At 43.4% G+C, this 115343-nt stretch carries 107 protein-coding genes, 2 tRNA genes and 8 pseudogenes (2 of these 117 only partly in view); 44 read left to right on the forward strand and 73 right to left on the reverse strand.

Features of this window, described 5'->3' with window-relative positions; translation table 11 throughout:
• The 7 genes from LRS05_RS15025 to LRS05_RS15055 all read left to right on the forward strand — a co-directional run.
• On the forward strand, positions 1 to 31 hold the 3' portion of the coding sequence (locus LRS05_RS15025; RefSeq protein WP_257869061.1) for a hypothetical protein. The gene continues 491 nt to the left of window position 1, outside the view; 31 of the gene's 522 nt are visible here — the last part of the coding sequence; its start codon lies off the left edge, out of view; it ends in the stop codon at positions 29 to 31.
• Between the two features lie 87 nt (positions 32 to 118).
• The gene (locus tag LRS05_RS15030) at positions 119 to 628 is read left to right on the forward strand and encodes a DUF5004 domain-containing protein (protein WP_257869062.1); all 510 of its coding nucleotides are present in this window, start codon (positions 119 to 121) and stop codon (positions 626 to 628) included.
• 54 nt (positions 629 to 682) lie between these two features.
• On the forward strand, positions 683 to 1210 hold the full coding sequence (locus tag LRS05_RS15035; protein WP_257869063.1) for a lipocalin family protein: 528 nt from the start codon (positions 683 to 685) through the stop codon (positions 1208 to 1210).
• 97 nt (positions 1211 to 1307) lie between these two features.
• A complete protein-coding gene (gene lpxB / locus LRS05_RS15040) occupies positions 1308 to 2420 on the forward strand; it encodes a lipid-A-disaccharide synthase (RefSeq protein ID WP_257869064.1) in 1113 nt (370 codons plus the stop codon).
• Between the two features lie 75 nt (positions 2421 to 2495).
• Positions 2496 to 2633, forward strand: a complete 138-nt coding sequence (locus LRS05_RS15045) for a hypothetical protein (protein WP_257869065.1) — start codon at positions 2496 to 2498, stop codon at positions 2631 to 2633.
• A 38-nt stretch (positions 2634 to 2671) separates the two neighbouring features.
• Positions 2672 to 3238: a C40 family peptidase gene (locus LRS05_RS15050; RefSeq protein WP_257869066.1), complete on the forward strand. Its 567-nt coding sequence runs from the start codon at positions 2672 to 2674 to the stop codon at positions 3236 to 3238.
• A gap of 107 nt (positions 3239 to 3345) precedes the next feature.
• Positions 3346 to 5295: a ComEC/Rec2 family competence protein gene (locus LRS05_RS15055; protein WP_257869067.1), complete on the forward strand. Its 1950-nt coding sequence runs from the start codon at positions 3346 to 3348 to the stop codon at positions 5293 to 5295.
• A gap of 3 nt (positions 5296 to 5298) precedes the next feature.
• On the opposite strand, the gene LRS05_RS15060 is transcribed toward LRS05_RS15055, so the two are convergent.
• From LRS05_RS15060 to LRS05_RS15075, 4 genes are read right to left on the reverse strand one after another with little or no spacing between them, the layout of a single operon-like run.
• A complete protein-coding gene (locus LRS05_RS15060) occupies positions 5299 to 5760 on the reverse strand; it encodes a thioredoxin fold domain-containing protein (RefSeq protein ID WP_257869068.1) in 462 nt (153 codons plus the stop codon).
• A gap of 47 nt (positions 5761 to 5807) precedes the next feature.
• Positions 5808 to 7508: a peptide MFS transporter gene (locus LRS05_RS15065; RefSeq protein ID WP_257869069.1), complete on the reverse strand. Its 1701-nt coding sequence runs from the start codon at positions 7506 to 7508 to the stop codon at positions 5808 to 5810.
• An 18-nt stretch (positions 7509 to 7526) separates the two neighbouring features.
• On the reverse strand, positions 7527 to 9245 hold the full coding sequence (locus LRS05_RS15070) for a peptide MFS transporter (RefSeq protein WP_257869070.1): 1719 nt from the start codon (positions 9243 to 9245) through the stop codon (positions 7527 to 7529).
• Between the two features lie 14 nt (positions 9246 to 9259).
• The gene (locus LRS05_RS15075) at positions 9260 to 11434 is read right to left on the reverse strand and encodes a S9 family peptidase (protein WP_257869071.1); all 2175 of its coding nucleotides are present in this window, start codon (positions 11432 to 11434) and stop codon (positions 9260 to 9262) included.
• Positions 11435 to 11594: 160 nt separating this feature from the next.
• Between LRS05_RS15075 and LRS05_RS15080 the strand changes: the two are divergent.
• Both LRS05_RS15080 and LRS05_RS15085 read left to right on the forward strand, forming a co-directional pair.
• Positions 11595 to 12909, forward strand: a pseudogene (locus LRS05_RS15080) (hydroxymethylglutaryl-CoA reductase, degradative).
• Position 12910: 1 nt separating this feature from the next.
• On the forward strand, positions 12911 to 13825 hold the full coding sequence (locus LRS05_RS15085; protein ID WP_257869072.1) for a GYDIA family GHMP kinase: 915 nt from the start codon (positions 12911 to 12913) through the stop codon (positions 13823 to 13825).
• A gap of 50 nt (positions 13826 to 13875) precedes the next feature.
• On the opposite strand, the gene LRS05_RS15090 is transcribed toward LRS05_RS15085, so the two are convergent.
• From LRS05_RS15090 to LRS05_RS15120, 7 genes are all read right to left on the reverse strand, one after another.
• Positions 13876 to 15975, reverse strand: coding sequence for a peptidylprolyl isomerase (locus LRS05_RS15090; RefSeq protein ID WP_257869073.1), 2100 nt, complete (start codon positions 15973 to 15975; stop codon positions 13876 to 13878).
• Between the two features lie 178 nt (positions 15976 to 16153).
• Complete coding sequence (locus tag LRS05_RS15095) at positions 16154 to 17413, reverse strand: hemolysin family protein (protein ID WP_257869074.1); 1260 nt, start codon at positions 17411 to 17413, stop codon at positions 16154 to 16156.
• 5 nt (positions 17414 to 17418) lie between these two features.
• Positions 17419 to 17610, reverse strand: a complete 192-nt coding sequence (locus tag LRS05_RS15100) for a hypothetical protein (RefSeq protein WP_257869075.1) — start codon at positions 17608 to 17610, stop codon at positions 17419 to 17421.
• 5 nt (positions 17611 to 17615) lie between these two features.
• Positions 17616 to 18170, reverse strand: coding sequence for an LPS export ABC transporter periplasmic protein LptC (gene lptC, locus LRS05_RS15105; protein WP_257869076.1), 555 nt, complete (start codon positions 18168 to 18170; stop codon positions 17616 to 17618).
• A gap of 1 nt (position 18171) precedes the next feature.
• On the reverse strand, positions 18172 to 19542 hold the full coding sequence (locus LRS05_RS15110) for a hypothetical protein (protein ID WP_257869077.1): 1371 nt from the start codon (positions 19540 to 19542) through the stop codon (positions 18172 to 18174).
• Between the two features lie 16 nt (positions 19543 to 19558).
• Complete coding sequence (locus LRS05_RS15115; RefSeq protein WP_257869078.1) at positions 19559 to 20818, reverse strand: hypothetical protein; 1260 nt, start codon at positions 20816 to 20818, stop codon at positions 19559 to 19561.
• Positions 20811 to 21542, reverse strand: coding sequence for a type III pantothenate kinase (locus LRS05_RS15120; RefSeq protein WP_257869079.1), 732 nt, complete (start codon positions 21540 to 21542; stop codon positions 20811 to 20813). Before LRS05_RS15120 ends, LRS05_RS15115 begins: the two co-directional genes overlap by 8 nt.
• Before the next feature lie 121 nt (positions 21543 to 21663).
• Between LRS05_RS15120 and LRS05_RS15125 the strand changes: the two genes are divergently transcribed.
• A tRNA-Phe gene (locus tag LRS05_RS15125) sits at positions 21664 to 21736 on the forward strand.
• Positions 21737 to 21845: 109 nt separating this feature from the next.
• Here LRS05_RS15125 and LRS05_RS15130 read toward each other — a convergent pair.
• Together LRS05_RS15130 and LRS05_RS15135 are read right to left on the reverse strand one after the other, a co-directional pair.
• Positions 21846 to 25067 carry a T9SS-dependent choice-of-anchor J family protein gene (locus LRS05_RS15130; RefSeq protein WP_257869080.1) on the reverse strand — a complete coding sequence of 1074 codons (3222 nt, stop codon included), beginning with the start codon at positions 25065 to 25067 and terminating at the stop codon, positions 21846 to 21848.
• A gap of 3 nt (positions 25068 to 25070) precedes the next feature.
• A complete protein-coding gene (locus LRS05_RS15135; protein ID WP_257869081.1) occupies positions 25071 to 25565 on the reverse strand; it encodes a hypothetical protein in 495 nt (164 codons plus the stop codon).
• A 351-nt stretch (positions 25566 to 25916) separates the two neighbouring features.
• Here LRS05_RS15135 and LRS05_RS15140 point away from each other — a divergent pair, with 351 nt between their 5' ends.
• Entirely contained in the window at positions 25917 to 27938 is a 2022-nt protein-coding gene (locus tag LRS05_RS15140; protein ID WP_257869082.1) for a thioredoxin domain-containing protein, read from the forward strand.
• 3 nt (positions 27939 to 27941) lie between these two features.
• The gene (locus tag LRS05_RS15145; RefSeq protein WP_257869083.1) at positions 27942 to 28775 is read left to right on the forward strand and encodes a mechanosensitive ion channel family protein; all 834 of its coding nucleotides are present in this window, start codon (positions 27942 to 27944) and stop codon (positions 28773 to 28775) included.
• 52 nt (positions 28776 to 28827) lie between these two features.
• Here LRS05_RS15145 and LRS05_RS15150 read toward each other — a convergent pair whose 3' ends face one another.
• The 4 genes from LRS05_RS15150 to LRS05_RS15165 form a co-directional block, all read right to left on the reverse strand.
• Positions 28828 to 29370: a hypothetical protein gene (locus tag LRS05_RS15150; RefSeq protein ID WP_257869084.1), complete on the reverse strand. Its 543-nt coding sequence runs from the start codon at positions 29368 to 29370 to the stop codon at positions 28828 to 28830.
• Positions 29371 to 29533: 163 nt separating this feature from the next.
• Entirely contained in the window at positions 29534 to 30193 is a 660-nt protein-coding gene (tsaB, locus tag LRS05_RS15155; RefSeq protein ID WP_257869085.1) for a tRNA (adenosine(37)-N6)-threonylcarbamoyltransferase complex dimerization subunit type 1 TsaB, read from the reverse strand.
• Positions 30193 to 31479 (reverse strand): efflux RND transporter periplasmic adaptor subunit, encoded by a 1287-nt coding sequence (locus tag LRS05_RS15160; protein WP_257869086.1) that lies wholly within the window; start codon positions 31477 to 31479, stop codon positions 30193 to 30195. The genes tsaB and LRS05_RS15160 overlap by 1 nt, the downstream gene beginning before the upstream one ends.
• A 2-nt stretch (positions 31480 to 31481) precedes the next feature.
• Entirely contained in the window at positions 31482 to 32921 is a 1440-nt protein-coding gene (locus LRS05_RS15165; protein ID WP_257869087.1) for a TolC family protein, read from the reverse strand.
• A 109-nt stretch (positions 32922 to 33030) separates the two neighbouring features.
• On the opposite strand from LRS05_RS15165, the gene LRS05_RS15170 reads away from it, so the two are divergent.
• Positions 33031 to 34422 carry a DUF4403 family protein gene (locus LRS05_RS15170; protein WP_257869088.1) on the forward strand — a complete coding sequence of 464 codons (1392 nt, stop codon included), beginning with the start codon at positions 33031 to 33033 and terminating at the stop codon, positions 34420 to 34422.
• Here the strand turns inward: LRS05_RS15170 and LRS05_RS15175 are convergent, their stop codons facing one another.
• From LRS05_RS15175 to LRS05_RS15255, 17 genes and pseudogenes are all read right to left on the reverse strand, one after another.
• On the reverse strand, positions 34423 to 34656 hold the full coding sequence (locus LRS05_RS15175) for a hypothetical protein (RefSeq protein ID WP_257869089.1): 234 nt from the start codon (positions 34654 to 34656) through the stop codon (positions 34423 to 34425).
• Positions 34656 to 35243: a DUF420 domain-containing protein gene (locus LRS05_RS15180; RefSeq protein WP_257869090.1), complete on the reverse strand. Its 588-nt coding sequence runs from the start codon at positions 35241 to 35243 to the stop codon at positions 34656 to 34658. Before LRS05_RS15180 ends, LRS05_RS15175 begins: the two co-directional genes overlap by 1 nt.
• Positions 35243 to 35959, reverse strand: a complete 717-nt coding sequence (locus LRS05_RS15185; protein WP_257869091.1) for an SCO family protein — start codon at positions 35957 to 35959, stop codon at positions 35243 to 35245. Before LRS05_RS15185 ends, LRS05_RS15180 begins: the two co-directional genes overlap by 1 nt.
• A complete protein-coding gene (locus LRS05_RS17375) occupies positions 35960 to 36331 on the reverse strand; it encodes a hypothetical protein (RefSeq protein WP_308224949.1) in 372 nt (123 codons plus the stop codon). It abuts the gene before it with no gap.
• 356 nt (positions 36332 to 36687) lie between these two features.
• Positions 36688 to 37038, reverse strand: coding sequence for a cytochrome C oxidase subunit IV family protein (locus tag LRS05_RS15195; RefSeq protein WP_257869092.1), 351 nt, complete (start codon positions 37036 to 37038; stop codon positions 36688 to 36690).
• Positions 37039 to 37060: 22 nt separating this feature from the next.
• Positions 37061 to 38042 (reverse strand): annotated as a pseudogene (locus LRS05_RS15200) (cytochrome c oxidase subunit 3).
• Between the two features lie 45 nt (positions 38043 to 38087).
• Entirely contained in the window at positions 38088 to 38666 is a 579-nt protein-coding gene (locus LRS05_RS15205) for a cytochrome c oxidase subunit 3 (protein WP_257869093.1), read from the reverse strand.
• A gap of 3 nt (positions 38667 to 38669) precedes the next feature.
• A complete protein-coding gene (gene cyoE / locus LRS05_RS15210) occupies positions 38670 to 39572 on the reverse strand; it encodes a heme o synthase (protein WP_257869285.1) in 903 nt (300 codons plus the stop codon).
• 242 nt (positions 39573 to 39814) lie between these two features.
• A complete protein-coding gene (gene deoC, locus LRS05_RS15215) occupies positions 39815 to 40558 on the reverse strand; it encodes a deoxyribose-phosphate aldolase (protein ID WP_257869094.1) in 744 nt (247 codons plus the stop codon).
• Positions 40559 to 40592: 34 nt separating this feature from the next.
• The gene (locus tag LRS05_RS15220; RefSeq protein ID WP_257869095.1) at positions 40593 to 40964 is read right to left on the reverse strand and encodes a VanZ family protein; all 372 of its coding nucleotides are present in this window, start codon (positions 40962 to 40964) and stop codon (positions 40593 to 40595) included.
• The gene (gene gcvH / locus LRS05_RS15225) at positions 40954 to 41334 is read right to left on the reverse strand and encodes a glycine cleavage system protein GcvH (protein WP_257869096.1); all 381 of its coding nucleotides are present in this window, start codon (positions 41332 to 41334) and stop codon (positions 40954 to 40956) included. The genes LRS05_RS15220 and gcvH overlap by 11 nt, the downstream gene beginning before the upstream one ends.
• A 60-nt stretch (positions 41335 to 41394) precedes the next feature.
• Positions 41395 to 48706, reverse strand: a pseudogene (gene sprA / locus LRS05_RS15230) (cell surface protein SprA).
• 72 nt (positions 48707 to 48778) lie between these two features.
• Positions 48779 to 49360: a Holliday junction branch migration protein RuvA gene (ruvA, locus tag LRS05_RS15235; RefSeq protein WP_257869097.1), complete on the reverse strand. Its 582-nt coding sequence runs from the start codon at positions 49358 to 49360 to the stop codon at positions 48779 to 48781.
• A 49-nt stretch (positions 49361 to 49409) separates the two neighbouring features.
• Positions 49410 to 51707, reverse strand: a complete 2298-nt coding sequence (locus LRS05_RS15240; RefSeq protein WP_257869098.1) for an NADP-dependent malic enzyme — start codon at positions 51705 to 51707, stop codon at positions 49410 to 49412.
• A 102-nt stretch (positions 51708 to 51809) separates the two neighbouring features.
• Positions 51810 to 52734: pseudogene (gene queG / locus LRS05_RS15245) on the reverse strand (tRNA epoxyqueuosine(34) reductase QueG).
• Positions 52731 to 53753: a Holliday junction branch migration DNA helicase RuvB gene (ruvB, locus tag LRS05_RS15250; protein WP_257869099.1), complete on the reverse strand. Its 1023-nt coding sequence runs from the start codon at positions 53751 to 53753 to the stop codon at positions 52731 to 52733. Before ruvB ends, queG begins: the two are co-directional and overlap by 4 nt.
• 29 nt (positions 53754 to 53782) lie before the next feature.
• Entirely contained in the window at positions 53783 to 54076 is a 294-nt protein-coding gene (locus LRS05_RS15255) for a GNAT family N-acetyltransferase (protein WP_257869100.1), read from the reverse strand.
• Positions 54077 to 54152: 76 nt separating this feature from the next.
• On the opposite strand from LRS05_RS15255, the gene LRS05_RS15260 reads away from it, so the two are divergent.
• Entirely contained in the window at positions 54153 to 55565 is a 1413-nt protein-coding gene (locus tag LRS05_RS15260; protein WP_257869101.1) for an APC family permease, read from the forward strand.
• Positions 55566 to 55674: 109 nt separating this feature from the next.
• Here the strand turns inward: LRS05_RS15260 and LRS05_RS15265 are convergent, their stop codons facing one another.
• Positions 55675 to 57474 carry a PAS domain S-box protein gene (locus LRS05_RS15265; RefSeq protein WP_308224982.1) on the reverse strand — a complete coding sequence of 600 codons (1800 nt, stop codon included), beginning with the start codon at positions 57472 to 57474 and terminating at the stop codon, positions 55675 to 55677.
• Between the two features lie 318 nt (positions 57475 to 57792).
• Between LRS05_RS15265 and LRS05_RS15270 the strand changes: the two genes are divergently transcribed.
• Positions 57793 to 58587 (forward strand): SDR family oxidoreductase, encoded by a 795-nt coding sequence (locus tag LRS05_RS15270; protein ID WP_257869102.1) that lies wholly within the window; start codon positions 57793 to 57795, stop codon positions 58585 to 58587.
• An 81-nt stretch (positions 58588 to 58668) separates the two neighbouring features.
• On the opposite strand, the gene LRS05_RS15275 is transcribed toward LRS05_RS15270, so the two are convergent.
• Positions 58669 to 61221: a T9SS type A sorting domain-containing protein gene (locus tag LRS05_RS15275; protein WP_257869103.1), complete on the reverse strand. Its 2553-nt coding sequence runs from the start codon at positions 61219 to 61221 to the stop codon at positions 58669 to 58671.
• A gap of 203 nt (positions 61222 to 61424) precedes the next feature.
• Positions 61425 to 63167 (reverse strand): helix-turn-helix domain-containing protein, encoded by a 1743-nt coding sequence (locus LRS05_RS15280; protein WP_257869104.1) that lies wholly within the window; start codon positions 63165 to 63167, stop codon positions 61425 to 61427.
• Positions 63168 to 63614: 447 nt separating this feature from the next.
• On the opposite strand from LRS05_RS15280, the gene LRS05_RS15285 reads away from it, so the two are divergent.
• From LRS05_RS15285 to LRS05_RS15320, 9 genes are all read left to right on the forward strand, one after another.
• Positions 63615 to 64964: a sigma-54 dependent transcriptional regulator gene (locus LRS05_RS15285; RefSeq protein ID WP_257869105.1), complete on the forward strand. Its 1350-nt coding sequence runs from the start codon at positions 63615 to 63617 to the stop codon at positions 64962 to 64964.
• Between the two features lie 166 nt (positions 64965 to 65130).
• The gene (locus LRS05_RS15290; protein WP_257869106.1) at positions 65131 to 65412 is read left to right on the forward strand and encodes a hypothetical protein; all 282 of its coding nucleotides are present in this window, start codon (positions 65131 to 65133) and stop codon (positions 65410 to 65412) included.
• Between the two features lie 103 nt (positions 65413 to 65515).
• Positions 65516 to 65593 carry a potassium-transporting ATPase subunit F gene (locus tag LRS05_RS17705; RefSeq protein WP_374707794.1) on the forward strand — a complete coding sequence of 26 codons (78 nt, stop codon included), beginning with the start codon at positions 65516 to 65518 and terminating at the stop codon, positions 65591 to 65593.
• A gap of 3 nt (positions 65594 to 65596) precedes the next feature.
• The gene (kdpA, locus tag LRS05_RS15295; protein ID WP_257869107.1) at positions 65597 to 67300 is read left to right on the forward strand and encodes a potassium-transporting ATPase subunit KdpA; all 1704 of its coding nucleotides are present in this window, start codon (positions 65597 to 65599) and stop codon (positions 67298 to 67300) included.
• 11 nt (positions 67301 to 67311) lie between these two features.
• Positions 67312 to 69351 (forward strand): potassium-transporting ATPase subunit KdpB, encoded by a 2040-nt coding sequence (gene kdpB / locus LRS05_RS15300; protein ID WP_257869108.1) that lies wholly within the window; start codon positions 67312 to 67314, stop codon positions 69349 to 69351.
• A 12-nt stretch (positions 69352 to 69363) separates the two neighbouring features.
• Positions 69364 to 69924 (forward strand): K(+)-transporting ATPase subunit C, encoded by a 561-nt coding sequence (locus LRS05_RS15305; protein WP_257869109.1) that lies wholly within the window; start codon positions 69364 to 69366, stop codon positions 69922 to 69924.
• Positions 69924 to 71030: a porin gene (locus tag LRS05_RS15310; RefSeq protein WP_257869110.1), complete on the forward strand. Its 1107-nt coding sequence runs from the start codon at positions 69924 to 69926 to the stop codon at positions 71028 to 71030. The genes LRS05_RS15305 and LRS05_RS15310 overlap by 1 nt, the downstream gene beginning before the upstream one ends.
• A complete protein-coding gene (locus tag LRS05_RS15315; RefSeq protein ID WP_257869111.1) occupies positions 71030 to 72157 on the forward strand; it encodes a sensor protein KdpD in 1128 nt (375 codons plus the stop codon). The genes LRS05_RS15310 and LRS05_RS15315 overlap by 1 nt, the downstream gene beginning before the upstream one ends.
• On the forward strand, positions 72157 to 73875 hold the full coding sequence (locus LRS05_RS15320) for an ATP-binding protein (protein ID WP_257869112.1): 1719 nt from the start codon (positions 72157 to 72159) through the stop codon (positions 73873 to 73875). Before LRS05_RS15315 ends, LRS05_RS15320 begins: the two co-directional genes overlap by 1 nt.
• Before the next feature lie 291 nt (positions 73876 to 74166).
• Here LRS05_RS15320 and LRS05_RS15325 read toward each other — a convergent pair whose 3' ends face one another.
• Genes LRS05_RS15325 through LRS05_RS15340 form a run of 4 tightly spaced genes read right to left on the reverse strand, consistent with a single transcriptional unit; the run spans position 74167 to position 79031 of the window.
• On the reverse strand, positions 74167 to 74529 hold the full coding sequence (locus LRS05_RS15325) for a heavy-metal-associated domain-containing protein (protein WP_257869113.1): 363 nt from the start codon (positions 74527 to 74529) through the stop codon (positions 74167 to 74169).
• 41 nt (positions 74530 to 74570) lie between these two features.
• Positions 74571 to 76484 (reverse strand): heavy metal translocating P-type ATPase, encoded by a 1914-nt coding sequence (locus LRS05_RS15330; protein WP_257869114.1) that lies wholly within the window; start codon positions 76482 to 76484, stop codon positions 74571 to 74573.
• A gap of 25 nt (positions 76485 to 76509) precedes the next feature.
• Complete coding sequence (locus LRS05_RS15335) at positions 76510 to 78678, reverse strand: TonB-dependent receptor (protein WP_257869115.1); 2169 nt, start codon at positions 78676 to 78678, stop codon at positions 76510 to 76512.
• A gap of 50 nt (positions 78679 to 78728) precedes the next feature.
• Positions 78729 to 79031: a hypothetical protein gene (locus tag LRS05_RS15340; RefSeq protein WP_257869116.1), complete on the reverse strand. Its 303-nt coding sequence runs from the start codon at positions 79029 to 79031 to the stop codon at positions 78729 to 78731.
• A gap of 142 nt (positions 79032 to 79173) precedes the next feature.
• Between LRS05_RS15340 and LRS05_RS15345 the strand changes: the two genes are divergently transcribed.
• The 4 genes from LRS05_RS15345 to arsB are packed head-to-tail and all read left to right on the forward strand — an operon-like array spanning position 79174 to position 81725.
• Positions 79174 to 79506, forward strand: a complete 333-nt coding sequence (locus LRS05_RS15345; RefSeq protein WP_257869117.1) for a helix-turn-helix transcriptional regulator — start codon at positions 79174 to 79176, stop codon at positions 79504 to 79506.
• Positions 79507 to 79521: 15 nt separating this feature from the next.
• Entirely contained in the window at positions 79522 to 79998 is a 477-nt protein-coding gene (locus LRS05_RS15350; protein WP_257869118.1) for a DUF6428 family protein, read from the forward strand.
• 27 nt (positions 79999 to 80025) lie between these two features.
• Entirely contained in the window at positions 80026 to 80640 is a 615-nt protein-coding gene (locus LRS05_RS15355; RefSeq protein WP_257869119.1) for a low molecular weight phosphatase family protein, read from the forward strand.
• A 2-nt stretch (positions 80641 to 80642) separates the two neighbouring features.
• Positions 80643 to 81725: an ACR3 family arsenite efflux transporter gene (arsB, locus tag LRS05_RS15360; RefSeq protein ID WP_257869120.1), complete on the forward strand. Its 1083-nt coding sequence runs from the start codon at positions 80643 to 80645 to the stop codon at positions 81723 to 81725.
• Between the two features lie 44 nt (positions 81726 to 81769).
• Here the strand turns inward: arsB and LRS05_RS15365 are convergent, their stop codons facing one another.
• A complete protein-coding gene (locus tag LRS05_RS15365) occupies positions 81770 to 81994 on the reverse strand; it encodes a GDCCVxC domain-containing (seleno)protein (protein ID WP_257869287.1) in 225 nt (74 codons plus the stop codon).
• A 24-nt stretch (positions 81995 to 82018) separates the two neighbouring features.
• A pseudogene (locus LRS05_RS15370) lies at positions 82019 to 82342 on the reverse strand (MerC domain-containing protein); the annotation flags it as partial.
• 212 nt (positions 82343 to 82554) lie between these two features.
• On the opposite strand from LRS05_RS15370, the gene LRS05_RS15375 reads away from it, so the two are divergent.
• Positions 82555 to 83235, forward strand: coding sequence for a DUF305 domain-containing protein (locus tag LRS05_RS15375; RefSeq protein ID WP_257869121.1), 681 nt, complete (start codon positions 82555 to 82557; stop codon positions 83233 to 83235).
• Between the two features lie 91 nt (positions 83236 to 83326).
• On the opposite strand, the gene LRS05_RS15380 is transcribed toward LRS05_RS15375, so the two are convergent.
• The 18 genes and pseudogenes from LRS05_RS15380 to LRS05_RS15455 all read right to left on the reverse strand — a co-directional run bounded on the left by LRS05_RS15380 (position 83327) and on the right by LRS05_RS15455 (position 95711).
• A complete protein-coding gene (locus LRS05_RS15380; protein ID WP_257869122.1) occupies positions 83327 to 83950 on the reverse strand; it encodes a DUF305 domain-containing protein in 624 nt (207 codons plus the stop codon).
• A gap of 10 nt (positions 83951 to 83960) precedes the next feature.
• Complete coding sequence (locus tag LRS05_RS15385) at positions 83961 to 84305, reverse strand: four-helix bundle copper-binding protein (protein ID WP_257869123.1); 345 nt, start codon at positions 84303 to 84305, stop codon at positions 83961 to 83963.
• A 28-nt stretch (positions 84306 to 84333) separates the two neighbouring features.
• Positions 84334 to 86073, reverse strand: coding sequence for a multicopper oxidase domain-containing protein (locus tag LRS05_RS15390; protein ID WP_308224984.1), 1740 nt, complete (start codon positions 86071 to 86073; stop codon positions 84334 to 84336).
• Entirely contained in the window at positions 86046 to 86468 is a 423-nt protein-coding gene (locus LRS05_RS17380; protein WP_308224951.1) for a multicopper oxidase domain-containing protein, read from the reverse strand. Before LRS05_RS17380 ends, LRS05_RS15390 begins: the two co-directional genes overlap by 28 nt.
• Positions 86469 to 86595: 127 nt before the next feature.
• Complete coding sequence (locus LRS05_RS17385; RefSeq protein WP_308224953.1) at positions 86596 to 86853, reverse strand: heavy metal-binding domain-containing protein; 258 nt, start codon at positions 86851 to 86853, stop codon at positions 86596 to 86598.
• A gap of 11 nt (positions 86854 to 86864) precedes the next feature.
• Positions 86865 to 89361: pseudogene (locus LRS05_RS15395) on the reverse strand (heavy metal translocating P-type ATPase).
• A gap of 23 nt (positions 89362 to 89384) precedes the next feature.
• A complete protein-coding gene (locus tag LRS05_RS15400) occupies positions 89385 to 89852 on the reverse strand; it encodes a heme-binding domain-containing protein (protein WP_257869124.1) in 468 nt (155 codons plus the stop codon).
• Position 89853: 1 nt separating this feature from the next.
• On the reverse strand, positions 89854 to 90024 hold the full coding sequence (locus tag LRS05_RS15405; RefSeq protein ID WP_257869125.1) for a hypothetical protein: 171 nt from the start codon (positions 90022 to 90024) through the stop codon (positions 89854 to 89856).
• Positions 90025 to 90051: 27 nt separating this feature from the next.
• Positions 90052 to 90267, reverse strand: a pseudogene (locus LRS05_RS15410) (DUF3347 domain-containing protein); the annotation flags it as partial.
• Entirely contained in the window at positions 90261 to 90476 is a 216-nt protein-coding gene (locus LRS05_RS15415) for a hypothetical protein (RefSeq protein ID WP_257869126.1), read from the reverse strand. The pseudogene LRS05_RS15410 and the gene LRS05_RS15415, both read right to left, overlap by 7 nt.
• Before the next feature lie 35 nt (positions 90477 to 90511).
• Positions 90512 to 91321, reverse strand: a complete 810-nt coding sequence (locus tag LRS05_RS15420) for a hypothetical protein (protein WP_099073340.1) — start codon at positions 91319 to 91321, stop codon at positions 90512 to 90514.
• Positions 91322 to 91323: 2 nt separating this feature from the next.
• On the reverse strand, positions 91324 to 91848 hold the full coding sequence (locus tag LRS05_RS15425; protein ID WP_257869127.1) for a heavy-metal-associated domain-containing protein: 525 nt from the start codon (positions 91846 to 91848) through the stop codon (positions 91324 to 91326).
• Between the two features lies 1 nt (position 91849).
• Positions 91850 to 92329 (reverse strand): TlpA disulfide reductase family protein, encoded by a 480-nt coding sequence (locus LRS05_RS15430; RefSeq protein ID WP_257869128.1) that lies wholly within the window; start codon positions 92327 to 92329, stop codon positions 91850 to 91852.
• A gap of 1 nt (position 92330) precedes the next feature.
• A complete protein-coding gene (locus tag LRS05_RS15435) occupies positions 92331 to 93203 on the reverse strand; it encodes a DUF3347 domain-containing protein (RefSeq protein WP_257869129.1) in 873 nt (290 codons plus the stop codon).
• 123 nt (positions 93204 to 93326) lie between these two features.
• The gene (locus tag LRS05_RS15440; RefSeq protein ID WP_257869130.1) at positions 93327 to 93698 is read right to left on the reverse strand and encodes a hypothetical protein; all 372 of its coding nucleotides are present in this window, start codon (positions 93696 to 93698) and stop codon (positions 93327 to 93329) included.
• A 181-nt stretch (positions 93699 to 93879) separates the two neighbouring features.
• On the reverse strand, positions 93880 to 94164 hold the full coding sequence (locus tag LRS05_RS15445) for a hypothetical protein (RefSeq protein WP_257869131.1): 285 nt from the start codon (positions 94162 to 94164) through the stop codon (positions 93880 to 93882).
• A 56-nt stretch (positions 94165 to 94220) separates the two neighbouring features.
• Positions 94221 to 95075, reverse strand: coding sequence for a nucleotidyl transferase AbiEii/AbiGii toxin family protein (locus tag LRS05_RS15450; RefSeq protein ID WP_257869132.1), 855 nt, complete (start codon positions 95073 to 95075; stop codon positions 94221 to 94223).
• Between the two features lie 291 nt (positions 95076 to 95366).
• Entirely contained in the window at positions 95367 to 95711 is a 345-nt protein-coding gene (locus LRS05_RS15455) for a hypothetical protein (RefSeq protein ID WP_257869133.1), read from the reverse strand.
• A gap of 411 nt (positions 95712 to 96122) precedes the next feature.
• Between LRS05_RS15455 and LRS05_RS15460 the strand changes: the two genes are divergently transcribed.
• Positions 96123 to 97049 carry a restriction endonuclease gene (locus LRS05_RS15460; RefSeq protein ID WP_257869134.1) on the forward strand — a complete coding sequence of 309 codons (927 nt, stop codon included), beginning with the start codon at positions 96123 to 96125 and terminating at the stop codon, positions 97047 to 97049.
• 20 nt (positions 97050 to 97069) lie between these two features.
• On the opposite strand, the gene LRS05_RS15465 is transcribed toward LRS05_RS15460, so the two are convergent.
• From LRS05_RS15465 to LRS05_RS15480, 4 genes are read right to left on the reverse strand one after another with little or no spacing between them, the layout of a single operon-like run.
• Positions 97070 to 97357 carry a hypothetical protein gene (locus LRS05_RS15465; protein WP_257869135.1) on the reverse strand — a complete coding sequence of 96 codons (288 nt, stop codon included), beginning with the start codon at positions 97355 to 97357 and terminating at the stop codon, positions 97070 to 97072.
• Positions 97335 to 97628 carry a helix-turn-helix domain-containing protein gene (locus LRS05_RS15470; protein WP_257869136.1) on the reverse strand — a complete coding sequence of 98 codons (294 nt, stop codon included), beginning with the start codon at positions 97626 to 97628 and terminating at the stop codon, positions 97335 to 97337. The genes LRS05_RS15465 and LRS05_RS15470 overlap by 23 nt, the downstream gene beginning before the upstream one ends.
• A 24-nt stretch (positions 97629 to 97652) precedes the next feature.
• Positions 97653 to 97937 carry a hypothetical protein gene (locus tag LRS05_RS15475; protein WP_257869137.1) on the reverse strand — a complete coding sequence of 95 codons (285 nt, stop codon included), beginning with the start codon at positions 97935 to 97937 and terminating at the stop codon, positions 97653 to 97655.
• A 2-nt stretch (positions 97938 to 97939) separates the two neighbouring features.
• Positions 97940 to 98320: a hypothetical protein gene (locus LRS05_RS15480; protein ID WP_257869138.1), complete on the reverse strand. Its 381-nt coding sequence runs from the start codon at positions 98318 to 98320 to the stop codon at positions 97940 to 97942.
• A gap of 49 nt (positions 98321 to 98369) precedes the next feature.
• Here LRS05_RS15480 and LRS05_RS15485 point away from each other — a divergent pair.
• The 4 genes and pseudogenes from LRS05_RS15485 to LRS05_RS15500 all read left to right on the forward strand — a co-directional run.
• Positions 98370 to 99736 (forward strand): annotated as a pseudogene (locus LRS05_RS15485) (DNA polymerase III subunit alpha); the annotation flags it as partial.
• A gap of 22 nt (positions 99737 to 99758) precedes the next feature.
• Positions 99759 to 100376: an alpha-ketoglutarate-dependent dioxygenase AlkB gene (locus tag LRS05_RS15490; RefSeq protein WP_257869139.1), complete on the forward strand. Its 618-nt coding sequence runs from the start codon at positions 99759 to 99761 to the stop codon at positions 100374 to 100376.
• Positions 100377 to 100435: 59 nt separating this feature from the next.
• Positions 100436 to 100612 carry a histone H1 gene (locus LRS05_RS15495; RefSeq protein WP_257869140.1) on the forward strand — a complete coding sequence of 59 codons (177 nt, stop codon included), beginning with the start codon at positions 100436 to 100438 and terminating at the stop codon, positions 100610 to 100612.
• Between the two features lie 45 nt (positions 100613 to 100657).
• Entirely contained in the window at positions 100658 to 100873 is a 216-nt protein-coding gene (locus tag LRS05_RS15500; RefSeq protein WP_257869141.1) for a hypothetical protein, read from the forward strand.
• A 241-nt stretch (positions 100874 to 101114) separates the two neighbouring features.
• Here LRS05_RS15500 and LRS05_RS15505 read toward each other — a convergent pair whose 3' ends face one another.
• Positions 101115 to 101744: a hypothetical protein gene (locus LRS05_RS15505; protein WP_257869142.1), complete on the reverse strand. Its 630-nt coding sequence runs from the start codon at positions 101742 to 101744 to the stop codon at positions 101115 to 101117.
• Positions 101745 to 102138: 394 nt separating this feature from the next.
• Between LRS05_RS15505 and LRS05_RS15510 the strand changes: the two genes are divergently transcribed.
• Genes LRS05_RS15510 through LRS05_RS15545 form a run of 8 tightly spaced genes read left to right on the forward strand, consistent with a single transcriptional unit; the run spans position 102139 to position 107524 of the window.
• On the forward strand, positions 102139 to 102558 hold the full coding sequence (locus LRS05_RS15510; RefSeq protein ID WP_257869143.1) for a single-stranded DNA-binding protein: 420 nt from the start codon (positions 102139 to 102141) through the stop codon (positions 102556 to 102558).
• Between the two features lie 28 nt (positions 102559 to 102586).
• Complete coding sequence (locus tag LRS05_RS15515) at positions 102587 to 103630, forward strand: DUF932 domain-containing protein (protein WP_257869144.1); 1044 nt, start codon at positions 102587 to 102589, stop codon at positions 103628 to 103630.
• 46 nt (positions 103631 to 103676) lie between these two features.
• The gene (locus tag LRS05_RS15520) at positions 103677 to 104045 is read left to right on the forward strand and encodes a hypothetical protein (RefSeq protein ID WP_257869145.1); all 369 of its coding nucleotides are present in this window, start codon (positions 103677 to 103679) and stop codon (positions 104043 to 104045) included.
• Positions 104046 to 104060: 15 nt separating this feature from the next.
• A complete protein-coding gene (locus LRS05_RS15525) occupies positions 104061 to 104702 on the forward strand; it encodes a PRTRC system protein E (RefSeq protein WP_257869146.1) in 642 nt (213 codons plus the stop codon).
• Positions 104647 to 104865: a PRTRC system protein C gene (locus LRS05_RS15530; RefSeq protein WP_257869147.1), complete on the forward strand. Its 219-nt coding sequence runs from the start codon at positions 104647 to 104649 to the stop codon at positions 104863 to 104865. The genes LRS05_RS15525 and LRS05_RS15530 overlap by 56 nt, the downstream gene beginning before the upstream one ends.
• Positions 104866 to 104881: 16 nt before the next feature.
• Positions 104882 to 106048: a hypothetical protein gene (locus LRS05_RS15535; RefSeq protein ID WP_257869148.1), complete on the forward strand. Its 1167-nt coding sequence runs from the start codon at positions 104882 to 104884 to the stop codon at positions 106046 to 106048.
• Positions 106035 to 106751, forward strand: coding sequence for a PRTRC system protein B (locus LRS05_RS15540; RefSeq protein WP_257869149.1), 717 nt, complete (start codon positions 106035 to 106037; stop codon positions 106749 to 106751). The genes LRS05_RS15535 and LRS05_RS15540 overlap by 14 nt, the downstream gene beginning before the upstream one ends.
• Positions 106748 to 107524, forward strand: coding sequence for a PRTRC system ThiF family protein (locus LRS05_RS15545; RefSeq protein ID WP_257869150.1), 777 nt, complete (start codon positions 106748 to 106750; stop codon positions 107522 to 107524). The genes LRS05_RS15540 and LRS05_RS15545 overlap by 4 nt, the downstream gene beginning before the upstream one ends.
• 179 nt (positions 107525 to 107703) lie before the next feature.
• Here the strand turns inward: LRS05_RS15545 and LRS05_RS15550 are convergent, their stop codons facing one another.
• The 5 genes from LRS05_RS15550 to LRS05_RS15570 form a co-directional block, all read right to left on the reverse strand.
• Positions 107704 to 108084, reverse strand: coding sequence for a hypothetical protein (locus LRS05_RS15550; RefSeq protein ID WP_257869151.1), 381 nt, complete (start codon positions 108082 to 108084; stop codon positions 107704 to 107706).
• A gap of 264 nt (positions 108085 to 108348) precedes the next feature.
• Positions 108349 to 108708, reverse strand: a complete 360-nt coding sequence (locus LRS05_RS15555) for a type II toxin-antitoxin system HigA family antitoxin (protein ID WP_257869152.1) — start codon at positions 108706 to 108708, stop codon at positions 108349 to 108351.
• Positions 108686 to 109003, reverse strand: a complete 318-nt coding sequence (locus LRS05_RS15560; RefSeq protein ID WP_257869153.1) for a type II toxin-antitoxin system HigB family toxin — start codon at positions 109001 to 109003, stop codon at positions 108686 to 108688. Before LRS05_RS15560 ends, LRS05_RS15555 begins: the two co-directional genes overlap by 23 nt.
• Before the next feature lie 150 nt (positions 109004 to 109153).
• Positions 109154 to 110503, reverse strand: coding sequence for a site-specific integrase (locus tag LRS05_RS15565; RefSeq protein ID WP_257869154.1), 1350 nt, complete (start codon positions 110501 to 110503; stop codon positions 109154 to 109156).
• Positions 110504 to 110785: 282 nt separating this feature from the next.
• Positions 110786 to 110859, reverse strand: a tRNA-Ala gene (locus tag LRS05_RS15570).
• 241 nt (positions 110860 to 111100) lie between these two features.
• Here LRS05_RS15570 and LRS05_RS15575 point away from each other — a divergent pair.
• Positions 111101 to 111868 (forward strand): enoyl-CoA hydratase/isomerase family protein, encoded by a 768-nt coding sequence (locus LRS05_RS15575; protein WP_257866475.1) that lies wholly within the window; start codon positions 111101 to 111103, stop codon positions 111866 to 111868.
• On the opposite strand, the gene LRS05_RS15580 is transcribed toward LRS05_RS15575, so the two are convergent.
• The gene (locus LRS05_RS15580) at positions 111869 to 112492 is read right to left on the reverse strand and encodes a 2OG-Fe(II) oxygenase (protein WP_257866476.1); all 624 of its coding nucleotides are present in this window, start codon (positions 112490 to 112492) and stop codon (positions 111869 to 111871) included.
• Between the two features lie 51 nt (positions 112493 to 112543).
• Between LRS05_RS15580 and LRS05_RS15585 the strand changes: the two genes are divergently transcribed.
• Entirely contained in the window at positions 112544 to 112996 is a 453-nt protein-coding gene (locus LRS05_RS15585; RefSeq protein ID WP_257866477.1) for a 6-carboxytetrahydropterin synthase, read from the forward strand.
• A gap of 691 nt (positions 112997 to 113687) precedes the next feature.
• Here the strand turns inward: LRS05_RS15585 and LRS05_RS15590 are convergent.
• On the reverse strand, positions 113688 to 115343 hold the 3' portion of the coding sequence (locus LRS05_RS15590) for an OmpA family protein (RefSeq protein ID WP_257866478.1). Its footprint extends 216 nt past the window's final position; the window shows 1656 of its 1872 coding nt (coding positions 217–1872); the start codon falls outside the window, past its right edge — the gene reads right to left on this strand; it ends in the stop codon at positions 113688 to 113690.

Genomic DNA, 115343 nt, shown 5'->3' on the forward strand with positions numbered 1-115343 from the left:
AGGCGGAACGCTTACATTTACAAAGCAATAAACTGGTTAAACATTATTAGATGCCCTGCTGTTGCGGGGCATCTTTTTTTAATTTTCACTACATTTACTAAAACTAAAAACTGCTATTATGAAGAAATTATTTTTTGCTGCCGCATTAATTGGGCTTACATTGATGTCTTGCGGCGATGATGACAGCAACCCGACAACTGTAAATGCCTCTATTGATGGCACATGGAAACTTACAGGCATAATACTTGATGACGCTTATGATTTTGATGGGGATGGCACGGCCAGCACAAATCTTGTTACAGAAACAAACTGTTTTAATAACTCTAAGTTGATTTTTGCAAACGGCCAAATCTTCATCACAGGCGAAGATGTATCAATTTCATCTGAAGGTACAGGCTCAAACGCCATATATTCCTTTGAATGTGATCCTGCAGATACTGCTGTAAGCACATATACTGTAACCGACAACCAGGTGATTGTAGGTACCGGAGAAGATGCGGCATTTTTAACACGCAATGGCAATACACTCACCATTTATGATGAAGCCGCAACTTATATTTCTATGATAAGTGCCGGCGGCACTTTCTATCTTGATATTCCCGGAACATATATTTTTACAAAACAGTGATATCTTAATATCAGTTCATTTGAAATTTCGATATAACATTTATTATCTGATTACATGAAGAAATTATTTTTTGCAGCTGCATTGATTGGGCTTACACTGATTTCCTGCGGCGATGATGACAGCAATCCGACAACGGTTAATGTCTCTATAGACGGTACATGGAATCTTACAGGCTTTACACTTGACAATGCTATTGACCTGAATGGTGACGGTGTAGCATCGACAGATATGGTAAACGAAACAGATTGTTACAGTAATTCTGAACTTGTTTTTACCAGTGCGACTGAGGTTTCATTAATGCTTGAAGGTTTAGATATTGAGGTGAGCGGTAATGGTAATGACATTACGCTGACTGTTGACTGCCTGGCTGCAGAAACACTTACCGGAACTTACACTGTAACAGAAAACACTGTGACGCTGAGCGGGGAGATTGGCAATCAGGGCGAAGATGTTGTTATGGTACGCAGCGGCAATACCTTATCGGTAGAATTTAATGAAATCCAGTCAATACCTATTGACGGGCCTAACGGAACTACATTTTTTGATGTAGTTGGCGGTACGGTTACCTTCACGAAACAATAATTTTTACAGCAAAATGAATATGCCCTGCTTAAGCGGGGCTTTTTTTTACAATATGATAAATTAAATTAATAGTATTTTTGACTCTCAAAATCATATAATGAAATACTACATCATTGCCGGTGAAGCATCAGGCGACCTGCACGGGGCCAACCTGATGAAAGAACTTTTTAAGCAAGACCCTGCTGCCGATATACGTTTTTGGGGCGGCGACCTTATGGCTGCCACCGGCGGAACACTGGTAAAACACTACCGCGACCTGGCTTTTATGGGTTTTGCCGAAGTGGTACAGAACCTGGGCACCATCCTCAGAAACATTAAATTTTGCAAGGCTGATATTACGGCCTTTAACCCTGATGTAATTATTTTTATTGACTATCCCGGCTTCAACATGCGCATTGCCAAATGGGCAAAACCGCTGGGTTACAAAACACACTATTACATTTCTCCTCAAATTTGGGCTTGGAAAGAAAACCGCATAAAAGCCATAAAACGCGATGTGGATAAAATGTACATAATCCTCCCTTTCGAAAAAGAATTCTACGAGAACAAACACGATTACAAAGTAGAATTTGTAGGCCACCCGCTTATAGATGCCATACATAACCGCCCTGCTACAGATGTTGAAGCTTTTAAAAAGGATAACCGGCTTGATGAAAGGCCTGTGATAGCACTGCTGCCGGGAAGCCGCAAGCAGGAAATATCAAAGATGCTTGGTATAATGCTATCGGTAGTTGACGATTTCCCTGACCACCAATTCGTAATAGCAGGCGCACCAAGCCAGGATTATGAATTTTACAGGCAGTTCATCACAAGCGAAAATGTGAAATTCATTTCCAACAAAACCTATGACCTGCTTTCGATAGCACATGCGGCGCTGGTAACGTCGGGCACCGCCACTTTAGAGACGGCGTTATTCAAGGTTCCTGAAGTGGTTTGCTACAAAGGCGGATGGATATCTTACCAGATTGCGAAACGTATTATCACGCTGAAATACATCTCTCTTGTAAACCTGATCATGGACAAAGAAGTGGTAAAAGAACTTATACAGGATGAATGCAATAAAAAAAATATCAGAATAGAACTCCAAAAGATTTTAACACCTGAAAACCGCCAAAACCTTCTGAAACAGTACGATTTACTGGAAAAAAAATTGGGTGGGCCGGGTGCCAGTTTGAAAACAGCGAGACTCATAATCAATAATTTAACATAGCATCATAAAATTTTATTAAAATCAATTCGTTATATTTGCCAATAAACCTTAGTTGAATTTGATAAAATAAAAGTTTTGAAAAACCTCCTGCAACTGTCCCTTTTGGCGATAGTGATGCTTTCAGGGAAAGCACACAGCCAGATAGTAACCTCTAAAAAAGAAGCTGAAAAAAAGGGATTTACTCTTATACTGAAAAAGCCGCTAAGCCGGTAATCGCAAAAAATGATAACCCGACCGTAAGTGACAGCGACATGGCATCATTGTTTGGCAATGCGCCTGTTGTAGCTTATGAACCGGCAAAACAAGTAACCCAGAAAGAGATAAGGAAGGGTGGCCCGAGCAAACTTGAAGCTCCTGCCAAAAAGAAAAACATTATCATTGAAACTGAAGCAGACGCTGATTTTACCCCATACTCAGATGATTACCTTGGCGAACAGCTGGCAAATAATGCCGTAGCTGAGTTTGAAGGTGTGCGCTACCGCGGTGGCGGCACCACCAAAGCAGGAATGGACTGTTCAGGTATGGTGTACGCCACTTTTAAGCTTTTTGATATAACATTGCCGCGCAGCTCGCATGCTATGGTTTCAGCTACAAATAAGGTTGATTTAAGCGAGGTGAAAAAGGGCGACCTTTTATTCTTCAAAAACAACCGCCGCAGGAACATCATCAATCATGTTGGGATTGTGACTGAAGTTACTGAAGAGGGCGAAGTGAAATTTCTTCACTCATCTACAAGCAGCGGTGTTATCGTATCTTCTATGAATGAGGCCTACCACAAAAACACTTTTGTTTCTGCTGGCCGATACAATGGTAACTAGGTTTTAAATCAACATTTTCAATATCTTCGCATCGCCATGCCGATATTGAGATACCCCATTGTTTCCCTTACGCTGTTTTTGCCGTTGGCATTTGCTTTGGCAGATATTTGCATCCGGATAATAATGTACTTTTCGCGGCAGTATCAGCAATTGTCTTAATCACTATACTGCTTTATTTTCTTTCAAAGAAAAATGCAGCAATCGCCAAATATTTTACGGTCAGCGCTTATTTGGCGCTGCTATTTTGTGGTGCAGCAGTATATCGGTTCCATTATGCCCCTTCCCACAAACTGCATTATAGTCATGCATTAGGCGAAAGCACTCCTGTAATTGAGGGATATGTATCAGAACGCCTTAAACCAAATGAGTTTGCCGAGAAGTATTATTTCGAGGTAAATGAAGTTGACGGAAAACGCGCGACAGGTAAAATCCTACTGACATTACCGAAAGACAGTACTCACACCATATTTCATGAAGGACAGCGCCTGCTGATTCATGCCGAACCTCAAGCTGTACCAAAAGCACTTAATCCTTACCAGTTTGATTACAGTGAATATTTGCGCAATCAAAATGTTTTTCACCGGATTACGCTGAAGAAGAATTTTGCAAAAATCGGTTTTGAGAAAAACGCAGATTTTTATCTCGGAAAAGTACGCGAAAATCTGAGCCGAAGTTTTGACATCCATGGTTACGATCCTACTGTTAAAAAACTGTTAAACGCTTTACTGTTGGGCCAACGGCAGGACATGGAAAAATCGATAACTGAAAACTATACTAACACCGGAGTTGTACACATTTTGGCAATATCAGGTTTGCATTTTGGGGTGCTGTATATAATCCTTGGATTTTTACTCGCTCCACTTAACCGTTTTGGCAGCAATGGCAGGCTTTTACGGCTCGTTTTAACCATAGGGGCGCTATGGCTATTTGCGTTTATTTCGGGTATGTCTGCCTCGGTTGTACGCAGTGTTGTCACTTTCACATTTATCGGGATTGGGCTTTACATCAATCGCAACAGCAACATATACAATTCGTTAGCGGCATCAATGTTTTTCATATTGCTATTCACACCAAATTTTTTGTTTGATGTTGGCTTTCAGTTAAGCTATGGGGCCGTAATTGCGATAGTTGCATTGCAGCCTGTTTATAAACGTTTCCCGAAGTCGAAATACAAGGTTATTAACAATGTCTCTGAAACCGTATGGCTTTCACTCGCAGCCCAGCTTGGCGTTCTGCCTCTTTGCCTGTATTATTTTAATCAATTCCCATTGCTGTTTTTAGTTGCAAATATCATAGTCGTACCGCTTTCCACATTGGTTTTGTTATTGGGATTGCTGGTACTGGCATTGAATTATATTTGGCAAGCGGCAGCAATTGCTATAGGTCACCTGCTCGAATTCCTTATTGAAATCATGAATGAATTCACAGCATGGATAGCATCGTTTAAAGATTTTATCTTACAGGATATCCCTTTTACATTATTGCTGGCGATAGTACTTTACGCTGTAGTTTTCGGATTGGGCAGATGGCTTTTAAGAATGGACTATCGCAGGACTATGGCGATGCTGATTGCAATCATTGCGCTTCAGTGCTTATACCTGTTTACAAAACTAAGGGCTGATGATCAAAACGAGATGGTTGTTTTCAATGACTGGAATAGCTCGCTCATTACTGAAAAACATGATAAGACAGTTATTGCTTTCAGCAATGATACTGCAATATTTACGAACAGAAACCTGAAAGCATATGCTCGTTGCTATTTCAGCGACAGCATTATTATAAAGCCTCTACAAAACGTTTACTGGCATGGAGGGCATAAAGTATTGCTAATCGACAGTACGGCCTCTTACAGACCTGATTTGAGACCTGATATACTTGTGCTTACACAGTCGCCAAAGATTAATCTTGAAAAAGTAATTTCAGAGTTAAAGCCGAAGAATATAGTTGCCGATGCAAGCAATTACAAATACATGGTAAACCGCTGGAAAGCAACCTGCCGTAAACAAAAAATCCCTTTTCATGCCACAGCCGAAAAGGGATTTTATAAAGTTGACTAACTATTATTTTTTCTTCAATATCGGCATTAGCAGGTCTGGCGTGTGGTAGCCTACAATACGCTCTTTTACCTCTCCCTTTGTATCAAATATCATCATAGACGGGTAAGCTTCAACTTTAAGCAGGTATGTAAACTCGTGCACTGCATTACGCCCAGTACGGCCCGCAACATACTGCGGATTGGTATACTTTTTACCTTTAAAATTCACTTCGCTGTTACCTTCGGCATTAAATTTTACCGCGTAGTAATTCGCGTTAACAAATTCTACAACTTCTTTGTCGTGGAAAGTATTTTTGTCAAGCATTTTGCATGGACCGCACCAGTCGGTGTATACGTCCATAAAAATAGGCTTAGCTTTTTTCTTCTGGGCTGCAAGGGCTTCATCCATTGTCATCCATTTTATTTCCTGAGCCTGCACTGCCATTGAGCCAAGTGCAATAAAAAGTGCTAAAAGTAATTTTTTCATTTTTTATAAAAGTTTAATAGTGGTTTTTCAAAAACAATGCCGAAAAATTATGCCGCTCCCTTCATCTGCTTCTTCAGGATTGGCGATAGCAGCAGCAAAACAATACCTGCGCCTATAGCAATATAAGCAATGCTTTGGTATCCGTTTGTATATTGGTTTAACTTGTCAACATTAGTAGGGTTAGCGATAGAAGTATCAACCTTTGCAAGCGCTGAACCTATGAGGCCTGCACCATATTGTCCGTATGCACTTGCCAGGAACCATGTACCCATCATCACACCGTGCAGTCTGTTTGGCGTAAGTTTAGTAACCATCGAAAGGCCAATCGGCGAAAGGCAAAGCTCACCAATAGTTATTACAAAGTAAGCAAAAAGGAATGACCACAGTGGTGTATAGCCTGAATCTGTTGCCATAAATTTACTTAAATAAAACACAAGGAAGCCTAACCCGAGAAACACAAAACCGAAACCAAATTTCACAACAGTATTAGGCTCAGCTCTCTTTCTGCTCAATGCAATCCAAAGCATGCCGATTATTGGCGCCATGATAACTACCCAAAGACCATTGATGGTATTGTTCACCTGGGTCATGTTCAGGCCATGACTTTCTACGTTTCCAATTGCAAAGAAGTTGAGCGAACCCCCTCCCTGCTCAAAAAATGACCAGAACAATACTGAAAATAATATCAGCACCACAGCAACAAACATTTTGCTTTTCTCTTCTTTAGCCACAGTTAAAAGAGTGTACACAAGGAATCCGAAGATAACAATGGCAATGGTTATCATGAACAGGTCGCTGAACTGCACCATGTAAGGCACTAAATTTCCTTCAGCATCTGTCTCCTGGCCTAATAAGAACGTAAGGTCTACTTCAAATGGGAAATACACCAGTACAAAGAAAAACGGCATGAATAGTATTGAAAGTATGTATACCCATGCATTTTTGTTTATCCCAAATTTCTTTTCTTTCAGTTTCTCAGGTGCCGGTGGCTGCCCAATTGGCCCTAGTGTCTTTTGTGTATACATAAAAAGACCTAAGCCAAAAAGCATGCACACACCTGCAAGAGCAAAACCTAATGACCAACTGATTGAGGTACCGATATAAGCAATAGTAAGGCCGCTTAGTACAGCACCAATATTTATACCTGAATAGAACAGTGAAAAACCAGCATCGCGCCTTGGGTCTCCGGGTTTGTATAGCGCACCAACCATTGTAGAGATGTTAGGCTTAAAGAAACCGTTACCCACAATGAGGATACTTATTCCCAAATAGAACGGGAAAGCCCCCGGCATGGCCATAGTAAAAGTGCCTATTGCCATAAGCAATCCGCCCCAGAACACTGACTTTCTGAAGCCAAAGATCTTATCGGCAAACATACCGCCAACAAATGCCATTGCATATATAAAGGCCTGTATCAGTCCATATTGCTTATTAGCAGTACTTTCAGCGGCATCACGGCTCTTTATTTCAGATGTTTCAATATAGTACCTGGGATGGTCTTCTGTCAGCGTTTCGTGAGTCTGCTTTTGAAACTCAACCTTTTTAGCATCAAGCTCTGCACCCTGCAGCGGTTTATAATCAGCCGTGAGGATAAGGTGTGAAATGTACAGCCCGAGTAGTGCGCGCATACCATAAAAGGTAAACCTCTCCCACATTTCCACAAGGAAAAGGTACCAAAGCTGCTTCGGGTATTTTCCGCTAAAATTCTGGATTTTATCCAGCTCAACGGTATGGTGGTCTATTTCCATTTAAACTAAAATCCTGAATTAATATACGTTATTTTCTTTCATTACCCTGTTCAGCCATTTTAGCATCAGGAATAAAAGCAGCGCCGCACCAAGTACAAGCCCGAAGTTCAGGAAGAAGAAGTTTTCCTTTTCTTCCATAGTCTCCCAAAGGCTTGAAAGCATGCCTGCAAGCTTATTACCTACAGAAATTGCAAGGAAAAATCCTCCCATCATAAGGGCGGTAATCCTTGGCGGGCTAAGTTTTGATACTAACGAAAGCCCCATTGGCGAAAGGCATAACTCTCCAAGTGTTATAACACCATAAGAAGCAATAAGCCACCAGCTACTGGCCTTCATTGTAAGGTCATTTGTAGCATATACAGCACCTACCATCACTAACGCAGAAAGCGCTGTGATTAAAAGTCCTAATGCAATCTTAGTAGGCGTGCTTGGCTCTTTGCCTCTTTTTCTCAGGAAGCCCCAAACACCTACCAATACCGGCGTAAGTAATATTACCCAGAATGGGTTTATAGACTGGTAAAGCTCTGTTGAATAAAGCTTAAGGTTTTGGCCTTTTGCCGGAATATTTTCCGGGGACTTGTTGCTGAAATATTTGCGTGAAGCTTCATATTGAGCAATCTGTCCGGCTGCTGCTTTTTTAGCGTTTATTTCTTCTTTAGTTGTTTCAGGCATTGCATTTGCCTGTGCCCTTAATTCTTCTATTTTACTAGTAAATGCGGCATCGTCAAGTGCAACAATGTCATTATTCTCTACCGTCTGGGCCATGTCTACTTTGCTTGCTACGCTCGCCACAGATTCAGGCATTTCCCTGTTAGTATAATCTTCAGCCCAAACAGTAAGCGCATCACCATTCTGGTGGAATATCGCGAAGAATAAAATTACGCATGAGAATACAGCAAGAAGTGCAGCTATTGAACGTTTCTCTAACCCGCTTGATTTAAACCACAGGTAAATGAAGAACGCGATTACAGGCACGCACCCAAATATAAATGCATCATTAGTATCTGTACCAAGTATATTGCCCGGAATCATGTATCCCAGAATACCGAAAATAAACATTGGCAATATCGTTGAGCCTAGTATTTTAGCTGTAGGCATATCACCTTGTTGCAAAGGCTTTATAATATCTACATGCTTAATATGCTTTGTTCCCATTAAAAAGATTACAACACCTATAAGCATACCTACACCGGCTGCGATAAAGGCATAACTCCAGCCGTAATTAATCCTCATATAGGCTGCAACAAAGTTGCAGATGAATGCGCCTATGTTAATACCCATGTAAAAGATATTATAGCCTGAATCTTTTTTATGTTTCATATCTTCACCGCTGTATAAGTTACCTACAAGCGTAGAGATATTCGGCTTAAAGAAACCATTACCAAGTATTATAAAGAAAAGCCCGATAAAGAAGCTGGTAATATCATGCACAGACAGCAGGAAATAGCCTGATGCCATCATAAGCCCACCAAGGATAATAGACCTGCGGTAACCCAGCACCCTGTCAGCCAAAAGACCACCAATAAAAGGGGTTAGGTAAACGAGCCCAAGGTACGTACCGTAAATGTCTGATTTTTTTGCCGCATCAAAACCCATACCGCCGTTATCCCAGCCGTCAAGCATATAAAGCGCAAAAATACCAAGCATCAAATAATACCCGAAACGTTCCCACATTTCAGTGCCGAATAAGTACCAAAGCCCTTTTGGGTGGCCCTTTTGTGTAGATGTATCTGTCATAAATCTGGTTTTAATTATAGTTTCTCTTTTATAAAGTTAGTCATTTTGGTATACAGCTGAAGCCTTGTCGGGCCTCCGTAAATGCCGTGGTTTTTATCAGGATAGATAGCCCAGTCAAACTGTTTGTTGGCTTTAACGAGCGCATCAATCATCAACATAGTGTTTTGTACGTGCACATTGTCATCAGCCGTACCATGCACCAGGAGGTAAGCGCCTTTAAGCTTAGACACATGGTTTATTGGTGAATTTTCATCATAGCCGGTCGGGTTTTCCTGTGGTGTCTGCATGAAACGTTCAGTGTAAATTGAATCATAGTAACGCCATGAGGTAACCGGCGCAACAGCAATAGCCATTTTAAACACATCGTTACCTTTCAGGATACAGTTACTCGACATGAATCCGCCATAGCTCCAGCCAAATATTCCGATGCGTGAAGGGTCAACATAGCTGTATTTACCTATAACTTTGGCAGCATCAATCTGGTCTTCTACTTCATATTTGCCTAATTCTTTGTAAGTCACTTTTTTGAAGGCAGCACCTTTAAAACCCGTACCGCGGCCATCAACGCAGGCCACGATGTAGCCATGTTGCGCAAGCATCATGAACCAGTAGTCGTCACTTCCGTTCCAGTCGTTGTTGACTTGCTGTGAGCCCGGCCCGCTGTACTGATACATAAATACAGGATACTTTTTGTTAGGGTCGAAATTCTTGGGCTTAATCATCCAGGCATTCAACTGGTGCCCTTTTTCTGTTGTAAGAACCATGAACTCCTTCTTTGGCAAGTCATATTTTTCAAGCTTTGCCTTTAACGCATTATTGTTCAATATTTCCTTTACAGGCTTTGCATCTTTTGAAGTATATAACGTAAAAGAATGTGGCTCTGAAGCGCTTGAATGATGATTAATGTAATATTCATAATTCGGGCTGAACTTCGCATCATTTGTGCCTTCTTTAGGGCTTAAGCGTGTTTTGCCTTTACCATTTAGGTTTATTTTATAAACGTCACGGTTGATTGAACCATTCTCGGTAGACTGGTAGAAAATATTGCCTGTCTTCGGGTCAAAACCATGGTATGAAGTTACCTCCCACGAACCTTTTGTTACCTGATTCAGCAGTTTACCTGTTTTGCTGTAATGGTAAATGTGGTTAAAACCGTCTTTTTCACTGGTCCAGATGAAACTATTATCGTTAAGGAAAGTAAGGTTATCTGTAATATCAATATAAGCTTTGTCTTTTTCATTCAGGACAACCTTCGGAGTTCCGCTAATTGCATCAACAAAAATAAGGTCCAGATTATTCTGGTGGCGGTTCATTACCTGCACACTCAGCACATTGGCCTCGTTAGTCCATTTTATTCGGGGAATATAAAAATCATTGTAATTGCCAAGTTTTATCTCGCGTGAAGTTTTCGCCTTCACATCATAAATATGAAGCGATACCTCCGCATTTTTCTCCCCTGCCTTTGGATATTTGAACACATATTGCGTTGGATATAGCCCGCCCGCATACATATCCATCGAAAATTCAGGCACCTGGCTTTCATCAAAACGTATGTAGGCTATTTTATCACCTGCGGCATTCCAGTCGTAAGCTTTTACAAACGCGAATTCTTCTTCATACACCCAATCTGTAATACCATTGATTACTGCATTTTTCTTACCATCAGTAGTAATCTGCACAGTTTGCTTTGAAGCTATATCATAAACGTATAAATTGTTTTGAAAAGCAAATGAAACCTTGTTTCCACCTGCCGAAAATGCGGGCTCCTGCACTTTATCTGCGGATAAACGTGTTAAGGTTTTAGCAGCAATATCATAAATAAAATACGTCGCCGTGAATGAATGCCTGAATATCTGCTCTGAGCCTGTTGCCACAAGCAATTTCTTTTCATCAGCACTGAAAATATAACTGTCTATTCCATCTGCCAATTCAGGAAATGACTTTGACTCCAGTATAGTTGAAACCTTGTTTAAGGTAGCGTAATCATAAAGATCTATCGAAGAAGCATTTGTAGCTCTATTGTAGTTTAAAACCGTATACTGGTTGGTGTTTTTCATTGACTGAAACTCGTCCATGCCCTGTGTACGGAAAGCGCCGCCCCATATTTCCTGAAGTGTTATTTGCTGTTGTGCAGAAGCAGTTAAAACCGTAAACAAAAACAGGAAAACCGCTGATTTGAAATATTTCATTTGCATAATGTAAAAAACTCCCAATTTTAATGAAAAATTCTGAAATAGCAGTGTGTTTCACTGTTAAATGAATTAACATTTTCTTAGCACTTTGTTTATGCACAATTTTTGGTGCTATAAATCTTATCTTTGCATTGAAAATTCACCCAAGCAACTGATAATGAGTAATGCGATTGCAGGCTTTTCGAAGCTTACCAAAGAACAAAAAATTAACTGGCTGGCACAAAATTACTTCGCCGAACCGCAAAAGGCTATCGGCCTCATCAAAAAATACTGGAACAGTGACCCGCAATTGCAACAGTTGCATGATGAATTCATTGAAAATACCATTACCAACTTTTACCTGCCGCTTGGCATTGCACCCAATTTCGCAATAAACGGGCGCGACTACACGATACCCATGGCTGTTGAGGAAAGCTCGGTAGTGGCGGCAGCATCACGTGCGGCTAAGTTCTGGAGCAAGCGTGGCGGCTTTAAAGCAACGGTGTTGAATACCGAAAAAATAGGCCAGGTACATTTTTTATTTGAAGGTAATCCCGAAGAACTTCAGAAGTTTTTCGAAAATATTAAACCTAAATTTTTTGAGGGCACAGCTGACGTTACCAAAAACATGCGCAATCGCGGTGGGGGGCATACTTGACATTGAGCTGCGGGATAAAACTAAAGACATGCCCGATTATTACCAGCTTCACGCTACTTTCAATACAAAAGATAGCATGGGTGCCAACTTTATAAACACCTGTCTTGAACAGTTTTCAAAAATACTGAAGTCTGAAGCAGCGGCTTGGGGCGGTTTTTCTGCAAATGAGCAGCCGGAAGTTATCATGAGCATCCTTAGCAACTATGTCCCAAACTGTGTGGTCCGTGCCGAAGTATCATGCCCTGTTGCCGATTTGTGTGAAGACGCAGGTATATCACCGCAGGAATTTGCAGAAAAGTTTGTTACCGCTATAAACATAGCCGAAATTGAGCCATACCGCGCTGTAACGCATAATAAAGGGATTATGAACGGTATTGATGCTGTAGTTGTTGCAACAGGTAATGATTTCCGCGCGGTAGAAGCCGGGGTCCATGCTTATGCTGCGAAAGAGGGACGCTATACCAGCCTTACCCATGCATATATTAAAAACGATATTTTTCATTATTTTATAGAACTACCATTGGCTCTGGGTACTGTGGGCGGGCTTACCAGCCTTCACCCTCTCGTGAAGCTATCTTTAGAGCTGCTTGGCAATCCTTCGGCAGAGGAGTTGATGCAGATTGTAGCCGTAGCCGGACTTGCACAAAATTTTGCTGCGGTGCGTTCATTGACAACTACAGGCATACAGCAGGGCCACATGAAAATGCACCTGATGAACATGTTGAACCAACTGCATGCGAATACAAATGAAAAGGAGCTTGCTGCAAAACATTTCGAGAAAAACACAATAACTCATGCTGCCGTGGCCGACTATATTGCAGCAATAAGAAAATAATGTGAGGCAGGAATTTTACAGCAACGGCAAGCTTTTATTACTGGGAGAATATACAGTTCTTGATGGTAGTGATGCCCTAGCCCTGCCAACTGTTTACGGGCAATACCTGTCAGTTGAAAAGACCAATGATAAAAATATTCATTGGAGAAGTTATGATGCAGATGGTTCTGTATGGTTTGAAGCGGTGATACCTGTTGAAAACATTCTTTCTAAACAACTTTCAGGTGAGAAAGTAACGGATACGCTCATCGACATTTTAGGTGCAGCACACAAGCTTAATCCAGGCGTGCTTGGTACGGCCGTAGGATTTAATGTTGAAACGAAGCTTACATTTCCACGGACGTGGGGGCTGGGCAGTTCATCAACACTCATAAATAATATTGCGCAGTGGTTTGGAGTAGATGCCTTCAACTTGTTACAGCAAAGCTTTGGGGGGAGCGGTTATGATATTGCTTGTGCACAAAATAATATGCCTGTCTTGTTTTCGCTAAAAAATGGGCTGCCAAACATAAAGCAAATCACATTCAACCCACACTTTACTAATAATCTGTATTTTGTGTACCTCAACAAGAAACAGGACACAAAAAAAGCTGTAGCAAACTACAGAAATAACGCAGATGAAATTCCTGAGCTCATAATTAAGACTGATGCAATAATTGAAGAAGCAGCAATTACCGGTAGCTTTGAGCGATTCTGCCAGCTTCTTGAAGAACACTCAGCATTATTGGCAAAAGCCCTGCAAATGCAAACAGTAAAAGAATCATTGTTTCCGGATTTTTACGGAACAGTAAAAAGCCTCGGGGCTTGGGGCGGAGACTTCATTCTCGCTGCAAGTGATGATGACCCTACTGGTTATTTCGAATCAAAAGGATATCCTGTTGTTATTCCTTACCAGAAAATGATTTTATATAAATGAAAAAATCCCGGAGCACAATTCCGGGATTTTTTATATATCAATCATTCTTCTTAATTGAATTCTGACCTGTTATCTTCAATATCTGCCTTTTCCTTAAGCGCCATCACAATTCTTGAAGGTACGCCGCCACGGGCTTCACTCCTCATTCTTTGTGTATATGTCGCATAGTTTGGCAATGCAGGAGCATCAGTCTTCGCTTTGGTGCGAATCATAAATACGCCCCCGTTACCATCAATTAGGGGAGATGTTTTACCTGCAGCAAGGCCAAATGCTTTACCTACAACTTTCGGCTCGGCGCCAACGTTAGGTATCATAGGTGCTGCAAATGTAACATCTGTTGCAGTAGCTACAGACGAGCCTGATTTCTGCGCAACAGCCTCAAGGGTAGAACCTGTCATTTTTTTGCGAATCATCTCAGCCTTCTTCTGGTTACGGATGATCGGCGCTACAGTAATCTTAGCATCTTCAATCGGGATAAGGCCTTTTTCGTTTTTAGTTTTAAGCTTCACAACAACATGGCCCTGTGGTACATCAAACTTCTTAACGTCGCCTTCCTCAGTATCTTTAGAGAATGTCCATCTTACAATTTCACGCTGCATGCCAACACCTTGTACATTTTCATCATTAGCGCCAACTTTTGCTTTCTGCACTGTCACACCCGCAGTTTTGGCAAGATCTTCAAATGGTTTATTCGGGCCTTCCATTTCAATGTTTGTTGCCTTACGGAAAGCCTCATCTTCAGTTGCTTCACTTGCACCAATTTTCTGGGCAACAGTAGCAACACGTATACCATCATTCTTACCTGTTACGTATATTACGTGATAACCAAAGTCAGTCTCTACAACTCCCATTTTACCAACAGGGTTGTTAAACACGAAATCGTTAAACGGCTTCACCATCTGGTTTGGCACAATGTTTTGGTATTCGCCACCGTTGTTTGCAGAGCCCGGGTCATCAGTATTGGTTCTTGCAAGCTCGGCAAAATTATTAGGGTTAGCCATAGCCTGCGCCAGTAAACCATCAGCCTTTGCTTTAGCCTCTTCTTTAGTCCTTGTTATAGCAGGGTTAGGGGCTTTACCACCTTTGTAAGCAATAAGTATATGCCTTGCATTTACGGTAGCGCCTGCCTTGCGGCCTGTTACACGTGTAAGTTTGTAGTAACCGTTATCAACATAAGGGCCGTAAACCTGTCCCGGAGCAAGATTGTAGATAGCTTCAGCATGCTCAACCGGAAGGTCTTTTTTAGCAACATAAGTAGTATCATACTTTATGTCTGAATTCTTGTTTACAAACTCTTCAACGTTTGCTGCCTGGGCAAACCCGGGAATAGTATCGTTTGCTTTTGTTTCATTGTTATATTCAACACGTGGAGCAAGATAGCTGTTAATATTCTTCCTCATCTCCTCTTCATCAGCGGCAGACGGTTTGTTTTCTATAAGAACAAAATCAAGCTCACGTGATGCTTCAGCTTTGTATTTCTTCTCGTTCTTTTTCATGTAATCAATAAGCTCCTGGTCAGAAACCTTTACCTGGTCATCATTGATAGTTGAAAAAGGAACATAAACATAATCAAACGTTATCTTGTCGTTTTCATCTTTATATTTTGCTTTGCCTTCAGCCTCGGTTACAATAAACCCGGCTTTAAGCATTGAGTTGTATATCTGCCTTTTTGCTGCGGCTTCATACTGCGGCATATCGCGCTCAATCATTTCATATTGTGCAGGGTTGGTAGCCTTCATATTAGCAAGGAAGTCATTAAACTTCTTCTTGTCAAACTTACCAAGGGCATTCTGGAAACGAGGGTCATTGCCTAGCTGCATACCAAAAATGCTAAGTACATGCTCTCTGCCTACCCTGATACCGGCTTTTTCATAACGCTCTTCAAGCAATATGCTTTCAACCTCCTGCTCCCATATCTGGTTTGCGGCTGTTGTAGCGCTAACACCCTGCTGCATTTTTGTAAAGTTGCTTACTTTATTGAGGAAATCCTGTGCAGGAATATCTTCACCGTTTACGCTGCCTACATGCCTTGACACGCCTCCGAAACCTCCGCTATTGATGATGTCGCCTACAATGAATGCCAAAAGGCAAAAGCCTATAACACCTATCATAAGTATAGAGCGCTGCCTAATTTTTGATAAAACCGCCATTTGTAATTTAATGTTAAAATTTAATTCAGTGGGCGAAAATACAATTATCTATTTAATAATAAAAGCAGTAAATGATATTTTCAGGGTTAATGAGAAAAAAAATTGCAGGGATTATAAAGGTGTGCAATTTACCCGAACCAAATTAGTGAGCAGATTTATGTATTATGTAAACCAAATACTATTTAAGGCCTGAAGGCACAATCTTTACCAGCTCAATCATATTGCCTGATGCTTTCATAATAAAGATATCAAAACCTGACACAGAAATTTTTTCTCCTTCTTCAGGAATATCGTTGGCAAGGTTTACAATCAACCCGCCTATAGTGGAATAAGATGGGCTCTCCGGCAGGCCAAGGCCATATTTAGCATTTATAGATTCAATACTGAACCTTGCAGAAAATAAATAACTCCCGTCATCCTGAAGGCTTTCGGGCAGCTCTTCAGCATCATCGTGTTCGTCTTCAATTTCGCCAAAAAGCTCTTCAATAATATCTTCAACAGTTATTATTCCTGCCGTGCCCCCGTACTCATCAAGTACAACGGCCATGCTTTTCCTCCTTCGCGTTAGTGTATCCAGCAGCTCTTTAATTAAAATTGTTTCAGGGACTACTTCAATCGGAATCATTGCCGAGCCAATACTTTCAGGCTTTTTAAAAAGCTCAAAAGAGTGCACATAACCTACTACTGTATCTATACTGTGGCGGTACACCACAATTTTAGAATAGCCTGTAGCAATAAAAAGCTGTTTCAGCCCGTCAACAGTACTGTTGATTTCTATACCTGAAATATCTGTACGAGGCGTCATAATATCCCTGGCTTTCATGTCAGAAAATTGCAGTGCATTCTGGAAAATCTGTATTTCAGAATCTACCTCTTCCTGCGCAGGCGCATTTGTTAGCTGTTCGGTAATATAATTGCCAAGCTCGCCCCGGCTAAAGTAGCCTTGCTGCTTCTCTGCTTTTGTATGCAATACTTTTACAAGGATAAAATCTGTGAGCATAATTAATCCGCGCGAAAGCGGATTGAATACAGTATAAAATCCGTAAGCCGGCACCACCAGGACTTTCATTAATGTATTAGCGTAAATGCTGGAGAGAATTTTAGGAAGAAATTCTGCTGTGAGCAGTAGGATGAATGAGGTAATGGCTACCTGTATTACCAATAATAAAGATGATGAGAGGCCATAGCCCGAAACCCACCGCATGGCAGCGCTGCCGGCATAATAGGCATATAGCACCAGTGCAATGCTGTTGCCCAATATCATTGCAGTAATGAATTGTGATGGGTTTGCTGTAAGGCGGCTAAGCATACCTGAAATTATGGTAGCCTGCTTTTTTTCAACCTCAAGATATACCTTGTTGGATGACAGGTATGCTATTTCCATACCCGAAAAGAAAGCGGAGAACAACAGGCATGTTATGATGGCTACCGCTTCCATAGTGATTATTTACCGTTGCTCCTGTCGCGGAACTTTTTGTAATATCTCCTGCGGAAAAAGAAAAGAAAGAGGCTTATACCTGCAAACATAAAATCTATGAAAGCATCTTCGCCGTGGGTAAGCCTTAATATCCCCACTGCTGTAAATATTATAGCAAATAGCAGGAACAGGTATGATACGTATTTAAGATATGCCATAGGTTTTAATTTTGCCCCTCATTGGGAATTTGCCCGCTATTGCGCTGCATATTGAATATTTTGAAATCTTTACTGAAGTCAAGGCCCGGCCCTTCTAAATAGCCGCCCTGCCCATCAGTAAATTTAAAGTTTTTTTCGGTATAAAACCACTCATTTTGCTGATCAAAATACAATTGGTCTGTAGTAAGCACTTTACCATCGGCCGTGGTAATCTTCACGTTGCCCTGCATATCTATGATTTTGGTTTCGTCATAGGTGATGGCATAATCTGAAATCACAATTGTTTTTTGGCCATTATCATCAAAAAGCGTTACGTTAACCCCTTTTGGAAATTCTTTAAAGCCGTAATCAAGATTAGAGTAATCCATCATAAGCGGGCTTAAGAGAATTGACTTGACTTTCCCTGAATCAGTATACTTAAGATTAATATTCTCGGCCTGCATAGCTGCATTGAACGCTACAGAATTGAGGCGCTGCACCTCTTTAAAATTGCTTTCACACGAGAAAAGCAATATTGTCACGGCAACTACAAAACCAATCTTAAATAACTTAAAACCCATATTACAGATTTGGGATTGTAATAGTTTCATTTATCCAGCAGCCATAAGATATTTTTTGCCCTGCTTTTCTACCTGCTGCTTTTAAGTCAGCCTTTACAGGAGCCTTCTTATTCAGGTTTATCATCATTGCATCGGCAGTTGCCTTGTATTTGGCTTCAGCCTGCTCAGCTTTTTTAAGTGTTTCGCCGGCAAGCCACACCAGTGCCTTTCGTTCAAAGTCAGTCATCTCACACTCTTTTCCTGCTGATGAATACATTTCAGCAAGGAAAACATATGGCCTGCCAGATTTTGTATTGAGCTGTGCAGCTTTAAGGGCATAATCTTTAGCCATCTTTTTATCTGACTGCCTTATAAGCGTGGCCGCCATATAATACATTTCTGCTTTCTTTTCGGCGGTAGTTTCCAGCCTTGCAGCTTCGTCAAAATATTTTACGGCATCAGCAATATTATTTTTACGTTGGGCCATAAGCCCCATGTACATGGCCGAACGCGGCCCGGGAGCAATACTATGCCATTCAGCAACGCCCTTTTGCAAAACCGCAGAATTTCCACACCTTGTTTTATAAAGAGTATTAACAGCGCTTTCAAGCCATTTGGCTGAAGTTTTATGAACTTCAAAACCTGATGCGTAAAAAGCTTCGAGCTTATCACAGCTGAAATGCCTGCGCGCCAGTATATCGGCATTTTCTTCCACAGCGGTAAAACTGTCAATTTTTTCATTCAGTGCTGCAATATGCGCTTTCTCTGTTGTAGTTATAGTACCTGCTGCTTCTTTTGCTAAAAGAATATCCCGCTGCCTGATAATTTCTTCTTTTGCTTTACCGGCCTGGGCTGTAACATCTGCATATTTGGCAATAAGCTGGTCTTGAGTTATACCTTTATTTTCTTCAAATTTCTTAAGGTAAAGCAAAAAATAAGCTTCAAGCGCCTCGTGGTTTGTAAATGCAGCGCTATTTTTTGCAAATGCAGCATCAAGGGTTTTAAAAATCTCATCATCCGCTGCAAGGTTGTACCTTTTTTGAAGCATTGCGCGGCTAATGTCGGCCTTTAAAGCGCTTGCAGGGTAATTTTTACTATACTGGCTGTACACCAAAACCAGCTTATCAAGCTCAGCACGCTGCTTTTCACCCCTTGGGGCAAGCTGCGCCCTGTGGCTGTACACTTCTTCGGCAAGCTCATATAATTTTTCATCAACTTTAGGGCACTCTTTCTGTAACGGGGCATACATTGTTGCAGCCTCATCATAATTTCCACCTGAGACCTTAGTTTCAAAAGCTTTAAAGCTTTCCTGGCACTGTGCCGCTGTTTTCTTTTGTTGTGCCGTAACAACCCAAACACTAAACAGCATTATGATGATCCAATTACATTTCATAACCCTTACGTTTTAGTTAATCATATTTTCTCTTTATAAACCAACGATCGTTTAACGACAGGCTTACAAGCATATTAAAATAATTTTCCTGTATAAGGTTTGCGCTGGTAGTGCCGCGCCTGCCCCATTCAAAACCTATATTGAGGCTTGAGCTGCCAATAAAGGCGCCAAGCGGTAAACTTGCACCAAATGTTAACGCATAATCATTGATAGAATTATTGTTTACAACAAGCCCGGTTTTTTCAAACTTAAGGCCGCCACGATATGTAATCCTGCTGAAGTAGCTTGAATAAGACATATAATTCGGGGTGTAGTACCCGCCTACAGAAGCACGGTGCCCTGCTTCAAAGCCTGCAGAGGTTATATTATCAAACCGGTTGCCCAGCTCGTTGCTTTGCTGATATGCATATTCAACTCCTGCAAACCATTTTGTCTTTATGCCGATACCTGACCCTACGGTGAAGCGGGCCGGCATTTTTACATCTTCGTCATTAAGTGTAAACTTTTCTGAGTCATTTACAATCTCACCATTGTTGGTAATTGTAATCGTAGCTAATTCGCGCTCAATACTGCTTTTTAAATTGCTCGCAGGTGTAAATGTTGCGCTGGTTATCCAGTCATATTTATTGTTTAGCGTTTTTTTATACGTTGCACCAACATTAAAGGATACTCCTCCGTAATGTGAATCGTTTGTTTCGCGGGTGGATAGCTGTACGTCTGTAACACTCACAATTGATTTTGTCTCAATATTACCGAAATTATAGCTCACATCTGCCCCAATACTAAATGCAGGTGTTACCTGGTATGATCCTCCGAGAAAAACCCTGTTGATGCCTCCCCTTCCGTTAAACTGCCTGGTTCTTGTTATGTTGTCTGATCCCTCAGCAGTATTCTGTATTTTATAACCTACCGCTGTATAAGGCATTAACCCGAATGCTATCCCGGCTTTATTAAAAGGTATGGCCACCGTAAGATAATCAAGTGTAGTACGTGTAGCGCTCTCATCAGGCCCGGATGACTTAAAGTTTGTTTTAGAATTGCTGGCAGCTACACTAAATGTAGTAACCTTTAAGTGGCTGTATGATGCCGGGTTTTGCAGATTAATATGTATACTGTCAGGAAAAATACCCATGCTTCCCATGGCGCGCGTGTCTGGCGTCCCTTTAAATTTTAAATCGCCAACACCGTAATATGAGTATGGCGATGCATTGGTTTCCTGGGCAAAAGCCGTTATTGAAAACAAAAGGCCGCATACTGCAATAATCTTTTTAATCATTTTGTGTATATAAGTATAATTGGTTCAGGCTTTCCAGCAGGAAATTTGAATTGGCAAAGATGGTGTTTTTAAATCGTACAGCCAAAAATTCAGCATCTCCGCCGGTTAATATTACAGCCAAATTATCATATTTATTTTCATAATAGTCAATAAATCCCTGTATTTCAAAAATTAACGCATTCACAACACCGCTGTGTATAGACTCTACTGTAGAGTTTCCAGTAACACTTACAGGCATTTCCCGGGTTAATAACGGAAGCTTTGCCGTAAAATTATGCAGCGCCTCATATCTAAGGCGTATACCGGGAGATATAGCACCCCCATAGTAATTGTCTTTATCATCAATAAAATCATATGTAATGCAAGTACCTGCATCAATAACCAGCCTGTTTTGGGCAGGATGATTTAAAACAGCGCCTGCAGAAAGCACTATCCTGTCTACACCCAATGTATGCGGTGTGGCATAAGATGTTTTGAATGGCACAGGCGTTTGATGATCAACTATCGTTACTGGCACATTCTTTTCAATAGTATATAACAATTCAGGAGATGCTTTTCCTACTGATGAAAGTATTGCCGCAGTGATTTTTGAATGTTTTGCAAATATATTTTCAATAGCTTTTACAGCCTCAACAGCGTTAAAAACAAAACGGTCTGAAAGGGTATCATCCTTAAAGACAGCAGCTTTAATTTTTGTATTGCCAACATCAACAGCTAAAAGCATTTTCGCAGTGTTTGTGCGGTAAAGATACAAATTGATTTTTTTTAGGTTTTGTTTTGGATAATATAAAAATGGTTCTATATTTGCACCCGCATTACCGCTTAGAACGCTATGCAAAAACAACGGTACCTTAGCTCAGTTGGTAGAGCAATGGACTGAAAATCCATGTGTCCCTGGTTCGATTCCTGGAGGTACCACAAGAAAAACCCGCTTAAATTAAGCGGGTTTTTTTATGACTTCATCTCAAGACATTAAAAAATAGAAAACCCACTCAGTTTTGAGTGGGTTTGAGATAGACTAATAAAGTTAGTCTTTTATAATTTTGATTGTCTTATTCATAGCATCTGCCGAAACTTTTACTATATAATTACCTGCAGGCAGGCGTGACATATCAATTGATGCTTCATTTTGGTTGATAGCAGTATTTATTACTGCCTGCCCAAGAAGGTTGTAAACCGTAACATTTGTAATTTCGCTTGTATATGACAGTTTCAACACATCTTTTACAGGGTTAGGGTAATATGTAAATACACCTGCTTGTATCGGTGCAGTGCCTAATGCTGCATCTATAGCAATATCATCAAGATACAGGTCATATTCGTTTGCATCTGAATAAGCATGGAAACCGAAATAATAGGTACCTGTTGTAGGAGCAGTAAATGTTACCTCATTTACTGTGGCGGCTGCTCCTGTAATTTCGGGGTGGTCAGCCAGGTCAATTGTCATACCGTCTACATCAGGGCTAAGGCCATACATCACTTTCATTTTTTCAGTATAGGTATCTTCACTGTTGTTACCATACTTGTATGAAATCTTATACGATTCTCCTGCTGTAAGCTGAAGGCCACGGGTAAATAACCATGCATCGGCAGCATAATCTGAATTATAAGAATACGATGCAACTTTATTTGTAAAGCCATAACCAGGATTATTTTCTGTTGCCCAGTTATTACCTTCACCAGCATTAAAAGATGTCATACATCCGGCAAGTGCAGGTGTTACAGCACTTTCAAAGTTTTCTGTGTAAGGCACAGTGCCCGCAACACATAATGTTGTGAATGTAACCGGGCCTATCCAGGCACCGTTACCATCTGTGCCACCACATACAGAACGTACCCATACCTTATAAGCAGTATTATCTGTAAGGCTTGGTAGAGTATATGTAGTTACAGGTTGAACCGGGCTTGGAGTAAGTGTAGCTGGGTCAATTGTACTTACAGGTCCATAGGCTACCTGCCATCCGCTTTCGCTGCCGCCTGCTGTCCAGTTTACGTTTGCAGTGGCAGTAGTTATACCATCAACATATATATCATCAACATCTGCACATAGTGGCATAACTTCCCATTTAATATCATCAAGATATGCAGAGCTGTAGGTTCCTGTTATATTCCTTATACCAATGTAGGTGTCAGTACCGGTATAGTTTGTAAAGTCTACAACATATTCATCAAATTCATCACCAATTGTTATTTGATCGTATACTGTAAATGTTGCAGTATCTGTATTACCGTTTAATGTACCTATTTCAAGTGTACCGCCGTTATAAATATACGATTGGAATTTAAGCCTGTGTGTTCCTGCGCCGAGTGTACTAAGGTTTGGAGATACAAGCATCACATAGTCTTCTTCGCCTGAGTCGGATACATAAATTTCAACTGAATTTTCACCTGATACTGATGCTCCGCTTGTTGTTTCAACATAGGCATATTGTGAAACCGTGTCACCTGAAACTATGGCTGACCAGCAACCAGGAAGCTCATCAGTATTTGTAGTATCAAAATCTTCATTAAATGTGGCTACAGGTAAGCATGCAGTTGTGAAAGTAACCGGACCAATCCATGCACCGTCACCAATTGTGCCGCCACAGGCAGAACGTACCCATACATTATAAGAGGTATTCGGACTAAGCCCGCTTATAGATGCACCCGGGCTAACTGATGGCGCAGGCGATATCGGCGTAAGTGCTGAAGGATCTGTAGCCGTTGCCGGGCCATATACAACATCCCATGCAGACTCACCGCCATTGGCAATCCAAAATACTTCTGCAGAAGATGTAGTTATTGTATGTATTTCTATATCAGTTACATCAGCACATGCAGGTGCAACTTCCCACCTTACATTATCAATATTTATTCCGGTATAAGTGATGTTACCGGCATATCTAAGGCCAATAAAGGTATCAGTACCTGTATACCCGGTAAAGTCAACAACATATTCAGTATAAGTACCCGTAAGGTCAATTGATTCCATGCTGGTAAATGTAGTACCATTGGTTGCAGAGCTTAAAGTACCTACTTCAAGGCTTGATGTACCATCTGTACGGGCCATAAACTTAAGGCGGTGTGTACCGGCAGATAAGTTGCCGAGATTTGGCATTACTGCTATAATATTAGAGTCGCTGCCAGAGTCATTATTATACAGTCTCAGGCCTTTTCCGCCCTCAACACCAGATCCGCCTGAAACTTCTATATAAGCGTACTGAGACACATCTTCACCATCAAATATTGCTGCCCAGCAATCAGGCATTTCACCTGTTGGAGTAGATGTAAAGTTTTCACTGATTGCATTTACGGCCAGGCAAGCTGTTCTAAAAGTAATTGGGCCAATCCAAGCGCCGTCTCCATCTGTACCACCGCATACAGAGCGCACCCATGCATTATAAGCAGTGTTTGGTGTAAGGCCCGGTATGGTAGCCGCAGGTGTACCTGTTGGTGCAGGTACAATTGGGTTAAGGCCTGTAGGGTCACTTACAGATTGTTCAGCATAAACAACATCCCATTGTGTTTCTGCGCCGCCCGGTGTCCAGCTCACAGATCCTGATGTAGTAGTTACGCCATCAACTGTAAGTGCGGTAACATCAGGACATAAAGGTGATAGTTCCCATCTTATGTTGTCAAGAAAAACAGGATTGTAGGTTGACACATTTGGGTGACGGAAAGCAAGATAAGTATCTGTCCCTGTATAATCAGAAAAATCAACAACTGCTTCTGTATATGTGTTAGAAACAGGAACGGTTTCCTTTAGTGTAAAAGTAGCGTTTGGTGTCTGGCTATTTACAGTACCTACTTCGATCTCACCGTCTCCGTAACCAACAGTATTGAATTTAACACGGTGTGTGCCGGTAGTCATTGTTGAAAGCGGTGGTGACACCAACATTATATTTGCTGTAGGTGCAGAGTCAGCGTTGGCAAGTTGGATGGAATTAGTGCTTTGGTATCCCATAAAATCTCCTGTCTCTATAAAAGCATAATTTGAAGCTCCTACAAGCAGTGCTGTCCAGCATTCAGGCACTTCTTCTAAAGCAGTTGTTTCAAAATTCTGCGTAAAGGCTGCAACTGAAGTGCATGCGGTTGAAAAGTTATACGGCCCTCCCCATGGGCTGTATTCTGAACCACAATCAGACCTTACATAAAACTTATATCCAGTTCCAACAGCAAGCGGCACTGTAGTTGTCCAGGCAGCAGTTGTCAATACCTGAGTTCCTGATGTAGAAGAAGTTGGTGCATCTTCGTTTTCGCCAAGTACCAATACCTACCATGCCGTTTCACTGCCGCCTTGCGTCCATGTAAAAGATGCGCCTGTTGTTGTAACGGCCGAAAGCTGCGCATTTAATGGCAGCGGGCAAGACAAAACTGTAAGTATAGTAGCGGTAGAACATTCCGTATCAGTTCCGCAATCTGCATCTATACTGTAGTGCAGCCTGATGCTTGAAGCTGTGATGTCATTTACCGTTAGCGGCGAAATACCGTGGGCAATCACGTTATCATCAGCGTCTTTCACTGTAAGATACCTGTGAACGGATGTATCATCATTCCAGGTACATGTAAATTTGTAATCTCCGCCTACGGTGAGGCCGTTGATAACAGAATAATCTCCGGCATAAACGCAGTCAGAGATTTGTTGTGCCACCCCTGAATTATCAGATGTGGCAGGCGTTGAGGGGTACAAATCTTCACTTGTACATTGCCCGTAGGAAGGTATCAGATACCCCGCCAGTAGACACAAAAAAATTGTAATTTTTTTCATAATCATTTGTCAGATTTTTGTTTGCAGTGACTAAGTTATTAAAGTTTTAATACAAAAAATGTAGATAAAACAATTATCACAAAGTACTTCAGAGGTGTGTAATTTATAACTATTATAAATTAGGATTTATCAACACATAATGGAACTGCCTGGCTTTAAAAAACTTACCTGACAATGCACCAATAATGCGATAGTACTACTATGATTGAGCCCAATTATTTTTCTTGCGACTGCCGTTTTTAAACTTAAAACGTAAAGGATGGGTGTGCAGCTATTATGATTTCTTTAACACATTCTTTTATAAATCACAAACACCTTTGAATGCTACCGGCTGTTTCTTAAATTTAGCACATGAATGAACTATCTCTTGAAACCAGCCCATACCTGCTGCAACACGCCAATAACCCCATTTTCTGGAAAGCATGGAGCGACAAAACCCTTGCCGAAGCTAAAACCTCAAACAAGCTCATGGTGCTGAGTGTAGGCTATTCTGCCTGTCACTGGTGCCATGTTATGGAACATGAAAGCTTTGAAGATGAAGAGGTAGCAGCTGTTATGAACGAGCACTATATCTCGATAAAGGTTGACCGTGAAGAGCGCCCTGATGTTGATGCAACATACATGAAAGCTGTGCAGCTCATGACAAACCAGGGTGGCTGGCCCATGAATGTGGTGCTGCTGCCTGACGGAAGGCCGGTATGGGGCGGCACTTACTTCAGGAAAAACGACTGGATAAACGCACTCACGCAGCTACAGGAACTTTTTGAACGAGATCCTTCAAAAATGGAAGAGTACGCTTCAAAACTGCATGATGGCCTTCAGGCAATAAGCCTGCCGGTATTACCTGCAAAAGATGACTTACCGGGTGTTGAAGCCATTGAACCGCTTATAAAAAAATGGATGAAAAGCTTTGACTGGGAGTTTGGCGGATATGCCCGGGCGCCGAAGTTTATGATGCCGGTTAATTACATCTTCCTTCAGCATTACGGCTACAGGTATAACGTACCGCAGCTTCTGGAATTTACTGACCTTACGCTTACACGTATGGCACACGGCGGGCTGTTTGACGTATTGGGCGGCGGCTTCTCCCGCTATTCGGTTGATATGAAGTGGCATGTGCCGCATTTTGAGAAAATGCTGTATGACAATGGGCAGCTCATGAGCCTCTATGCCCAGGCCTACCGCCGTACCAAAAATCCTTTGTACAAGGAGGTGATTGAAAAAACACACGGTTACATTAAAAGAGAGCAGACATTGCCCAATGGTGCGTTTTATTCAGCCTTGGATGCCGACAGCCTTGATATGGCGGGCCATCTTGAAGAAGGCGCCTTCTACGTTTGGGAAAAACAGGAACTCTGCGACCTTCTGGGTACTGACTTTGAGGTTTTTGCAGAGGTTTTTAATATAAATGAGATAGGATTTTGGGAAAACGGCAAGTATGTACTCATACAAGTAGAACCGCTGAAAGAACTGGCAGAAATAACCGGGCTTACCCTTGAGCAATTAAAAAGTAAGAAACAGCAATGGGAAAAACTGCTGTTTACAGAAAGGGAAAAACGCCCGCGCCCGCGCCTTGACGATAAAACCCTCACTTCATGGAATGCCCTCATGCTGAAAGGCTATGCCGATGCATACAAGGCGTTGGGTAACGAGGAATACAGAAATGCTGCTGAGAGTAATGCGCAATTCTTACTCAATACCATGTGGCAGGAAGATGGGAGCCTGCTGCGAACATATAAAAAAGATACTGCAAAGATAAGCGGCTTCCTTGAAGATTATGCCAATGCCGCTGATGCGCTTATTACTTTATATGAAGCCACGCTTAATGAAGAGTGGCTCTCGGCGGCAAAGCAACTGGCTGATTATGCTCTTGACCATTTTTATGATGGCAAGCAGCCTTTCCTCAGCTATACCCAGCTTGATGGGGAGCAGCTTATCGCGCCGCATTATGAAATTGAAGACAACGTGATTCCGGCATCAAACTCGGTAATGGCAATTGTACTGAAAAAGCTGGGAACATTTTATGGCAACACGCATTACGAAGAAATGGCCCGCACCATGCTGCTGCACATCAAACCCGGGCTTGATTATCCTTCAGCCTTCGCTAACTGGATGGAGCTATGGCTCAGTTTCCTGCCGGGAAGCAAAGAACTTGCAGTTACAGGAGAAGGGGCTTTTGAAACTGTAAGGCAAATAAACAGTGAATATTTGCCGCATGTTGCCGTTGCAGGTTCAGATGCGGCATCTACAATTCCATTCCTGCACGACAGGTTTGCCAATAACGGCCTAATGTTTTATGTTTGCGAAAACAAAGCCTGTAACCTGCCGGTTTCAGCACAGGCAGAAGCCCTGGCGCAGTTACAGAAATTATAATGTATGAAAGAGATTGATTATTACTGGGATAAGCTCAATGCCATGACGGTTGAGTATGCTCCCAAGGTTGTTGTTGCGGCCATAACGCTCATCATTGGTTTACTTATCATCAAGCTTTTCAGGCGTGTATTGAAAAGGCTGATGACCGAGCGCGACTTCGATCCTACCCTGCTCAAATTCGTAATGGATGTTTTCACCTGGATATTCCGGGTACTGCTTATCATAAGCGTTATTGGCAAGCTGGGTGTTGAAACCACATCATTTGTGGCAGCTATTGGAGCCGCAGGTTTAGCAATAGGCTTATCGTTGCAGGGCTCGCTTTCCAACTTTGCAGGCGGACTGCTTATCGTTATGTTCAAACCGTTCAGGGTAGGAGATTATATAGAAGCTCAGGGGCAGGCCGGCACGGTAAACAGTATCCAGATATTCAGTACACGCATCATTACACCAAACAACCAGGTAATATATTTGCCAAACGGTGCACTCTCAAACGGTACTATTAAAAATTTCTCCCAAGAGCCATTGAGACGTACAGAAATTGTAATTAGTGTAGCCTACTCAAGCAACCTGCAACAGGTAAAAGATGCAATTATGAAGATTGCCAACGAAGACCCACGGGTTTTAAAAGATCCTGCACCGAGAACCGAAGTAAGGACTTTAGGGGAAAGCGGTATTGACGTTGTTGTATTTATGTGGGCTGAAAGGCCAAATTACATTCAGCTGGTTTCAGATTTTTATGAAAAGGTTAAGTTAGCATTTGAGCGCGAAGGTATTGAACTGCCATTCCCGCAGCGTGACCTTCACATTAAAAACCTACCGGGCGATCCTAAAGCTTAGCTATTTCCCCGCAATAAAATCTTTCAGGTAAAAGGAATTTTAAAAACCAGATTTAGGAAACTTCTATGTATGAATTAAATATAACTTGGAGCGTAACATCAATAAAAGGATTTCCCTCACCATCAATGCCGCCTTTACCTCGTATCCTGCTTAGGCTTAGCTTACATGTTTCGCCATACCATCTGTGGTAAATATCGCCTGAATCTTCTTTAATATATTCAGATTCTCCAATTGTTTTACAGAATGAATGATGCAGATATTTTAAGTCTTCAATTAGAACATTTGAGGATGAAGGGTCATTAAAATTTTCAGTTTTAGATAATGCTATTAACATTAGTTTGTCATTCTTAAACCCTAAAATTATTTTATGAAAATGAACTTCAAATACATAATATAAATCTAATGTCTGTGGTTCTAATAGATAGTAACTAACACCATATTCCGTTTTTAAAAACTTTAAATCCTTTATATCGGCTCTAACAGTTCCAAACTTTAATGTTTTAAAGCCATTTTTTTGATCTAAAACAGATACATTTTGACCAACCGCATATCCATTTATAATTATTAAAAAGCAGATAAGTAGTATTTTTTTCATATAAAACTATTTAAAATACATTAAAATTCGGTTCACGTCATTGATGATTATTTAAAATCCGTCACATCCGCATTACGGCCGTCAAGGGCTTAAAATCCCGTTCTCAGCATCTAACTTATGTCTTTGTGGAATATATCTGTCGAATTTAGTAAAAAAGGAGACACTACTTCCCCGCAATGAAATCTTTCAGGTAGTAAGGTTCAAAATAAGCGACATCTACAGTGTCGCTATTTTTATATCCGGCGTATGATAAAACACCCATTTGTGCCGCCGACGGAAAAAGAATCTCATCATGGTAAATGAACTTATTGGCTGTCAGCAAGGCTTTACATTTGGCAGCTCCGTCACCAACCAGGTGAAGCGGGCCATCAAATCCGGCAAAACTGTCTTCAGTAATTATCTCTGCTTCCGTATCCCTGATTTTAGTGTGACTATGACTAAAAGCTGCAGTATAAGCTTCCATCCTGCGGGCATCAATCATCGGAATGATAGAGCCATTTTCAGGCGATATGGCGTGAGCGAGCACCTCAAGGGTATCAACAGCTATCAGCGGAATATTTAGCGCATAGCAAAGCCCTTTTGCAGCTGAAACGCCTATGCGCAGCCCGGTATAAGAACCCGGCCCCATACTTACGGCAACGGCATTTAAACTTTTGTAATCAACACCAGCTTCCTTAAGAACATCTTCTATAAATACGTGCAGTTTTTCAGCATGGGTATAGCCTTCACCTGCATACTCTTTCAATGCAATGGTTTTACCATCTTTTGCAAGGCTTACAGAACAATTACGGGTTGCCGTTTCAAGATTGAGTATGTATGCCATTACTTTTTAGCCTCTCCCTGCTTTTTTACTTTGTCCCCCGGCTTCAGCTCTTTTGACACCAGCGTATATGGCCCGGTTATCACTTCATCGCCTTTTTTCACGCCTTTAAGCACTTCAATATTGGTATTGTCCTGTATACCCGTGGTTACTACGCGCAACTCTGCTTTATCGCCAACCTTCACAAATACGCATTCGTATTTCTTTTCGGCCACGGCATTTTCTTTGTTTTCAGGCTTAGGAGTATCTGTTGCAGGCTTTTTTGTGGCAGATGTATCTGTCTTCACAACAACTGAACTTATCGGCACAGCAATGATATTTTCCTTCCTCTCGGTAATGATGTCTACCGTAGCAGTCATACCCGGACGGAAAGGTGAGAAGTTTGCAGGTTTGCCTTTAGTCATATCTGCATAGCTATCCTTAAGTATGCGCACCTTAACCTTAAAGTTTGTTACCTGGTCGGCAGTTTGAGCAGCATTGGCAGAGTTAGATATACCGGTAACCACGCCTTTAAACTTGCGGCGCAGGTAAGCATCCACTTCAATTTCGGCTTCATCGCCAATTTCTATTTTCACAATGTCGTTTTCATTCACATCAACCTCTACCTCCATGTTGTTAAGGTCAGCCACGCGAAGAATTTCGGTACCGGCCATTTGCTGCGTACCCACTACCCTTTCGCCAAGTTCGGCGTCAAGCTTAGAAATGGTTCCGTCAACCGGAGAGTATATTGTAGTCCTGTTCAGGTTATCGCGCGCTTCAGTCACCGTTGCACCCGCACTCTGTACACTAAAGTAAGCCGACTGCTTGTTAGCCTGCGCCACTTCATAAGCTGATGTTATCTTATCCCATTCAGATTTTGAGATAACACCTTTTTCAAGCAGCTTTTTGTTACGGTCATAGTTTGCCTTTGCCTCTTTAAGCTGCGCATCAGCCTGGCTAAGCCCTGCCTTTGCAGTAGATAATGATGCAGCGCTGCGGCTCACTCCACTTTGGTACAGGTCAGGATTTACACGCACCAGCAGCTGGCCTCTTTTAACAGCCTGCCCTTCCTTTATCGGCAGCTCAATAATTTCACCCGATACTTCAGATGATATTTTAACCTCTACTTCAGGCTGTACCTTGCCCGTGGCGCTCACCACTTCGGTAAGCGCTATTTCTTTCACAATAGAAGTCTCAACCTGAAGGCCGGTGTCGTTATTGCCGATTGCACCTGTTTTCTTAAGTACAACAAGTAATATTATTACGGCCACTATGCCGCCCAGCAGGTAGTAAAGCGTTTTTTTAGACATGGTTATTGCTTATTATAGATTGGGACACCAAAGTAAAACTCAAGTATCTTCATCCGGAATATATAATCGTATTTTGTTCGAAGCACCTCACTTTTAGCATTTACCGAAAGTGTCTGCGCCTGGTTCAGGTCAAAAATATTAATAAGGCCAACTTCATAACGCTCACGTGCATAGTTTAGCGCACCTTCACGCGCCTCGCTCATTGCAATGGCAGCCTCGTAGGCTTTTTGTGCACCCTGCGCATCGGTGTAAGCAGTATACACGTTGGTTTCAAGATTTACTTCTTCTTGTGTAAGCGTTATCTTAGAACGGTCAAGCGCTATCTTGCGGCGCTCAACATTGTTTCGTACCGCAAGCCCGTTAAGTATTGGTATATTAAGTGAAAGCCCGAAGCTATGCCCTTTATTATCATCAAACTGCCTCCATATTGATTCAGGACGGCCTAGTATCGGCACAAAATTTTCAGTAAAAACCAGTTCACCGGTACTGCCCACAGTACCAATAGGCCTGAACGGGGTGCTTACGCTTTGCTGGTAATCCACTATCCTGTCGGCATAGGCAGCACGTGTGTTAAAGCTATAAAAACCTTGAAGCCTTGGCTGAAAAGCCCCCTTCGCCAGGAGTATATCACGCTCGGCAACCTCTACATCGGCTTTGGCAATTTTTACCTCGGTCCGTTCATTACGTGCTTTTTCATATATGGTTGACGGAGACTCGTTCATAATCCCGGTTGTGTCGAGAGGGTAGTCGCTGTCTTCGGTATCAAAATCCTGAAAATTTTCAAGCTGCATCAATTGTGCAAGAGAAAGTTTTGAGATAAGCAGTGCATTCTCAGCCTGTATGGTTTTCTGAAGATCTGTGGCAACGGTGGCTTTTACATCAAGCAAATCGCCTGCCGGTACAGAGCCTGCATCAACAAGGTCTTGTACACGCGCCTGCTGCTGCCTGTCAATTTCAAGCTGTTGCTGCTGCACCTTAAGATTCTCTTTGTTGAAGAGTATCTGCAGGTAGGCATTTGCAACATTAAGCGCCACATCTTCACGCATTTTTGTAAGGCGGTATTGTGCTGCGATAATAGAAAGGCTGGCACGTCGGGCACGGTGGTAGTTCTGCATGCCGTTGTAAATGTCAACCCCTACATTTAGCCCCGCTGATGTAAACTGTGTGGTCTGGTTCTCGAGCAAACCCGTGGTAATGTTCTGGTTAAGCCCCACGTTCCACGAGTGTGATGCCTGTGCAGTAGCTGAGGGCAAGTAAGCGCCGATAGCGTCTTTTCTGTCAACTTTTGCCAGTTTCTCATCAAGCATAGACAGCTGGATGGAGATATTTTTTTTCATCGCAAACTCAATGCATTCTTCCAAAGACCATTTTTTAGCCTGGGAAAATGACGGCAGGCCGGCTAACAATGCCACTGCCAGTAAAAAGAGCGCTTTAATCTTCATGTGAAAAATTCAAAGTGTTACAAAGGTATAAATTAATCCAACACTACAGCATAAGACTTTTAACCATTGAATATGTTACAATAAATCATAATTTTACACCGTAATAACTTTGTATGAAAAAGATTATTTTATTGCTATCTGCAATTATAATATATGGATGTGCCAGTACGGCAAAAAAATCGAAGCGCTAAAGCCCGAACCAAGCAATAATGCCCCTGTGGCCTTTGAAAGCGCAACATCTTTCATCAATATGCCGGTTACCATTGCCCTTGCAGATGTTGAAGGTCAGCTGAACAAGGCATTTCCGGGCCTGATGTATGAAGATAACAATGTAGAGGATGACAAGATTGCCATGAAGGTGTGGAAAACTGCACCGATAAGACTGAATGAAGAAAACGGCAGACTGATTTCGGTAGTTCCTGTAAAAATAAACGCGAAAGTTAAGTACGGAACATCAGCCATGGGTATTGATATGTATGATACCCGCGAGTTTGACCTGAACGCCATTGTGACCTTCAAGAGCAACGTTGGCCTTGTAAACTGGAAGCTGAATACTGAAACACAAATTGAAAACCTGGAGTGGCAGGAAAGCCCAACAGTTACAATTGCCGGTAAGAAAGTGATGATTACCTACGTGATAAACCCTGCGATAAAGCTTTTCAAATCAAAAATTGAAACCAGGCTTGACCAGGCACTCTCTAAAGCAGTGGATTTCAAGCCACAGGTACTTGACGCACTCGAAAAACTGAGCGCACCCATGCTTACCAGCCCGCAATATGAGGCCTGGTTTGCGCTGAATCCGCAAGAGCTTTATGTTACCGATGCAAAACTGGGCAAAAACCAGGTAACCATGAATATGGGCCTTAAGTGCAGTATGCAGACAACCATTGGCCAGCAGCCGAAGAGTAGCTTTAACCGCAATGCTATTGTCTTAAAGCCTGTAAAAGAAATGCCTGATAAGCTGAATGTAGTTGTGGCTGCTGTCTCAACCTATGAAAGCGCATCAAAAGTATTGACTAAAAATTTCCAAGGGAAAGAGTTTTCATCTGGCAGCAGGAAGGTTACTGTACAAAAAGTTGACCTGTGGCAAAAAGACAACAAGATGATCATTGCGCTTGATATGACAGGCAGTATTAACGGGACTATCTACCTTACCGGTTACCCCAACTACAATGCGGTTACAAAGGAAATTTATTTTGACCAGATGGATTATGTGCTGGACACCAAAAGTGTTTTGATGAGGACCGCCAACTGGCTTGCTGAAGGAATGGTATTGAAAAAAATTCAGGAAAGCTGCCGCTATTCTATAAAACCCAATCTGGAAGAAGGGCGCAACAACCTGCTGCCATACCTGAAGAATTATTCACCCATGCCGGGAATATTTATAAATGGAAAACTGGGCGAACTTGATTTTGAAAAGGTGCAGCTTACCAATAATGCCATTATCGCATTTATCAAAACATCAGGAACAATGGATGTAAAGGTTGATGGCATGAAATAATTAAGCCACCTCTTCTTGTTTTGCTTTTTTCTTTTTACGCGTACGGTAAATTGCATAGCCCACCAGGCCAATCAAAAGGTACGGGAACACCATAAGGTACATAATGCCGTCATTAACGCCTTCAGCCTTTATTGGCCCATTACTGTTTTCAAGCGCAGCACGGCACATAGCACACTGGGCATTAGCAGTAACTGAGGCAATAAGTAAAAATAATATTATGAGAAGCTTTTTCATTAGTGAATGTAATAAGGCGAGATCATAATATACACAATAACACCTGTAACAGCTACATACAGCCACATTGGGTAAGTTATGCGGGCAATCTTTTTATGCCGCTCAAAACTGCCTGCAATGCCCCGAACATACGTTATAAGCACAAATGGGATGATAACGATACTTAGCAAAATATGCGTAAGAAGTATAAAGTAATACAGGTAGCGCACATAGCCTGTTTTTGCTTTCTCGGCTTCATCAACTATAAGATTACCGTTGATATCTCCAAACTTAGTCTCAATGCTTGTCATGTGGTACGCTACATACATGGCAAGGAAACATACAGAAAGGAATATTGCAAACTTCATCAGTTTTTCATGTAATGTGCGATTACCTCTTCTTACCACCATTACTGCCGTTACCAAAACTATAGCTGTAACTGCATTTATGCCTGCATATATCGGCGGAAGAAAAGTAAGGGGCTTTACATCATAACCCAAGTCATGTAAGTTAACAGTAAACAATAGCGCTACCACAAGTGGTATGGCAATTGACAATACCACTATCCATTTGTTATACTTTGCCTCGGTAGTATTTTGAGTATCCATTATTCTTCAAGTAATTTCTTTATGTCTTCTTTTAATGCTTCCACGCCGGGCCTGTACTTACCGCTAAGGTCTTCTTCCATACCATCTTTATCGGCATAATTCAACCCCGAGTAATACATAATCGGGTTTCCGTTTTTGGTACGGCAGCGTATATTTCCGTATTTATCAATGAGGGCAAAAAGGCCGCTGTGCTCAAACCCGCCTGCCGCCTGCTTGTTTTCGCCTGCGTATATCTTAAAACCTTTATTGGCCAGTTTATAAATGTAGTCTTTATCGCCTGTAAGGAAATTCCAGTTTGGGGAAACCGCACCCAATTGCTGCGCATGTGCTTTCAACGCTTGCGCTGTATCATTAGCCGGGTCAATGGTTATTGATGCTATACCGAAATCTTTATAGGCATTGTAGCTTTCCTGTATATACAGCATGTTTTGGTTCATCACAGGACAGATAGATGGGCATGTTGCGAAAAAGAATTCAACCACGTACACCTTGCCTTTATAAAACTCATGCGTGATAGTCTTCCCGTCCTGATTTGTGAGGCGGAAAAAAGGGGCTTTGCCAACGGTAAACAAATCACTCTGCTTGCCCTGTACCACATTAAGGCGGTCATTCTTAACTACATCTTCATTCTTAATCCGGTCTACAATTTTAGGGATTGTAAGTATGCCGAACACCAGGATTATAAATGAAATGCCAATGTATGATTTGTTCTTCATTTAAATCTGTCTTTTGGTTTTGCCGTACTTTTTAAGAGCGAGCCTATACTCTGCCAGTATAACTTTTACATCATCGCCCATCTCGTTGTGCAGGTCAGCAGCCGAAATGGTATTGTACCCTTCTTTATACTCTATCTCCCCCTTCTTGTTAGCTCCTTTTCTTCCGCGCAGGTTAAGGTTCTTGTCAATGATGAAAACATTTGGCGTCCCGAGTTTTTCATCAAGCTTGCCTACAAGGTTAAGCGAGTCATAATATGCCTTTATTGCATCCGGCTCAGCAAAAACATAGTGCCAGCGCGACATATTGCTTATCTGGCTTAGCTTTTCCACAACTTCCTGAGCCTGTGCTTCACTTCCCTTAGGCGCCAGCATCACTACCTGGAAATCTTCAAACTCACGGTTTTTGTTATATATCTTCTGATCAAGGTTAAAGGCGTTACCCTGGTTGTAAACAATAGCCGTACCCGGGAAGCCTAATATGGTAATCTTGCCTTTAAGCCGGATTTTTTGCCCCGAAAGCGATGTGCTTTCAGGTAATTCTTTAATATTTTGGGTAACAACAGGAAGCTTCGCAAACTGGTTTACGCCCGATGCAAAAAGAGGTAAGCAACAATAGGAAGGGCAAATAAAACAAAAAGTACAAGCGACTTTTTCATGATGGAAAAATTACAGTGCAAAAATAAAAAAAGACGGTTGAATAACCGTCTTTTTTATAATTAATGTGCTAATTAGAACATCCATTTATAATGAGAGTTCTTAAACACTTCGAATATATAATCACCTTCTATCAGTATTATAAGTATAAGATAAAGAATAAGGAAAACAAGAGGCGCCACTATTGACCATCTGAAGTTTGCCTTTTCTCCTTCAAGGTGCATGAACGCCCACATAATGTAGTAGGCTTTTACCAGCGTAAGGATGATGAATATCCAGTTAAGCAGGCTCATGCGAAGGAAGTTGGTCATGTAAAGCGACTCGGGCTTAATGATACCCAATATAACCTCTACAATTGTTATTAATGAAAGGAAACCGAAAACAAGCCAGATCCTTTTTGTGTTTGATTCGTGTGTATGTGCCATGATGCTACAGCGTATTTTTTAATTAAACAAGGTAGAAGAAAGTGAATACAAATACCCACACAAGGTCTACAAAGTGCCAGTAAAGACCAACTTTCTCAACCATTTCATAACTCTTCCTCTTTTCATAAGTACCTAAAAGCACATTGAAGAATATCAGGATATTAATAAGCACACCTGAGAATACGTGGAAACCGTGGAAACCTGTTATGAAAAAGAAGAAGTTAGCAAACAGCTTATGCCCATATTCATTGCGTATAAGGTTAGCGCCTTCTACAACCATTGTTGCATCTTCAAGCCTTTTAAGAGATTCTTCGCGGCTAAGGATGGTTTTTCTTTTTATGCGCATCAAGTTTTTCAATCCTTACAAGGATGTTCGGATTAGCCTTAAAGCCTTCTACAACCTCTTCAAGGCTTACCGTAGGCATCGTTCCACCCTCGGCAAACCACACACCGTTACTTCTTTGTTTTTCAACAGATGTACTTGGCAGGTCGGCTGCAAAATCAGCAAGCTTTACCCTATTACCATTTGTATCTACAAACTGCAGGATATTACCACCCATTGTTTCTACTGCACCGTACTCACCCTTTATAAAGTTTTTCCATTCCCATGCCTGTGAGCCCACGAATATTAAACCTCCAATAATGGTAAGGAACATATAAATGGCAACTTTTGTTTTCTTCATCTGGTGGCCGGCGTCAACCGCAAGTACCATGGTTACTGATGAGAAGATAAGGATGAATGTCATTAACGCCACATAATACATCGGCGCATCAACACCGTGCATGAACGGGAAGTGGTTAAAAACCTCATCGGCAATTGGCCATGTCTCAATAAATTTAAACCTTGAGAAACCGTAAGAAGCAAGGAAACCTGAGAATGTAAGCGCATCAGACACGATGAAGAACCACATCATCATCTTGCCGTAGCTGGCTCCCATCGGCTCGTTTCCGCCGCCCCATGTTTTGCCTGTAGTAGTAGCTGTAGTAGTAACAGTCGCTGCCATATAGTGTTATTAGTTAAAAAGTTTTCAAATTTACATTTTTTTCTTTTAATAGAAATAAAAAAACAAAAACAGGTAAATCCACAAAATATCAAGAAAGTGCCAAAACATTGCACCCAGTTCTATACCAAGGGTTTGTGCAGGAGTGTATTTTTGTTTAAAATGATTATAAATTACAACAAGCAGTACAATAATTCCGGCAAACAGGTGGGCAAGGTGCATTATCGTTACAATGTAAAGGAATGACGTAGTCACGGTACTCTCAGAGCCTGTAAAGTAAAATCCGCTTTCAACAACCTGGCTGAAACCGTAAAACTGGGCTGCTACAAAAGCAATCCCTAATACCAATGTTGCAAGCAGCATAGCAGTTGTGTTGCTCCTGTTACCTTTTTTCATAGCTGTTTTTGCCATGTGAAAAGTAATACTGCTAAGCACTATAACAACCGTACTGATTATAAAGGCATCTGGCAGCTTAAAATCATTAAGCCAGTCACGGCGTGTAGTACTAACCACATAGGCACTGGTTAGGCCGGCAAACATCATAAACATACTCACCATTCCAAACCAAAGCAGCATCTTGTATGTTTTTGCTTTTCTCTCGTTATGTTCAGCAATTGACATTTCCATATCTTATCTAATAAATTTATCTAACACATATATAACCTGCAGCAGCGATATGTAGCTTACGCTCACCAGCATAAGCTTCCGTGCGGCCGGGCCATCCATTTTATTATACAATTTTACGGCATACACAAGCATCCAGAGCCCTGCCAGCAATACAAGCCCCGCCGAAACAAGACTCAGTTTCAGGTCTCCTGTATACCCGGTAGCAGGCAGTAATGATGCTATAATAAGCCATACTGTATAAAGTATAGTCTGCAATGCAGTTTTTTTATCTTTTTTGCCGGTTGGCAGCATAAAGAATCCGGCTTTCTTATAGTCATCATACAAAAACCAGCCAATAGCCCAAAAGTGAGGGAACTGCCAGAAGAATTGTATAAGGAAAAGCGTACCGGCCTCAATACCAAAATAATCTGTAGCCGCAACCCAGCCCAGCATAAAAGGTATTGCGCCCGGGAAAGCGCCTACAAATACAGAAAGCGGGGTGATTGTCTTTAGCGGGGTATATATGCTGGTGTATAAGAATATAGATACCGCACCAAACATGGCCGTTTTTGGGTTAATGCTGTACAGTATGGCAAGGCCTGCAAGCGTAAGGATTCCGCCAAAAATAAAGGCCGTACGTACCGACATTTTACCTGAAGGCACAGGGCGGTTTTTTGTCCTGTCCATCAAGGCGTCAAGGTCTTTTTCAATTATCTGGTTGAAAACATTTGAAGCCCCAACCATGCAATAGCCACCTAAAACGAGCATGATGAATGTTACCCAGCTAAAAGGATGTTCATCTGAAGTGCCAAGAAGATATCCTGCCGCAGACGAAAATACAACGCTGATGGCCAGCCTTGCTTTTGTAATTGCAACAAAATCAGTAAAAAACGATTTAGAGTGAGATGGGTTTTGCGAAGCGTCCAAGGTAATTTTCATTGTATTTCTTAGCCGGCGCAAAGATACTTGTAAAATGCAATGCAAGCAAAAAACAAGGTGTCTAAAAATAAAAAAAGATTTTTTTTATTTTTTCACGCAACCTTTTTCAGTTTTCGCATCTTATGTATATAACCAGTCATAAGGTTGTTTATTTAAATTGCTGCGAAAAAGAAAAATCGCGAAAAATTGCTATGAAAGAGAAGCCTTCCTGACGGGAGGCTTTTCTGCTTTTAATATCCTCCTGAGGCCGCTTCTCCAGCCGCAATAGCTTTTGCAGATGATGTGCCTATACGCTTCACGCCAAGCTGTATCATCTCAACAGCTTCCTCATAGCTCCTCACACCTCCTGAAGCTTTCACCGGCAAAGGGAAAGAATTTTCAAGCATTAACTTTATGGCTGCAACAGTAGCTCCGTTTGGCTTACCGTTTTCTGTTTTATAAAATCCGGTTGATGATTTTACGAACACATGATTGTAATCGTCCTCACAAAGGTGAGTGATTACACAGTTTTTAATTAGCGCACTCAGCTGAACAATTTCATGATCATCAAGTGCGGCAGTTTCTATTATCCACTTCACTATCTTACCATGTTTTCTGCCCAGGCGTGTACATGCTACAACCTGCTGCTTTACTTCAGCAATGTTGCCTGCTTTAAATGCTGTATAGTCAATTACAAAGTCAAGATCATCAGCGCCTTCTGCAATAGCCTTTTCAGCTTCGGCAAGTTTTTCTTCCAAAGGAGATTTACCTTCCGGAAAATCTATCACTGTCCCCACCAGAACATGTGATTTTGCATCATTAATCATTTGCTTAGCTATTGCCACCATATCAGGCCGGATCATGATAAGCTTAAAATTTTCTTCAATAGCTTCTGCCACTGCAGCTTTAACTACTTCTACATTTTCAGCGTCCGATAAGCCTGCCTGCTGTGCTGTTTTAAGGTATGTTGAATCTAAATATTGCCTAATATCCATAATTAAAAAAGAATCCCTCCTGAGAGGGATTATATTATCTTTTGGTGAAAAGCATTCTTAATACTATTACTGCCACTGCCGCACCCATAGTATTGGCAAGCGCATCTAAAACATCGCCGCTTCGGTTAGTTGTAAAAAAGGCCTGGCAAATTTCAATGATTATACCGTAAACAACCGCAAAGATAAATCCAAGCAGTATAGGCTTTTTTACCATAGGCCTTGTCCTGAAAAACAATACCCACAATACAGTAAAGCCAAAATAAAACACGCCGTGAAGCAGCTTATCTTTATTCGGTAAAGAAAATATTGAATCAGCCTCGCTAAATGTATCCATGCTTACCATACATGCCACCGTGATAATGGCAGTCCAGATAGCAGCCGGCCAGAAATATTTATTAAGCGCCAATTAGTTCTTTATATTGATCACTGCTAAGCAGCTCATTAATTTCAGAACTATCAGATATCTTTACTTTTACCATCCAGCCATCACCGTAAGGGTCGCTGTTTACCGTTTCAGGGCTAGATTCAAGAGAGTCGTTAAACTCAATAATTTCTCCCGATAGTGGCAGGAACAGATCACTCACTGTCTTCACAGCTTCAACCGTACCAAAAACTTCATCTTTATTAAGTGTCTGGTCAAGCGTTTCAACCTCAACGTATACAATGTCGCCAAGCTCGCGCTGTGCAAAATCTGTAATGCCTACGGTGGCTGTATCGCCATCAATCTTTACCCATTCGTGGTCTTTAGTGTACTTTAGTTCAGCCGGTATATTCATGTTAGTTTGTTTTTAGCAAATGTATGTTTTTATAAAAAATCCGAAAAGCTTTAATTATTATTAATTTCCAAAATTATATCTCAGCGTAAAGCCCGACCTTATGTTTGTAAGCGGGTAGGCTGTTGATATAACTGCTTTAGAGAAAGAATGGTCATAATAGAATATGGCTGAAAGGTTTTTGCTGAAGGCATACTGCGCCGTAAACTTAATAGACCATATGTCCTGCCCGCCGCCAAGCTGGTTATTATCATAATCAAGGTAGCGCACTATTGTTTCATTTTGCCTCCATGAAAAATTCAGTTTCATGTCAATATCACTCTTAATGGTATTGGTAGGGTTATCGGCCAGCCGTGAGTTTATCACAACATCTTTAAACCTGTAGCCAAATTCCATGATGTATTCGTTACCCTTCACCTCAGTAAGCAGGTTATTGTCAAAACTCATGTTAAGCGTCCTGTCTTTACGTACTTCGGCAAGCATTTTAAATGAATTTTTCATTTCAAAATCTACACGGATAAGCGGGTTAAACTGCTCGGCAAGGTTCACATTTGATATAATGTTCCTGTTATAGAAGTTACCTATACCGCCGTTATCCCTGCCGTTCGGGTTTTGGTCATACTCAAAGTTTGAGCGGTAGCTGTTAATGTTGTATGACGCCCTGTAGCCGCTTTGCAATGAAAAACGCTTAAATGTATCTTTAAACAATTTATAACGCATAAGCCCTGTGTATTTTACCACCCAGTTAGGCAGCGGCACATCGCGGAAAGGCCCCGTTTTCACATCGCCTGCATCTTGACCTGAATAGGCTGCAAGGAACGAAGGTAAAAGCACAGCCTGGCTATTGCGGCCAAAACCTACCGGATAACCTGCGTTTGCTGTTGCAAACTCACCCGTATCAACACCCGGGTCACCATATCTCGGAAAATCTGTAGTACCGTACTTTTCAGCTGCAAGCCTCTCGGCAATAACAAGACGGTTAGCCCTCATCTGGTCAAAAGCTTCAGAACTGTTTACATCACTCTTACTGAAAGCAGTTTTAATAAGGATGGTAGATATCTGGAAATTACCAAATTCATATGGCGAGCGCGAGTTATACTCTCTTGTAATTGGGTCAACATCATACTGCTCGCTATAGTTATTCTGGTAATTACGGTCAGCTGTAAGGTCAATCTTAAAATCAGGGAACAGGTCTACCGATGCGGTTACATTAAGCAGCCTTGTCCTTACCTGTGTAAAGTTCTGGTTGAAATCCTGATAGTTTGTAAGATAGCCGTTTCGCGCCGCTTCATACCTTACATCAGCGTCCTGGCTGCCAAGTACAAACCCTAATGTTGGCTTTGTAGTACCCAAAAATCCTACACCCGGCAGGAAGCCCGGCAGCTGCGTACCATTAGTTTCTGAGTATTTAACCTGTATATTTTTAACGCTGGTTGCTACGCCTATAAGCCCATTTACCCACATATTACCTTCTTTTGCAGGCGCCTGGTTAGATGTTATTTTCTCTCCCGGTTTAGGTGCAGCCTTTGGCGGTGCGTTCTTGGCAGCCGGCTTCTTAGCAGTAAGGCCTATGTATTTGTAGAACAGGTCCATATTGAACGCCGTGTTCAGCTCGTGTGAATTGGCATTTTGTATGGTATTACCCAGGCTGTACTCAATACCATCATCAACTATAAACGCCAGTGCGTCGCTTGAACGCTGCCAGTTATAGGTATTCCTATATGTATAAACAGGCTTTATGAAAGCGAATACAGGCAGTTTATTTATAGGCACATCATAATTTACCGTGAACTGCTGTGCATGTGTATTGGCCTCTCCCGTATTCCAGAAATCCTGCCATACGGTATATTCTTCAATAGGCCTGTTGTCTTCATCCAGGTAGTTCCTTACAATATTGCTGGTAGCAACAGTGTAGTTGAATTTAATAGCCTTTGTAACGTTATAATTGAAGCCATACTGGTAATTAAAGAAATAGTTTCTCCTGTACAGCGGGCTTATCGGGATACCTTCCACATCAACATTCCTGAACTGCTGCCTGTTGAACTGCCTTAGGATATTGCTGCTGAAAGTGATGTTTGACGGCAGGTAATTAAAGTTGAAATCGCTTATCGGCTTCCAGTAACCGCTCTTTTTAAAGAACTGCGACTTGCTGAAAGGTTCCACCGGCTTTGGCTGGAAGGTATAATTATAATCTGCCGATGCCCTTACCTGCTGGTCAAGTAGGCTCTCGATCTCATAATCATGGTGCTGCGTCTCATTGTAAGAGTACGAGAGCGTAATATTTTCAGGATCATATACATGTGCCTTCTGTTCAGGGCCGCGTTCTTTCTTAACTCCTATAAAATTGATGCTTGTACGCTTGGTATAGTCTATAGCCCTGTCTCTCAGGTTTTCACGTGTAGCTTCATCCTGGGTTACATCCAGTAGCTGGTCAAGGCGTACATCCTGCTGGAAAGGGTCATATTCCGGAGTAATTATCTCCTCACCCACCCCATAGTTAAATGGCAGGTTAATACCCCACTTTTTCGGCAGTAGCTTGCCCAGGCTGAAGTTGGTTACGATATCATACTGTACCACATCTTCACGGCTGCGCTCATTAGGCGCCTGCTCAACCGTACCAAAGCCTATTGTGCTCATACGCCCAGTGGCAGATATTGTTGCAAAATCGGCAAAATTGGTATCCATGCTCGCAACAGCTGCCATACCGCCTTTATTATCCATATCACTAAGGCGAAGCTCATTAAACCATACCTCCCCGCGAAGGTTGCGTGCATCGCTCGCGCCTCTGATATAGTTATTCTTAACGCCCAGCATAAGCGTACGCACAAGGCCAAAGTTAGGGTTACCCCTTATACCAATCCTCATGTCGGCATCATCCACACCAAGGTCTGTGGCATTTACAAACACGATACCGTTTTCATCGGGCGGCACGGGCGCTGTACCCTGCAATACCATAATTTTCAATCTTGTAAGTGCATCAAGGGGTACGGTTATCTCGTTTTCAGCCGGCCATATCCGTTCAGGCTGGGTTTCTCTGAATGCTGTTATCTTCAGCCTTTTTTCAATCTGGTAGAAGTTATCTGTAAAGTCGTTACCTATCCTCAGGAAACCGCTCATCTCATCATTGCGCAAACCATTAATTTCCGGCACTTCAGGAGTTACCCTGTCAGGCAGCGGCTCAGCATGAAGAAACATCCTAATCTTTTTGTACTGGCGCATATCAACATTCACGTTTTTAAATACCGCACGTGAATCTTCAGGCTCAAGGCCGGCATCAGACGAGCCGTCACCTGAATATACTCTTAGTGAAAGCGCCTGTTCATTCTGGTTGATAATTGCATTATTGTTATACAGCTGCTCACGCTGCACACCCGGAGGCGATACATAACGTATAGGCTGGCGGTCGCCGTTTTCCTGAATGTTTATAGCAATGGCATCAAACCCTGTCGGGTTGGTAGCATTGGTTGCATCATCTTCATTGGGGTCAAGTGAGTTGGCATATCTCCTGAATTCTCCCCTAACCAGGTCAAGCGCACCGAAACGAAGCGTAACATCTCGGCGGAAACCATCCATTATAAGCCTCATAAAACGTACGGAACGTATGCTGCTGATGCCTCCCACGGCCGGGTGTGTGGCAGCATCGATAGGAATTTTATACAATAGCCACCTTACAGGCGTTTGTCCAGGCGTTCCACCTGTACCTGCGTTGCCTGATACCGGCCTGGTCTGTTCTTTAACATCTACAATAAAGCCCTGCCCTGCCTGTTGGTTTGGCGCAATAGGTATACGATACCTGTAGTAGGCATCTATTGTATTCATGGTATTATCACGGTTAATATCTTCCGTATCAGGAAGCGTGGTATTACCGCGATTATCACTGCCTACATCAACAGGAGAATTGCCCTGTGTACCATTATAGTTCTTATACCTGTCAAGCACATTTCCGCCTGCAGCAAGGAAAAACTGGTAGTTATCTCCTGCAGGGTCATCATAACCCGCAAAATCGGTATAAGCCGCAGCTTCTTCAGCATCGCTCAAACCATCAAGGCCAACATCCTGCACCGTACGGTTACCGCCATCTGTATCAAAAGCATATATAAGCGACTGTGATACCGGCAGCTTACCCCATACTGTTGTAAATGTAGGCTGGGTGCCGCCTGCTGTTGGCAAGCCGTTCTCATATTGCTTGCGGTTATCCTTCAATATATCTTCGCTTATCTCGCCAAGGTTTATTTCAAGGAAACCTGTATTATCTGCCGCTATCGCATCGCCCTGGTTGCCCACATACGGGTCCATCATCCAGAACTGTATGTACTCAACGTTTGTCTGCTCAAAGTTAGTAGAGTTTACCGGGCGCATAATACCCCCCCAGTTATTTACTGCCTGTGCCTCAGTAAAGCCATTGGTAGCGGCAGCGAGAGGATTGAAGTTATACGGACCCCCTTTCCTGCGGGAAATAGCTAAGATCTAGTGTATTGATAACCGTTGTCTGCCCCGGCACAACATCCGTTACAGGATACAGCTCTTCATAATAAATACGCCTGGTGCGGTTGCTTGATATATCATCGTTTGAAATACCCGAAGGCCTGTTGCCATCTGTATAGAAAATGGGGTCTATGCTGTACCACGCCAGCTTTGCCCTGTTGTAACCGTAGCTAAGGTCATTAGTTGGCGGAACGCCTCCTGCAAATAAGCTTGCCGGTGTGCTCGAGAGGTACCATGATTGCGCAGAACGCATGTCAATTGTGGTTTGTGAGCCTTCAAAGTCATCTACATAGGTTGTAGCTTCACCGTTGAACTGGTCGGCTTTTGATGCACCCGGCTTAAGGTATGCCACTTCGCCGCGGAAAGAGAAGTTTGAAGGTACATCAGTATCTACATTCGGCAGCTTGTTCACTAGCCTTGTGAAGAAAGGTACTTCTGTAGAATAAATTGTATTGATGCCGAATATGGTATTGTTAACCGACTCCTGCCCGTAGTTTGTTTTTTGCGTGAAAGGCCTTTCGCTCATGTTGAGCAATGTTGCCCCGACAAGGAATTTATCAGTAAACTTATGCTCTACATTAAAGCCCATGAAGCGGCGTGTCTGCTGTCCGAAAACTGCATTGTTCTCTACAGACACTTCAATGGGTGTGTTTGATGCCTGTAATGATGGGTCAAGTATCTGCACACGGCCTATCTGGTAATTCACGGTATAGTCAACCCCCTCAACAAGCACACGACCACCGGCCGTAACCACAACAGAGCCCTGCGGAATGTTGAATGCGCCAAGCGATATACCATCACCCCCTGTAGATTTAAAGCGGCCCCTCAGCTGGAATTTGTTTTTTTCGCTATCCTGCAATGCATCCGCCTGAGTGCTTTGGTACATGCTGCGGTACACATAACGCTGCTGGTTGGGGTTATACGTTATTTCGTTTGCAGCATCATAATCTTCTGTTGGTGATGTACGAAGCCTATCAAACAGGTATTCACCAAAAGGTTCCACCGTTGTAAATATCATGCGCCCGTTCTGGGTATCAATGGTAAGGCCCGGCACAAAGTCAAAGAAACCATCACCGCCTTCCTGCGGGTCATTGGTATAGTTTAGGCGGTCAACGTTGAACACACGCAAAAGCGGCGTATCTGCCACGCCTTCAGGCAATGATGTAGCAGGTGGCGCAGGTGTAATATAATTTAATGGAGACGGATCGGTATACAAGATATTGAACCTGAAGTCTTCCTGAGACAATTGGAACGCTCCCGGTATTACGTAAATGTTTTTCATCATAAGGTCCCAAACAGGCTCTTCCACATTTACAAGGCTGCTCTTAAGCATCTTCAGGATAAGGCTCTTAGTAGAAACATTAGTTGGCTGTTGAGGATTACCAGGGTTGCCGGGTGCCTGGCCTTCTACAACCGTAGCATCAACACCATCATTGGCAAATTCACCCACTTGGTATACCTGGTCGCCTACGGTATACTGGTACGCAACAGCAAGCACTTCATCATTGCTCAGCCTTTGGTTAAGCGATATGTACCCCAGCTGCGCATGATAAGTAAATTCATTTGCTGTAAGCTTTCGTGCGTTTTCAAGCTTTGAATAGTCACGCCCTTCGGCAACACCTGTAAGGCCCGGGAAACTGCTGTTGCCAACAGTTACAATTTCACGTACTGTCGGGCTAAGGAAACTGCCCGGCTGGCCTATACGTTCAGGGTCAAGGCCGTTATTGCTATTATCGGGAAACAAGTTAAAGTTCGGGTTGGAAAAAAATCCGGCAGGCTCAACAGGATTAGCAAAACCTACGGCCTCGGGAGTAATATTCTGGCCTGTATCGCCATCAATGGTAGACCTTGTAATCCGGCTTTCACCTAAATCCTGGAGTGCAAGAATGTTACGTGAGTTATTATCCTGCGGGTTTATCCTGTTCTGCCTGTTGGTAACCCATACTTCAATACGCGTTATCTGTACCCGGCTTGATATAAACGGATAGTTTTTAAGGGAAGCATCATACTGGTTACGGAAATACTGCGAAAGGAAAAAGTGCCTGTCGGCATCATAGTCAAGCCCAAAAATAGAGAAATCCTGAACAGTGCCTCCTCCTTGTGCCGTAACGGTTTTGGTTTGTGATTTTTGTTCTGAGAAGATACCGGTGAATGTGGTTTTACCAAACTGCATTTGCACCTTGGCGCCAAAAAGGCTCTGTGCTCCACGTATTAATGAATTTGAAAGCGGGAAACTTACGTTACCCACTTCAATTTTCTGTAGGATATCATCTTCTGTCGGGGTATATTCAAGCTTGATAAGATTCTGGAATGCAAAAGTAGACTCAGTATCGTAATTGGCAGTTACTGCAAGCCTTGTACCTACTTTACCCTGAAGACTCATGCTGATACGCTGGTCAAAATCAAACGTAAAAGTCCGCCTGTTTCGAGGCGAAAGCGATGGGTTATCCTGCTTGGTATAACGGATACCGAGATCAAGCTCAACGGAACCTGTAGGTTTCACATCTATAGTATTACCTCCGAATATCGTCTCAAAAAACCCGGAGTTGACGTAATATCGCGGAAGCAAGTTTTTCTGTGCGGCTTCACTGCCTGCCTTTTGCCCATCCATCGCGCTTGATTTTTCCTGGAAATAATCACGCATAGATTCACGCAGTACAAGCTCTTCGTATTGCTCGGGAGTTAAGATTATTGGGTATGTAATGTTGAAACCATCAAAAGTTTCAGTGTAAATGTAGCGGTTGGTATTGGGGTCATAAGTATATGCCTCAACAATACTCCGCGGATTGCCAATATTCACCTGCCCATTGGTATAACCTTTTACCGTATCCTGGGCTTTTTGTGCGGCCTCTTCTTCTTCATCAACCTGCGCCTGCATAGTCATCCCCATGAATAGGAATAACGCCGAGATGATATATTTAAGCTTTATGGTAAAGTTTGTAGCGTAATCTGTTCTCAAAGATTATAAATTTTTTAATGCCTGCTTTATCATCATTTCAACATTGGCTGCCGGGTTATCCTTCAGCACCTTCTCTAAAGCTTTTTCTGCTAATTTTTTGTTAAATCCTAATACCTCCAACGCTGATAACGCTTCATCCCTGTTTGTATTGTAACCCGGCGCCGAAACTTCTTCCAAATCATAGAGTTTTAACACTTTATCCTTCAGGTCAAGTATCACGCGCTGGGCGGTCTTTGCACCAATACCCTTGATGGCCTGGATAGCCCCTGCATTTCCTGAAGCTATAGCGCTAATAACCTGCCTTGGCTCAAGTGATGAAAGCATTGTCCTGGCTGTGCCTGCCCCGACTCCAGAAACAGAAATAAGCAGTTTAAATAACTCCCGCTCAGCCTTTTCAGTGAAGCCGAAAAGTGTATGAGCGTCTTCTTTTATCTGCAGATAGGTATACAATTTCACGCTTTCAGAATCTGGCAGCAACGAATAGGTATGTAAGGAAATATTAACCTGATAGCCCACCCCGTTGCAGTCTATAACTATCTCTGTAGGTGATTTTTCAACCATCCTTCCCTGAAGATGTGCTATCATAAATTTTTATTAAATGCTTCCAAAAATAGTAAAATTCTTTTACCGATTGCTATTCTGGTTTTTTTGACATACGGAAGCGCTTTTCTTTCTCCTGCGCATCAACAACCGCAACGGCAGCCATGTTTACCATTTCTTCAACACTTGCTCCCAGCTGGAAGATGTGCACAGGCTTATCCATACCCAGCATTATTGGGCCGATAGATACCGATTTATCAAGTTCCTTTAGCAATTTATATGTAATATTTGCAGCTGCAAGATTCGGAAAAATAAGGGTATTCACTTTTTTACCTGAAAGTTTTGAGAACGGGAATTTATCGCTCAACATTTCGGCGTTCAGGGCAAAGTCGGCCTGTATTTCACCGTCAACTATCAGGTCAGGATAGTTTTGGTGAAGGTAATCAACCGCCTCACGCACTTTTACTGCATTTTTATCTGATGATGAGCCAAAGTTTGAGAATGACACCATAGCCACAACCGGCTCCATACCAAATAAACGTACTGTACGCGCTGTCATCAGCGCAATCTTGGCAAGGTCTTCAGCGGTTGGGTCCGGGTTTATCGCGGTATCTGACAGGAAAATGGGGCCGCGGTTGGTCATCATCATATTGGTTGTAGCAATGCGTGTCACCCCGGGTGCTTTGTCAATAAGCTGCATTATCGGCTTCACAGTTGTCGGGTAACTGCGTGAAAAACCGGTAACCATAGCATCTGCATCGCCTTCGTTCACCATCATTGCTGCAAAATAGTTACGCTCGCGCATCCATTTTTGCGCATCAAGCAACTGTACCCCACGGCGTTTCTTTTTATCATAAAACACCTGCGCATAGTGGTTCCGGCGAGTATTTTCTTCGTCAGTCTTAGGGTCAATTATTGTAACTTCCCCCTCAAAATCAATCTCCTTCTTAAGCTCTTCAATAGTTTCCTTATTACCCAGAAGTATTGGTATGCCTATCTTCTCCTCCATCACGATTTGTGCTGCTTTCAACACAGGCAAATGGTCAGCTTCAGCAAAAACAATACGTTTAGGGTCAGTCTTGGCACGGTTGGTGAGCAGGCGTACCATCTTATTATCATTGCCAAGGCGGTTCAGTAATTCCTCAACATACGAATCCCAATCGTTTATCGGCCTCCTTGCCACACCCGAATCCATTGCGGCACGGGCCACAGCAGGAGCTACAACCGTAATCAGCCGCGGATCAAAAGGTTTAGGAATAATATAATCGCGCCCGAAATTAAGCTTTGTTTCACCATACGCAATGTTCACCTGTTCCGGCACAGGGGCTTTGGCAAGTTCAGCCAATGCCGAAACCGCAGCCATTTTCATAGCTTCGTTTATTTTAGTGGCACGTACATCAAGCGCACCACGGAAGATATACGGGAAGCCGAGTACGTTATTCACCTGGTTAGGATGGTCACTGCGGCCTGTTGCCATAATAACATCTTCTCGGGTTGCCACTGCAACGTCATAATCAATTTCAGGCACCGGGTTGGCCATTGCAAAAACAATCGGGTTGGCATTCATACTTTTCAGCATTTCAGTAGTCAGGATATTGCCAACAGACAGCCCCAAAAAAACATCAGCGCCTTTAATAGCCTGGCTAAGCGTAACCGCTTCACCATCTTTTGCATATTTCAGCTGGAGGTCGCTCAGGTCGGTACGGCTGCTTACCAGCATACCGTCTTTATCAAACATTATGATGTTTTCGACTCTAACTCCCAAAGCAATATATAAGTTAGCACATGCAAGCGCGGCAGAACCTGCGCCAGACACTACTACCTTTACCTCATCAATATATTTTTCAGCAAGTTCCAGCGCATTTAGCAATGCAGCTGATGATATAATTGCAGTACCGTGCTGGTCATCATGCATCACCGGAATGTTCAGTTCCTCAACAAGCCGGCGCTCGATTTCGAATGATTCCGGAGCCTTGATATCTTCAAGGTTGATACCGCCAAAAGTAGGCGCGATTGCTTTCACTGTCTCGACGAATTTATCAATATCAGTAGCATCTACTTCAATATCAAAAACATCAATGCCTGCAAATATCTTAAACAGCAAACCTTTACCTTCCATCACAGGCTTAGACGCTTCCGGCCCAATATCACCCAGACCAAGCACGGCTGTACCATTTGATATTACGGCAACAAGGTTGCCTTTTGCGGTATATTTATAAACTTTGTCGGTATCTTTTGCAATTTCAAGGCAGGGCTCTGCAACACCGGGAGAGTAGGCAAGCGAAAGGTCGCGCTGTGTGGCATAAGCCTTGGTCGGTACTACCTGTATTTTTCCGGGTTGTGGTTTTGCGTGGTATAAAAGCGCCTCGCGGCGTTTACTGTACTGGTTCATTTTTACATCATTATTTTCACGAACCCACAAAGTTAAACCTATACCTGTAATTCAGAAACTTTTAACAGTAAAGTTTTCAGCCGTTGCCAAATTCCATAACAGCTATTTCAAGAAACTGATATTCCGTTTAAGCCCCTCAAACTTTGTCCTTTTCACGGCTGAATTTTTAAACACAGCCCTAAAAGTATCTTCAGTAATTTCTTCCCAGTCTTTTTTGGAAAGAGACATCAAATCAGGATGCGGATTAAACAGCGGTTCAGCATGCGGCTTACTGAAGCGGTTCCAGGGGCATACGTCCTGGCATACATCACACCCAAATGCCCAATCGTCGAATTTGCCTTTCATCTCTTCCGGAAGATTATCTTTCAGCTCAATAGTAAAGTAAGATATGCATTTACTGCCGTCAACCACGTAAGGCTGGATGATAGCCTGTGTAGGACACGCATCAATACATGCGGTACAGCTGCCGCAATGGTCGGTTACAGCATGGTCATGCTCCAGTTCAAGATCAACAATAAGTTCAGCAATGAAGAAAAAAGAGCCTACCTGTTTGCTCAAGAGGTTACTGTTTTTCCCTATCCAACCGAGTCCGCTTTTGGCTGCCCAGGCTTTGTCAAGTATCGGAGCACTATCTACAAACGCCCTGCCCCCCTACCTCACCGATATTTTCGTTGATGGAATGCATTAGTTCCTTAAGCTTTTCTTTAATAACAAAGTGATAATCCTGTCCATAGGCATACTTTGAAATCTTGTAAGTACCTTCTGTTTGCTTTTGTTCTGGATAATAATTAAGCAATAGCGAAATCACGCTTTTAGCTCCCGGCACCAGCAACGTCGGGTCGAGCCGCTTGTCGAAGTAATTCTCCATATACTGCATTTGGCCATGGCGGTTTTCATTAAGCCATATTTCAAGTCTTGGAGCTTCTTCTTCCAAAAATCCTGCACGGGAAACACCACATGATAAAAAGCCGAGGCGTTTGGCTTCGGCTTTTATGAAATCTGTATATTTCTGTTTATTGTCAATCAAAACAATCCGCCTTGAATATTATGCTTTATCCTTCCTAAATGTTTATAAGCCTTTTCCGTTACTTCCCTGCCTCTTGGTGTCCTTATAATGAATCCTTCCTGAATGAGGAACGGTTCATACACCTCCTCTATTGTTTCACCGCTTTCAGACACTGCTGTCGCAAGTGTTGAGAGTCCAACCGGCCCGCCTTTAAATTTATCGATAATGGTGGTAAGGATGCGATTGTCCATTTCATCAAGTCCGTGGGCATCCACGTTCAATGCCTTAAGTGAATATTTTGCAATCTCAATGTCTATCTTTCCATTGCCTTTTATTTGGGCGAAGTCACGCACACGCCGCAAAAGTGCATTGGCAATACGCGGCGTACCACGGCTGCGGCCTGCAATCTCAATAGCCGCTTCCATGGTAATCGGCATTTTTAATATCATCGAACTGCGCTGTACAATTGTAGTCAAAAGCTCTGTTGTGTAATACTGCAGCCTGCTTGATATTCCGAAACGTGCCCGCATCGGCGCCGTAAGCAAACCTGAGCGTGTAGTGGCGCCAACCAATGTAAATGGATTCAGGCCTATTTGCACCGAGCGTGCATTAGGACCACTTTCAATCATGATGTCTATCCTGAAATCTTCCATGGCTGAGTATAGATACTCTTCTACCACAGGGCTAAGGCGGTGAATCTCGTCAATAAATAAAATATCGCGTTCTTCAAGGTTTGTGAGAAGCCCTGCAAGGTCTCCCGGCTTATCAAGCACCGGGCCTGATGTAATTTTTATGCCCACACCCAGCTCATTTGCCAGGATGTTGGCAAGGGTTGTTTTACCCAAACCGGGAGGGCCATGAAATAGCGTATGGTCGAGCGCCTCACTGCGAAGGTTAGCTGCCTGTACGAATATCTTCAGGTTTTCCAATACCTGGTCCTGACCCGTAAAGTCATCAAATGAAAGCGGCCTGAGTTTCTTCTCAAGGTCAAGCTCTTCAAGATTGTAGCTCTTATTTGTGGGATCCAGATTCTCGTTCATGCCACAAATATAGCGTAAAAAAGTCTTAGCTACATCTGGTAGCCATCACTTAACACATCGCTGTATTTGTCATTTTTTGAAATAAACTTAGCAACATATGAACATTGCGGCACTACGGTAAGTCCGTGCTCACGACTGTATTCCAGAGCCTGCTTTACAAGGCTGGCTGCAGCGCCGGTACCACGTAAAGCCTGCGGCGCCTCGGTATGCGTAAGATATATTTTATCATTCTGCAATATATATTCCAAGAAAGCTACATGCCTATCTTTATGAAGTTCAAACTGGTTCTGGCTTTGGTTATTTACAAATTCTGAATTTTCCATGATATTGATTTTTATAAAGGTAGAATTATTTAGCAGGTTTTTTGAATATCTTTAGCCAACATTAACCAAAAACCTCATGCAAAATAATCCTGACGAAAAAGATATGAAACGCGAACTGGGCCTGCTAGACGGCACTATGCTGGTAGTAGGCTCTATGATAGGTTCAGGCATCTTTATAGTAAGCGCCGATATGGTGCGTAATGTAGGCAGCGCCGGCTGGCTTATATTAATTTGGGTACTTTCAGGCATTATGACAATGATTGCGGCCGTGAGTTACGGAGAGCTGAGCGCCATGTTCCCTAAAGCAGGCGGGCAGTATGTGTACCTGAAAGAAGCCTACAGTAAGCTCATAGCATTTTTATATGGATGGAGCTTTTTTGCAGTGATACAGACAGGCACAATTGCCGCCGTGGGGGTTGCCTTTGGTAAGTTTGCCGCCTACCTTTATCCTCCGTTAAGTGATGAGAATGTCCTGTATGAAATTGGCTCTTTTAAGCTTAATGCAGCACAGCTGGTTTCAATTGCTACAATCATATTACTTACGTACATCAACAGCCGTGGAGTAAAGAACGGCAAATACATACAAACCGTTTTTACAATTACCAAGATCGCGTCGCTGTTTGGGCTCATCATTTTCGGGTTTGTACTGGCTGCCAATGCTGATGTATGGGATACCAACTGGGCTGATGCCTGGACGGCAAAACAATACATAAAAGACACTGATGCATGGAATGCCATCGGCGGCGGGGTACTCCTTTCTGCTGTGGCAGCGTCAATGGTAGGCTCTTTGTTTTCAAGTGATGCATGGAATGGAGTAACTTTCATTTCCGGCGAGATAAAAAACCCACAGCGAAATGTGGGCCTCAGCCTTTTTTATGGCACGCTGATAGTTACCGTGATATATATTGCTGCCAACATTATGTACCTGGCTGTAATGCCCATTAATGATATTGCGTTTGCCGCGAGTGACAGGGTGGGTGTTGAAGCATCAAAAAGCATATTCGGCAGCACAGGCACTTACATTATTGCGATAATGATAATGATTTCTACCTTTGGCTGTAATAACGGGCTGATACTGGCAGGAGCCCGGGTATATTATACCATGGCTAAAGATGGCTTGTTCTTTAACAAAGCGGCCAGTCTTAACCGCGCCAGTGTACCTGGCTGGGGGTTGTGGTTCCAGTGTTTCTGGGCATCGGCACTGTGCCTTACCGGGAAGTATGGCGACCTGCTTGATTTTGTGATGATCATTGTGGTGATTTTTTATATCCTGACCATTGCCGGGATTTTCATACTCCGCAAAAAAATGCCTGATGCAGAAAGGCCTTACAAAGCATTTGGCTACCCGGTGCTGCCAGCAGTTTACATAATACTGGCTACAGTTTTTTGTATTATGCTTTTAAAAGACAGGCCCGAAACCTGCGGATGGGGTGTGTTAATTATGCTGGCAGGCATACCTGTGTATTATGCAACAAAAAATAAAAGCTAAAGACAATTAGGAACAAGTTTTAAAAGCTACATTATTCTTATTTTCTCTGATTATAAAGTCTGGGTGAAATTCTATTGATTTGCATGCAGCTGCATTAATATGCTTCATACTAATCCATATAAACCTCCGTTCCCTCTTCAGCAACTAAGTTATAAGGTATTACAACCTTTGTTTTAGTACCTTCACCAATCTTGCTTTTTATTTTCACTTTACCGTTAAAGGCCTCTGCCCTGTGCATAATGTTTGATATGCCAAAGCCTTTCCTTTTTTCGTTTACATCAAAGCCTTTTCCATCATCTTCCACAGTTACACAAATACAGCCGTCACAAAGATTTAGTGATATGTTTACATTACTGGCATCAGCGTACTTAAAAATGTTGTGCAGCTGTTCCTGAATTATCCTGTAGATATTGAGCTTTATTTCATCAGAAAATTCAATTGGCGCTGAATATGAAAAATTGATATTTAAAGAAGTATCGTCATGGCAGTTAAGTTTAAGGATAAGATCATTGATAATTTCCTCAAGATTCACATCCGTTAGAGGTGACACCAGATTTTGGCACAATGAGTGGATTTCTTCCATTGCTTTGCCTATTTGTTCAGCCGGCTCTTTAATAACTTCTTTTACAGCTTCATTTTTTCTACCCACGGCACCTAGGTGAAATCTGGCTCCGTATAAAATCTGGTTAATATTGTCATGCAATTCCTGGGCTATGTAGTTCTTTTGTTTTTCCTGCGCTTTAATTATAGCTTTAGAAATCTTTTTCTGCTGCTGTATTTTTTGTTCTTTAATCTTTGCTTCAAGAAGCTTCGCGCTTTCTTCAGCGTCTTTACGGCTGGTTATATCCTGTACAATCCCGAACAGCCTTACAGGTACATTACCTAAATCATACTCAAACTTCCATTCAATATACCCATGCCTTTTTTCACCCGATGTTGTTACAAACCTGAAATCCCTTTTTGCGTCTTTATGATCATATAGTGCACGTTTAATAAGTTTTTCTGCAATTTGCCTGTCTTCAGGATGTATCAATGATAGGAATAAGTGCACAGATGGCTTGGCTTCATTTGCCTCAAGCCCGAATATCTTAAATAATTCCGGCGACCATGTGTGCAGGTTTGTTTTCAGGTCAACATCCCAATAGCCCATATGCCCTATTGCCTGTGCTTCATTCAGTTTTATCTGGTTTTCTATGAGTTTACGCTGCATAAGTGTCTTTTCAGTAATATCGTGAACAATAACAATCCGTACTGTTCGTCCTTCATGCTCAAATGAATGCGCGGTTGCCTCTACAATTATTACATCACCATTTTTCTTTATGTGCCTCCAGGTGCTGTTTACTGTGCCGTCAAAATTATTTTCTTTTACTTCTGCTATTTCTTCAAGAAGGGGCATTACATCTTCTTCCGGCCTTATATCTTTTATCGTCATTGATAAAAACTCATCGCGTGTATAGCCATAGTGCCTTATAGCAGCCTCATTTACATCAATAAACTGCAAAGTTTCAAAATCATACAACCATGCAGGAAGCGGGCTTTTATAAAACAGCGTGCGGTACTTCTCTTCACTTTTGCCGAGTTGTATGCTTATCGATTTACTTTCGGTAACATCCTGGTAAAAGATTGTTGTTCCATTATCAGAAGGATATACCTTTACTGAAAACCATTTGTCAAGTGCAGCATAGTAACTTTCGCCTTCATGCATCACACCTGTTTCTATAGCTTTATGATAAATGTCCCAGAAAACTGTCCCAACCGTTTGCGGATGTATGTCCCATATTACTTTACCCAGTGTCTTCTCCCGGCCCAAAGGATGTATATTCAGGGCAGCGTCATTTAAAAATATATATCGGCCTTTACCGTCAAGCGAAATCACGGCATCTTTAATGCGGTTAATAGTTAAATCCAGTTTTTTTTCTTCCTCTTATATTTTCTTATATACCAACCGGCAGTAAGGCTTAAAAGCAGAGTATATATAACAAGTAAAGCATTAAACATTGGCTGTATCGGTTTTAAATATGTGTCAACTCCCAGTATACAAACATTACGAAATTGTTAGGAATTTCAAAAAAAATTTAGACCTTTTTTAATGACAAATTAATTTTGTTCATTCTGTTAATTAGCAAAACCTTATTATTTAGCTACAACAATTTTAAGCTTAGCAATTGTAACTTAGACATATAATAAGCACATCTCTTATTGAAATATGCAATTTAATATTACAATTATGTCAGCAACTAAAAACTATGCGTTAATAACCGGCGCAACCGAAGGTATAGGTTATGAGCTTGCAAAGCTATTTGCAAAAGATAAATACAACCTGATAATAGTGGCCCGCCATGAAGCAACGCTTAAAGAAAAGGCACAGGAATTTGCCGGCAATGGCATTGAAGTACTCCCTATAGCAAAAGATTTGTTCAGCAGGGAGGCTGCTTTTGAACTTTGCAGTGAAGTAACTGCAAAAGGCATTGAGGTGGAAGTACTGGTTAACAACGCCGGACAGGGAGCATACGGGCTGTTTCAGGATAATGATATTGAAAAGGAACTTTCAATAGTAGACCTAAACATTGCCTCACTGATGATCATTACGAAACATTTTGTAAAAGAAATGATTGCCCGCAACCGCGGAAAAATTCTAAACCTTGCCTCTATTGCCAGTGAGTCTCCCGGGCCGTGGCAGGCAGTATATCATGGCACAAAGGCTTTTGTGCTGTCTTTTTCGGAAGGGTTGCGCTCTGAGCTTAAAGATACCGCAATAACTGTTACAGCATTGCAGCCGGGCGCTACTGATACTGATTTCTTTAATAAAGCTGATATGAACCGGAGCAAAATTGTACAGGAGAATGACCTATCTGACCCTGCGGATGTTGCAAAAGACGGCTACGACGCATTAATGGCAGGGAAAGACAAAATCGTATCAGGCTTTAAAAACAAGCTTATGACCACTTTAGGAAATATTACCCCTGATACAATGCAGGCAGAGCAGATGAAAAAGATGCAGGAACCTACTGATAAATCGTAAATATTATTCAGAGACTAATAATAATTAGAAAACCCCGGCTCATCACCGGGGTTTTCTCACTATTTCACTCAAAAAAAACTATTACTTCTTGATAATCTTAGAAGTCTTCACATCATTGCCTGAAGCCGCTTTAACAAAGTATGTACCGGCGCCAAGGCCTGAAACATCTATCACAGCTTCATTAGCTTTTACAACCTTTGTAATTACTTCCTGCCCAAGCAGGTTGTAGATTGTAATATTATCTATCTCCCTGTCAAGAGAAATTGTAAGCATATCATTTACAGGGTTAGGATACACCTTCATAGCAGCCACAGCTTCAAATTCATTATTTGATAGCGGAGCTGATGTTGGGCATGCCACATCTGTAAGATAATTTGAGCTTGTAATACCTGTTACGCCCAGCTGTCCGTCAGTATTGTTGCCTGCAACCCACAGTTTTCCGTTAGGGAGCATCGCAATTGTATGATCATAACCTCCTGCCATTGCAGTCCAGCCATCAAAATTACTGTTTACGTAAGTTGGCACAAGTTTGTTTGTGGTTGAGCCTATGCCAAGCTGCCCGCTGCTGTTTAATCCCCATGAGTACAATACACCATTTGCAGTTACAGCCATTGAATGCTGGTCTCCGGCTCCGGCTACAGTCCAGGTGGTGCTTGTACCAATTTGGGTAGGTGTGCTTTTATCAACAATGGTATTGTTGCCAACCTGGCCTGCTTCATTGTTACCCCATGCCCAAAGTGTACCATTTGTTTTAACTGCAACTGCGTGGAAACCACCTGCAGCAAAACTTACAATACCTGTAATGGCTATTTGTACTGGCGATGTTTTACTCACTGTTGTACCGTCACCAAGTTGTCCGTAGGCGTTTAGTCCCCACGCCCACAATGTGCCGTCGGTTTTCATAGCAAAACTGTGGTATGCTCCTGTATATATATTTTGCCATGTGGTGCCGGTACCTATTTGTACAGGTACACTTCTGTCTGTAGTACTACCATCACCTACACTACCCACAGCATTAAAGCCCCAGCCCCAAAGTGTTCCGTTTGTTTTTAAAGCTATAGTATGCCCCTCGCCCGCTTCTACACTTTTCCAGTTGGTTGCAGTACCAATTTGTACAGGCTGAGTCGTAGCTACAGCCGATGTTACACCGTTTCCAAGCCTGCCATTGGCATTGCTGCCCCATGCCCATAATGTACCGTTTGTTTTAATTGCAACGGTGTGCTGCAAACCGGCTGAAACACTTTGCCAGTTATTGGCTGTACCTACCTGCTTAGGTATGCTTTGGTTAGTTTGGCTTCCTATGCCAAGCTGGCCTGCCTCATTGGCACCCCAGGCCCACAGAGTACCGTCTGCTTTTATACCCATGCTATGCGTGGCTCCCGCTGCTATTTGTACAAAACAAGTTACATCTACAGGATTAGGAAGCGTTGTAAAGCTGCCGCCCGCAACCCAGGTTTGGTTACAAGCCGAAGATACCCACCAGTAGTATGTTGTATTTGGCTGTAGCTGGTCAATCCAAACATGACTTTCCGATGTTTGCCCTGATTGTCCTCCTATCTGGTTTACAGTGTTATAATAATATGTATAGCCTGTTGTTGTAGGGTTTGCCGGAGTCCAGTACAATTGGGCAGCATATGTTGATATGCTTTCCTGATATACACCCAGGCCTGTAGGCGAACCGCAGCCACCATCTGTCTTATTTATTTTCACAAGGCCACCTTCAAGAGTTCCTGCCCATATAACATTTGAATCAACTACATTGATTGAGGTGATATTATTATCAGGCAAGATAGAGTTTGATGTCCTGTAGGTAGTACAATCGGTAAACCTTTGAATACCGCCTGCATAATTTCCGCAATTCTCCAGCCCTAGCCATACCTTATTGGTTTCATCAATACCCAAAGCTTCTACGCCGCAACTCGCAAGGCATGATTCGTTGTTTACCAGATAAAAACCTGTATAATCGGTTCCTACAATTTTACCGAAACCATCAAAAGTATCTACATAAATAGTGGTTCCAACAACTTTAAGTATTTTTTCAACCTGGTCGTTAACAATTGTAAATGTTGTACCGTTGAATTTCATCAAAGCACCACTTGCCGAAAGCCAAACATTATTACTGCTGTCTGTAAATACAGAGGTAACATTGTTTGACACTATTTGTGAATTAGCTGTGTTATAGGTTGTCCAGGTAGTACCGTTAAACTTGCTAAGACCTGATGAGGATGCCATCCATAGGTTTCCGGCGCCGTCTGTAGCAATACCTGTGGCGGTATTATTCGGCATACCCGGATTGTTTGTATTGAAATTGGTAAAAGTTGTACCATTATAGCGAATAATACCATTACCGTAAGTTGATATCCAGACAGTTGTGCCTGCAACAGCCACTTTGTTAAGCATATCTGTACCGATAGCAGAATTTGAAGTGTTATAATTTGTAAATGTATTACCTACCATTCTTGAAAGTCCGTTGTTGGTAGCAATCCAAAGCGTTCCGGATGATGACTGCTTAAAATCGTTCACGTTATTTGATGCAATGCCGGAGTTCTGGGTGTTATACACCGTAAAATTGTACGACTGTGCAAATACCGTAACTGAAATGAAAAGCAGTAACAGAGAATAAAGTTTCTTCATAAAATTTGTATATGTAAAGTTGGTTAAGTTCCTAAATAATAAATTAAAAAAATCAAACGACCTTTCAGGCAGCCCATTAATATAAACCATGCTTTTATGGCCGCTTGAGGAAGTAAAACTATTGCTGAAGTATGACACCTGCAATTTATATATAAGAGAATTTATAAAAACCCAAACTATAAACACTATAACAACTTATTGACTTACAGGTCATTCCTCTGAAGGTTTTCAATATAGTAGTTTGGTGTAAGGCCGGTCTGCTTTTTAAACACTTTTACAAATGTAGTGGCATCTTTATATCCTATTTCATGGGCAATCGCCTGTAAAGTAAAGTTTCTGAACTGCGGGGAATTGTTTAGCTTCTGCAGCACAAAATTGATGCGCAATTCTTGTGTATACTCAGAAAATGTTTTTTGTAAAACCTGATTAAAGTATTGCGATAAATAGGCTGTATTTGTGTTCAGTTTTTTGGCAACAAAAGCCAGTTTAAAATCAGATTTAAGATAAGCCTCTTTATGCTCTAATCTGGCAAGCCCGCTCTCAATTTTTTGCACTAATTCATCGTCCATATTTTTTGAGCCTGATTCTTCAATAGGGCTTTCAGTAACGATGAAATTAATAGGTTTCTTTTCTTTTAATCTTTGAATGATTGCTAAAAATCGTTTATGCTTTTGTTTTTGCTTTTGGTAATAATTATAAAAGCTTGAAATTACAAGGACTAAAAGCAGCCCCATGCCAATCATTATTTTTATAAAAGTATGCCGCCCGCTTAATAATGCATCAGATTCTTTTTTAATTGACATGATATCATAGTTATGCAAAAAATCCAGCGACTCAGCTTTAATGTTATCCATTTCTTTAATAAGTTCAAGGCTCATTTTAGCGTAGCTGTAGGCCAGCTCTGTCCTTTTTTGTTGGCTGTAACTTTGTGAAAGAAGTGAATACACTATCAGTAGATTTTCTTTAGATACCTTGGTAACCTCATAGTTTTTGATAAATTTTTTCGAAAAATAAATAGCGGAATCCGGCTGATTCAAATGGAAATAACAATCAGCCATCCCTAAATCAAAAATTTGGGCAGTCCGAAGATTCTTTTGAATTTCAGGGTGAAATTTCCGCATCTTATAAAAATGCAGTGCTTTTGAATAATCGCCCTTCAATACAGCGCTTTTAGCTTTGTGCATGTATAAGAGCGCCTGGGTATAATCAGCCTGCAGCGGATCATTGAGCATTAGTTTTGCCGCTCTGTTAAAGTAAACATCGGCCGAATCAAGATATTTTTTTTGACGTGTCTGAAGATAGAATTTTTGATAAGCCTCCCCAATTTCATTATGCCTGTCTGCAAAAAGCTTATCATTCATTTCCTTTTGTTCTGCAACGCCCAATTTTACGTGCTTGGAAGTACGCAAATCATTCTTCAATAACTCAATGCCGTGTGTATAATCACCCATCGCGACTTTCAAAATACCTAACTGTTGCTGATAACGGTCACTTGGGATCTTATCATTATATGTAGTAAGTAAAATTAATGCCTGATTATATTCGCCAATGTTCTTATAGAGATAAAACAGCTTGTTAACACACATTCCCATTAAATCTTTAAAATTTTCCCTGCTATTTAAGGTTTGATTCTCATCAATACTTTTTAAAAGGGCCAACAAAAGTTTTTCGGATTTTGGGTAGTTACATTTTGTATAAAAATATGTTGCCACATAATAATCTCCACAATATCTGGCAAACTGGTTTGAAGAACGCGTCAACTTTTTAGCTTCCTCGTATGCTTTTTCGGGGTCTGTTAATAGGAGCTTTTGAATATTGCGGGTTTGAATGTTTTCATAGGCAGTCAATTCTTGTGCGTTACACAATAACGTGCAGCAAAAATATAATAGCACAGTAAGTACTTTTAAGAGTTTTTCTCTCAAAGACTGTGTAATAATGGAATTCATTTATGTGGAATATTGAGACAAAAAACCGCAGCATATTCCTATGGATTTGCCGCAATTTTTTATGTAAATATGTTAACTTTATGACAATTGTCGCTGCAAAAATATAGCTTTTCTCAAAACATACAGCTTTTAATCCAATGTTTAGTTTGATGATCTTTAAAGGACGGTATAGTTTCAGGTAAAATTTTAAATCATTTGAAGATTTTTTGATTTTCATTCAAGGACTCAGACGGAAAGTCATTACTTCATGCAGGCTAATAGCTAAGTAAACATATGAAAACTCTTGTTGGATATGCCGAAACAAAATCCATAAGTCATCGTTAATCTCCGAAATTAATAAGGTAGAGAAGAAATTGCTTCCTATAGTTTAATTTTTCCAATGGATGTAAGTTTTAAAACCCAGCAAGAATTTACCTAAAAAAGGTAAATTTGCTTAAAATACATGCCGTGAAAAAGATACTTATAATTGATGATGAGGAAAAATTGAGAAGCCTTATGTCAAGAATAATCAAATTCGAAGGGTTTGAGGTATTCGAGGCAGGTAACTGTAAATCAGCTTTGCGGATATTACAGCAGGAAAATATAGATATAGTACTTTCTGATGTAAAACTACCTGACGGTAATGGGATAGACCTTACCAACACCATCAAAAAAGAATATCCAAGTATAGAAATCATTCTTTTGACGGCATATGGTAATATTCCTGACGGAGTGCAGGCTATTAAACACGGGGCTTTTGATTATATTACCAAAGGTGATGACAATAATAAGATTATACCCTTAATTCATCGCGCGATAGAAAAATCCACTCTGCAGAGGCGTGTTGAAAACCTTAGTGCGCAGCTTGAGCAGAAGTACAGCTTTTCGGGAATAATAGGACAATCCAAAAGCATTCTTGAAGCTATAGAATTAGCGAAAAGAGTTGCCCCGACCGATACAACTGTGCTTTTGACCGGCGAAACTGGTACAGGAAAAGAAGTGTTTGCTAATGCAATACATCAGAATAGTCTCCGAAAAAATGAAAATTTTGTCGCTATAAATTGTTCCGCATTTAGCCATGACCTGCTGGAGAGTGAGATGTTCGGGCACATGCCGGGAGCATTTACCGGAGCTTTAAAAGAAAAGACCGGACTCTTTGAGGAAGCAAACCGGGGCACGATCTTTCTTGATGAGATCGGGGAACTCCCTATAGATTTGCAGGCCAAGCTGCTGCGGGTGATTGAAAACGGTGAGTTTTTCAAAGTGGGCAGTAGTAAAGCAAGAAAGGTTAATGTACGGATCATAGCCGCAACAAACCGCAATTTCAGAACCGAGATAGAAACAGGAAAGTTTAGGGAAGATTTGTTCTACCGCCTCTCAACCTTTATTATTCACCTGCCACCTTTGCGTGAACGTGCGAAAGATATCGAGGCGCTCTCCTTACACTTCCTGAATATTTTTTCCCGAAAGACTAATAAAAAGATTTCGCAAATTTCTAAAGAGGCGCTGCATATATTAAAATCACACCAATGGCCGGGTAACATACGTGAAGTAAAGAATATCATGGAACGTAGCGTAATTCTTGAGACTACCGGTACGTTAACTCCTGAAAGCCTTCCCGCCGAACTCAGAACCCAGCCCCCCGGAACAGAGCAATCTGGAATGCTTTCAGCATTTTCTATGGCTGCGGTAGAAAAATTGCACATTCAAAAGGTGCTCAATTATACTGGCGGAAACAAAGCAGAGACAGCCCGTTTATTAAATATTGGAGTTGCTACCCTGTACAGAAAGATGGATGAGTACCATTTAAATTCCTGAAAAACTTCTCATTTTGAAATACCGACCCTATCATAATGATAGGGTTTTCTATTTCCTGATTGGCCCTGCCCGGCGATAGGCTCTTGTATATCATACATTTACCAAATCTCATATATTATGGTATCTGTTTGGCTACTATGGTGCAAAACAATAAAATCATTTCATAATGAGAAACCATGTCAAATCTGCATCTGCCAAGGCGGTACAGTTCGCAGAAATTACCAAGAACCTTATCCGTAAGGGCAATATACCAAGGGCAAAAAGATGTCTGGGCATAGCTGAACAGCTACTGGCAAATGGTAATGCCGAGACAAAGAACCTGATCGCTAACATTTATGTCTTCTCGGTATCCACTTTTATGGAACTGCACAAATGCAGTATCGCCGACCTTTTTCCGCAGTCCCTGCGCAAAGAATACATTGCCCAGGTCAACGCTTCAGGAATATAAACCTTCAAATTAATACAAATGACACTTATCCTTTACGTAACCGGCATCGCCTTCTTTGCCTTATTTATCAAATCAGTCGATTTTTTCGAAAAAGTCTAAAACTATGACAGTATTATTTATTGTAGCATTATTGGTGTTCGGATACATCTGCTACGTACTTGTAAAACCTGAAAAATTCTAAACGATGAACAGTGAAATTTTTGGAATTATTGTGATGTATGGACTAGTGCTGCTGCTGGCAATCCCGCTGGGCCGTTACATTGGCAAGATATTTAATTATGAGAGCACATGGCTCGACAGGATATTCAACCCGCTTGACAAACTGTTTTTTACGATTGGAGGCATCAACCCTAACCGGGAAATGACCTGGAAGCAGCATCTGGGCGCGCTTTTGGTAATCAACTTTTTTTGGTTCCTTATCTCAATGTTTGTACTCACCAACATGGAGTGGCTGCCGCTTAACCCCGACAGCAACCCTTCGATGAGCGGCGATTTGGCCTTCAACACGTCAGTAAGCTTTATAACAAACACCAACCTGCAGCACTACAGTGGCGAAACTGGCCTGTCTTACCTGGGCCAGCTGACACTTATGTTATGGCAATTTATAAGTGCGGGGTGCGGTATTGCTATCTGCGCGATGGTATTTCATGCCATGAAAGAAAGGACTACGGCACATCTTGGAAATTTTTACAGCTATTTTGTGCGTTCATGCACAAGGATTTTACTTCCATTGGCTGTTGTAGTGGCCATTATCCTGGTATTCAACGGAACTCCGATGACTTTTGAGGGTAAGGATACGATCACTACTTTGGAAGGAAAAGAGCAAAATATCAGCAGAGGTCCGGTAGCGGCATTTGTGGCAATCAAGCAGCTTGGCACTAACGGGGGCGGTTTTTACGGACCCAACTCGGCAAACCCGATGGAAAACCCAAATTACCTCACCAACATTGTCGAATCTGTAAGTATCCTTCTTATACCTATTGCCATGATATTTGCCATGGGCTATGTACTAAGGCGAAAAAAACTGGCCTGGACAATATTCGGGGTAATGACTGCAGGTTTCATGCTGCTGCTTATAACTTCAGTTTATGCCGAAATGAATGGCAATCCTGCGATTGATAAAATGGGGATTGCACAGGCCATGGGTAATATGGAAGGTAAAGAGGTGCGGTTTGGTGCGGCGGCAACTGCTAACTGGGGAACCTACACAACCTGCACCAGCAACGGTTCGGTAAATGGCATGCACGATAGCTTTACGCCGCTTGGGGGCATGACAACCTTATTAGGAATGATGGTTAACTGCTTTTACGGAGGTGTGGGCGTAGGCTTCCTCAACTTTTACATATTCATCATTCTCGCAGTGTTCATTAGTGGGTTGATGGTAGGCCGCACACCGGAATTTCTAGGCAAAAAGATTGAAGCGAAGGAAATGAAGATTGCAATGATAATTGCACTGCTGCATCCTTTGCTCATCCTTGCCGGTACGGCAATAGCCTCGCATGTATATGCAGGCAATCCCGAAGAATATGCCGGTTGGCTTGCCAACCCGGGTTACCACGGGTTTAGTGAGATGCTCTATGAGTTTACCTCATCATCAGCTAATAACGGCAGCGGTTTTGAAGGATTGGGCGACAATACGCCGTTCTGGAACATTGCCTGTGGCATTGTAATGCTCATGGCACGCTACCTCCCTATTATCGGGCCTGTTGCCATTGCGGGAATACTGGCTGCGAAGAAATATGTTCCCGAAAGTTCCGGTACTCTGAAAACAGATACGCCTACATTCGGCTTCATGACTTTTGCTGTAATCTTCATAGTTGCTGCACTTTCATTCTTCCCGGCACTCACGCTGGGGCCAATTGCCGAACATTTTTCACTTTACAAATAAATCCACACGAAATGAAAAGTCAAGATACAGCCCTGTTCCGGGGTGACATGGTAAAACAGGCATTAAAGCAATCTTTCGTAAAACTTAATCCCTCATCATTGATTAAAAACCCGGTGATGTTTACGGTAGAGATAGGCACAGCTATTATGGCATGCGTATGTGCCTGGATACTGATGGGTGAAACAAGCCAGGGAAGCTTTGCATACAACTTCACAATCTTCATGATTCTGCTGTTTACGCTTTTGTTTGCCAATTTTGCAGAAGCCATTGCAGAAGCGCGTGGCAAGGCTCAGGCCGACAGCCTGCGCAAAACCCGCGAAGAAACACCGGCTAAAAAAATTGAATTAATTGGAGAAATTTACAAGGATGAAGTTCAGGCAGTCACTTCTTCTACCCTAAAAAAGGGTGACATCTTTATCTGCGAGCCAGGTGATATCATCCCGACCGATGGTGAAATAATAGAAGGGCTTGCAACTATTGATGAGAGCGCCATTACAGGAGAAAGCGCTCCCGTGATCAGGGAAGCCGGAGGCGATAAAAGTTCGGTGACCGGTGGTACTAAAGTGCTTTCAGACTATATAAAGGTCCAGGTTTCGACTGATCCGGGTGAAAGCTTCCTTGATAAGATGATTGCTCTTGTAGAAGGCGCTTCGAGGCAGAAAACACCGAATGAGATTGCCCTAACAATATTGCTTGCAGGTTTTACCCTGGTCTTCATCATCGTGTGTACAACACTGCAGCCTTTTGCAGCTTATGCCAATATTACCATTACCATAGCATCATTTATATCGCTGTTTGTATGCCTCATTCCAACAACCATCGGCGGTTTGCTTTCTGCTATTGGTATAGCGGGAATGGACAGGGCATTGCGTGCCAACGTGATCACGAAGTCAGGCAAAGCAGTGGAAACTGCGGGTGATATTGATGTACTGCTTCTGGACAAAACAGGAACAATAACCATCGGTAACCGAAAGGCAACACACTTCTGGCCCGCAGAAGGCATATCTGAAAAAGACTTCATCAGGGCAACCGTACTCAGCTCAATGAGCGATGAAACTCCCGAAGGCAAGTCGATAATAGAACTGGCCGGCGTGAATCCGCTAAGCTATGAGGCAAAAAATCCGGTGTTTATAAAGTTTACCGCCGAAACCAGAAGTTCCGGAATCGATTATGAAGGCAACAGGATACGCAAGGGTGCTTATGATGCCATTAAAAACATTGTAGAAAAAGCAGACAACAACTTCCCAATTGCAATTACCCGTAAAGTCGAGGGGATCTCAGGAAATGGAGGTACGCCTCTTGTGGTTTCAGAAAATGAGAAAGTATTAGGGGTTATCGAGCTTCAGGACATCATTAAAACCGGTATTGCTGAACGTTTTGAGCGCCTGCGGAAGATGGGTGTAAAAACTGTGATGGTAACCGGCGATAACCCCCTCACTGCAAAATTCATAGCTGAAAAAGCTGGTGTGGATGACTTTATCGCCGAAGCGAAGCCTGAAGACAAAATGAATTACATAAAAGCAGAGCAGCAGCAGGGCAAACTGGTAGCGATGATGGGTGACGGTACGAATGACGCGCCTGCCCTTGCGCAGGCAGATGTGGGCGTTGCCATGAACAGCGGAACACAGGCAGCCAAGGAAGCCGGCAACATGGTTGACCTTGACAATGACCCAACAAAACTCATTGAAATTGTAGAAATAGGCAAGCAGCTTCTGATGACAAGGGGTACGCTCACCACCTTCAGTATCGCTAATGACGTGGCAAAATATTTTGCTATCATTCCTGCGCTTTTCATCATGGCAATACCATCGCTTCAGGGGCTTAATATAATGAACCTGCACAGCCCTGAAAGCGCGATACTTTCGGCGGTGATATTCAACGCGATCATCATCCCGTTTCTTATACCGCTAGCTTTGAAAGGGGTGGCCTATAAGGCGATAGGCGCTTCTGCCCTGCTGCGGCGTAACCTGTTTATTTACGGGTTGGGCGGCATGATAGTACCGTTTATCGGAATCAAAATAATCGATATGCTGGTTTCAGTATTCTTCTAAAAATAAATAAAAATGAAACAGAACATAATATCTGCAATAAGGCTCACCTTGTTTTGTGCAGTCTTCTTTTCAGGGATTTACACCATGACTATCTGGGGTGTGGCACAACTTGCACCCAACCAGGGTAAAGGCTTTGTTGTAGAACAGGATGGCAAAAAATACCACATTAATGTAGCCCAGAGCTTTACCAAACCGGAATACTTCTGGCCCCGCCCGAGTGCGGTAGACTATAATGCCGCCGGATCAGGCGGCAGCAACAAAGGCCCTTCAAACCCTGAGTACCTTGCCACTGTACAGTCGCGCATAGACACTTTCCTTTTGCAAAACCCGGACCTGACTGCCGCTGATGTTCCAAGTGAGCTTGTAACGGCTTCGGGAAGCGGACTGGACCCGAACATTTCTGTGCAGGGTGCCAGGGTACAGGTAAAACGAATAGCAGACGCAAGAAACATAAGCGAAGAGCAAGTACAAACACTTATTAAAGAAAATACCGAAGCCCCGCTTCTCGGCGTTTTGGGAACCGAAAAAATCAACGTATTAAAACTTAACTTAGCATTAGATAAAATTAAGTAATGAAAACACTTTTATCCGCTTTTGCAATCACTGCGCTAACTTGCGGGGCTGTAAATGCACAAACCAGCGATACAATAAAAATACTACCACAACCTGAAATCCCGGCATTAAAATTCAGCGGCTATGCGGAAGTATATTATACCTACGATTTTGGGCAGCCGGAAAGCAACACCCGCCCCGGATTTATATATTCGCACAACCGCCACAATGAGGTAGCCCTCAATCTGGGCTTTATTAAAGCAGCCTACGACAACGGCATAGTACGCGGTAATCTGGCGTTGATGGCAGGTTCGTATGCCAATGCCAACCTTGCCGCTGAAGAATCGACATTAAAAAACGTGTACGAAGCCAATATAGGAGTGAAACTGAGCAAGACTGCAAACATCTGGATTGATGCAGGGATATTCGCTTCGCATATCGGCTTTGAAAGTGCTGTTGGTAAAGATTGCTGGACCCTTACAAGAAGCATTCTGGCAGATAACTCTCCTTATTATGAGAGCGGCGCAAAGCTGTCATACACCTCGCCATCAGGCAAGTGGTTTATAAGTGGCCTTGTATTGAACGGCTGGCAGCGCATACAAAAGGTAGAAGGAAATAAAACCCTTTCTTTCGGGCATCAGCTGACATATAAGCCCAATACAAAAGTAACCCTTAATAGCAGCTCATTTGTCGGCAACGACAAGCCTGATGCAGACAAACGCATGAGGTACTTCCATAACCTCTACGGAATTTTCCAACTCACTGAGAAATTTGGGCTTACCGCAGGGTTTGATATCGGTGCAGAGCAAAAAAGCAAGGGTAGCGAGCGTTATAGCAGCTGGTATTCGCCTGTGATTATTGCACGCTATGCCTTCAGCGACCGGTTTGCCATTGCTGCCCGCGGTGAGTATTACACAGATAAGGAAGGAGTAATAATTGCAACAGGCACGGAAAACGGCTTTCAAACTTTCGGATATTCGCTTAATTTTGATTACAATATCTACAGCAATGTAGTGTGGAGGGTTGAAGCAAGGACATTTAACAGCAAAGATGATGTTTTCCTAAGCAATGATGATACGTCACACAATAACAACTTTATTGCTACCGCACTGGCAATTTCATTTTAATGGAAAGCGAAAAGGAAAATAATGTAAAACACTTTCTTGACCTGATACAAAAGTCGAGAAAGGGTAAGTTTAAGGTCTACATCGGCATGAGCGCCGGTGTAGGCAAAACTTTTCGCATGCTCCAGGAAGCCCATACGTTATTGCGCAATGGCATTGATGTTAAGATAGGATTTGTAGAAACCCACCGCCGAAAAGAAACACATGAACTACTGGAGGGTTTGCCCGTCATTCCGCAACGTTCTATCTTTTATAAAGGCAAATACCTGGAAGAAATGGATGTGCAGGCCATAATCAATCTTCGCCCGGAAGTGGTAATTGTGGATGAACTGGCACATACCAATGTTGAAGGCAGCAAAAACGAAAAGCGATGGCAGGACGTGATGGATATTATTGACGCGGGGATTAATGTAATCAGCGCTGTGAACATCCAGCATATAGAAAGCTTAAATGATGACATTAAGGAAATTACGGGAATTGAGGTAAAGGAGCGCATACCTGACAGTGTGCTTAAAGCCGCAGATGAAGTTGTAAATATTGACCTTACTGCCGACGAACTGATTACCCGCCTCAAAGAAGGAAAAATTTATACTGACGATAAAATTCAACCGGCACTCAATAACTTTTTTAAATCACAGCACATACTCCAGCTTCGGGAACTGGCGCTTAAGGAAGTTGCAAGCCAGGTTGAGCGGAAAGTAGAATCAGAAATCACAGGTTCGGGCAGCTTAAGGCACGAACGCTTTTTGGCGTGCATCAGCAGTAATCATAGTACGGCAAAGACAGTTATACGTAAAACCGCAAGGCTTGCCAATTACTACCACAGCAAGTGGTATCTGATGTATGTTGAATTACCCGGTGAAAAGCCGGATCGTATAGCGCTTGACAAGCAGCGCCACCTGATCAATAATTTCAAGCTTGCCACCGAGCTTGGCGCAGAAGTAATCCGCGTGCAATCGGGCAGTGTTGCCTCTGCTATTATAAAGCAAGCCGAAGAGCGTAAGGCAACTACGATATGCATCGGCAAGCCACACCTTACCCTTATCAAGGTTATCCTTTCAACAAACATATTTAATTCGCTGCTAAATAAGCTTTCCAAAAGCGAAATTGACTTAATCATTCTTTCATAATGAAAATCAAAACAAAACTGGCGCTGTCGCTAAGCCTGTTATTTGCATTGACCATAGCACTGGCAGGCCTTGCCATTTGGCAGGTACGCCAACTCTCATCAGACACTTCCAATATACTGGTGGCAAACTACCAGTCACTGGATTATTCGCGCAATATGTATAAGATTCTGGACGAGGGAGGCCCGGACTTTGAGAGAGCTAAATTCAGCAAATTTCTAAACAGGCAGTTAAATAACGTTACTGAGATTGGTGAACAGGAATATACAGCTGAGCTTTATGATGACTACAAGGCTTACATACTCTCGCCTACCCCATTACGTGCAGCGGAAATCAGGGGTGACCTGAACAATATTATGAAGCTTAACATGGATGCCATAAAGCGTAAGAGCCTCAAGGCGGAAACTAATGCTGAGCAGTCTGTATTATGGCTTTCCTTTACAAGTTCTTTTTGCCTTATAATCGGCTTTACACTGTTAGTAAATGTTCCGGGATACATTGCAAATCCGATAAGGGAATTAACAGAGAGCATCAGGCAAATTGCATCCAGAAACTACTCACAAAGGGTATATAATAAAGGCAATGATGAATTTTCAGTCCTCGCCAGGTCATTTAATACAATGGCCGAGAAACTCGAAGAATACAACAATTCCGACCTTGCTAAGCTGATGATTGAAAAAAAACGCATAGAAACACTTATTAACAGCCTCTCAGACCCGGTTATTGGCCTTGATGATAAAAACAGGATATTGTTTATTAATGAGCAGGCATTAGTAATAACAGGCCTTGCTAACTTACAAGTCATTGGCCGGAAGGCTGAAGAACTGGCACTGAAAAATGATCTTTTGCGAACCCTTCTCAAGAATATGCTGAGTGGGAACGCAAAGGGCGAGAACCTGAAAATATACAGCAATGATAAGGAAAGCCACTTTGAACAGCTGATTGTTCCGATTAATATATTACCAACAGGGGAGGCTGAAAAGAGGCATATAGGAACCTTCATGATACTTCGAAACATTACAGCTTATAAAGAACTTGACGCTGCCAAAACAAATTTTATTGCTACTGTTTCCCATGAATTCAAGACACCTATAGCTTCCATGAAAATGAGCCTACAGCTTTTAGAAAATGAAAAAACAGGCGCACTTAATGATGAGCAATTAAGCCTTGTTGAAAGCCTTCGGGAAGATACCGAGCGCTTGCTTAGAACCACTGGCGAGTTGCTTAACATAACACAAGTAGAAACAGGGAAGGCACAATTTCAATTGGCAAATTTAGATATTGCACCAATAATACAGAAAGCCATTGAATCTAACGATAAAATAGCTGGACGTAAAGACATACGATTGATTGTGCCCAAACTAACTCATTTGCCACAAATCTCAGCTGACGCAGAAAAAGCAGAGTGGATCATATCAAATCTTATTTCTAATGCAGTCAGGTATTCTTATGAAAATTCTGAAGTTAAAATTCATACAGCCCTAACGCCGGCATACGTTGAGATTGCGGTGCAGGATGATGGGATCGGGATACCGGAAGAGCATCACGGCAAGGTCTTTGAAAAATATTTCAGGGTTCCCGGCAATGAAAAAGATGGCACAGGCCTAGGCCTGAGCATCAGTAAAGAATTTATTGAGGCGATGGGCGGTTACATCAAATTACAAAGTGACATTGGGCGTGGGAGTATATTTACGGTAGGTTTCAGACGGAACCATGGCTAACGTTAGCATAGAAGAATTTAAAGAGCATTCTGAGAATTTGCAGGCAGCTAAAAAAAAAAACCACAACATTATCTGCTGCGGCTTCAAAACTTGTGGAGAAGATGGGAGTCGAACCCCACCTTTTCAACCCGCGTGGTTGCTGGGTTTGTATAAATTTGGTTGGATGTGCCACGATTTTGCCACAAACTTAACCTGCTTAACTTGCTGATTTAAAGAACGGTATAATTTCCCTACAAAGATACAAAAAAGTTAAGTTTATGGTGGTGATGGCTCACTATTTCTACATAGTAACTATGCCTTTTTACAGCATCCATCAAGGCCATCGTAGGCAACAGGATCTGCTTTTATTTCATCGGCATCATAGCCAAGCTTGCTTATTGCCATCTTAATTTTAGCTATATCTGTCTTCTTTGTATTGTAAGTCACTTTGATAGTCATTGCCTTGTCATCAAGAACAACCATCTGCACTCCCTTTTCCTTCAGAAGTGCCTGATTGAATTTTGGCCCACAGGTCTCGCATGCCTTGCAATGGTCGCAATAGATAGCTGTTTTTATGGTTGCTGTCTGGATTGTCTTCTTATCCTGTGCAGAAACAGCGTTAATGCATAAAAGTAAAGTGAAGGCCAGAAGGAATGTTTTTAAGATTGATTTCATTGTCGTGTTTTAAAAGTTGTGGGTAAATATACTGATTGATTTTATAATTTCATTTTCTGGATGCGGACCGCATTCAGTATTGCCAGAAGGGCAACACCAACATCAGCAATAACTGCCTCCCAAAGGTTAGCTACTCCACCAGCCCCTAGAGCAAGTACCAGGACTTTAACCGTCATTGCAAGTATGATGTTCTGCCATACGATTCGCTTGGTCAGCTTTCCGACTTTTATGGCGGTGACGATCTTAGACGGCTGGTCATTCTGTATAACAATATCCGCAGTTTCAATGGTTGCATCACTGCCAAGGCCGCCCATGGCAATGCCCGCATCAGCTAAGGCGACAACCGGTGCATCGTTAACCCCGTCCCCGACAAATGCGATGCGCTTGCCCTGGTCTTTCAACTGCTGTACCTTTTCAACCTTTCCTTCCGGCAGCAGATCGCCATATGCATTATCAATGCCCAACTCCTTTGCCACCTGCTGTACAACAGCCTGCTTATCTCCCGAGAGCATTACCGTCTGAACCCCCAGCTTGTGCAGCTCCCTGATAGCCTGAGGGGCATCCTCCTTAATCTTGTCAGCAATGGTGATATGCCCGCTGTATTTATTGTCTATAGCAACAACAACAATGGTGTACACAATTGCGTCTACTGCCTGCGGGTATTCAATGTTAAATTTCTTCATCAATTTGGTATTGCCGGCAAGGACTTCTTTTCCTCCGATAGTACCCTTGAGCCCGTGCCCAGAAATCTCTTCAACGTTCGAGATCGAAATTCCCTGTAGTGCTTCTTTGCCCGTGTGCTCCACGATAGCAAGGCCAATAGGATGCGTGGATTGGCTCTCCAGCGCAGCTGCTGTTCTGAGTAGTTCTTCCTCCGGAATGCCCTGAGTAGCCACTTCCTGTACCTTGAAAATACCTTCAGTAAGCGTGCCTGTTTTGTCCATTACCACTACATTTACCTCTGTCATAACATCCAGGAAGTTAGAGCCTTTAAAAAGGATGCCTTTGCGGGAGGCAAGGCCGATACCCCCAAAATAGCCAAGCGGTATGGAAACCACTAAAGCGCATGGGCAGCTTATTACGAGGAATACCAAGGCTCTGTAAAACCATACCCTGAAAATATAGTCCTCTACAAAGAAGTAAGGGACAAGGCAGACTGCAAGCGCCAGGGCAAAGACGATTGGAGTATATACTTTGGCGAAGCGGCTGATAAAGAGCTGCGTCTGGGATTTGCGGGCGGTGGCGTCCTGCACCATCTCCAATATCCTGCTGAGTTTGCTGTCTTGGAACAGAGCAGTAACCTTAACCTCGGCCACGGTATTAAGATTGATCATACCTGCATAAATCTTTTCACCCTTAGCCTTTGTATCTGGCTTGCTTTCTCCTGTCAGCGCAGCAGTGTTGAAGGAAGCCTTCTCTGAAGAAAGCTCACCGTCAAGGGCCACCTTTTCGCCGGGCTTTACCTGTATCACTTCACCAACTTGTACCTCCTTTGGATGTACTACTTCAGACTTGCCGTTGCGCAGGACGGAAACCTCTTCGGGCCGCACATCAAGCAAGGCCTTAATGCTCCTTTTTGCCCTGTTGACCGCACTATCCTGAAACCATTCCCCAATAGAATAGAAAGCCATTACCGCCACGCCTTCGCTATAAGAGCCGATAGCAAAGGCACCAATGGTCGCCACGCTCATAAGGAAGAACTCATTAAAGAAATCAAAGCGCATCGCTTTACGCCACGCCATATACAGTACATTATATCCTGCTAAGAGATAGGCCACTGCGTAGATAATAAAATTAAGGGGGAATTCGGGGTTGTATTCGAAAGCGTATTCAAGCCCCAGCATGGTAAATAATATGGCTATGGCCGCAAGCAGCGGTAAATGTTCTTTCAACTCTTCTGCTTCTTTCGCCGAAGACGATGAAGCAGGGCTATTAATACTATTGTTCGTTTGCATATCTGTTCATAATATAGTGAATGTGTTACAATCTGATTTTTAAGCCCGCATTAATAACAAAACCATCTAAGGGTGCATAAATATCTCTGAAAACAGGATTATCCCTTGTTCCTGTGTAGATGCTATCAAACCTCGTTTGCCTTGTATCGGTAAAATTTTCGAAGTTTATATATACCGAGAAATTCTCCCATAGCTTCTCAGCCATAAAGCCAAAAATCCAATAGTCTTCCCCAGTAGCCCCATCATTTAGTTGTTGTGTCCCATAGTAATAGGCCTCTAGTCCAACCTTCCACTTATCTTCCAATTCATACATCAACACATTGTTTATCCGGTGTTTTGCAGTCAATGGGTGTTGTGTGGTAACGTTGCCTTCCCTGACTTTGGCATCTGTGTAGGTATAACCTAAAAACAAGTTGAAATCTTCGTAGCCGATCTTTATGTTTGTCTCTGTTCCTTTAGTGTCGATAAAACCATCAGAATTGATGAATTGAAGATTAGCATTGGGCAGCGATTCCAGAAGCAGCGGGTCATTTATAAACGTATAAAAAAACAGTTGATTTACGTTTAGCGAAATAACATCAGCTATTCGGGTCTTGTAATTAACATCGAAGTTCCCGCCATAACTTTTTTCCAATTTATTAAAGTCGCTGTCAATAGGCAAGACATTCTGATACTGTATCCTTTCGCTTTCCTCTGTAAAAATTGTGGGTGTCTTATACCCTAATCCGCCACCCAGGCGTGACGTTAATTTATCCGTTATGGTAAACTGAGCTGAAAATCTTGGTAAAAACACAAAGCCATAGTCAACTATATAATCGCCTCGTACTCCCGTTTCAAGGCTTAGCCAATCCGACGCTTTAACCGTATTCTGGATGAATAAGCCGTAGGTAGTCTGGTTATAATCACGCACCGGAAAAACTGAAGTTGGCTTCTCAGCAAAATCATCAGTCCATAAATTCAATCCGGCGATCCAGTCTGAAACCTCGCCATTACGGGAATAAGTTATTTCAGAGAAAGTACTGTTCTGCACGCCGTCAAAAACATATCCTGGAATTGTGATTACTCTCTTAAAATTATTAAAACTGTTCTTAACCGATAGCCTGCTGCTCTCGTTAAAGCGGTGCTGGAAGTTCATCTGCGTACTTACGCGGTCTGTTTTATTTTTCTCAAAATAGCCGTCAGCATTGTCATCTTTAATGAAATCAATATCACCACCAATCCTGTTCTCAAATGCTGTATTTACACCGACATCTAGGGTTGTGCCCTCATTAAAATAGATAAATATTTTTGGGTTGATATTGACCCTCTCAAATTTTGGTATAGCGGTAAAGTGTGTATCTGAGGGATCATATGGTGCATTACGGTTATGGGAGGCAAATAAAGTGACGCCAAACTTTTCAAAGCGCTGTGAATAGAACCCGTTTATATCAAGTCCTAGTGCAGATGTACCGTTAAGATGAAAACGTAACTCCCTTTCTTCCGATGGAGTTTTTGAGATAAGGTTCACAAGCCCTGCAATTGCACCTCCTCCATATAATGTTGATGAAGACCCTTTAATAATTTCAACTTGCTTGAGGTCTAATGGGGGGGTCTGAAGCAGGCCGAGCCCACTTGCTGCACCTGAATATAAGGGGAAGCCATCCTTTAAGATTTGGGTATACCTTCCATCCAAGCCCTGTATTCTTATTGAAGCGTTTGCCGAGGTTGCCGAGGTTTGCTGTGTTTGGATGCCGGTACTCTCACTCAGCAAGAGCCTGATATCTCCCGGTTTCATATTTGCTTTCTCTTCCAGTTCCTCACCGGATATAAATTCAACCCGGGTAGGAATGTTCTGGATCGTCCTGGTACTTCTTGTAGAGGATATAATTACTACCTCTTCTAATTCCTCTGAATCACTTATTAACAAGACATCTATTGGCAGATCCGAGTTAAGAGGAAAGCTTACTATGGTAACATTCTCATTGTAGCCTAAGAAAGAAAATTCAATTTCATAGGTACCATCTGGAATATTACTTATTGTTACCAGGCCATTCTCATCGGCCGATGAATGTAACCGGAGGGAATCTATAGATGCGCTGGCTCCTGCAAGGGCTTCTTTTGTTTCACTGTCAAGTATTCTTGCAGAGAAAGTATTCTGTGAATACGCTATGCCTGTAATGAGCATAACCATCCACATTAAAATATATTTTTTCATGTGATTTTGCTTAAAAATAAATAAATGTGAATAATTAATTCTGTATTTACTTAAGCAATCTTGGGAGGCTGCCAGATAGCGCCTGAATGACACGAAATTTGTATAACCTGGTGAGAATCCAAACCTTTATGAGACACGAATTCTGTGGCTATAGATATGTTTATAGACAACGGTAGGATAAATCCTGCACAAGTCCCGCAGGCATGAAATGGTGAGCAGCATAACGAGCAATCGTCAACATGCGTATTTTCTTTTTGGCATCCGTCAGTTTCATTCGCATCAGCACAAATATCGCATGGCAGCACCGAAAGGGCTGTGATAAAAAATGCGAGTATTATTGCTGCGAATTTCATGACTACGAATTTATAAATTTATCAACTACGCTTTGGTACAATCGAACATTTTAATTTATCAGTATACCACACACACAAAAAATTAAAAAAAATATTTACAATTTTCATATATTATCGTAATATTGCAATATAATAATAAACAATGGGAGCAACTAAAACCGATCATTTTACGGATAACCAAAATGAACTGGCTGTCTTAGCCAAAGCTTTGGGACATCCAGCACGAATAGCAATCATCGAATACCTGATGAAAGTCGATACGTGTATCTGCGGCGATATCGTGAATGAGATGCCTTTGGCCCAGCCAACGGTTTCACAGCACCTGAAGGAACTTAAGAATGCAGGCCTTATCAAAGGAAATATTGAAGGCACCGCAATTTGCTACTGCATCAATGAAGAAGGATTCGAGAAGATTAAGGGTTTCTTCCAGCATATCACCGAGTATATCGAAAAGAAAAAAGCAAACTGCTGCTAACTAAATTATAATCTTATGAAATTATCAGAAATTAAAAATCATCTTAATGGACTAGCTACATTGTCCTTCCAGCTTCCTGATGGAGCATTTGTGCCGGAAAACTTCCACGTTACAGAAGTGGGATTGATTACTAAGGACTTCATCGACTGCGGGGGTACCATTAGAAAGGAAACTGTTGTGAATTTTCAACTATGGGAGGATTCCAATGACGAGGACCACAGGCTTAAACCGGAGAAACTTTTAAAAATCATTGAATTGTCTGAAAAGGTTCTGGGCATCGGCGATTATGAAATTGAAGTGGAGTTCCAGGACAGGACGATAGGGAAATATGACCTTGGCTTTGACGGCGGGAGATTTTTGCTGCTGAATAAGCAAACCGCATGCCTTGCCTCAGACCAGTGCGGCGTTCCTGCTGAGAAGAAAAAAGTTGCTCTTTCGGAAATTGCTTCCGGAACTGCCAACAGCTGCACACCGGGTGGGGGCTGCTGCTAATAATTTAAACCAATAACAAAAGACATCATGATTTATCCGGAAATAGCTAGTATCACCAGTAAGTTCAGTCCCGAAAATATTTCAGAGGAACGTAAAGAGGTGCTCAAGCCATTAATTGACTTTGTACAGGCAAAAGCCTTTTCTCAGGAAGAAATAAGACTTAACCTGATATGTACCCACAATTCCCGCAGGAGCCACCTTGCTCAGATATGGGCACAGGCAGCAGCGGAATATTACCAAATCCCGAAAGTTTTTTGTTATTCAGGCGGAACAGTGGCAACGGCCATGTTTCCGGTTGTAGCTGAAACCCTAAAGTTGTCAGGCTTCAGGATACAGGCACTCTCTATTGGGTCTAATCCGGTTTATGCTGTAAAATATTCAGAAAACCAGCACCCTGTAATTGCCTTCTCTAAAACGTACGATAACGAATTTAATCCCGAAGGCGGCTTTGCAGCGATAATGACTTGTTCGCAGGCTGATGGCGGGTGCCCTTTTATTTCGGGCGCCGAAAAGCGGATTGCCATAACGTATGAAGACCCGAAGGCATTTGATAATTCACCGCAGCAAGCGCAAAAATATAATGAGCGCAGCCTTCAGATCGCCGAGGAAATGTTTTATGTATTCTCCCAAATAAAAAAATAAGTATGTCCGCAAACAATTGTGCCCCTGCAGCTGATAGAAAAAAACTTGGATTCCTGGACCGGTACCTAACTTTATGGATTTTCCTGGCTATGGCAATAGGCGTAGCACTTGGCTACCTGCTGCCGTCAAGCAGTGACTTCATCAACTCCTTCTCAAGCGGCACCACCAATATACCCCTTGCAATTGGCTTAATCTTAATGATGTACCCACCGTTAGCAAAAGTAAATTACAGCAAGATGGGCGAAGTTTTTGCCAATACTAAAGTTTTAGGTGCTTCGCTGCTGCTTAATTGGGTTATCGGGCCAATCCTGATGTTTGCCCTTGCTTTACTATTTCTTAAAGGTTATCCGGAATATATGATTGGGGTTATCCTCATCGGGCTGGCGCGCTGCATTGCGATGGTGGTAGTTTGGAACGACCTTGCTGATGGCAATCGTGAATATGCTGCCGGGCTTATTGCGCTCAACAGTATTTTCCAGGTTTTTCTATACAGCGTATATGCCTATATTTTTATAACAATTCTTCCGCCCTATTTCGGTTACGATGGCTTTGATGTAGATATTAGTATTGGCCAGATTGCAGAAAGTGTGGGTATTTATCTAGGTATACCTTTTGCTTTGGGTATCATAAGCAGGTATGCTTTGATCAGGCTTAAGGGAATTGAATGGTTTCAGACTAAATATGTTCCTTTTATATCACCAATAACCTTAATAGCTCTTCTGTTTACTATCGTAGTAATGTTTAGCCTTAAAGGAGAACTGATTGTTCAGATACCAATGGATGTTGTCAGGATTGCGATACCGCTAGTAATTTACTTTACAATCATGTTTGTAATAAGCTTCTTCACGGGGCGCTTCTTTGGGGCCGACTATTCAAAAAGCACGTCCATAGCATTTACGGCAACGGGAAATAATTTTGAACTGGCTATCGCTGTAGCCATTGGTGTGTTCGGGATTAACAGCGGCCAGGCTTTTGCGGGGGTTATAGGCCCATTAGTAGAGGTACCTGCTCTAATTGCGCTAGTCAACCTTGCTTATTATTTCCGAAAGAAATTTTACATAAAAAATGGTCCTGCAGAAAACTAGTAAAATACATAGTAAAATTTATTTATTGCACCCAGCTTACAAATTTATGCGCAGCAGTTGTTTCCGCTTTGTATAGGTGGGCACGGCACAGTGCCATAACTGCAGTACACGCAGCAATCTCCCTGTTTAGGTTTTAGTGTGGTACTGCAACTGCTGCACTGGTAAAAGAACGTACAAGCATTTTCCGGCATTAGCTCTTCATTTTTGAAGCCGCACTCCGGGCAGGTTATCACCGATACCAAATTAACTTTATTTCCTTTCGTATGCAGCCTGTTGCGGTAATAGTTTACAAGCGCTGAGGCTAACAGCACAAACATTCCAGCGTAGATAAAGGTTAGTTCCATGGTAATGTAACCATATACGATAAGGCCTCCACCCGGCACACCTACCATCAAGGGATACAAGCAACGATGTCTACGGTAAGAAAGAAGCAAGCCGATGAGAAAAACGCCTATGAGCGCCAGAAAGACCGGCATGGTCCATCTGCCAAAAAGTTCAACGCCTCCAAGGCCTAAGGCAGAGGCGCCAAAAGCAAATAGCGGAAAGCAGCATGGTGACAGCAATGCAGTTAGGAAAATAGCGCCAACTCCTATACGGTCAATCTTATAATTTTTCATGTCGTGTAACGATTTCAGCAAATATAATAATTCCCATGCTTAATTATGTTTAATACGTGAATGTGATGCATGAGTGAATGGTAATTCCGTCTGGGTTTCGATCCTGCTGGCAAACTGGCTGGGTATATTCAAATGTTAACAGTCTCTAAAGCCCGTAGGGTATGCAGCAGGCATTAATTATCTTTGATAGTTAACTTCAAACCTCTTACATTATGAAAAATAAAATTCTGGTAAATGCAGCTATTGCCGGGCTGTTGCTGCTATCCGGCTGCAAAAACAAAACGGCAGAAGATGCCGATAATAAAGGTACTGCTATTGATACTGTACAGCAAACCACTTCTCATGCGACAGCAGGCGCAAAGGCGACCGGCGACCTGATGGCTGACATGAATGAAATGATGGACAAGGTACATGCCTTGGAGAAAAAGGGAATTGCCGACTACGACCTTGCCGCCGAACTAAGGGAACACCACAAGGGCGCAATAGCAATGTCAGAAACGCAGCTGGATTCCGGTATAGATGCACAGCTCAAAGAGATGGCACAGAAGATAATGGACGCGCAGCAAAAAGAAGTAGACCAAATCGACAAGATGCTTGACGGTTACGATGACAAAGCAAAGGATTATGACCCTATGAACACTGATAGTGGATTAGGCAAGGCCATGATGGATAACATGCAGGCTATGATGAAAATGCCGGAGATGGATGCGGTTTCGGTAGACAAGTCATTTGCAACGATGATGATCAAGCACCATCAGGATGGCATTAAGATGGGCAAGACAATACAGCAGTATGCAAAAGATACGAAATTTAAACAGATGGCGCAGAAGATGATTTCAGACCAGCAAAAAGAAATTGAGGCACTTCAAAATTGGCTGACGCAGCATAAATAAAAAATAGGTTATAGTAAAAAGCCCCTGCTGTGCAGGGGCTTTTTTCGTTCAGGTGCAGTGATGCACAGGTGATCCGATACAGTCCCTATTGTTACCTTTTGTTAGCAATAAGCCAATTGCTCATTTCGATTATCTCCTGTGACTGCATCTCGACAATACCATTGGCCATTGCCGATAGTTCAGTGTCGCTCCCGTGGTGAAGGTAGGATGATGCGCTGTCTATCGCAGCCTGATGGTGTATGATCATAAGGCTGGCAAAATCATTGTCAATATCACCGGTGATCACCTGCTGGTCAGCCATGGCATCCATTTTATTCATCCCCATCATCTGCTCCTCCATAAATCCCATATCCATATCATCAACCGCTAGCCCTGAAAGGATAGCCTGAAGCTCCTGTATCTCCTGCTGCTGTTCGGTCATTATAGCCTGCGCCATGGACTTCATCTCTGCATTGTTACCTTCCTGCAGCTCCAGGTTAGCCATAGCGATGGCGCCCTGATGATGCATGATCATCATCGCGGCAAAATCCACATCCGGGTCATGGGTCATTTCCATGGCCGCCATTTCATCCATCATGCCATGCATGGTATCCATCATCTTGTTGTCATCATGAGCCTGTAGCTGTACCGCATTGTCGGTTGCGCTGTCATCATCGGAACATGAAACCATGAATGACAGGGCAGCTGCTGTTACTAATACAATTGTTTTTTTCATAATTGTCGGTTTAGTTGTTTGTTATCATATTGTTGCACGCATCGGCGCACGACCTGCAGGCTTCTGCGCATTGCACGCAGTGCTCCATTCCCATAGCAGCATGTTTTTCGCATTCCTCTGCACATGCATTGCATACCTCAGCACATAAGCGGCAAAGCTCAATGCTGTAATCACTTCCCAGGCTCATCATCTCCGCAGCCGCCCTGCAGATAGCCGCACACTCCAAATCCAGCCTGATACACCTTGCAAGATGATTCACCTGGTCTTCGCTTAAACACTCTGTTGCGCAATGATTGCACGCGACCGCACAGGCCAGGCAGGCTCTGATACAGTCCATAAATCTTTGATGTGACATAGTCTAAAAATTTAAAATTAAATACTTTTTAATAGGTGAAGGCAAGGCCTCCTCCAAGACCCATATCACTGTCGTAATGTGCCGACAGTGACCAGAATTTGGTCAGGATGTACCTGCTTCCCACGCTATACTCGTAATCGGTGTTCCACATCCCCCACAGCCTGAGCCTCGAGGTGACCGGGATATCATCCCTTGTGAACTGAAGCCTCACCCTGCCTTCATGGTCGACCCTTAAATCGCTTTCTACAAACCACGGCAGCACATATATTAATCCCAGGCACGCTACTGCCCTTTGATCCTGCGTGTTGATCTGCCCGAAGAGGTTTTTCTCGGCATCGCTGGCATCATGGTACCTGAAATCAAAACCTACGTAAGCGGACAGGAATTGCATCTTGTCGAGATACCGCCCTATGTGCGCCTCGGTCTCATAACCTGCTTCATTATTGTAACCGAGCCTCCATTCCAGGTCCGCAAAATTGCGGGTGCCGTCAAGGCGAAGCTCGCCATCGCTGCCGTTGCTTTCAAGGCCGATGTCTGCGGAAAAGTAGTAGCGCCTGTCGTCAGCATATACTTTGCCTAGTGCCTCTTCGGCATCGGGTATTTGTGGATTCGGCGGGGAATTTTCATAGGTAAAGATCCTCCCCATGCCTGACATCATATGGTATAAGATATGGCAGTGGAAAAACCAGTCACCGTACTTCGCATCGGCATGGAATTCGATGGTATCGGTTTCCATCGGCATGACATCGATAACATTCTTTAATGGAGAATAATCACCATGCTGGTTCACCACCCTGAAGTAATGCCCGTGCAGGTGCATCGGGTGGCGCATCATGGAGTTATTGGTCATTACAATGCGGATATTCTCCCCTTGTTTTATCAGTATTTTGTCGGTCTCCGATACTACCTTATCATCAATGGTCCAGACGTAGCGGTTCATATTGCCTGTCAGTTCGAAATGGATAGTGCGTACCGGACCCTCCGGCAACGTTGTTTTCTTGGGTGATTTGAGCATATTGTAGTTCAGCGTGACGATTTCGCTGCTTGCGCTGCTATGGGCACTGTGGTCCATACCTGCGTCCATTCCCATATCCATAGCCCCCGCATCTGCTGATTCGCCAGTTATCTCAGGATACATCACCGCGTTCATGTCCATGGTTTGCAGGCTCATATCCATACCCATATCCTTCATTTGGCCGCCTACCGTCATCATGTCGTTCATCATTTTCATGCCTTCAAAATAGTTCAGGCGCGCAAGTGGCTGCTCGAGCTGCTTTATGCCCTGCCCAAGCCAGAGCGAGGCTTGCCCGGTTCTGTCTTCGGCAGTAGCGACAAATTCAAAGGCCCGTTTGTCGTCAGGGATAGTCACTATAACGTCGTAAGTCTCGGATGTGCCGACAATAAGCCGGTCTACCTCAACAGGCTCGACCTCTTCGCCATCGCTGGCAACAACGGTAATCTTCCCACCGGAATAGGTAAGCCAGAAGTATGATGAGGCACCACCGTTAATGACCCGGAGCCGGACTTTATCACCTGCTTTGAATTGCGGGGCGTGGTCTTCATTCTTCCCGTTTATCAGGAACCTTTCATAGTAGACATCGCTTACATCCATCGCGTGCATCCGCTTCCACTCGTTGGTAAACTTTGTGCCCAGCTTACCCTCCTTTGCGGCTTCCAGATAGTTTTGTGTAGCGCCTTTTTGGATGCCATACCAGTCATTGGCCTTATGCAGTGAGCGCTCTATATCGTGGGGTCCTGATCGGTCCAGTCACTGATAAGGACAGTATATTCCGGAGCTTGCGGCACATCCCTCTTATGGATGATAAAGGCCCCGTACATGCCCACCTGTTCCTGGAGCATCGTATGGGAATGGTACCAATAGGTACCTGACTGTATTAGCGGGAAAGTGAATACATGGGTCGACATGGCCTTAATGGGGGCAGTGGTCAGGTACGGGACGCCATCCTGCTCGTTAGGAAGCAGCAGCCCGTGCCAATGTACGGAGGTCTCATGGTGCATCTTGTTATGGACATAAATCACTGCGGTATCCCCTTCGGTGAAATGGAGCTCCGGCCCGGGTATGGTACCATTGATGGCAATTCCTTCCACGTCCTTGCCTGTATAATTTACGATCGTATCGGTTATAAATAAATCATACCGCACCGCTTTCGGCTTGGTCTTTGGCGCGCTTTTAGGCGTTGGTGTTGCGGCGGCTGCCGGCTCTTGTGCGTGGTCCTGGTGCTGTATTTCGTTAGTAGTTGTGTTCGGCTCTTTCTTAGCCTGCTCTTTTTTACAGGGGCCTTCTTTTGAGCCACTTTCTTTTTGCGGGCTTTGCTTTTTCTTTTACGAGGGCCATGCCGCATTTAGGGCATTTGCCAGGCTTATCCGACCGCACTTCAGGATGCATCGGACAGGTGTAGGTGGCCGCAGTGCCTTTTGATGTTTCAGTAGTTTTTGGCGCTGTATGGCCGGAATGCTGCGCCTGCACCAATACTGGGATAAAGGACAGCAGAAGTGCCAGTATAAGATGTTTTAGGTGTTTTTTCATAAGTGTATCTTTTAAATGTTCCTTATTCTTAGGGAATTGAGTATAACCGAAACAGAGCTAAGGCTCATGGCGGCTGCCGCTATCATCGGCGAGAGCAGGATACCGAATGAGGGATACAGCACGCCTGCGGCTACCGGTATGCCAATGATATTATAAATGAAAGCCAGGAAGAGGTTCTGACGGATGTTGCCCATTACCTTATGGCTCAGGTCCACGGCTTTGACGATACCCTGCAGGTCCCCCCTTCAGAAGAGTAACCCCGGCACTTTCGATGGCTACATCCGTGCCTGTGCCCATTGCAATACCAATATCAGCCTGTGCCAGGGCGGGCGCATCATTAATACCGTCCCCTGCCATAGCAACCACTTTTCCCTGCGACTGCAATTTCTTGATCTCCTCCAGCTTATCCTGCGGCAGAGCCTCGGCCCTGAAATGCTGTAGCCCCAATTGCGCAGCTACCGCTTTAGCAGTTGCTGCGTTATCCCCTGTAAGCATTATAACGTCAATACCCTTAGCCTGAAGGGCTCTGATTGCATTTGCGCTGGTCGCCTTAATAGCATCGCTGATCGTAATATATCCGATGACGCTTTTGCCACGGCTGACGTAGGAGACCGTCTTTCCTTTTGCCTGTTCAAGGGCTACCTCATCAGCAAGGACAGCCGGAATTGAAGCCCCTACAGATTCCATAAGCCCTTTATTGCCCAGTGCTGCCTTTTGCCCTAGTACTACCCCGGTAACGCCTTTGCCTGTAACAGCATCGAAATCATCGGCCTTTTCCGGTGCAATGCCCTTGATTTTGGCAAAATCCAGGACCGCCTTAGCCAGCGGATGCTCGCTGTACTGGTTCAGTGAGCTGATTAATGTTATGATCTCACCTTCGGCTATTCCGGCTATCGGGACAACGCTTTCCACTGAAGGCTTGCCTTCGGTAATGGTGCCGGTCTTATCGGTAATGAGCACATCAAGCTTTGCCATTTTTTCAATAGCTTCAGCATTTTTAATGAGCACCCCTTCCTGGGCTCCCTTGCCCACACCTACCATTATTGACATAGGTGTCGCCAACCCCAGTGCGCAGGGGCAGGCAATTATCAGTACGGCAAGCGCATTGGCAAATGCAAAAATATAAGCCGGCTGTGGGCCGTAGATGGCCCAGACAGCGAATGTAATGACAGCTATTGCTATTACAGCAGGCACAAAATAGCCCGATACCTTATCAGCAAGCTTCTGGATCGGCGCGCGCGAGCGGCTTGCCGAATTGACCATTTCGATGATTTGCGCCAGCAAGGTCTCTTCGCCGACCCTCTCGGCGGACATCAGGAATGTTTTTGTGCCGTTGATAGTTCCTGCACTCACCTTATCCCCCTGTTGCTTGGTAACGGGAATGGGCTCACCTGTAATCATTGACTCATCAACGCTGCCTGAGCCTTCCGCGATGGTGCCGTCTACAGGTATCTTGTCTCCGGGCTTTACCCGCAGGATATCTCCTTTTACGATTTCATTGATGTGTATTACAGTATCCCTGCCGTCTTTTACCAGCACAGCTTCTGTTGGGGAAAGCTTTAAAAGTTCCCGTATGGCGCCGCTGGTGCGGCTGTGGGCCTTCGCTTCAAGCAGCTGCCCTAAAAGCACAAGGGTAAGGATTACGGTAACTGCCTCGAAATACAGGTGCACGCCCCCATGGTGGCTGCGGAACTGCTCAGGAAAAACCCCCGGGAATAAAAGCCCGATGATACTGAAGATAAAAGCGGCCGCTGCGCCCAGCCCGATAAGGCTGAACATATTGAGCCGCAGGGTCGCAAAAGAAACCCAGGCTCTTTGAAAGAACATCCACGTAGCATAAAAAACGACGGGCAAGGAAAAGGCAAACTGGGTCCAGTTGGACACGTCCTGCCCCAGGGAACGCCCGATAGGGTTGCCGGGGATCATTTCGCCCATTGCAAGGATAAAGATCGGCAGGGTAAAGCCAACCGCTACCCAAAACTTCCTCCGCAGCAATTTGTACGCTTGCTCCTGGTCATCGCCATCCGGTGCCAGTGGCACAAGGTCCATTCCGCAGATAGGACACGCTCCCGGTGCATCTTTAACGATCTCGGGATGCATCGGGCAGGTATACTGCCCGGATGTATTTTGGAGCTGCGGTACCTTCTCCAGATTCATCCCGCAGACCGGGCAACTGCCGGGCCGGTCATAGGTTTTTTCGCCTTCGCAATGCATCGGGCAGTAATATACGGCGCCGTTGACAGGGGCCTGCGGCGTGTGGTGATCCACATGCTGCGCATGGTTTTTAGTGTCCATAGTTTGCCCCTGCATCGAAATATGGTATTCACCCGCAGTGCGTAACGCCTCCTGGAGCTTTTCCGTGGGGATGTGGCGATCCATAGTGATTTCTGCCACAGGCGGGTCCAGGGATACTGTGGCTGTAACCCCGTCTACGGAATTAAGCGCTTTTTCAACTGCATTCCTGCAACCCTGGCAGCTCATTCCCTGAATTTCATACGTATGCTTCATAACCCAAAGATTTAAGTTAATAATTATTCCACAGACAGGCTGTCCTGCAGGGCCTGCACCCATTGCGTCAGCACTTGCACTTCTTCTTCTGTAAGCCTGGCATACCTATGCATCAGAGCGTAAGATTCGGGAGGCATACTGCCTGCCTTCACCTGCCCTGCCACGGATTCAAGCTTGCTAGCCTGCCTTCGCTTTGAATAGGTGCCGAAAGTGCTGAAATTTAATTCTTCCTTTCCCTCTGAGATATGCCCCTCCAGCCACCATCCCACGGGCTGGACATAGGAATACCAAGGGTAATCCGTCGTGTTGCTGTGGCAATCGTAACAGGAGCGCTCAAGGATACCTGCTACCTGGCCGGGTATCTTATGGACAGCCCCAATGCTCTGAGGCTCCACTTCAGCCGCCCCTGCACCCTGCTTTGGCTGGTAGCACTGCATGAGTGCGAACACAACCAGAACGGCAGTCGCAGGCTTACCAGGCCGCCAACCCATGCTAAAACTCTTTTTTTATCGAACCGCAGCTAAGCATCTCTTCACCGTAATAAGGATTCCTGATGTCCCTGCCTGCACTGAGCCAGACTGCTCCCTTACCCTCATTGTACATCGGGCAATGGGCCTGGTACAGTCTGGTCTCTGATCCAAAGGCTGTCACTAAATCGCTCATATCCTTACTCAGAATTGCCATGTGCTCCCTTTGGTGCGCGATGTCCGAGGCATTGTGGCTGATATGTTCCGCATGTTCCTTCGCATCTGCTACAATATCAAGGTAATCCGCGCGCTTTTTATCCTGCACCGTTTTTGGGTCAATCTTATTAAATTCATTAAGAAGCGTTTTTCCTGCGCCGGCAGCACCCTTTGCGTCATCACGCGCCAGAGCGTCCTGAAGCTTCAGGTAGGCCCCTATAATGCCTTTTGTTGAAAAAGAGGCTGTGTTTGCTTCAGCTGCCGGGGAATCCGCAGTTCCCGTGCTATCCTGTGCTGCAGCAGCAGCTTCAGGAACAGCACTGATTTCGTTTGGCTGCTCATTTGGAGCGCTTTCGCTGGTATTGTTTTCTTTTTGCCGCAGGAAATCGTTAGTAGCGATATTGCAACCAGGCTGTATATTGTATTTTTCATTGCTTTCATGATTAATCTGTTATATGTCCAAGCTGTTAGTTTGTCACGTTAAAAAATGTATATTCCAGTTTCAGGTAAATTCCATTTGGGGCCGAGCGCAGCATCGAGCTGTACAATTCCTGCTTGTAAGCCACATCAATTCTCGCCTGGCTGTTTATGATGAACTGGACAGAAGGTACAACATCAAGGTAAGACCTGCCGTTCTCAGCCAGGGTCTGCCCAAGCAATTCAACCATCAGGTTGATATTGGTCTGCTTATAGCTGGTATAGGTCTTTGGGTACATGAGCCTGCCCAGCGACAGCGAATAGTTGATGGCGGTACTGGCCTGTCCCGATGGAAAATCATTATCAGGCCTGTTATCAAAAGCCTTCTCGTAGCTCACAGTGGAGCTGATTGCCAGTTTTTTGATCAGCTTGGTCGCTATGATACCGGCTTCGACACCCGTATTGTGCCCCATGGTCTCGATTTCTTCCTGATGGATATCGGCATTGTTCATGCTGTAGCGCCCAAAGGCGGCCATCCTGAAATGGCTTTGCAGGTCATCGCTCGAGAGGAACCTGTATTTGGCATACAGCCCGCCACCTTCAGTCACAAGGTCGGTATTCCTGTTGCTTATGTAGGCTGTGGCCCTTACCATCCAGCTTTTGTTGATGCCCCATGTAACCTCGGGCATCATGTGGTAGTTATATCCCGAATCGTATTGCTCCTTCATCAGGGACTGCCCGATCCGCGCACTTATAGAGCCTGCCGGCACATTGCTGGCGGGTTCGGTCATCACAAATAATTCCTGTGCACTGGCGAAGTAGCCTCCCATTAGCAAACATAGTATCGTTAGCTTCCTCATGCTTAAATCACCTTCACATGAAAATCACCTTCGTTCTCAACATTATAGGTTGGGTATTTCGAGTATGATTTCTGCAGTTTCTTATATTCCTTTTGGGTTACATAGCCCTTGTCCTGTATCTTTAGCCTGGTTTGCCCGTTCAATACTTTTTCCTTAGAATCGACAAACACGAGTGTTGCGCCCTGCGCCTCTACCGCGGCATTATCTTTCGGCACAACCTGGTCCAGGCTGAGGGTAATCACCATCGACCCCACAAAGAATCCTGCCTTTTCCACGCTGTTCTTCAGTGTCGCCGGTGTGATTGTATTGCCTGGCTTTAGAATGACCGTGAACGTATTGGTGTTAAGGTCAGTCTCTACATTTTCTACCCCATCGATTGACTTCAGCTGCTTGTTAATGGCATTCGAGCACATAGAACAGGTCAGGCCCGTTGCCACAATTTCCGCTTTTTGGAGTTGCCCATAAACGGTAGCTGATGGCAGAAATGTCGCAAATGTTAACAGCAGCAGTTGATATATAGTTTTCATATTATTTAGCTTTATTGATTTCATTAATGATCTGTTGTTCTGAAGGATTTATGGCGATGAGTTTGCCTGAAGCATCGAAGAGATAGCTGGCAGGCATATTCTCTACACCGAAGGTTACAGCCGATTTGGCGTCGAAGCCCGCAGGGTCATTCACCTGCACATAAGCGATCTTATCTTTTTTTATGGCATCACGCCATTTTGCCTTGTCTTTATCAAGGGAAACCCCTACGATCTCAAAGCCCTGCTTTTTGTACTTGCTGTAGAGCTTTACCAATTTCTTATTGGCCACCCTGCAGGGCCCACACCACGATGCCCAAAAATCCACAAGTGTAACCTTTCCTTTGAAGGATGCGAGGTCTACGGGCTGGCCCTCGCTCGATCTGAGGGTGAGCTTTGGAAGTGACGCCCCGGTCCTTAGCTGCGCCGCAGCAGGGATGCAAAGCATGCTCATCAGCATGATCAGTACCAGATTTAGTCTCATCTTATTCAATGGTTTCAATGTTTTTACCGCAGGTAAGCATCTGTGAGCCGTAATACGGGTTTTTGATCGCCTTTTCTTCACTTAGCCAGTTTGCGCCTTTGCCGTCATTGAACATTGGGCAATTGTTATAGTATACTGACTGTGGCAGGTCAGCCGCCTTGGCCAGCGTGTATAGATTCTCTGATAATGTTGAGAAAAGCTGCCGCTGCTTCTTCAGGTCCTGTGAACTGGCAATACCCGCAGCATCGCTTGAAAGTTTTTCTTTAGCTTTCATCCAGGCTGTATGCTCTTCGGCTTTAAGGGAAGCCATATTCACACTTTCAATTGTTTTCTCAAGCTCTCCGGCAAGGGAAGCTGCTTGCTTGGCATCCGATTTTACAAGCGCCTGTTGCAGCCTGAAATAATTTGTCATTACAGGAGCAAGAGCTGTCGGCTGCGCATCAGCGGCAATACTACCATTATGTCCAGAATGTTGGGAACCGTCCATGGCGTGGGAGCCATTAGAGCCCGCTTTATCTTCAACAGCAGCAATGCCTGCACGCTCGTACTGGCAGCAGCCATGAAGGTTGTTGTAAGCTTCCTCAGGAGCGAGGAACTTTTCATTATCGTAGCCGGCAAGGGCAATACGTTTCAGTACCTGGTCAGCAGTGGTTTTTTGGGGATCATAGGTGATGGTCGCAACCTGTTTATCCTTATCCCATTCTACCTGGGATTCTTTTTTTACAGTACCTGCTTTCTCGATGGTGGCCTCACACATACCGCAATTGCCGGAGACCTTTGCCGTTATAGTTTCTGCATTTTTTATCTGTGCATGCACATGGAATGATGATGCCAATACAAATGCTGGCACCACAAGCTTTCTAAGTAAACTCATGACTTAATATGATTTAAAATAATAGACAATTGGTGCAGCATTCTTTGCCTGATGCGTATGCAAATGCAAAGCAATACAACAGCTGTCCCGAAAGGACGCACTTATGGCTGTTACAAAATGGGTCTAGCTTATTTTTGGCGGTAGCCGAAGGGAATCAATTGCAGATTTAAAAAATGTTTCGGTATACCCGAATCGAACATTTTCATAAAAGTACTCTATAAATTCATGCTTATATTCCTCTGTTATGAAAATCGCGAATGCAAAGCCGGAAGAAGACGGGCAGTTGCAAGAAGAATGCCCGCATTTGCCGTCGCAGTCCTGATCGCCACTGCCGCATGGTGCAGTTTCCATATCCTTTTTCTCGCAGCACTCCTTGCCACAGGATTTTGAAGCTTCTTTATGATGGCCTCCATCCTTTTGCCCACAGGCAAAAGCAATACCGGGGCTCATTAACAGGCCCAGGGTCATCAGTAATATAAAATGAAACTTCTTCAATTGCATGAATTTGATTTACAAAATTAAAGAAAAATCCAGTACACTCTTCTTAACTTTGTTAAAATGTTGTTATTTCTTATAGCGCCCACAATTGCTGCGGCCTTTATAAGTCAAAGATAGTGAATGGGCATGTCGCGCAACTTATGGAATTTTGGATATAATGTATATAATTTTGGGATTTTTACTCCAGGTGATGTTCCCGCAGGGTGTGATTATGAAACCGGGCATAAGCGCTTACAGCCTCTGAAAAGCGTAAAACTTTAAGAAAACTGCCATCTTTAAAGTCAATTTCCGCTTCATAATAATAGTTGTGGACTTCACTAGGGTCCTCAACTTTCTCAATGGTATAGGCAGTGCACCAGAGGGATTGCATCAGCCCTGTAAAGCCCTGCTTATACATTTCTGTTTCTGCGATGGCCATATTACCCATGATCACCGAACATTTATAGCTGTGCTTTTTATTCATGTCTTATATTGCTTGAGTTAATTGGGCTAGTAATTGCCACCGTTCCTTTGGTAAAACTATTGGAACTTCAGTTTCTCGATGAGGTCGAGAAAATAGCTGTCGCTCCAGATATTGAGCACGGCATCGTCTTTTATAAAAGGTATTACATCCGCCTTCACATTCTCCAAATCTACTGCTTTTATTTTATCGTGTAACAGTCCCATAACATCATCGGGGACAAGTTCCCCCCCTTCCCAGTCGCCGGTATCTTTTGCTCTGAGCATAAAGTGGTGCATATCCAGGGGGATGCCTTTTTTGATATACCATTCCAGGTCATACCAGTCCCTGCCTTTGACCCTGTTTATCCACTTACGGAACAGCAAGGCATGCATTTTACCGGCAAAGAGGCTGGGCCGGTCGAAACAGTTCACATAAAATGAAAAAGGCCGCGTTAATAGCTTCATTTCAGTAGCAAATCCCGGCGGGGGCTGCCTGTCCACTTCAATTTTGATTTTCATGCCCCGGTTCGTAGGCTTAATACCTGCCTGCTTGACAATATCTTCCAGCACCAGCTCCTTCCACTCGGTTTCAGACTTCAGGAAAGCCGAATCGATATTTGTCTTTTCTTTTTTATTCTTTTCCCTGATACTGACTTTCATCCCAACAGACTCGAATTCGGCTACTATAGCATCAAAATAAGGTTCCAGCGAAAAGTCCGGATCCGCCTTGAGCAATGAAAAATCAAGGTCCTCCGAAAACCGGTCCAGGCCGTAAAAAATGCGTAGGGCAGTACCGCCATAAAATGCTGCCTTTTCAAAAAAGTTAGTTCTTGACAGCCCTGCCAGTGCAACTTCCTGCATAATTTCCCGTAGTGCCGAAAGCACATCCTCCGAATTTTTCGGTTCATATTCGCCAATCCATTCCTTTATCATATTTTTTCCAGTGTTTTAATGAGCATCTTAAGGCTTTCTTTTTTTGGCGCATCCGCGACCCAGGGCCTCAGTACCTTAATATTAATGCGTTCCAGCCCTACAGGGTCTATCCTGAGATCATCCAGCAAAAAGCTGCGGGTCTGGGCTGTACTGCGTAAGGTCAGGCCTGCAGTGGCGATTATTTTATCACACAAAGCTTTCTCGGGTAGTGCTATAAGGGCAACCTGTCCCGGGGACAGTTCGATGCTGCCGATACCAAAGCTGTAGTAAGGGAACGGAAGGTGGCGGTAGCTAAACCTCCCCCACGGGTGTGCGGAATTTTCTGGACGTTTTTATTGTTGCTGAGGTAACCTCATATACCCGCTCGGGAATCAGGCCCCAGAACGACAAAGCTGATTCAAGGGATATATAACTTGGCCCCAACAAATGGTTGGCAATTAGAAACGGTTCAGGTACGGGAAGATCGGTTTTGCCCCCCGGTACGTACAGCCCTTTTTTTAGCGGAACCAGTTCACCGCTTTTTAATAATTCGCTGATCTTATCGTTCGGACGCTTATAGTCGCGCAGTATAGTGAGCATTACCTGCCGGCTTAACGGTGCAAAAGAATAATTTTTTACTAATTTACTTAAGTCCATAGCTGCAATTTTAAATGGCTAAAATCGGAAAAATTCCGATTTAAACCAAATATAATTACAAATATTTTTGTCATATACATAGAGGATAATCGGAAAAAACTCCGATTAGGCATTAAAAATATAACATTCCACTACGTATAAGAGCCTAAACTAATGTTCGGCAATAAGCCGATCCCACTGCGCAGCCCTGAATATAAGAAGACCTGTACATATACCTATCTTTGTCTAAAGATTCGACTTCAATCCTTTTATAATATTATGTGAAAGAATTATGTCCTTAAAAAGTACTGAAGGGGACCAATAGTCGAACTTTGTTTGTAATCTATTGATTATTACCGGCAATGAAATGCCATTGGACAAATTGCCACGGAATTGCCACATTTTTTTAACTTTAACGCTTAATACAATTATATGGCAAAAAATGATGGTAAAAAGCTTGAAGGGCTAGTTGCATTTATTGAGAAAACCTTTATTGCAGAAGGCTGTGAGGTAATTACCAATGATAAAGTTTATAACGACCAAGGTGAACAAATCGCAGAGTTCGATGCAATCATCTCTAAGCCTATTGATGGCGGTACTTACAAATGGCTTATAGAATGCCGTGATCGCCCAAGCTCGGGAGCGGCGCCTGCCTCCTGGATTGAGCAGCTATTTGGCAGAAAAGAAAGATTTAAATTTGATAAGGTCACTGCTGTATCTACAACAGGATTCTCTCCAGGCGCACGGGATAGAGCTGATTTTGGAGGCATCGAATTACGAGAAATGAAAGAGCTGTCGCCTAATGAATTCGGCGATTGGCTTACCATATACTATCAGCATGTACTTTCACAGCATTTTGAGCTGGTTAATGCTGAAGTTTTCGTCGAGAATCCATCCGCAGAAGTTTCGACAGCCGTTAACGATGCTCTACAGAAATTGGCTTCCGGTGAATTACCTGGTTTCTTTGTCCCTGCTCACAATACTCATGCGACCGCAGATGCCCTATTAAATTCAGTGATAGCGCAAAGTCAGGATCTGGCAAACATCCCTTTATCAAGCGAACCTGTTGATGTAGAATTAAAGGCCGAGTACAATAACATTGATGATCCTGTTTTACTCACGACAGCTGTGGGAGAAATTAGAGTTTCAAAAATAATATTCCACACCCGCTTGACCGCTGTCCAGCACACTGTGCCGCTTTGGGCCGCTGAATACCGAATACATCAGGATACAGAAAAGATTTCTGATGTAGCAACAGCCAATTATAATCTTGAAAATTTTGACATTAATGTTCAAATGCATCGGCCTGATTCAGGAGATGGCGGAAGTTATATTGAAGCCACAGTAAAACCAAAATAATATTTAGTCGATCATAATTCTCAACATTGCTTCAAAAAGTCCACCTCACTCCGAACTCCGGGATGATAGGACGCACGGTAAACGACATACCCCATCTCCTGTAATTCCTTGAAATATTTATGATAAGTCGGCACGGTGGAAATATGAGATAAGGCCATCAGCTGGCTCCTACTCACTTTAACATGCTTAATCCGGTCCTGCCTGAATGCCAGTATAAACAATGCTGCTAATAATGAAATATGCCAAACATTTAATCGCTCATCCTTCAGTATAGCATCAAGAGCGCTATTTAGTTGCTGCTCGTTCATTTTGTTTAGAATTAAACAATTGGATTAGATCAGCCTTATTGTAGTAATAAGAGCCCAGCACTTTTTTAAATCTCACTTTACCGGTTATTCTTAAATTTTGTAGCGATCCAGGCGAGATATCCAGCATTTTCCTAACCACTCTTGCCTTGAGCCACTCTACCTCAATATGATCTTTGTCCTCAGGCTTCGAACCTTCAATTATCTTTCGGATTGTATCTATCAGCAACATACCGAATTTGCGCAAATCTTCTTTCGTTACACCATCTTCCATTTTCTGCAGTTTTAGTTGTAGCAATTAGTCCGGAAAGTATATCTTGCTTGCCCTGTTCTTTTTCTTGGAAGGGATATAGCGCAAGTAACCATATTCATTCATTTCCTTCAGGCAACGATAGTAGGTCTTATGCGCAGAAATCTTTGCGATGCGCATTATTTCAATGGTAATGGCATCCACAGGATTACAAAAGCCCCTCTCCAGTCTATATTGAAGTAAAGCCGCATAGATGCCAATGTGCGTATTGCTGATACGTTGGTCGCTGCGCGTCCTTTCGAAAAAGATGGCAAGGGGCTCCAGTAAGTTCATGGCTAAACACTTCTGGATTTACGGCGTTGCTTCTTTTGCTTCTCATCACCAGGGCCTTCATCATCTCCATCACCGGCTTTAGCTTTCTGTGATTCCTTCTGGTTTCTTCCCTCTTGTTGCGACTCGCCTTGCCCTTTCGACTGGTTCATATCAACACGCTTTTGGGCATCATCGTAAATGTTCAGGCTCTTGAACTGGGGATTGGCTTCGATGTATTGCTTCACCTCCTGCCCATCTTTTATGAATGTAGCGGATTGCAGGTTACCCTTTTTCAAAGAGTTGATGAGATCGTCCTTGTGCGAATTGTTATCAAGCTCTTTAATGGGATGTTTGGCCAAAGTGGCTTCCAGGTCGTAGCCATAATTTTCATGATATTGCTTCACTGCGAAGTTTCCCTTTTCATCGGAATCCTTAAAGTCTAACTGAACCCCGCAGAGTGGGATGATGAAAGAGTACATCTTCAGGCACAACTACCCGGACAAGTTCGAGTATTTTCACCCTGTCTTTGAAGAGCAGCTTGGGGAAACCTACGGCATTATGGTATACCAGGAGGATGTGATCAAGATTGCATTGCATTACGGAGGGGTTGCCGCTGAGGATGGGGATATCCTTCGCAGGGCAATGAGCGGCAAAGGCCGTTCGTTAGCGGCTCTACAGAAAGTAAAGGATAATTTTTTCAGGTGCTGCGCAGAGAAAGGCCATCCGGAACAGCTAAGTACTGAAATTTACAGGCAGATTGAATCCTTTGCAGGATACTCGTTTTGCAAGGCACACTCGGCATCCTATGCTGTGGAAAGCTACCAGAGCCTGTATCTTAAAGTGCATTATCCCATTGAGTTTATGGTAGCGGTGATCAACAACCAGGGCGGCTTTTACCGTACTGAGGTATATGTGCATGAGGCGCGGATGTCCGGGGCAGCTATTCACAACCCTTGTATCAATAAAAGCTTGGTGGAAACAACGTTGTATGGAAAAGATGTCTATCTGGGCTTCATGCATCTTCAGGGGCTGCAGGGAGAGATCGCGCAGAAAATTGTGGATGAGCGGAATGCCAACGGTGATTATGCCAGCCTGGAGGATTTTATCAACCGCGTCCCCATCGGCATTGAGGGGATGCAATTGCTGATCTATATCGGGGCGTTGCGCTGCACAGGCAAAACAAAGAATGAGCTGCTGGTGACTGCAAGGCGCATCATGATGAATTTTAAGCCCGAGAACCGCTATCCCCAATTGCTGCCGGAACCGGTCGGGATTATAGACTGCCGGAGCTGAAGCGCTCCCCATTCGAGGACGCTTTTGATGAGATTGAGTTGTTGGGATTCCCAGTGTCCGTAACGCCGTTCAACCTGCTAAAAACTTCCTACCGTGGGGATGTAATGGCATGTGATTTGGTAAAACACCACAAGAAGCAGGTAAAGATGCTTGCCTACCTTGTCTCACGCAAGCATGTGCCGACCAAGCTGGGCGCCATGTATTTCGGTACCTGGATCGATGCCAACGGGGAATTCTTCGATACAGCCCATTTTACCGGGAGCCTTAAAGAATATCCTTTTAAGGGCGGCGGGTGCTACCTGCTCCTTGGGACTGTGGAAGTCGATTACCATTTCCCGACCATTACCATCTCAAAGATGGAAAAGATGCCTTTCATCCCTGACCCGCGTTACCGGGAGACCGATGCGGAGAGTTCGCGTACCCAGGAGAAGCTGCGGGAAGATGTCTCTATGACCCACCGCGCGCCCTATCCGCAGGAACAGGAGATCAACCTGCCGAGACATAAGATGGTCGAGGCGAAAAGATAATAACAACATAGGATTAGAATTTATGACACTATTTAACGATACTGACCTTTTCAACTCAGGCACTGAAGATAAAAAAACATACGACCTGCCGGACCTTGAGCTTATGAAAATGGAGGCATTCATTCCTAAAGAGGAAGCCGACAGGTACTATCATATGCTGCTGCATAGCACACCGTGGCATGAGTACCAGATGCCCATGTATGATAAAGTGGTCACAGCCCCGCGTATGATTGCCTGGTACGGCGAGCAGGAAGAAGCCGGAGAAAGTTCGCTGCCGTGGACACCGGAACTATTAGAATTGCGCGCGAAAGTTGAAGAACAGACCGGGCTTTCGTTTAATGCGGTGCTGCTGAACCTTTACCGTAACGGGAATGACAGCGTAGCCTGGCACTCCGACAAAGAGCATAAGATTGGGAAAAACCCTTCAATTGCTTCGGTAACCTTTGGGCAAACAAGGCCGTTCAGGTTTCGCCATAAGACGGATAAAACGATTGGACAATTGGAAATCCCCCTCCATCACGGCACTTTGCTGCTCATGTCGGGAACAACGAATACCTATTGGGAGCATCATATCCCTAAATCGGCTAAGGACATGCTGCCAAGAATTAATCTCACTTTCCGACAGGTGAAAAAGCTATAGGTGTCCATTGCCATTCAATAGGGAAAGTTATAGCTTTGCCCCCATCAAAAATAATTATCATGAAAGAACTGTTCGACAAGATCTCTGCAGAATTTGAAGCATTTCAAAAAGATGCCACTGCCCAGATAGAAGGCGGAAACAAAGCAGCCGGTACACGCGCGCGCAAATCAGCGCTTGAACTAAGCAAGCTTATGAAAGACTTCCGCAAGGTTTCCGTAGAAGAATCTAAAAAGTAGTAGTAAGGCTGTCCCATGGACGGCCTTTTAAATTATTTTTGCTTTATGAACCTTGAAGAAATTAAGCGATACTTTGAGAAAAACCCGCCCCCTGCTTCGGTAGACTGGAAACCATGGGCAAAAATTTCCGATACCCAAAAGTTCCTGGGCAGCTGCTATGTTACAGTCAGCACTTTTAAAGGCAATGTTGAAACCTGTCCCTCATGGTGGCATCTGAAAGAGTTTTATCAGGATATGGTGAAGCTAAACGAGGTGAAATAATGTCTATAAAAATCTACGAATTTATCTCAAAGGATGAACAGCTCCAGTACCAGATTGTCTGGGAGATCGACGTACATGTCGAAACCTTGCACCAAGACGGGGTTATGTACCTGCTATATTCAGTCAATGATTTTTTTGTTGAGATACGATATAATCAGCGAACCAACACAATAATCGGCAAGAACCAGTTTAAAGATGGCGAGCCCCTTGACAAGTATTTGTACAATCTATGATTTTAGATTTAACTGCTATGGTTGGAAGCAGTTGAAAGATCAATATCTAATTCCAGTGTCTCGGCAAAAATCTTCAATGCTCCTAGGGCCTTCTTCCAACCACCGCAACATGAAGGGCTAAGTGCAATAGTTACTACATCAACCTTTGACAGGTGCTTTTTTATTTCTTCTGCAACAAGCCTTATTGTCTCATCAGTATACAATTGAAAATATCCCCTGATCGGCGCAAAGAAGTAATCAAGATCGACATTGATGATCCAACCATTTTTGGAATAGTCCAACCAGTCCCTGTATTGTCCTAAAAACTGCTCTATCTCATATTCGTCCTTGACAAAATCAGTCCTGCCGCCTTCCTTTTTCGTAATGAAAATTGTACTTGTGAAAAGTTTTGGATACAACTGCTGGAGATTTAATATATAGTTATCCCAGCGAAATAACTTTGCATATATACCCGAATGTACTTCAAAACCAAGATTTGCATATTCTTCAAAGGTGAGTTTTGAGATATCAATTCCTTTATCAATGACAAGGGTCTTTACTTCTTTTTTAAATTGACATAGATCATAATGCCTGTCGATATGCAGGTAATTATACTTTTTCCTGTATCGATTTCCTGAAGCCAACACCAGGAAGCGCAAAGGTGATTGTCCATCACATACACTTTCCCGGATTTATAAAGGAAATTGGTATTTATCGCGCCCGATTCTCCCAATATTTCCGGTTTTCCTTTGATCCACAGAATCTAAATATTAAGGGTTATCTGTTCTTTACTGCGTACGAAATACTGTAAAAATATTAAGATCAGTTGCATTTCCAATGCGAAAAGGGATAAAAAGGCAAGCGAAGTTATCGTGCAGGCGCAGGCTGCGCGCGCATAATGGCCGCGGGCCACCCTTCGGGACTTATAGCGCTCCGCATGCCCCCGCACACTTCAGGACAGCTTTCTTTTTTTCCCTTTTTCTTTTGGAAAATGCTGTTTTGGCAGGGGTTAAAGAGGATCCAATAGGATTGTTTCATTAAAAACTTTACATCATGGACATTACAGGACGATTGACAGCAGATGCGCAGGTGCGCAGCCTGTCAGAAGGCAGGAAGGTGGTGAATTTCTCCGTAGCGGTTAACGACAGCTACAAGGCTAAGAACGGGGAGCGGGTAACGCAGACCGAATTTTTCGATTGTTCCTACTGGATAGGCACAGGCATAGCGCAGTACCTGACCAAAGGCAGTATTGTAGAACTCTCGGGGCGTGTCAGCGCACGGGCATGGGTGGATAGCGAAGGACAGGCAAAAGCAGGGCTGAACTTCCACACTTCAAAAATCACGCTGCACGGTGGCGGGGCTACTGCAGGCAAACCGCAGGCGGACAAGCACCCGCAGGCAGAACCTGTTGCAGTAGAGGTACAAGGGACACAGGTAAACCCTGACGGGCAGCACGATGACCTTCCATTTTAAAACAAAGTCGAACTAAAAATTTAATATCATGGCACATAATCTGAATTTCAACGAACAGACTGGAAAATATTCTTTTTTCAGCGTAAAAGAAAAAGCATGGCACGCCCTTGGGCAAATCGTGCAGGACTATCCGACAAGCAGGGAGGCAATCACCCACGCAGGGCTTGACTATGAAGTAATTAAAGCACCCCTGTTTGCCAAAGGCACAGAGCCTGCCATTGACTTTGCCGTACCTGACCAGTTTGCTACCATGCGCACCGATACCAACGCCATTTTTGGCGTGGTGGGCAAGGATTACCAAATCGTGCAGAATGCCGATGCCTTTGCTTTCTTTGATGCCATTGTAGGCGGTGGTGAGGGTATCTTATACGAGACCGCAGGGGCTATCGGGCAAGGGGAACGCATCTTTATCACAGCCAAGCTGCCCGGCTACATACGTGTAGGCAACGGGGACGATGTAACCGAAAAGTATATTTTCCTGACTACCTCACACGATGGCTCGGGAAGTATTACCGCAGCTTTTACCCCTATCCGCATCGTTTGCCAAAACACACTAAACGCTGCAATGCGCTCGGCTACCAATGTGGTGCGCATCAGGCATACCGCCAACGCCAAGCAGCGGTTAGAGGATGCCCACAGGGTAATGGGCTTGGCAGACACGCTGTCGTTACAATTAGAAGGCATCTTCAATAATTGGGCAAAAGTGCGCATTGAAGATAAAGAAGTTAAAAAACTTATACAGTTGGCTCTCTGCCCCAATACTGAAACACTGAACCTTTTGAAAAAGGGCGCAGAAGAAGAACTGTCAAGCGTATTCAAAAATGCCTGCGATGCAGCCTTTAGCTACGCAATGGCAAGCGATACGCAGCAAATGGAAACCACAAAGGGGACAGTCTTCGGGGCATATAACGCCGTGACAGGATACTATCAGAATGTACGGAATTTTAAGAATGACGAAGACAAGATGAAAAGTATCTATCTCGGCGGTACAGCACAGGCACGGGCGCAGAAAGCCTTTGACCTATGCACCGACTTCACCAAAGGCGGGGCTGCTGCCCTTATGATGAACTAAATTAACAACGCAGCCCGCCACGGCGGGCTGTAAAAAAAATGAGATTATGAAACCATTACAAAACCTGAATAATGTAGAGAAAGGCAAATTACTTGCCTCATTCTTTCCTGAACAGGTACAGGGCATACTGGAGAGCCTGCAACAGGCTTGCCAATACCTTACCGACAATGAGGAGGTGATACGCAGCCAATGGGACAACGGCTTTATCCCATTTGAATTTTGGTACAGGGTGGCAGGGAATGTTGCTGATGCTATACTAAGGAACGGCAAGGGAATGGCAAAGAGCAGCAGCCTATTTGCAGACCACCTTTTTGACGGGCATAACGCCCTGTTCACTATCGACTGCATAATCAGGGAGGCGAAGCACAATGAAAACATGAAGTACAGGCAGGCAGTCGCCCTGCTGTTTGAATAAGCTAAACTTACGATTATGGCAATTACAAATTTTTTCAGCCAGGTGGCAGCCCTCAACTTTACGGGCTGCCTGAACCTGACGATACGCAAGGATGGCGAGAGCCTGACCGTATCAGTACTGTTGCAGAATGATGCCTGCGGTGACACCGCAAAAAGCCACATTCCCCCGCTGATTCTGAAAGGCACGGCGCAGGAACTTGGGGAGGGATTTTTCCCCGCTGTTTCCGAGCCAGTACAGCAGACATCGCAACTGCTTACCAATATGGAGCAGTTCCTTAAAGGGCAGGAAGAAGCCCAGAAAAACTCCGCAATGGAGAAAAAGAAAACCGAGAAAGCTGACAAGCCTGCCACAGAGGTAAGCCCGAAGGAAAAGAAATTCATTGAAGCGATGAAACAGGTCGATGCCCTAGAGGCAGATGGTAAATTTAAGGAAGCGTGGTGCAAAGTGCCGCTTGCATCCGAGTACCCTGACAAAGCAGAGCAGCTGCGCAAGCGCAAAGAGAACCTGAAAAATCAGTTTGCACCTGACCTTTTCGGTGCAGCACAGCCTGCCGAAACTCAAACAGAAGAAGAAGTACATATTGAACCAAATACCGAAGATTATGCTGATAGCGAACCAAATGCCGAGGATATTCCTGATGAAGGAGAAGGGGAATGACATTACACTCACAGACCCCGATGCAAAGTGGAGCATAGATGCGGTGCTGCAATTCTATGCCAATACCTATCCTATCCTGACCACTGCCAAAATAAGCGGTCCTGTCATCAGTGAAGATAAAGTACAGTACCGATTTGAGAGTATGATGGGTACAAAGGGATAACCCTAAATATTAAATAATGGATTATGCTACAACAAATAAGCGGGCAGCTTCGGCTGCCCAACAACGAAAGGCAAAAGCTGCTGCACAAAAACGCAGGGCAGTTCCTGCTGCAATTGGTCAGGAGGAAAGATGCCGCCGAGCTGCAAAGGGACAGGCTGCAATCCGCCCCTGTGGGGCTGCTGCCTATGGTTTTTTAAAGCTACGCTTCCTGCCGCATTTTGCGGGGCAGCCTGTGAAGCCGATAAAGGATGAGGAAGATTTTTACCGTTCCCTTAACCTGCTTTGCGTCCACTATAACATTAGCGTAACGGATAACCGCCACATTGGTTATCCTTACAATAAGGCTGTGGCACTATGGGAAGCTAGCAAGCTGCTACGGGAAAAAAGGGAAAGTGTACAGATACTCGAAGGCAGGGATGGCAAAGGAAGTTTGGTGCTGCAAGCAGAAGAAACATACAACACAGGCAGCACGCTGTACTATATCCCGATTGTACCCCTTTACAGGCTGATGCAAGACCGAAAAACAAAGAGGGCGGCGCAGCTACTGCTTGCTACCTGTGCCTACCTGTATCATGTTGCAGGCATACCCTACTACACAGATGACAGCAGCTACCTCTGTTGGCAGTACGACATGATACGGGAATGGGTAGAAAATGACCCGACCGATTGGGAACAGGAAAGCTACTATGTCAATTGTTCGCAGCTGAATACCGCCGAACATATCGGGAAGGTGATGCAGCGCAGGCTTTGGAACCCCTGCCACCTTAACCGATTTGAAGATTTGGCAGCGCAATTTATTGCGCTTGACAACTTTGCCTGCGACTGCCTGTCTATTGCTGACAAGGCATTACAGCTTTGGCGGGATCACCCGCAGGGGCATGTGTACCGCCACGCCGATACCCGTATATTGCACTCGGAAGATGATGATAATTGCAATGAGGATTGCATTACTATGGACAAATACATCGGCTTTTGCGCCGAAACCGAAGGTTGGCTCTATCATACCCTTTCCGAATGCGTTAATAATGAGTTCAACGAATGCTGTGATATACAGCAGCCAGTACTGACCCGCACCTTTGACGGGCGGATGCAAGATGCCGAAAGCCTCGATTTTGAGTGCAGGCTTTTTTCTCTTATCGATGACTTATGCTACCTATTAAATACTATTAATGATGAAAAATAGTGAAACAACACCGAGCCTTTTTTTCCCTGCTGCCGCTATTGTTGTTTTCAAGCCCGAAAACAATGAGGATGACCTGTATCTTGAATACTATGACATGGACGAAAGCGGTTGCCCTGTCAATCCGAGGCCTCTAAGCGTAAAAGAAGCGCAGGGGCTATCCAAAGCACTTGACACAGGAAAAGCTGCCGCAAAAGCGTTCCTAAAGCCCAAAGGGTTGCTACCATCCTGTGTGCTGCACATTAATCCTGCCGAGAATGGCAGCGTAGTGTGGTACACCAAGCCACAGACCCGAAAGTTATACTTTACTGAAAGTCTCGGACTTGCCAGTCAGGAACTGCCCCTTCCTGCACTTATCTGGGCAGCGGATAAAAGGCGGCTGCACGTGTTTGCCTCGAAAAGCAAGGGCAAGCCATCAATAAGCTCCCCTTTGTACTATGCTCCGTTCTTTAACCTGTACAATAATGGAAATGTCTGCATGGGTTCTGTTGATGTGCGCATCAGCCAGTCAGCAACGTTGGAGGAATTTACAGCAGCTTGGGAAGGCTATTTTTTTGGCAGCTATTTCAGCCACCTAATTGGTGGTCACAACCCTGTCAAGGGCAACCTAATCAGCCTTTACAAAGGGCTTTCTGAAACCAAAAACCCCTTCCCTGCAGAGGAACTTGTAGCTGCTAAGAAGCAATTAAAACATTTACTACGATGAAACCGAAAGCCCACTTTATAGCCCCTGAATTGCTAAACCCAACCAACCCAATCGAAGTATGCCTTATTGGTGCAGGCGGGACTGGCTCACAGGTACTAACTGCACTCGCACGGATGAGCCACAGCCTGCAAGCATTGGGACATGCAGGCTTTCAGGTCACCTTGTGGGATGATGATATTATTACCGATGCCAACAGGGGCAGGCAGCTGTTTGCCGAATGCGAAGTAGGATTACCAAAGGCGGTCGCCCTCGTAACCCGCTCCAATCGCTTCTTCGGCACGGGATGGAAAGCGATAAACAGAAAATTTGACAGCCATTCAGGCAACACTAAAGCAGCTATTTATATATCCTGTGTTGATACTGTTACTGCAAGGTTTGAGATTGCGGAAGTGATAAGAGGTAATAATAATAGCCATTATGCTGACCTAGCGAGGTACTGGATGGATTTTGGCAACGGAAAAGATGCTGGGCAGATTGTACTGGCAACGATTGGAAATGTTAAGCAGCCTAAATCCGATAAGTTTGAAGCAGTTGAAAGCCTTCCATTTGTAACAGAAGAATTTGGAGAGTTATTGCGCCAGTCGGAAACTGATGACGATGCGCCAAGCTGTTCGCTTGCCGAAGCCCTCGAGAAGCAGGAACTATTTATTAATTCTGCATTGGCGCAGATGGGATGTTCCCTGTTGTGGCAAATGTTTCGCAACGGGATGACAACCCATAGGGGGTTATTCCTAAATATTGCCGACTTCAGGACTGTACCGCTTCCAGTCTGAGGCGGCCGCCGCACGAAACCTTCCCGGGGTTTCCGTGCGGCGCTTGACTGCTGCTATTATCTAATTAACTGTAAGCCATTCCTGACTATTAAAAAGGCGGCATAAATGCCGCCCAGCATCCGGCGATGCTCCCATGCTCGCCTTTTGCTAAAACTTTAATTTATACGGTATAAAAGTGGCTAGTCAGTGATTACTATATCAAGGCTGCCTGTAGATGAATAATGGTTGTCAGCATAATGGGAGGAAACTTTGCAATTATATAAAATGCAGGATTTTTTGGCTGGATCATTCCTCGAAGCGTCTGCTCTATACGATAATGATATAGGCCTGCGGGCTATTAACGCTGCCGCAACATTCCAGCCAAACATTCGCAAAAAATCCTGTTGCACAATTCGCAAACATTCCAGTTGACGCACCTCCAGTTCAATATGGGCGGCAATCCATGCGCAGGGGTCTGCGGCAAGCAGTTCTGCTTCTGCCCTTAGCTTATCATTGCTTAGGCTATGCAACAATTCCTGCAACGTACTTATACCAACCGATGTTAAGGGAAATTTGTCCATGATCCTGACGTAAAGAGGCAAAGGTAATAGTGTTATCTCGCTCAAAAATTTACAATAACATTCAAAAGGTTGCAAAAAACGTGCAATCTCGGTATCAGAGCTACAGCACTTTCAGTTGTCCTACCATTATGGAGGGAATCGAACAGCACATGATATGTTTAGGCTGAAGTAATTGTCGCCGCAGTGTGGCGACAATTATAAAAAGTGAATTCTCGCAATATTTGGTGCGAGAATTAAAAGCATTTTTAAAGTCCCATCAAACAATTAGTAGATCTGTATGAGTATATCAGCAGATATATTCAGTCGTTCCTTCAAAGCACGTATCATGGCAAGACTAAGTTTTCTTTTGCCTGATAATATTTCTGATTTGCGGGAGCGTGCACCTAATATTGTTGACAGTTCAGCGTCAGAAATATTCAGTTGCTCCATCCTGTACTTTATCGCTTCAAGAGGTGAAGGCTCAGGAACGGGGTAATACTCGTCCTCATATTTTTTAACCAGCATTGAAAGAATTTCCAGTTCGTCAGATTCTTCGGTATCAGCTTGCAGGTCGAGTTGCATCAGCTCATAGATACGGGCGAGAGTATCTTCATACTGTGAATTATTTTTTATAAGTCTTAACATAACTAATCTCTTTTGCGTTAATCCTATCATACTCTGTATGGGTACCTAACCAGACAATGAAAACTATCTTCAGGCGATACTCAATATCCACAATCAAACGGTAGGTGTTCCCATGTACATTAAAAACAACCCGTTTACCTGTTAGGATTGAAGCATTCCCAAACTGACTTTTTAAGTCATTCGGGCTGTTCCACTCGGCGGCAGTAACATCTTTGTACCAATACTGAAGTGGTCGTTCCGAATCCGGAAACTGCTCCCAATATTCCTTTAATGTCTTTACAGCAATTATCCTCATTGCAAATATATTAAAATGTTACCAATTTGGTAACAGCGGATTATAAATTATTCTAAAATTGTGTCAACAGTGTTGTCACAATTACTATGTGCTGACTAAAAGCGGCGAAATTGTTGTCTCAGTGCGGCAACAATTTAAGCTGTCACGTTATTATCTGCAGATTCTTAGAACGCTCTTGACATTGTCGGTGCTATCCTTTGTCATCCCTAATTGCTTTCTCAGCGATATTATTTCTTCCCGCATCTTTAAAATATCCTCAGCCGGAGTATCATTTTTACTTACATTATTTTGATTTAAGCGCTCCTGTAATTCTTTCATTTCCCTGCCAATTGAAACCTGCTCAGTTATTGCATACTCTTCTGTCTGCTTGACAGATCGGTGCCCCAGCATCTCTTTTACAACATAAATAGGCACGTTGTTGTTAAGTGTTACGGTACTCCCAAAAGTTCGCCTGGCCTTATGGGTGTTAAGCTGGCTTTCAATTCCGCACACATCTGCAATTTCCTTTAGGTAGCCGTTCATCCTTTGGTTAGAAATAACGGGAAGAACGGTGTTTCTGGCAAGGCATTGGGGATGGTCTTTATAGCGGTCGATTATCTTAAGTGCCTGGGGAAGCAAGGGTACGTTAAAGGAACTGCCGGTTTTTTGGCGTTCGCTAATGATCCAAAGTTCGCCGTCATCCCCAAGCTTGATATCTGTTTTCTTAAGATTGTAAACATCAATATATGCAAGCCCGGTATAGCATTGGAAGACAAACACATCCCTGACAGCTGCAAGCCTCTCCACAGGCAAGGAATGGTTTTCAAGCAGCGATAATTCCTGCTTGGTTAAAGGCCGTTTAATAATCTTCTCCTTTTTACCTTTAAACCGCTTAAACGGATCGACGGTAATAATATCTTTGTCAATGGCCCTAAGGACGATTTTTTTGAAGTTCGATATATATTTCAGGGTTGTGTTGTTGCTGATATTTTTGACGGTCTTCAGATAAAACTCAAAGTCCTTAATAAACTCATAGTTAAGTTCCCTGAATTCCATATCATCAATCTCATACTTGAACTTCAGAAATTGCTGTACATGGGCTTTTGCTGTTTCATACCGGATGTAGGTTACTTTTGAATATTCTTTTGGTACAAGTGCCAAAACCTCGCTGTTATGCAACGCAAACTCCTCAATAACTTTTGCTTTAGACACATTTTTGCCAAGCATGAAATCAATAAGCTTTTGCCCGGTAATAGTTTCATTCTCTAACATAAGGTTTGTCCTGTACTGATTAACCTTTGCAGCCAGTGTATCAAGAAACAGATTTACAGCTTTTGCATCTTCCTTTGTCCCTGTAGCCCGCTCCAGTTTTTGGTTCCAGCGTGCAGCGTCCCATTTACGCTTTGTCGAAGTTTCTTTTGGAACTCCGTCTACTGTAACTCGCAGGTAGATAGTACGTTCTTTGCTTTCTTTCGATGAGGTCTTCAAAAAGAAGGTAAGCCCAAAACTTTGCTCTAACATAATTCAACATTTTTAAGTTAATAAAGGGCGAATTATAGCGTCTCTAAGTCAAGATGTTAACCTGCTTTACAGGTTGACAATCAAAAGATTAACCCCTATTTTGTGGCAATTTTACCCTTGACACAAAATTGCCACGATTTTGCCACAACCTTTTTGTGCACTTTTGAAAATTTTGCAGGTAGATTAAAAACAAAAAAACCTGCAAAACATTGATTTTGCAGGTTTTACGATACTTTTTGAAAATTTTGCTTTCTTTTGAAAAGCCTTAAAATTCAATAAAAGTGGAGAAGATGGGAGTCGAACCCACGACCTCTTGCATGCCATGCAAGCGCTCTAGCCAGCTGAGCTACATCCCCAATAAGAGCCGCAAATATAAAACAAAAAATTTCCAAATTCCAAATTCCAAATCACAAACATCAAATTCCAGATAACAAATAAAATAGCAAATCTTTGCGGCGTTCGCTGCAGTCTTTGTAATCTTCTGTACCTTCTCTGTGAATCTCTGTGCAATAACTTATTCGAAACATCTAAAAATCGAATAGTCGAAAAATCTACAATCACCCCTATATTTGCAATGCAAACAAAACTAACTACAGCATGACAACCACACGCCAAAACGGGTCATTATATACAAGCATCAATAACAAAATAGCAACGGTAGAATTTGGGCATCCGGCATCCAATTCTTTCCCGGCTGAATTACTGCAACGCCTTACAAATGAATTAACCCTTTTGAGTAATAATCATGATGTAAACGTGATTGTATTGAAAAGCGAAGGCGAAGGTGCTTTTTGCGCAGGTGCATCATTTGACGAGTTGCTTGCAGTGCAGGATCTTGAGCAGGGCAGTAAGTTTTTTTCAGGGTTTGCTAATGTTATTAATGCCATGCGCAACTGTTCAAAACTTATTGTGGGCCGTATTCAGGGTAAAGCTGTTGGCGGCGGCGTAGGGCTCGCCGCAGCGTGTGACTATGCCATGGCTGTTGAAGCCAGTGCCGTAAAGCTGTCGGAGTTTGCAATAGGTATCGGCCCGTTTGTTATTGCTCCGGCTGTAGAGCGCAAAATGGGTAAGGCTGCCCTTGCCGAAATGACCCTTGGCGCTCACGAATGGAAAAATGCTTATTGGGCACAGGAGAAAGGCCTCTATGCTAAAGTATTTGAAACCATTGCTGAGCTCGATAAAGAGCTCGATATCTTCACCCAAAAGCTGGCATCGTATAACCCTGAAGCTCTTTCATCAATGAAAAAAGTACTGTGGGAAGGCACCGAAAACTGGGACACGCTATTGAAAGAACGCGCAGCAATTTCCGGTACACTTGTATTGTCAGACTTTACAAAAAACGCACTGGCACAGTTTAAAAAATAATTATCTGGATTTCAGCCAGCCGGTAATGCTCAGGCGCTGTTGTTTTACAGGCTTCACTTCGTGCTCCAGCAACTGGCTCTCAAAAATCACCATCCTGCCCTTTAAGGGATAAATGTTCTTTTCCGTTTCCCTGCCATTATCTTTTAGATAAATGGTAAGCTCGCCCCCAAACTCAGGCTGCCAGTCTTCATCATTAAGGTAGCATACCATTGATAGTTTCCGCCTGCTGTCATTTTGAAATGTGTCCAGGTGCCGCTTGTAAAACGTTCCCTCGGGGTACACTGCATAATGGAATTCTTTATCTTTAATACCCAGGTAGCACGTACGGTTCAGGTACTGTACAAAGTCATTTATCTTACTGAGGAACTGCTTCTCTGCTTCATCGGCACTTTCTTCATCAAGCCACAAAATATAATCGCCACGAACCGCGTCAACCACCTTTTCATTAGCCTGGTTGCCAATGGCCGATTTTTTAAACCCGTCGCTCTCATACTTTCTGCGCAGGCTTACCTGCAGCGCATCAATTTCTGAACTGCTGAAAAAACTATCAGCAATGGCATATTTATCGGCCATCAGGGCATCAATAATCTGCTCGTATCCGGGGTTTAGCTTTAAGTCATCCATGGCGCCAAAGATAGTTCAAAACCGTAAACCGATTTGTCGTAAATTTGCCGCATGAGCAAGATACGTATCACCAAGCAGTTTACTTTTGAAACCGGACACGCCCTTTACGGGTATGACGGTAAATGCAAAAACGTTCACGGGCACAGCTACAAGCTATCTGTTACTGTAATTGGCACACCTATAATGGACACAGAAAATGTTAAGTACGGTATGGTGATTGACTTTGGCGACCTGAAGAAAATTGTGCGCCGCGAAATTGTTGATGTATTTGACCATGCCACCGTTTTCAACAAGAACACCCCGCACGTTGAACTTGCTGCCGAACTTAGCGACCGCGGCCATCACGTAATACTTGTAGATTACCAGCCTACAAGCGAAAACATGGTGATAGACTTTGCCGCAAAAATAAAACACCACTTACCGGCAAACATACAGCTTTATTCCCTTCGCCTCCAGGAAACCGAAACCTCTTATGCCGAGTGGTACCAAAGCGATAACTTATAGCTTAATTTGGTAATTTGTTGATTCGTTAGCTTCAATTACCCTAGCTTGTTGACTTGTGGCTTTTGACTGTGGCTTTTGACTAATAATGGCGTGTCCCTTCAGGCCGGGCTGTCCGCTATATCCCTTCTCTGCGCTGCGGGGATGCCGCTTCCATCCCTCACGCAAGCTTCACTCCTGTACCTTAATCCGTATGACCTTGTAATACCTTTTGCCTAGTGGCTTGTGGCTTTCAACTTGTGCCTTGTGGGCTAAGATTGATTCAGTATTTCAAAGAGCGAAAACTTGAATCAAAGCCTGAATAAAACCCAGTGGTAACAGTATTCGGGTTTTGCATTTCGATAAAAAAGGGTGTGAAGAATATCGCCTGCAAAGTTACAAACTTAAAGTTGAATATTTCACATCAGGTTTGAAAAATGATTATCAGCCCGCAGTTAATTATTTGTTAACGGTTATTAGTTTCTTGCACCCCTACTTTCTTGCAGGTTTGAATTTAGTGCATACTTTTCGGAATTTCCTTGAATGAATTCTCCTCTTAAAATAATCTTAAATGCTGCTCTCTGCCTTCCCGTTCATTTTTTGTGGGTGAAGTTCCCTTTTGTGTTTGGGATTCGTAATTCGTAATTCGTAATTCATAAATAAAAAAAGCACCCGTTTTCACGGATGCTTTTAAAGTATTGGGTGGTTTGTAAAGTTATTTCTTCACGATAAGGAACTCTGAGCGGCGGTTCTGTGCGTGCTGCTCTTCGGTACAGTTGTCGCCGCACGGCACCTTAGGCTGGCTCTCGCCATATCCCTGGCCTGATATCCTGGCTTTGTTGATGCCGCGTGATATCACGTACTGCACTGCGCTCTTAGCCCTGCGGTTTGACAGGTTCATGTTGTACTGGTCACTGCCGCGTGAGTCGGTGTGGCCTTTTACCATAATCACCATGTTCGGGTTGGCTTTCAGCGCTTCTACAAGCTTGTCAAGCTCAAAGGCGCCTTCTTTGGTGATGTTGCTCTTGTCAAACTCAAAGTATACATCGTTCAGCACTACTTCGGTCTCGGTCACAATCTTGGCTATCTCGTTCAGGCTGGCGTCAATATTTACCGTGCCGCCTTTGGTCTTGGCTATCGGGAAGGTGTTGTTCTCATACCCTTCAACTGATGCCTGTACCGTGTAGGCCCTGTCACAGTCTATGGCATAGGTTACCTTGCCGTCTGCGCCTGTGGTGCGTGTCTCTATCACGTTGTTCTTCTCATCAAGTATCGCTACTTTGGCCGAGGCAAGCGGTGCGCCTGTCTTGGCATCGCGTACCATCACGATGGCTTCCACTCCGCATACCGGCGTTGCTGTATAGAGCTGGTCTACCCCGCTGCGGTTGCTGGCAAAGAAGCCAAGGCCTTTCTTTTGGTTGATCGAGAAGGCGAAGTCGTCTTTTGGCGAGTTTACCGGCATGCCTACGTTCATTGCATCGCCGCCTTTGGCAAGGTCTATCACGAAGATGTCCATAGCGCCGAAACCTTTTCTTCCGTCTGAGGTGAAGTACAGCTTGCCGTCATCGGCTATGAACGGGAAGTTCTCTGCGCCTTCGGTGTTTACCTTGGTGCCAAGGTTCTGCGGCTCGCCATAGGTGTTGCCTTCCATTACGGCTACCTTCCAGATGTCTGCCCCGCCTATCGAGCCTTCACGGTCGGATACGAAGTACAGCGTCTTGCCGTCTGCGCTTATCGAAGGGTTGCCTGTTGAGTACCTCTTGTCATTGAACGGAAGCGCTACGGGCTTGCCCCACTTGCCGTTTTCTTTTACTGACCTGTACAGGTATACCTGGCCTTTCTTGAGGTTGTTTTCCCTGTCTCTCTCAAACTTCTTTTCCTTGAAGCTTTCGCTTGAGAAGTACATGGTGTTGCCGTCAGCCGTTACGGCCACAGGGCCGTCATGCCACTTGCTGTTCACCTCGGCCACAGGGGTCGGGGCTGAGAAGGTGCCGTTGGCATTGTAGGTGGCTGTATAGATGTCAAGGTACGGCTGCTCGTTCCACCCGTAGGTTTTGCGGGCGGTGTTGCGTGCGCTGGTGAAGTACAATGTGTTGTCATTGGTCAATACCCCGCCGAATGAGCTGTATTTCGGATCATTGATGTCCATAAGCTTCTCATCAAATAGCTTCTCCTGGTTCCTTAGCTTCGGAAGGTAGTCAGGGTCACGCTTGAAGATGATGGCACGCTGGTCATTCGGGGCTTTGGCCGCAAACTGCTGCATCTGCTTGTTGGCCTCGTCATACCTGCCCTCTGCCTTAAGCATCTGCGCATAGTTGTAGTTAAGCTCTGCATCTGCATTGCCGGCTATGGCTTTAGGGTACCATTTTAC

It is taken from the genome of Flavobacterium sp. J372 (genome assembly GCF_024699965.1).
Taxonomy (GTDB): Bacteria; Bacteroidota; Bacteroidia; order Flavobacteriales; family Flavobacteriaceae; genus Flavobacterium.

What these genes read in the sequence shown, in the direction of transcription:
- LRS05_RS15180 (WP_257869090.1), bottom strand. Translation starts at nt 35,243, where the DNA reads ATGGATACTCAAAATACTACCGAGGCAAAGTATAACAAATGGATAGTG.
- LRS05_RS15035 (WP_257869063.1), top strand. Translation starts at nt 683, where the DNA reads ATGAAGAAATTATTTTTTGCAGCTGCATTGATTGGGCTTACACTGATT.
- LRS05_RS15135 (WP_257869081.1), bottom strand. Translation starts at nt 25,565, where the DNA reads ATGAAAAAAATTACAATTTTTTTGTGTCTACTGGCGGGGTATCTGATA.
- ruvB (WP_257869099.1), bottom strand. Translation starts at nt 53,753, where the DNA reads ATGAACGAGAATCTGGATCCCACAAATAAGAGCTACAATCTTGAAGAG.
- kdpB (WP_257869108.1), top strand. Translation starts at nt 67,312, where the DNA reads ATGAAAAGTCAAGATACAGCCCTGTTCCGGGGTGACATGGTAAAACAG.
- LRS05_RS15500 (WP_257869141.1), top strand. Translation starts at nt 100,658, where the DNA reads ATGAACCTTGAAGAAATTAAGCGATACTTTGAGAAAAACCCGCCCCCT.
- LRS05_RS15510 (WP_257869143.1), top strand. Translation starts at nt 102,139, where the DNA reads ATGGACATTACAGGACGATTGACAGCAGATGCGCAGGTGCGCAGCCTG.
- LRS05_RS17385 (WP_308224953.1), bottom strand. Translation starts at nt 86,853, where the DNA reads ATGAAAAAACACCTAAAACATCTTATACTGGCACTTCTGCTGTCCTTT.
- LRS05_RS15060 (WP_257869068.1), bottom strand. Translation starts at nt 5,760, where the DNA reads ATGAAAAAATTACTTTTAGCACTTTTTATTGCACTTGGCTCAATGGCA.
- LRS05_RS15580 (WP_257866476.1), bottom strand. Translation starts at nt 112,492, where the DNA reads ATGGATGACTTAAAGCTAAACCCCGGATACGAGCAGATTATTGATGCC.
- LRS05_RS15345 (WP_257869117.1), top strand. Translation starts at nt 79,174, where the DNA reads ATGGGAGCAACTAAAACCGATCATTTTACGGATAACCAAAATGAACTG.
- LRS05_RS15530 (WP_257869147.1), top strand. Translation starts at nt 104,647, where the DNA reads ATGCTGATAGCGAACCAAATGCCGAGGATATTCCTGATGAAGGAGAAG.
- kdpA (WP_257869107.1), top strand. Translation starts at nt 65,597, where the DNA reads ATGAACAGTGAAATTTTTGGAATTATTGTGATGTATGGACTAGTGCTG.
- LRS05_RS15115 (WP_257869078.1), bottom strand. Translation starts at nt 20,818, where the DNA reads ATGATTAAAAAGATTATTGCAGTATGCGGCCTTTTGTTTTCAATAACG.
- LRS05_RS15050 (WP_257869066.1), top strand. Translation starts at nt 2,672, where the DNA reads ATGGCATCATTGTTTGGCAATGCGCCTGTTGTAGCTTATGAACCGGCA.
- LRS05_RS15315 (WP_257869111.1), top strand. Translation starts at nt 71,030, where the DNA reads ATGGAAAGCGAAAAGGAAAATAATGTAAAACACTTTCTTGACCTGATA.
- LRS05_RS15075 (WP_257869071.1), bottom strand. Translation starts at nt 11,434, where the DNA reads ATGAAATATTTCAAATCAGCGGTTTTCCTGTTTTTGTTTACGGTTTTA.
- LRS05_RS15270 (WP_257869102.1), top strand. Translation starts at nt 57,793, where the DNA reads ATGTCAGCAACTAAAAACTATGCGTTAATAACCGGCGCAACCGAAGGT.
- LRS05_RS15240 (WP_257869098.1), bottom strand. Translation starts at nt 51,707, where the DNA reads ATGAACCAGTACAGTAAACGCCGCGAGGCGCTTTTATACCACGCAAAA.
- LRS05_RS15470 (WP_257869136.1), bottom strand. Translation starts at nt 97,628, where the DNA reads ATGGAAGATGGTGTAACGAAAGAAGATTTGCGCAAATTCGGTATGTTG.
- LRS05_RS15445 (WP_257869131.1), bottom strand. Translation starts at nt 94,164, where the DNA reads ATGAATAAAAAGCACAGCTATAAATGTTCGGTGATCATGGGTAATATG.
- arsB (WP_257869120.1), top strand. Translation starts at nt 80,643, where the DNA reads ATGTCCGCAAACAATTGTGCCCCTGCAGCTGATAGAAAAAAACTTGGA.
- LRS05_RS15535 (WP_257869148.1), top strand. Translation starts at nt 104,882, where the DNA reads ATGGATTATGCTACAACAAATAAGCGGGCAGCTTCGGCTGCCCAACAA.
- LRS05_RS15405 (WP_257869125.1), bottom strand. Translation starts at nt 90,024, where the DNA reads ATGAGCGATTTAGTGACAGCCTTTGGATCAGAGACCAGACTGTACCAG.
- LRS05_RS15355 (WP_257869119.1), top strand. Translation starts at nt 80,026, where the DNA reads ATGATTTATCCGGAAATAGCTAGTATCACCAGTAAGTTCAGTCCCGAA.
- ruvA (WP_257869097.1), bottom strand. Translation starts at nt 49,360, where the DNA reads ATGATAGCACATCTTCAGGGAAGGATGGTTGAAAAATCACCTACAGAG.
- LRS05_RS15585 (WP_257866477.1), top strand. Translation starts at nt 112,544, where the DNA reads ATGAGCAAGATACGTATCACCAAGCAGTTTACTTTTGAAACCGGACAC.
- LRS05_RS15165 (WP_257869087.1), bottom strand. Translation starts at nt 32,921, where the DNA reads ATGAAGATTAAAGCGCTCTTTTTACTGGCAGTGGCATTGTTAGCCGGC.
- LRS05_RS15340 (WP_257869116.1), bottom strand. Translation starts at nt 79,031, where the DNA reads ATGAAATTCGCAGCAATAATACTCGCATTTTTTATCACAGCCCTTTCG.
- LRS05_RS15030 (WP_257869062.1), top strand. Translation starts at nt 119, where the DNA reads ATGAAGAAATTATTTTTTGCTGCCGCATTAATTGGGCTTACATTGATG.
- gcvH (WP_257869096.1), bottom strand. Translation starts at nt 41,334, where the DNA reads ATGAATATACCGGCTGAACTAAAGTACACTAAAGACCACGAATGGGTA.
- LRS05_RS15450 (WP_257869132.1), bottom strand. Translation starts at nt 95,075, where the DNA reads ATGATAAAGGAATGGATTGGCGAATATGAACCGAAAAATTCGGAGGAT.
- LRS05_RS15320 (WP_257869112.1), top strand. Translation starts at nt 72,157, where the DNA reads ATGAAAATCAAAACAAAACTGGCGCTGTCGCTAAGCCTGTTATTTGCA.
- LRS05_RS15420 (WP_099073340.1), bottom strand. Translation starts at nt 91,321, where the DNA reads ATGAGGAAGCTAACGATACTATGTTTGCTAATGGGAGGCTACTTCGCC.
- LRS05_RS15310 (WP_257869110.1), top strand. Translation starts at nt 69,924, where the DNA reads ATGAAAACACTTTTATCCGCTTTTGCAATCACTGCGCTAACTTGCGGG.
- LRS05_RS15520 (WP_257869145.1), top strand. Translation starts at nt 103,677, where the DNA reads ATGAAACCATTACAAAACCTGAATAATGTAGAGAAAGGCAAATTACTT.
- LRS05_RS15070 (WP_257869070.1), bottom strand. Translation starts at nt 9,245, where the DNA reads ATGACAGATACATCTACACAAAAGGGCCACCCAAAAGGGCTTTGGTAC.
- LRS05_RS15560 (WP_257869153.1), bottom strand. Translation starts at nt 109,003, where the DNA reads ATGAGGATAATTGCTGTAAAGACATTAAAGGAATATTGGGAGCAGTTT.
- LRS05_RS15305 (WP_257869109.1), top strand. Translation starts at nt 69,364, where the DNA reads ATGAAACAGAACATAATATCTGCAATAAGGCTCACCTTGTTTTGTGCA.
- LRS05_RS15260 (WP_257869101.1), top strand. Translation starts at nt 54,153, where the DNA reads ATGCAAAATAATCCTGACGAAAAAGATATGAAACGCGAACTGGGCCTG.
- LRS05_RS15545 (WP_257869150.1), top strand. Translation starts at nt 106,748, where the DNA reads ATGAAACCGAAAGCCCACTTTATAGCCCCTGAATTGCTAAACCCAACC.
- LRS05_RS15065 (WP_257869069.1), bottom strand. Translation starts at nt 7,508, where the DNA reads ATGGAAATAGACCACCATACCGTTGAGCTGGATAAAATCCAGAATTTT.
- LRS05_RS15150 (WP_257869084.1), bottom strand. Translation starts at nt 29,370, where the DNA reads ATGAAAAAAATACTACTTATCTGCTTTTTAATAATTATAAATGGATAT.
- LRS05_RS15145 (WP_257869083.1), top strand. Translation starts at nt 27,942, where the DNA reads ATGAAAGAGATTGATTATTACTGGGATAAGCTCAATGCCATGACGGTT.
- LRS05_RS15290 (WP_257869106.1), top strand. Translation starts at nt 65,131, where the DNA reads ATGAGAAACCATGTCAAATCTGCATCTGCCAAGGCGGTACAGTTCGCA.
- LRS05_RS15205 (WP_257869093.1), bottom strand. Translation starts at nt 38,666, where the DNA reads ATGGAAATGTCAATTGCTGAACATAACGAGAGAAAAGCAAAAACATAC.
- LRS05_RS17705 (WP_374707794.1), top strand. Translation starts at nt 65,516, where the DNA reads ATGACAGTATTATTTATTGTAGCATTATTGGTGTTCGGATACATCTGC.
- LRS05_RS15495 (WP_257869140.1), top strand. Translation starts at nt 100,436, where the DNA reads ATGAAAGAACTGTTCGACAAGATCTCTGCAGAATTTGAAGCATTTCAA.
- LRS05_RS15540 (WP_257869149.1), top strand. Translation starts at nt 106,035, where the DNA reads ATGATGAAAAATAGTGAAACAACACCGAGCCTTTTTTTCCCTGCTGCC.
- LRS05_RS15110 (WP_257869077.1), bottom strand. Translation starts at nt 19,542, where the DNA reads ATGAAATGTAATTGGATCATCATAATGCTGTTTAGTGTTTGGGTTGTT.
- LRS05_RS15490 (WP_257869139.1), top strand. Translation starts at nt 99,759, where the DNA reads ATGACACTATTTAACGATACTGACCTTTTCAACTCAGGCACTGAAGAT.
- LRS05_RS15185 (WP_257869091.1), bottom strand. Translation starts at nt 35,959, where the DNA reads ATGAAGAACAAATCATACATTGGCATTTCATTTATAATCCTGGTGTTC.
- LRS05_RS15555 (WP_257869152.1), bottom strand. Translation starts at nt 108,708, where the DNA reads ATGTTAAGACTTATAAAAAATAATTCACAGTATGAAGATACTCTCGCC.
- LRS05_RS15140 (WP_257869082.1), top strand. Translation starts at nt 25,917, where the DNA reads ATGAATGAACTATCTCTTGAAACCAGCCCATACCTGCTGCAACACGCC.
- LRS05_RS15325 (WP_257869113.1), bottom strand. Translation starts at nt 74,529, where the DNA reads ATGAAATCAATCTTAAAAACATTCCTTCTGGCCTTCACTTTACTTTTA.
- LRS05_RS15195 (WP_257869092.1), bottom strand. Translation starts at nt 37,038, where the DNA reads ATGGCACATACACACGAATCAAACACAAAAAGGATCTGGCTTGTTTTC.
- LRS05_RS15415 (WP_257869126.1), bottom strand. Translation starts at nt 90,476, where the DNA reads ATGAAAAATACAATATACAGCCTGGTTGCAATATCGCTACTAACGATT.
- LRS05_RS15515 (WP_257869144.1), top strand. Translation starts at nt 102,587, where the DNA reads ATGGCACATAATCTGAATTTCAACGAACAGACTGGAAAATATTCTTTT.
- LRS05_RS15460 (WP_257869134.1), top strand. Translation starts at nt 96,123, where the DNA reads ATGGCAAAAAATGATGGTAAAAAGCTTGAAGGGCTAGTTGCATTTATT.
- LRS05_RS17375 (WP_308224949.1), bottom strand. Translation starts at nt 36,331, where the DNA reads ATGCTGGCGCCTAAGGGAAGTGAAGCACAGGCTCAGGAAGTTGTGGAA.
- LRS05_RS15475 (WP_257869137.1), bottom strand. Translation starts at nt 97,937, where the DNA reads ATGAACTTACTGGAGCCCCTTGCCATCTTTTTCGAAAGGACGCGCAGC.
- LRS05_RS15100 (WP_257869075.1), bottom strand. Translation starts at nt 17,610, where the DNA reads ATGGCATATCTTAAATACGTATCATACCTGTTCCTGCTATTTGCTATA.
- LRS05_RS15455 (WP_257869133.1), bottom strand. Translation starts at nt 95,711, where the DNA reads ATGGACTTAAGTAAATTAGTAAAAAATTATTCTTTTGCACCGTTAAGC.
- LRS05_RS15465 (WP_257869135.1), bottom strand. Translation starts at nt 97,357, where the DNA reads ATGAACGAGCAGCAACTAAATAGCGCTCTTGATGCTATACTGAAGGAT.
- LRS05_RS15095 (WP_257869074.1), bottom strand. Translation starts at nt 17,413, where the DNA reads ATGGAAGCGGTAGCCATCATAACATGCCTGTTGTTCTCCGCTTTCTTT.
- LRS05_RS15255 (WP_257869100.1), bottom strand. Translation starts at nt 54,076, where the DNA reads ATGGAAAATTCAGAATTTGTAAATAACCAAAGCCAGAACCAGTTTGAA.
- LRS05_RS15380 (WP_257869122.1), bottom strand. Translation starts at nt 83,950, where the DNA reads ATGAAAAAAACAATTGTATTAGTAACAGCAGCTGCCCTGTCATTCATG.
- LRS05_RS15400 (WP_257869124.1), bottom strand. Translation starts at nt 89,852, where the DNA reads ATGGGTTGGCGGCCTGGTAAGCCTGCGACTGCCGTTCTGGTTGTGTTC.
- LRS05_RS15090 (WP_257869073.1), bottom strand. Translation starts at nt 15,975, where the DNA reads ATGGCGGTTTTATCAAAAATTAGGCAGCGCTCTATACTTATGATAGGT.
- LRS05_RS15550 (WP_257869151.1), bottom strand. Translation starts at nt 108,084, where the DNA reads ATGGACAAATTTCCCTTAACATCGGTTGGTATAAGTACGTTGCAGGAA.
- LRS05_RS15430 (WP_257869128.1), bottom strand. Translation starts at nt 92,329, where the DNA reads ATGAGACTAAATCTGGTACTGATCATGCTGATGAGCATGCTTTGCATC.
- tsaB (WP_257869085.1), bottom strand. Translation starts at nt 30,193, where the DNA reads ATGGCATACATACTCAATCTTGAAACGGCAACCCGTAATTGTTCTGTA.
- LRS05_RS15565 (WP_257869154.1), bottom strand. Translation starts at nt 110,503, where the DNA reads ATGTTAGAGCAAAGTTTTGGGCTTACCTTCTTTTTGAAGACCTCATCG.
- LRS05_RS15330 (WP_257869114.1), bottom strand. Translation starts at nt 76,484, where the DNA reads ATGCAAACGAACAATAGTATTAATAGCCCTGCTTCATCGTCTTCGGCG.
- deoC (WP_257869094.1), bottom strand. Translation starts at nt 40,558, where the DNA reads ATGGATATTAGGCAATATTTAGATTCAACATACCTTAAAACAGCACAG.
- LRS05_RS15350 (WP_257869118.1), top strand. Translation starts at nt 79,522, where the DNA reads ATGAAATTATCAGAAATTAAAAATCATCTTAATGGACTAGCTACATTG.
- LRS05_RS15275 (WP_257869103.1), bottom strand. Translation starts at nt 61,221, where the DNA reads ATGAAGAAACTTTATTCTCTGTTACTGCTTTTCATTTCAGTTACGGTA.
- LRS05_RS15160 (WP_257869086.1), bottom strand. Translation starts at nt 31,479, where the DNA reads ATGTCTAAAAAAACGCTTTACTACCTGCTGGGCGGCATAGTGGCCGTA.
- LRS05_RS15335 (WP_257869115.1), bottom strand. Translation starts at nt 78,678, where the DNA reads ATGAAAAAATATATTTTAATGTGGATGGTTATGCTCATTACAGGCATA.
- lptC (WP_257869076.1), bottom strand. Translation starts at nt 18,170, where the DNA reads ATGGGTTTTAAGTTATTTAAGATTGGTTTTGTAGTTGCCGTGACAATA.
- LRS05_RS15525 (WP_257869146.1), top strand. Translation starts at nt 104,061, where the DNA reads ATGGCAATTACAAATTTTTTCAGCCAGGTGGCAGCCCTCAACTTTACG.
- LRS05_RS15425 (WP_257869127.1), bottom strand. Translation starts at nt 91,848, where the DNA reads ATGAAAACTATATATCAACTGCTGCTGTTAACATTTGCGACATTTCTG.
- LRS05_RS15280 (WP_257869104.1), bottom strand. Translation starts at nt 63,167, where the DNA reads ATGAATTCCATTATTACACAGTCTTTGAGAGAAAAACTCTTAAAAGTA.
- LRS05_RS15375 (WP_257869121.1), top strand. Translation starts at nt 82,555, where the DNA reads ATGAAAAATAAAATTCTGGTAAATGCAGCTATTGCCGGGCTGTTGCTG.
- lpxB (WP_257869064.1), top strand. Translation starts at nt 1,308, where the DNA reads ATGAAATACTACATCATTGCCGGTGAAGCATCAGGCGACCTGCACGGG.
- LRS05_RS15435 (WP_257869129.1), bottom strand. Translation starts at nt 93,203, where the DNA reads ATGAGTTTACTTAGAAAGCTTGTGGTGCCAGCATTTGTATTGGCATCA.
- LRS05_RS15120 (WP_257869079.1), bottom strand. Translation starts at nt 21,542, where the DNA reads ATGCTTTTAGCTGTTGATGTTGGCAATACAAAAATTAAAGCTGCTGTC.
- LRS05_RS15385 (WP_257869123.1), bottom strand. Translation starts at nt 84,305, where the DNA reads ATGTCACATCAAAGATTTATGGACTGTATCAGAGCCTGCCTGGCCTGT.
- LRS05_RS15575 (WP_257866475.1), top strand. Translation starts at nt 111,101, where the DNA reads ATGACAACCACACGCCAAAACGGGTCATTATATACAAGCATCAATAAC.
- LRS05_RS15175 (WP_257869089.1), bottom strand. Translation starts at nt 34,656, where the DNA reads ATGAAAAAGCTTCTCATAATATTATTTTTACTTATTGCCTCAGTTACT.